The following is a 115016-nucleotide window of genomic DNA, read 5'->3' as shown; positions in this document are numbered from 1 at the left end:
GACGACGAGCGCCGTCAGCATGAGTGCAATACCGCTTAGTCGAGGCGTTGCCATTGTCCATTCACCTGCTGGAGCGTGGCGGGTAACGGTCCCGGGGCACCCAGGCTGAACCAGCGACCGCGATCATGGTTCAGCGTGATCTGCCGACGTTGAACCTTGGTCGGATCAATGCCTGCGTGCCGGGCCCAGCGACGGACGTGTTCATCCTCGCCTTGGCTGCCCACCAGGTAGATATCAAACGCCGCATCACTGTTTTGCAGACGCTGCGCTTCGGCGGTGCACGCTGGGCAATGGTCCTCGACAAACAGCGCTTGGCGCGGCTCTACCGATGAGCTGGTAGAGGGAGGGGATGCCATGCCCTGGATTGGAAGCAGTCCAGGAAACAGCTTGGCCCAGGCCGCGGTGTAAACGTTTTGGTAGGCCAACTCGCGCTCGGCGCGTTTGGCTTCCAGCGCTACCTGCAATTCGGCATAGCGCTGGCGCTCTTGGTCGGTCTCTGCCTCGACGCCGAGCGCAGTCAGCGGATCGAGGTTCGGACTCCAGAAACCGCGCGGGCCGGCTTGGATCTGTTCGAAGCGAGTCCACTCCTGCTCCGTCAGACCCCAGCTTGTAGCCTGTTCAGAGTGAGAGCGCTCCAGCGGAGCGGACTGCGTGCCTTGGATCTGCGACTGTGTAGGTATGGGGTTGCCCATCGCAACACCTGTGGTCAGTAGCGAAACCAGGCAGACGACGGGGGACAGTAGCGTTCGGTTCATGATCGCGTCTCAAGGGAGGTACACGGTCTGGTCTGGTTGAGCGGTCACGGCGAAGATGGCCGCGTTCGGCTCCAGCCCTTTCAGCCGCCATGTGCCGAGCCGCTCGCCGTTGTGCAGCAACCGGATATCCTTGAGCGAGCGACTATTAGGAGAAGCGACCGCCAGAAAGCGCTCGCCACCGCGAGATTCGACACCTAACACTGAGAATGGCGGCGAGAGTGGGGCAGGCTTGGGAGGAACGGTCTTTTTCGGTTTGGTCGCGGCAGGCGTCGGGGGTGGGAGTGGTGGCTGGGTCTTGAGATCCAGGAACTCCTGCTCGACATGTTGAAGGCGTGCACGCAGCGCTGTCAGGTCTGCCACGGTGGCACGGTCTGCCAGACCATCGCGAAGTTCCTGTATCTCTTGTGCCCACTGATCCAACATCGGATCAAGGGTATTGGCCTGTTGCTCACCTGTATCGACCATCTGTCTCAGGTCTTTCAGTGCGTACTGCAGCTTTTCCTGCGCATCCTTGAGTGCGTTTGAATCACGTTGCAGGGTATCCAGGTGCTGTAGGCGTTGGGCGCTCGCATTTTCCAGCTCGGTCACGCGTTGATACTGGTTATACAAACCCCCACTCAGCCCGGAAACCGCCAGGCAAAGTGAGCCGACGATGAGGGTTTGAAACGTCGAGGCTTTCATGGGCGTGCCTCCGACTGATCGGACGAGCTGGCTGTGACTCGCAAGGTATCAGCAACATTTTTCTGCCGTTCGAAGCAGACCGAACGACTGAACTCATCGGCCGTGAGCTGCCAGGCGGGGCCAGCCAGCACTTGGATCGCGCTGCGCAAAGAGATCGGGCCGAGCCGGTAATGGGCGGCCGGCAGGGGGCGGGTGAAAAGCACACTCACTGAGGCGGTAACGGGGCAGAGCGAATAGCCCGAGCGCTGAAGCACGTAGTGCATCGCGTCCTGTACCGTAGGGCTCAGGCTGGACGGGATGCTCACGTCAATGATTTGAGCAATAAGATCACGTTGTTCCGTGGTGGGCTCGGTGCTGACCAGCGTATAGCGGCCATAGCGAAGTTCTGGCGGGCGACTTTCTTCGGCTGCAGCCCTCGGGAACTTTGCCAGATTGGAACCGCTATCCATCTCTGGATGGGGCGGCAATGGATTGGGGATCTGCGTGGTGCAGGCGCTCAATAAACTCAGCAGGCAGACAGGCGTGAAAAAACGCTCCATGGAAGAAACCTCATGTCAGATTCAGTGCAGAACCTGACATGAGGTGAAGGAGAGATTCAGTTAGTAAGTTGATTCAAGACGGGTCGTGTTTAAGTTGAAAGCGTTGCTATTCGTCATAAATGGTGAGCCCATCCAAAACGGTAGCGTCGGGGTCAAAGATAAACAATCGCACATCCGCCAATACAGCCAGATAAAGCACGTCGACCAAGGCTTCCGGTGCGCCAGCGTCGAGCCGCTCCTGCCTCAGCGATGCGTAAGGACGGCCCTCGACCTTCATCAGATTTTCGTCGGTCCAAGGCGTGCCGATCAGCTTACACCCGAGGCCATTGCAGTCTCTCAGGGCGAAGGGTTCAAGCAGCAGTTCGGTTGGTCCAGTGTTGAAACTTCCAGCCCGGTGTTCCAAGTAGCGCGATACATCTTCAGTGAGGTGTGCGGTACTGATTTCCCACGCTCGACTACACGAAAGTGCCATCGTCGAGGAAGGGGTGGTGCTGAAAGGTGCGATTATCATCGGCGAAGGCTCATTTGTGGCGGCGGGAGCTTACCTGCGTGGAGGCGTATACCTCGGCAGCAACTGCATCGTTGGCCCAAGCTGTGAGGTGAAAAGCAGCTTCATGCTTTGTGGACGCAAGCTGGCACATTTCAACTTTGTCGGCGACTCGGTGATCGGCGAGGGCGTCAATATTGAAGCAGGCGCAATCATTGCCAATTACCGCAACGAACTGGATGGTGCGAATATCAAAATCCGTCACGATGACCAAGTGATTTTGACTGGAGTGAGCAAGTTCGGCGCCCTAATGGGCGACGGCTGCAAAATTGGGGCAAATGCAGTCATCGCGCCCGGCGCAATACTAAGCCCAAATACCCACGTTCCACGCCTGGGACTGATTGACCAGTTCGCCTACGATTAATCAGCGTAGAGACGCTGCCAGTGTCCGGAGGGCTGAAGGTTGAAGATCGCCCGCATCTAAATGAGCGTCAGTACCGACGCCTAGGATCTGGAGCGCCAGAAGAACCTTGTCGCGGCCGCGCGTGATGCCGGTTACTACGTCGCCGGCGTCTACCGTGGGAAAGCATCAGGCACGCGAGCTGAGCCGCCGGAGCTGCTACGCATGATCGCAGAAGCGTCCTGGAGACGGCCAAGTTGGCCGGATGCAGTCAAAACAAGGTGAAACGGGTATGGGCGCTCCACAACCATGGGCAGACCGAGGCGTGACATACTCGGCCGCTACAAGCTCCCGCTAGCATTCCATGATCGCCGCCCGCTCCAGCGGTCAAACTTTGCGAGCTTCGCTTGCCAGCGAGCTTTCTTCCGCTTGAAGCGTTCGCGCTCGCGGAAATTGCAGCCCCTGGTGTCGCCCTATGCAACCCAGTGAGATCAAATCTCCCGAGCACATAAGGACTAGTCAATAGGCCGAGCGCCTTGCTTACCTAAAGGGCTACTTGCGATGTTCTTTTACGCGAGCAACGAGTCCAGCGTGCTGTTGAGTATTGCAAGTGGAATTCCAGTCCCAGGAAGCTGGTGGACACGAGTGTCATCAACATACAGCAGCGTAGGGTAAGAATTCACCTCCAGTTTTCGAGCCAAATCGAAGTCAGCTTCTGCCTGCGACGCCGCAGTGCCATCAGCGAGAGCCCGGAGCACTTTGAGCTCGTCCAAGCCGTTTCTTAAAGCGATGGCAGCGACGGTGCTCGGTTCCGAAAGACTCAGGCCATGTTGATAGAACGCCTCCTGCAGTTGGTGGGCCCAATTGACGGCGCGGTCAGGAGCTTGAAGCTTCAGGGCCGCCATCGCAGCTCCGGCATGGCTTGAGTTCATTTCAAAGGAGCCTTCTTCAAGATGCTTCTTGAACTCTTCGCCGAATTCAGCGCCAGTAAGCCGCGTGATCCTCGCGTTGGCCTCGGGGACGTGGGTCAAAAAGGAAATGGGGTCGACCCGTTTTCCCGTGAAAAGGCCACCCGACACAGCCATGAAAGATACGCGGTCACGGTTCGCCGCTTCAAACTCATTTACGCGATTGGAAAACCCCCAGCACCAGCCGCAGTAAGCATCGAACACGTACACAACAGTCGGCTTGTTCAAGTTGAATGAATTCATCTCAAAAGCTCCTTAAACGATTCTGTTCATCAATCCCTGTCCTTAGACATCCGCGTAGCGATGCTCGAACAACGTGCGAGGATAAGTAGCGGACGTCAAGGCAACACTAGGATTTCAGATTTGTGTGTCTGCCGCGGGGACCTCGGTCGCAGCAAGTTCGGCAAGCCAGACTGGCATCGTGCGGGGTGCCAAGCCAAGAAGCTGCTGCGCAGAGGTCGCGGTAGCGATGATGTTTGAAGAAACACCCTGCAAGGCTAGGTAAAGTCCCGTCACTCCAGACGCTGCAGCTTCGCCGAGCATCGGAACTAGGAGTGCTTGGAACGCAAGCGGAGCGACCTTCTCGAACCGCACAGGCCGCCCAAGATGCTGTGCAAATCCGGCGGCTAGCTCCTCACCTACTAGCCCAGGTAGGTGCCCCACCCCCACCACGCCGGTGACTGAAGAGTCGATCAGCAGGCGCTCGGCGACTTCGGCTACGTCCATGTGAGAACTCCAGGAAACCGCCAGATCATCACGCACGGGGTAACGCAAGACGCCCTCCGAGACGACGTTGTCGTGCACCATCGGCAACAGCATGTTCTCCAAATACAGGCGAGGTGCGACGACCGCCATCGATACGCCGGTCTTGCCGATTTCCTCGATGAGGATGGCAATAGCCGATTCTGGCGCGGCCTGTAGCGGCGACTTCGGATCGTCCACGATGGCGCCGCTAGTGGATATCACCACCCGCTTGGGACGGGCCACGGCAATGGCCTGCGCAATCTTGCGGGCGTAGTTCACACGCGCAGCCTCAGCGGCTATAGGCAGGTGAACGAACACGCCGTCGGCGTCGCGATAGGCTGCGATCAAAGAGTCCACGGATTCGTTGTCGATGGAAACCGTCTCGATTCCCGGGACAGTCATGTTGCGATGTACGGCGGCAATGGCCCGTTTGCCCGATTTCGTCAGACGACGCAGCAGGGGGGCGCCTTGTGCGCCCGTGGCGCCATGGATGATGTAGCTCATAGGTTATTCCTTAGGTTGGATCTACACTGCGGTACCACTATGGTGCATTTTGTGCACTAGTTACTTCAACTGCACTAATGGAGCAAAAGATGGAACGAGAGCAAAAAAAACCTGAAAAGCTCCCCGACTGCGGTGTCGGGCGCTTTCTGATCCTGCTGGACGGCCCTTGGGCCACGCTCATCGTGCGTGAGTTGATGCGTGGGCCACTTCGCTTCACCCAGCTACGCCAACTTCTCCCCAACATCAGTGCTCATACGCTCACACATCGTTTGCGGCGATTCGAGCGTCACGCGTTGGTGAAGCGCACCGCATACGCTGAAATCCCGCCCAGAGTGGTCTATGAGCTGACTCCGCTGGGTTACTCGCTCCGCGATGTACTTGATTCGATGCAGCGATTCGGGGACTCGATACCTGATGCACTGTTGGCAGAGGTCGACTAGTTAGACGGAGGGCGGTAGATCCGAAGCGACGCGCCCAGGTGATCGCATTGCGTTGCTCCGGCCCACAGCATCAACAAGACCGCAGAGCTGGCCGGGTGTAGCCCGGCACAGGGGAAAGGATTTGGGCCGAGGTCAGCCAAGCCCAGGCCGCGAAACACGATGCGTTCGTTGAGCACGCCATTAAGGAAGCCGACGTATTGGTCGCCGACCAATATGAACGCCGGGAGGAAAGAGCGTGACGAAGCCGCACAAGGACGCCGAGCCGTTTTTCATTACCGAGGAGGTCGCGGCCGAAATGGCCGCCGGCGGTTACGAGTTCGAGCCGCCGCCCATCCCCTGCGCCATCCGCCTACGCGACCTGCTGGAGCGCATGACCGATGCCGAGCTAGCATTGCAGTCGGGTGAGATCGCCGACCAAGAGCGTGAATGCCGACGGTACAAGCGTGTTCGACCTCACGATCTACTCATGACATTTTGCATGGTGCTTGCTCCTCCTGAATTTTTAAGCTGTTGTATATAAAGGGTTTTATGTGCTTGTTTATAATCGAGTGGGCTTCTTCAAGGGAGTACAAGTCGCCGACGTGATGTCGCTCGCTGAGCATCTCGCCAGTCACGGAATAAACCACTTGGCGCACCAGCCCGGTGGGTTGTGAACAAAAATGGCGGCTGCTGCGTTATGCGCCAGGGAGCGCTTGACGACTTGGCGGGGGTAAACGCTGGCGCCATCGATGCTCCCGTGAAAGAGGATCTTGAATGCCAGAACACGATGGCGGGCATCGAGAAAAATCACACCGAAAACCTCATGCTCTTGGGGTGCAATATGCAATTTTAGATACGAGGCCACGGCGTCAGGTGACGTCAGGTTGGGGCCGCGGGTGAACAGCCGACGATCTAAAATGTGCAGCGCTTCGTCGATCAGCTGGTTCTCCAGGGCGATAGGATCAGCCTCGACATCCGAGGTTTCAATCAGGGTGAGTTGGGTGCTCATGGGGTACCTCCGAAGGGAACAATCCGGGGGTACACACCCGAGGGGAGTGGTGTCCCCGAGGTGGATATAGAGTCACGGGCATTGCCCGATGACGCGCTGTTTACAGCCGAGTGAATCGGTGCCGTTGTCCGTGCAGGTGTGAATCACAACCGTCGCAGGGCAATGGGGAGAAGGTTCTTATTCCATGGCCAGTTTCGGGATCGAAGTCGGCACTGATGGGCATTAGCCGAACCAGCCCAAGATGGAGGCCGGCGATGCGTTTCTCGATCTCTTCCGTCGTGTAGTAGAGCGATAACGTGCTGTAGTCCTCATAAGCCGCAGCGAACAGGCAGTCGTCGCAAAGCCAGAAGGATTCCATGTTGGTTCTCCGGTGCTGATTGGAGAAAAGGCGCTCGATTAAGCGCCTTGATGTAAACATCGTGAATTGTTCAGGCGGACTGAACAGTATGTGTGGCGACACGGCGAGCCGTGCGGGGAGTGGGTGGAGATTCAGGTTCAATCCTGGACTCCGTGGGGTTGTCGGTATCCTCAGCATCGGCATCGGCATCAGCTGACGTTGGGGATGATTCACTGTTTGGCGCTGGCTCAGCAGGTGCTGTTGCCTCCTGCCTGGCAGGCGCTTTGTATTCGTACGTGCCGTTGACCTTGATCCAGTCGATGTACAGCAGACGACCTTTCAGGCTGGCATCTGGCTGGCCTTGTTTATCGCCTTTCTCATAGAGAAAGGGGTCAATCCACAGGTCGCCGATACGGAACGACAGCAAGACCTTCTTCTCGGCTTTGACGGCGTCCATATAGCGACGAATCAAGCGTTCAGCTTCGCCCCCAGCGACTTTGCAATCGAAGCGGGTGTACTCGACTGCATCAGTGGCACCATGTAGGGCTGCGATATCGCAGGCCATGAATGGCTGGCCGCGGCGGACTTGTACTTCACGAACACGGTTGAGGTAGCCGATACCGACGGTGTGTAGGTTGAAGTAAGAGGTCGCTTCTTGGGATTGGTTGGCGTAGGCCATTGCGGTTCTCCTGTTTCAAGGGAAAACGGCGACGCACAATCCCTGACGGGGAAGTGAGCCCCCGTCAGGGTGGGTAAGGTGAAGGTGAGCGATGAACGACTTGTCGCCGGCAGCCGGTGACGAGCAGAACGATGCGTCCTGGGGAATAGCGGTGCAGCAGAAGAGAATCCGCAGCAGTGATTTGCGGACCTAGGATAGTGGGCATTCATCACCGCTGAAGCGGTAATCGTGCGAGCCTCCGAATGCTGATCGCACTTGGGTAAACCACCACGAGCGTGGCGTAGCCTTGAAGGTTCAAGCTACCTGGGCTGGGCTGTCAACGACAGCGAACCACGCCCTTTGTATAAGCCTGTCACAGGGGAGCGTCAAGACGCCGTAAGCCCATTTTTTTTGGCCGGAATTCAGTGACAGTCACTGGACGGAAGAAAGTGAAGAGTGGGCCTGGCGAGGTGCCAGGCGAGGAAGAGAAAAACCACCTTTAGCGAACTTACGCAGTCGACAAGCTCCTCGCAAAACTTGTTTTAACTACGCCGTGATTCGCCAACCGACCCTTATCGTGGCTTGGGTCGGAACATGCTGGCACGCATCCGCGCACAAAGGGTGCCCAGGGTTTCCCCGGCGGGCTCCGGGACTGAATGCGATCGCCGTAGCGGATGACCGCTGATGCCTGGCAGAGACAACAGTGGTCATCCGCCACCACGATCAGGTCGAGCACAAAACGGGAACGGAATTCCGCAGAAGAGAAGGCTCCGAACTCAAGGAGTCCGACCGAGCTACCCGGAGCGAATCGGTCTTGGGTCGCCGTAAGCGATGATCCTGATGTACTACAGCAGAGGGGGTGGGACGACGTCAAGCCAGCGGGCAAAGAGGTTATTTGCTACTGAGATGAGCGGCCAGCTGTTCGACGGTCGTCAGAATAAAGGCACGGTCGCTTTCTTGAAGGCCGCTCAGCAGGCCCGCGATCATCTGACCCTGGTCGTTGGGGCGATTGCTCGACTCCGTCAGCAGCTCATCCATCCGGCAGTCGAAGATGTCCGCCAGTTGCATCAGCTTGACCACGGAAAGCTCCACCACCCCCCGCTCAAGGCGCGAAATGGCTTCGCTGCCGATCCCCAGGCGTTCAGCTACCTCTTCCTGGGTCAGATTACGCTGAGTGCGGTGCTTCGCGATCATGCGCCCGATTTGGGCTTGGGTTGGATGTTTATGTGCCAAGTGATGAGTTCTCCAATTCAACCCGAATGGTTGAGCAAAGACCCATTGACATGAACATCCTTAACGGTTGAGTATCGACTTAAAGAGTTGTTATATTGACTGAAATAGCTGTTTGTCGCGACGTGATGTCTATTCCTCCAGGAATCAGAGACCGAAGTGACCAGCGAGACTGAGTGGTCTGATAGGGCCAAAGGGAGGAAAGGTTGAGCATGGATGAGCAGCGCGAGAACGCCATGGACCTGATCTGGGATCGAACATTGGAACTGTTCATCAAGATCCATGACTGCCCTGATAACCCCGAACACCGCGACAGCCTTGTTCATTGGCTTAACGAAGATCCTGCTCACCTGAAAGCGTTCAACGAACTGGGGCAGATATGGATAGCGACAGGCATCGCTTTGGCCCGTGAAATCGGACGACCGCTAAGCGACTTGGAGACGGATCAGCCGCCATTGATGATGCACTGACTCGTACATTAATCCCAATAATCATGTGAGCATCCATGGCGCCTCATGGGCGTCGCGTTTCTTTACTGATCGGCAAAGTGCCTTTGCAGTCCGGGTAGTGGGAGCATGACCAGAACGGCCCTGATTTTCCCTTTCTCCTGAGCATTGAGGCATTGCAAATGGGGCAGGTCGGCCCGGCTTCGACCGGTACCGACAAGGTGAGCGCTCCGTAGTTTGCGATCAACTGCGTAATCCAATGCGCCTGCTTGGCAACGAATGCATCCAAGGTCAGACGTCCTGCTTCGATTTCATCCAGAGCTTGCTCCCAGATTGCTGTCATACCCGGATCGGCGACTGCAGCGGGGACCGCCTCGATCAGCGTATGGGCCGCTGCGGAGGCCGCTAAGGCACGTTTTTTCTTCAGCAAGTAACCGCGATCAATCAAGCCCTTGATGATGCCGGCCCGTGTGGCTTCGGTACCGATTCCAGTGGTGTCCCGAAGTTTCTGTTTAAGGCGCGGGTCGTTGACCAGCTTGGCGACGTTTTTCATCGCCTTGATCAGATCACCCTCGGTGAGCGGTTTGGGCGCAGCGGTGCGCATGGACTTGAGTTCAACGTCGTCCATTGCGCACTGCGCGCCCTGTTGTAAGGCAGGCAACACCTGGGACTTTTGTCTGGGCTCATCGTCTTCGGGGTTGTCGGAGAGTAAGCCTTTCCAGCCTTGGACGAGGATCTGTTTGCCAACAGCAGTCAAACGTTCGGCGCCGCACTCCAGTTCGACCTCGGTTCGATCAAACTCGTGATGCGGCAGAAATTGCGCGAGGTAGTGGCTACGAATCAGTTCGTAGACTTGGCGCTCTTGTTCAGACATCTGTCCAAGGTTCGCCGGCTCGGTGGTGGGGATGATGGCGTGGTGCGCGGTGATTTTGGCATCGTTCCATGCTCGTGAACGCAATGATCGATCGACGCTTCCGAGCGCTGGGCGTAACACGGGATCCATTCTGAGCAGGGCATCGAATACCGCGGCTACCTCATTGAACATACTCTCTGGCAAATAACGGCAATCGCTGCGCGGATAGCTGGTGGCTTTGTGGGTTTCATACAAGGCTTGGGCGATGTTCAGGGTTTCCTGGGCGCCGAGTCCCAGCTTGCGTGAACAGACTTCTTGCAGTGTGCTCAGGTCGAAGGGCAGGGGCGGCGATTCGCGGAAATGCTCAGTCTGCAGCGAAACTACTGTGGCGGTCTCACTGCCAGAGATCGCTTCGACAGCCTGACTGGCAAGCGCCTGCTGTAGGCAACGACCGGCCTCATCTTGCCCTGTGCTGGACGGTAACCACGACGCAATGAATGGTTGCCCCATTGAGGACAGATGCACATCTACCACCCAGTACGGAACCGAGACGAAGCTGGCAATCGCGCGATCTCGATCAACCACCAAGCGCAAAGTGGGCGTTTGGACGCGTCCAACCGACAGTACGCCGTCATAGCCCGCCCGCCGCCCTAGGAGGGTAAACAAACGACTGAGGTTCATACCAATCAGCCAATCGGCGCGGCTGCGGGCGAGGGCTGAGTGATAGAGCGGGAAGGTCTCCTGACTAGACTTCAGCGAGGACAGTGCTTTGCGAATCGACGCCTCGTTGAGTGCGGATAACCAGAGGCGCTCAACAGAGCCACGATAGTTGCAGAGCTCCAGTAACTCGCGGGCAATCATTTCACCTTCGCGATCGGCGTCGGTCGCGATGACGACGGTGGAGGCTTCACTGAGCAACTGCTTAATGACTTTGAACTGAGTTGCAGTCTTGGGTTTGACTTCAACCCTCCACTGCGTAGGAAGGATCGGTAGATGATCCAGTGACCAGCTTTTGAATTGCTTGCCATAGGTTTCAGGCGGTGCTGCCTCCACCAAATGCCCGATACACCAGGTGACGGTTGTCTCGGTGCCGATCAGGCAGCCATCGCCACGCCGTGTGGCCCCGAGGACCTTGGCAATGTCACGACCCTGGGAGGGTTTCTCGCAGAGAAAGAGACGCATAGAACTGCTCCTGGTTGAGTTCGGAGCAGCGTTGTTGGAAACAGCAGTGGCGAGATATGAGAAACCTGAATGCAAGGTTCCTCATATTTGTCGGTGAGGGCAGTCTTGAATGGGGCGAGGCTGCTGCTTCCTTATCGCGTGGACGACAGTGCTTCACGAGCGGCGAGTAGTGGCAGACCAGAAACTTCGCGCAAAGGCGCAATTTTTACGCCCCAAGTCAGTCATGCCGATGGTGGCTGCCCTCGGCGCTTTTTGGACTTCGACGCAGGCGAGCTGGCCTGGTCTGTAGCCTGCCCGACGGGAGCCCCAGACGAGGCTGATTCATTTGAGCGCTCCCGCATGACCACGCTGTGCACGCGATGAGGCAGGATGCCGACACGACGCGCCTCGATCTTGAAGGTGACCCGCGCATTGTCTTCGCTGTCCTCCCACTCATCGCGCACGGTGCGGCCCTCTACCAACACGCGCATGCCTTTCTGGTACAGCGTGCTCCAGTGTTCAGCCTCGCGGTGCCAGAGCTCGACCGGCGCCCAATAGCCGCCTCGATCCTCGTAGCTGCCATCGCGTGGCACGGGGTTGTCGAAGTACACATTCAGGCGCAGCAAGCGCCGTGCCTCGTCATTGCCTGATGGAAACTCTTGAAACTCTGGCGCACTGCCTATATTGCCTTCGCCGACGAAAAAGGTACTCATCGTGATATCTCCGCTGCTGGTGTGAACTGGCGCAGCAGCCGTTCGGCGCTGGCCATTTTGATTGCGCAGGTTGAAGCCTGACGATAGAGCGAATGCACCACGCTCATCTGCAAGTTCAGTGCAATGCGCTCGCATTCGAAACGATGCAATCCCTCGCGTACGGCTTGCGGCAAAGCCTTGTTGGAGACCTGGCGTTCCCAGACCGCAACGCCCATACGGGCAAAGTCGCGGGTGCGCCATCGCAAAAAGGTGCTGCCCGCACTGGTGTTCTGCAGCACCAATCGAATATCCAGCAACGAGTAAGCAGCTTGTCCGGCCTGCAGCGCCACCGCCTCCATCAGGCGACATAACTGCGCCTCGGTTTCCCTCGCCACCTGCGCCAGGTAGTCCAGTTCCCCCTTACCCTTAAAAGGTTTTAAAAGGCCTTTTAGGAAGGCAGCATGTTCGAGCTGTCGATAGGCATCCGGTGTTAGTGTTCCGAGGGGCATTGGTTGAGTCGGGATCAGGGGCTTCATACTTCGTCCTCCGGCTCATCCACTGTCGCAGATGGCTCTACTGCTTCCTCTGCCAACGCGTCAGCGCCATCCACTGCCACAGCACCACGACGAATAATCGGTGGCGCGAACTGGGAGCGTCGGTGCCCCTCAAGGATGTCCATAGGGGGCAAACCCATTTTCTCTATGGCCGCCAGCGCACGGGCGTTGTTCGCCGCCATGTCATCGCGTGTGACGCCGGCATACCGATAGCGCTGGGCCTGGCCGAACAGGCTGCGCAGCAGATGGGCACCGTCGTCGATCCAGGCTTCCATGTCTCGACGACCGATCAAGGCGGTGTGATGGGCCAACAGGGTATGGCGCACCAGGGTGTCGTAGTCGGTCAGCAGGTAGACGGCGAGAAACCCCAGTTGGCTGCCGATGTACAACGGTAAGGTGACGGGGTGGATATTGAGGTTATCGCTCATGTCGATCTGCGTCGGCAGGTCCTGTCTGATTCGGTCCAACTGCTGGGTCAGTTCCAGCATCCCAGCCTTGGCCTGCATCAATTTTTCTTCGAGTTGTACAATGGCCCAATCGGCATAGGGGTCGTCCTGGGCCGCAGTTTGTTTGATCAGGTTGGTGACACTGATGTAGCCCGCCATACCCATGATCGAATGCACGCCTTCACGTGCGGCCCGGCCCTGCCAGATTCGGGCTGCGTGGTGGGTGTGCAGGGTCAGGGTGATGCTGCTGCGCAATGAGCCCAGGTTGAGCTGATAGTGATCGGCCACGGTGTTTCCTCGCATAGGCTTGGACGGGGACGTTGCGACAGATGAGGGTCAAGGACAGCCGAAAAGCTGAACGCGGACTGTTCGGTTTGGTTCGAGACGGTTGATTTTCGAGACGCTCGACAATGATGCCAGTGGCATCAAATCTACTGACGTCCAGGGCGTTTGCTACGCAACTGGCGCAACTCATTCATGCACGCCTGGGCGAGAGCTGAGACGGGTTCGCCCTGTTTTCTAGGTGGACGTAGAGGTTCGGCTAACGCTTCTGCAATGGGTAGCGATTCAGCCTGACCTGCCCAAGGGTGGAAATCGCCTTTCAGCGCCCGCTGGATTAGGCCCATCAGATACGCCGCCGGTTTGCGAACGCTGCCTGCCGCGCATCGCGCCCCCGCTTCGTTGAGCACCGCCTGCCGATCTGCTGGTTTAAGCTTGTTCAGCGTCACGGTGACGGCCTGCCGCTCGCTCGGACTCAGGTGCAGCGGATCGGGCCAGTGCAGGTTATCCACCGCCGGCGTCGCGCGCGGTACCGTACAAATACTTTCTTTTATTACAGTACAGGCGGCGTTCGGATTCCGAACGGTGCCGGAAACATTGGCGTTCAGACCCGGTTCGGAATCCGAACGAGGTTCCGCACGATTCCGAACGGGGTGATCGCCACCCAGTTCGGAATCTTGTAGCGCGTCATCGAGCGCCTGATCCAATCCTTGATGTGTCCAATGTTCGTTCCAACTGTCGAGCCGGGAGGGGAGTCGACCTAGATTGATATCTGTGTCTTGGCGAATTTCTTCCAAAACATGCTGAGCAACAATTCGCACTGCCTTGGTCGCATGAGAGAGGGCATGTCCGACCAGCTCCAGATAATCCTGATCCAGCTCCATGGCTTCGGCGGGGGTTAGCGGCTCATCGTGCAGGACGTACAGAGAACCTTGTAGGCGCCCGCTGAGCCGATCGCGGCCACGACTCACCAAACTGAGCCAGCGAGTCAGCCTGAGCATCGTCAAGACGCGAGCAATGGTCTCGCGGGAGGCTGATGCCCCATAGGGCACGCTCGACAGGTAAGGTTGCAGATCTTCATAGCGCGGTGTGACCACGCCCTGGCCTTGCAACATGAGTCGAAACACCTGCCAGGCATTGCGTTCCAACGGCGTCAGCCGACAATCCAGCAGCAGGCGACGCGGCACGACTTCGTGTGATTGGCCACTGAACAGAAAGCCAGCCTGTAGAGCCTGGTTGGAGGGTTGTTCAGTGGTGGGGCATGCGGGCCAGCGCTCACTCAGCTGTTGTGTACATTGCTGCAGGACGCGCTGCCAACGACCGAAAGAGGCAGTGTTCATGTTCCGTTGCTGTACTGATCGATCTGTTGCCAAACAATGGTCAAGCTGATCTGTTGCTCCTCCGCCAACATCATCATGGCGTCAAGCTGATCCTCAGCACCGTCCTGAGCGCGTAGTTGGCACCAACGCTGCCAGAGCGCATGTTCCTGCGCTTCGCTCAAGTTTTGGGGGCGCCCCTTACGGGTTTCTATCTTGAGCAGACGTCGGCGCAGGGCGGTTTCCGAATGCGCCAAGCCGAAGCACTGATACATGATGGTACTGCTGGCACCAAGCTTGAGCGCTCGGTTGATCGAGCGCTCGTTCTGTTCGTCGCGTTCGGCCTGGTCGATCAACCGATGCAGCACTGGCGAATCAATCTTGACCTCAACCCAGGGGACGGTGGCATGGGCCAGGCGTGACAGTGTGGTGGGCGGTAGGGATTGCAGCAGGTAGATGTCCTCTTCACCCAATCCGAGTGCTTTGCAGCGTTGCAGATTACCCAGGCGTAACTCGTGAAGGACCTGGGTCAGCATGGCCTGGTTGAGCACATTGAAGGACAGGTTCATGACAGCTCCCTTGGTTAGTCGTCTTCAGGGGTAAGCGTTAAGTCGATCAGGCGCCGGGCTAAGCGGATGAGGCGATATAGTTTGATCAGTACACCGTCGGGTAATCGCTCCAGTCCTACGTCCACGGCGGGACGATTTGTCAGCGGGAGTTGATAGACCCCCAATAGCAGTTGCCCGAACAGGGCTGAGGGCAGTTGCTTTCGATCTTCCCAGTTCACTTCGTCTTGAGCGCGCAGTAGGGCCAGGAGCATCAGGTGAACGCCGGTTGCACGAGGTGCTGAAAGATCCAGTTGCTCGATGCTGAGGGCGAAGCCCAAACCATACTTCTGATCGACGATGCTCTCGGGATGTCCGGCGTAGACCATCATTTCCCGGGCCAATCCGGCAATGGCGAATCGCAGCTGCTCAGCGCTATCCAGCGTTGGGGCGATGAACCAGATATCGTCGATCGTGCAGGTTTCGACGGTTGGTGCTGGTTCGGGGACGGTGTTGCGATCAACCTGTTCGCGAATCCGTTGGACGCGTGACGAGGGGTTGATTGCTGATGCGGTATGCGTTTCAGGCAGCTTGAGCAGCTCCTCTTGCGCTCTTCCCATCTGGGTTCTGGTCCCAGTTGATTTGGAACGAGACTCGGAGGAGGAAGGTCCTGCTTCGTCTTCATCAGCGCTCGACAGATGGGTGTTCTCTGAGGGCGTGACGACAACGCCAGGCGTGCGGATGATGCGTTGTGTATCGCTCAGCTCCAGGGCCAACATGCGGTAGGACTGTCCGAATAAGCGGCTCATGCGTGCGAGCAATTCATCCTGGACTTGCTCAAGATCGAGGGAGTCGGGGGCAGCATCAAATTGGCCCAAGGTGTCGAGCCAAAACTCGGGGAATGCAATGGCGTCGCTTTGATAGCGATTCCAGGTTCGTTCAGCTTGGCTACGCAGACCGATCAGACGTTCAATTTTGGGCTTACCCAATCCGGCATACAGGGTTTGTGGGATGGCGGGCAGCAGGTATTCGAGGGTGTCGAGCATCCGGCTGATGTGCGACTGTGAAATAGGGTAGCCCCCAGCGGTAAAACGTCGTGCCAGCTCGCGTTGCGAGAGTGTTACTCCATCTGGTTCGAGCATGGTCTTGAGTTTGGCGACCGCCAGAGCACGTTCGATGAAGCTGAGTTGGCCGTGCAAATCGCTTTCGGCCAGATGGCCGAGTAGGGCGGTTATTTCATTGGTCCAAGGTCGGAACAGGCAATGAATGCGAAAGAAGCGCTCGTCGCGGGTCTCCTGCCACAGTTCACCGAGAATCGCCAATCGCGTATTACCGCCGTTGCGGATGACGAAATAGGTTTCTCCCGGGCGGCGGGTAATTGGCGGCGGTTGGTCCAACCCGCGTTCACGGATCGAGGCCTTAATATCGTCGTAAAGCGGATTACGGATGAAGCGTGGGTTGTGTTCGTAGGGCCGCATCTGCTCCAGGGTGACCAGCATAGGTGTATCAGTGAGTGGGTCGGACAGCCGCTCCAGTTCTGGACCCCGAGGGAAGTGATCCTGGTGGAGCTTGTCGGTGATCTCCTCCTGACTGAGCTTCTTCATTAGAACAACCTCAGTTAACGTCGATTACGCAAGTGATCACCGACCTCGAACTTGACGATCTCTGCAGTCCCCCAGACTTCGAAATGTTGGGAGAGTTCTGCGAGGAGCCACCCCATGGCCGAGCGCCCATCCTGCAGGCGAAAGACCACGGTGCAGTGCTCCTCGCAAGGTGGGTGGTGTGGGCGAATGGATGGTTGAACGATGAGGGAAAGTTGATCCAACATCAAAGAACTCCTTGCCAAACGCAGTTGGCGTCAAGGTCGATAAAAAATGACTTGGTGAGAAATACCCGCTTGGTGATTTGTCTCATTGAACCTCCGAACATTTACCCACCATAGAGATCGCTTCGCGCCATTCCGGAAACAACTCGATGGCCAGCGCTTGCATGGTTTCCAGCGCTGATGGCGAGCGTCGTTCACGTGACCGGCGCGTCTCGATTCGGTGGACCGGCAGACCGAGGGAGGCGGCATTGAGATGCGCCACTCGGTCTGGAACGACGGTTTCTAGGACCGAGATGTTGGTAGCCCCAGCGAAGGTCTCGCGCAGGCTAAGGATGATCATCCGGGTGTCCACCCGAATGGCGTTCACCTGGCTCAGTAGCAATCGCAAGGGTGGCGGTGTAATGCCCAAGTGGCGGAACGGTTCGAGCTCACTGAACAGCTTCAAGGTGCCGCGGCGCAGTTCGCGGGCGGCGAGCATTTCCGGCGTGATGGGAGATAGAGCGAGATCTGAGGCTAGTAGCGCCATCTCCAGCAGTACGCTGCGCGCACCTTGGGTGTCGATCAAAAGCAGGTCGTAACTGGGGCGGAAGGCATCCATCAGATTGCGCAGACGCAGTCGCCCATCAGGGGCATGCAGTAACAAGGTGCTGAGTCGGGCTTGATCGTCGTTGGATAGGATCAGGTCGAGACCAACAACCGTGGTTGTGGAAATTATCTGCGCAGTATCTGTCAGGTTGAGCGCAATGCACTCGTACGCACCAGCGATGGCCTCGTGGCTCAATGCGTAATAGCTGGAAAGAGTGGGCTGGCTATCCAGGTCCAGCAGCAGCACACGCAGGCCAGCGTCAGACAGAAGACCGCCGAGATTGGCGGCCACCGTGGTTTTGCCCACGCCACCCTTGGTGGAAACCACCGATACTACTCGCATGGCATCAGGCCTGCTGGCCCAGGCGTTCAACGATCCACCGCTCAATTTCCAGCGAGTCCCAACCCACCGCGCGCAGCCCAATACGTTTAGCTTGAGGAAATTTACCTTCCTTCATCAAGTTGTAGATGTGCGCACGCTTGAAACCGGTTTTTCGCTCTACCTCCTCACGTCGCATGATGTGACGTTCAAGCGGTGGCTGGAGTAGGTCTGCAGTAGGTAAGGGCTGGTTGGACATGGTGGTCACTCCTGGCGTCGATTGGCGCGTGATGGGACGTGACCTGAATTGAATAGCAGAAATGGAAGAGAGTCATTGCACTGCAATTGGGGCGAGTGCAGTGCAATGTGCCTCATTGCTTTGTCAGGCTGCGTTTGCCGGCTGCAAACTTTTCGTCCAAGGTACGCTTGGTTATGCCAGATACGTTTTTATGGTGAGCGGTTAGCGCGTCAACAATGGCTGCTTGGGATCGGAAAACCGACAACGGTTTTCCGGATGGAGACTCGTCGAGGAATAGATTGACCATCGCTCCAATTATGTGCAGGTAGACGGATTCGCTACGCTCGCTGACTTTGCTGTTGGTATTGAGCAGGTGATGAATGTTCTTCCTCTCCAGCCCGATGGCGTCAAGGTCATCAAGTAGTTGTTGATATGCTGCTTCGAGACTCTTTATCCGTACTTGCATTGCATCCCGGTCACCTTGCAATGCTAAATACGTTCCAATGCTGATAGCTTCCTGCTGATGGAGTGATCCGTCAAAAAGAAACGCTGGTCGCTGGTCAGGATAGTATCGCGACATCCAAAATCTAAGATCAGTGTGGCGGACGGTTAACTGGCTGCAATCAACGGGAGTACCGAAGGCGACTGGTACGCCGAAGCAGCCGTAGACGAGTTCGCCGTGTTGAATCGCGTCAAAAATTTTTTCGGTATTTGCATGCAAGCATGGCCACTGCGGAAAGGTAGTCTTAAGCATGGTTGGGCAACGCTGCGTCGCCTCGAGGATTTCCCTTTCGAAGGCCATTAAATTGCACCAGCGCAAGGCCGCATCGATGGGCCGATAGAAAGTTTTTGCGTAGGGATTGCAACTTTGAGTTGCGTACATGCGAAGTCCCTCCCTTAAATGCTCCTCAAAATTTTTTTCTGCGAGAATAATTATTTTGTGTTTTTACGATCGATTTTAGAGTGATGCGTTTGTCGGGTTTATTGGTATGGTTCTACAGCAATTCAGTGTTCAATTTAGTGATTCGAGTTTAGTTGTGGTGGTAAAAAATATAATCCTAATGCAAGGTGTAGATGTTTCGCAGCTGTGGATTGTAATGCGTGGCGGTACAGCTTCACGCGGCAGTCGTCGATACCAATTCAAAGTAATGTCGAGATCATCTTGTAACCAAGGATTTAAGAAGGGCTTGCAGCGAATCAGATGAAAAATGATTGTGCATCGCACTGCGTCAAGCCAAACGAGTTTTAGGATACAGTCGTTGAGATTTATTTTTTAAGTGAGTTACTCCATGTTGTGACTCAGTGCTGATCTTAATTTTCTGACGCCTGTAAAGTATCTCTGAAGGACTGAATGGAGCAATTTCGAGGTTGTGGAGTAACGTATAGAAATCTTGCAGCGAAAAAGCGACAAATTATTGATCATTTCCGCCAAATTTCCGCAGGTTCCGGATCATAGGAATCAAATCCCTTAAGCTTTGGTCATCGACAGCCGATAGTCGATTTTGCTTATTTTGGAAAGATTAATATTTTCCATATTGTAATTGTGATAGCTGCTTCGCTACCATTTTAAGTGCTGAGGATATTACTGTGTTGATTTGAAGCGGGCGCGATGCTCTTTGGGTGTGATACCAAAGTTTTTTACAAATCTTCGGATAAGGGTCGATTGATTACCCAGTCCGCAGTGTCGGGCTATTGCCTTAATCGGGCTATTTGAATATGTAAGCAAATGGCGGGCCGCTTCTAATCTGAGTAACTCTACCATCTTGCTTGGCGTCTTTCCTATGTGTTCTGAATATTTACGAGTAAATGTTCTTTCGCTCATGTTCATAAAATTTGCAAGCACCGGTACTGATAAGTTAGTGCTTAGGTTTTCGTTAATCCATGCGTGCAAATCTGAGAACTGGCTGCTCTTCGATTGAAGGGCTAGGCAGGAGCTGAATTGATTTTGATCTCCAGGCCGTTTCAGAAATATCAACAGGTGACGAGCAACTTCCAGCGCAGTTGTGTGTCCCAGATCTTCCTCGACAATTGATAGTGCGAGGTCAATTCCTGACGTGACACCTGCCGATGTCCATACGTTGTCATCATTAATAAATATGGGGCCGCGTTCAACTATTATTGACGGAAACTTCATCTCTAATTCGTCGTAGGCGGACCAATGAGTAGTTACTTTTCGGCCGTCCAATTTGCCAGCGGAGGCTAGCGCAAATATGCCAGTGCAAGCAGAAATCAAACGCTCGGCTTTGTTTGCATGGTTTACAAAGTGTGAAAAAAATTTTGGATCTTTACAAAAGTTCTGTATGCCCGGGCCGCCGGGTATAATTAACGTGTGTGCCGGAGATGTTTCGGCTTCTAAAATCTCAGTGTTTATTGAAAAATTTGAGAAGATTTCGGTTGTGCGGTTTAACGCTAAAATCGAAATGGTATAGGGCTGGTGAGTGTGTCGCGCGAAATAGTTTGCTGCTATGAACACATCGAGAGGGCCAGCTAAGTCAAGCAAACTTACTTTTGGGTATGTAACAAACTGTATGGACTTAGGTTGCATAAACAGCTACTCCATGGGGGCACTCAATGTAGGCAAGCCAAACCCGCGAATCGTCACGGGTCAATATTGATTACTCTACCAGCCTCTCGCAAGAGGCATCCTTGCGTCTTTTCGAGTATTATCGTGGTTTTCTGATAACCGGCCATTACGTCACCTATAACGCTTTAGGCATGCAGGCTGTTGTTTAGTGTTTAGGCTGATGCGCCCTGCACGACGCGAATTTTGTCTAAGCGTAAAAACCGCAGTCCAAGGGCTAAACCGTGTGTGCGATTCGGCTGACTCGTTTCAGTGCCCCCTCAAAGGCACGACAGCAAGCTCAGCTTTAGAGTTAGTCAGACGGCTAAAGCCAGCGGTTGATAGCGACAGGGCGAAGTACCAATAGTCCTGCATTTGCATAAAGCAAGACGGGCACTGATGTCGTTCATCCAGTGCTTTCTTTGCCGCTAGGGCTACATAAAAAAACTCCACAGCTAAGACGACTACCTGTCGAATAGCTGTGGAGCAAAAAACCGCCTAAACACCGTAATTGACGTACAAGCTTACAACCCAATGCAGCTCACCCGCACAGAGGATAGATCTAACCAGTTACATACTGGGCAACAAATTAGCCAATAACAATTCATTCAGGCAGCGAGACGCCAGCAGCTCGCTTGCAGCATTGATATCCGGCGCGAAGAAGCGATCTTTCTCGTAGTAGGCCACTTTGCTACGCAGGTTGTTTCGAGCAAGTTCCAGTTTGGTTGAGGTCTTCAAGCCCTCACGCAAGTCCAGGCCTTGGCAGGCAGCGAGCCACTCCACGGCCAGAATTCCACGAGTGTTTTCGGCCATCTCCCACAACCGTTTGCCAGCCGCAGGTGCCATCGACACGTGGTCTTCCTGGTTTGCGGAAGTTGGCAGGCTGTCCACCGAGTGAGGATGAGCGAGCGCCTTGTTTTCGCTGGCCAGGGCTGCTGCTGTGACTTGAGAAATCATGAAGCCGGAGTTTACGCCGCCATTGGCCACCAGGAACGGCGGCAGTTGCGACATGTGCTTGTCCATCATCAGCGAAATGCGACGCTCGCTCAGAGAGCCGATTTCAGCAATGGCCAAAGCCATATTGTCAGCGGCCATGGCCACTGGCTCGGCGTGGAAGTTACCGCCGGAGATCACATCACCTTCGGCAGCGAAGACCAGCGGGTTGTCGGAGACGGCGTTAGCTTCGACGACCAACACTTCGGCGGCCTGACGGAACTGGGTCAGACATGCGCCCATGACTTGTGGCTGGCAACGCAGTGAGTAAGGGTCCTGAACCTTGCCGCAGTTCTGGTGCGAGTCGGAGACTTCACTGCGCTCGCCGAGCAATTCACGGTAAGCGTTAGCGGTGTCGATCTGGCCTTTCTGTCCACGAGCGGCGTGAATTCGGGCGTCGAAGGGTGAGCGCGACCCCAAGACAGCCTCAACAGTCAGACCACCAATGGCCAGTGCCCCAGCAAACAGATCTTCGCCCTCGAACAAACCACGCAATGCGTATGCGGTAGACACCTGCGTGCCGTTGAGCAGCGCAAGGCCTTCTTTGGCAGCCAGGGTCAGCGGAGCCAGGCCGGCAACTTTCAGCGCTTCGGTGGCTTCCATCCACTCACCTTTGTAGCGCGCTTTGCCTTCACCCAGCAGCACCAACGACATGTGAGCTAGAGGTGCCAAATCACCGGATGCACCGACCGAACCTTTCAATGGAATGTGCGGGTAGACCTCGGCGTTAATCAGCGAGATCAGCGCGTCGATGACCACGCGCCGAGTACCCGAGAACCCACGGCTCAGGCTGTTGACCTTGAGCACCATAACCAATCGCACCAACGCGTCGCTGATTGGCTCGCCCACACCGGCGGCGTGGGACAAAACGAGGGAGCGCTGCAGGTTTTCCAGATCTTCACTGGCGATGCGAGTCGAAGCCAGCAGGCCGAAGCCGGTATTGATGCCGTAAGCGGTGCGGTTCTCGGCGAGGATCTGCTCCACGCAGGCAACACTGGCCTCAATTTGAGAAGAAGCACTGTTGTCCAGTGTGATTTTGACCGGATGCTGGTAGACATCACGAAGTTGGGCGAGGCTCAGTTGGCCTGGGATAATGTTGAGTGTGTTCATGCTTTGGCTCCTTTAACAGGGGTGATCATTGGCAGGTTCAAGCCTTGCTCTTTGGCGCAATCGATTGCGATCTGGTAACCCGCATCGGCGTGACGCATGACACCGGTGGCCGGATCGTTGTGCAGTACGCGAGCGATACGCTCGGCCGCTTCGTCAGTACCGTCGCAGACAATCACCATGCCCGAGTGCTGCGAGAAGCCCATGCCGACGCCGCCGCCGTGGTGCAGAGAAACCCAGGTCGCGCCGCTCGCGGTGTTGAGCAGAGCGTTGAGCAGTGGCCAGTCGGAGACAGCGTCGGAACCGTCCTGCATGGATTCGGTTTCGCGGTTCGGGCTGGCCACCGAACCGGAGTCCAGGTGGTCGCGACCGATCACGATTGGCGCGGACAATTCACCGCTGCGCACCATTTCGTTGAACGCCAGGCCGAGCTTGGCGCGCAGACCCAGGCCAACCCAGCAGATACGTGCCGGCAGACCCTGGAAGCTGATGCGCTCGCGCGCCATGTCCAGCCAGTTGTGCAGGTGCGCATCGTCCGGGATCAGTTCTTTGACCTTGGCGTCGGTTTTGTAGATGTCTTGCGGATCGCCCGACAGTGCAGCCCAACGGAATGGACCAATGCCGCGGCAGAACAGCGGACGGATGTAAGCGGGTACGAAGCCTGGGAAGTCGAATGCGTTCTCGACGCCTTCTTCCTGGGCCATCTGACGGATGTTGTTGCCGTAGTCGAAGGTCGGAATGCCCATCTTCTGGAATTCGAGCATCGCTTTAACGTGCACAGCCATCGATTGCTTGGCGGCTTTGACGACAGCGGCGGGCTCGGTCTTGGCGCGAGCGCGGTATTCGTCCCAGGTCCAGCCGGCTGGCAGGTAACCGTTGAGCGGGTCGTGGGCGCTGGTCTGGTCGGTGACCATGTCCGGGCGCACGCCGCGCTTGACCAGTTCCGGCAGGATTTCAGCCGCGTTGCCGAGCAGGGCGATGGAAATCGCTTTGCCTTCCTTGGTGTATTTGGCGATACGTGCCAGAGCATCGTCGAGGTCGGTGGCTTGCTCATCGACATAACGGCTGTTCAAACGGAAGTCGATACTGACTTGTTGGCATTCGATGTTCAGCGAGCAAGCACCGGCCAGGGTCGCGGCCAGAGGTTGAGCGCCGCCCATGCCGCCGAGGCCTGCGGTCAGGACCCAACGACCTTTCAGGTCATCGTTATAGTGCTGGCGACCGGCTTCGACGAAGGTTTCGTAGGTGCCCTGAACGATGCCCTGGCTACCAATGTAGATCCAACTGCCGGCGGTCATCTGGCCGTACATGGCCAGGCCTTTGGCGTCGAGTTCGTTGAAGTGTTCCCAGCTCGCCCAGTGCGGCACCAGGTTGGAGTTGGCGATCAGTACGCGCGGGGCGTTGCTGTGGGTCTTGAACACGCCGACCGGCTTGCCGGATTGCACCAGCAGGGTCTCGTCGTCGTTCAGGTTGGTCAGGCTTTCAACGATCTTGTCGTAGCATTCCCAGTTACGCGCCGCACGACCGATACCACCGTAAACCACCAGCTCTTTTGGGTTCTCGGCCACTTCCGGGTCGAGGTTGTTCATCAACATGCGCAGCGGCGCTTCAGTCAGCCAGCTCTTGGCGGTCAGCGTGTTACCACGCGCGGCGCGGATTTCGACATTACGGAAATGGGATGGCTTGCTCACCGGTAATCCTCTCGAAATGACTTTCTCAGACTATTTATTAGTTTTGTCGCTACAGGTCGCACATAAATATAATCATGTATATACAACCATAATCAAGCAAAAATTTTATGCGCTCGTACTTTGTCTGCTGCTATTCATTCATGCGCCGTTGTTGCGCCTTATGCAGCTGACGAACAAGGCGATCTAAGGAGGTGGTCAAGACAGCGAAGTGATGCGATTCAGCAATCCGACAGTCTTGTGTTGTCGCAAGTTTTGCCAAGTTACCGAGGAGCACGGACCCATAAGCATTCAACAGGCGCAGGCCTGAGTCATGAGCCGAATCGCCCCTCCAGCCGGTGCCGCGAGCCCGGTAGAATCAGGCGCGCAGACGTGACGGACTGATGGCCCGACCAAGTCCGCCGACGGATCAACAAACAAGCCTCATCACGCTTGATCTGCAACAGCCTGCAATCTTCCTCCTCAGCCAGAATCGCTTCGACCACATGCTCACCTTCAGTCAGAGGAGCGACCCTGGACAGATAGGCATAGGGCGTCTGCATCACGAAATCCTGCCGCAGATAATCCGGAGCCACTGCGGCGTTCACGTAGCGATCCTCTAATTGCACTGCCATATCATTCTCGTAGTGCACGATCAGAGAATGAAACACCCGCTGCCCTTCGCGCATGTTCAGCGCAAGGACCTGGTCCGCGCCAGCCCACTCCTCGCACAGCAGAATCACCTTGCAGTGATGGCGATGGTCACGCTCGCTGATCTCGTCGGCAATGTTGTTGACGGCAAATAAAGCCGATTGACCTTTGCGCTCCGCTACGAATGTCCCCACCCCTTGCGTGCGCACTAACACACCATCGGCGGTGAGCTCACTAAGGGCGCGATTGATGGTCAAGCGACTCAACCCCAGCTCTTGAGCCAGGTCACTTTCCGACGGTATCCGTTCGTGAGCCGACCAGGTGCCACTCATGATCAGCTGGGTGATCATCTGTTTGACTTGTGCATAGCGTGGCGCGGGGAGCTCACTGAGCTGATCGACCCGCGAAGGAAAATTCCGCATTTGCTTCGGCACGTGGCTCTCCTCGTCAAGCTGGACAGCGGCCAAATTCCGCCGCTAACGCACGACCGCATGAGCAGTGCAAGTGCGCGGAGCAGTTGAGCGACCGAACAGTCGCTCAAAAGCATTCTCGTTACTTCAGGTTGCCACTGAGGAACTGCTGAAGACGCTCGCTTTTGGGATTGCCCAGGACATCTTCAGGCAAACCCTGCTCTTCCACGCGCCCTTGATGGAGGAACAACACCTGGTTCGACACCTTGCGAGCGAAGCTCATCTCATGGGTAACCATGATCATGGTTCGGCCTTCTTCGGCCAGCCCCTGAATCACCTTAAGCACTTCGCCCACCAACTCCGGGTCCAGCGCCGAGGTCGGTTCATCGAACAGCATGATTTCCGGCTCCATGGCCAGTGCCCGGGCAATCGCCACCCGCTGTTGTTGCCCGCCGGAAAGAAATGCCGGGTATTGATCGGCAACCCGCGACGGCAACCCGACCTTGTCCAGGTAACGCCGAGCCCGCTCCTCTGCATCCTTCTTGCTGACACCCAGCACCCGGCGCGGAGCCATGGTGATGTTGTCGAGCACGGTCATGTGGCTCCATAGATTGAAATGCTGAAACACCATCGCCAGGCGCGTGCGCAGGCGTTGCAGTTCATCGGCGTCGGCCACATGCATGCCATGGCGATCATGGACCATGCGAATCGGCTGGTTGTCCAGGCCCATGGCGCCGTCGTTGGGTGTTTCCAGAAAGTTGATGCAACGCAGAAAGGTGCTCTTGCCCGAGCCACTGGCGCCGATCAGGCTGATCACATCGCCGGTCTTGGCGTTCAGCGAAACTCCCTTGAGCACTTCGTGATTGCCATAGCTTTTGTGCAGGTTTTCAACGGTCAGTTTGTACATGTTCAAACATCCTGAATTAATGAGCCGGGCCAAGGAAAGACAGCCAACGGCGTTCAGCCAGACGGAACAGGCCGACCAGAGAGAAAGTGACTGCGAGGTAAATCACTGCGGCGATACCGAATGACTGGAAGGTCAGGAACGTGGCCGAGTTGGCGTCCCTTGCGACCTTGAGGATGTCCGGCACAGTGGCGGTGAACGCTACGGTGGTCGAGTGCAGCATCAGTATCACTTCGTTGCTGTAGTTGGGCAGCGAGCGGCGCAGTGCAGACGGCATGATGATGTAGGCATATAGCTTCCAGCCGCGTAGTCCAAAGGCCTTAGCTGCTTCGACTTCACCGTGGTTCATGTTGCGGATCGCCCCGGCGAAGATCTCCGTGGTGTAGGCGCAAGTGTTCAGGGCGAAGGCCAGAATGGTGCAGTTCAATGCATCGCGGAAGAAGGCGTCGAGCATAGGCTGGGAGCGCACCGCTGCGATGCTATAGATGCCGGTGTAGCAAATCAGCAGCTGTATATACAGAGGTGTACCGCGAAACAGATAGGTATAGAACTGCACGGGCCAACGCACCCATACGTTGGTCGAAACCCTGGCAATCGACAGTGGGACCGACATCAAGAAGCCGAAAAACAGCGAGGCACTGAGCAGCCACAGTGTCATCGCCAATCCGGTGATGTGATAGCCGTCGTTATAGAGGAAGGGTTTCCAGTATTCCTGCAGTAGATCGATCATCGCACGGCCTCCCGAGTGCCTGCGGCGTAGACGATTTCCAGCCGGCGCAAGACGTAGTTCGATGCGGTGGTGATGACCAGATAGATCAAGGCAGCCAGCACCAGGAAAAAGAACAGTTGATAGGAGCTCTTACCGGCGTCCTGAGCTACTTTCACCAAGTCGGCCAGTCCGATAATCGAGACCAGCGCGGTGGCCTTGAGAATCACCATCCAGTTATTGCCGATACCGGGTAAAGCAAAACGCATCATCTGCGGGAACAGCACGAAGCGGAAACGCCGGGCACGAGTCAGGCCGTAAGCAGTGGCCGCTTCCATCTGGCCTCGTGGTACGGCGAGGATCGCGCCACGGAAGGTCTCGGTGAAATACGCCCCGTAGATGAAGCCTAACGTGATAACCGCGGCGCTGAACGGATTGATCTCGATGTATTCCCAGCCCATGACCTCGGTCAGGCTGGTTAGCCAGGTTTGCAGGCTATAGAAGATCAGCAGCATCAACACCAGGTCCGGCACCCCACGAATCAGCGTGGTGTAGGCCTGCGCCGGGACGCGCAGCAGTGCCGATTTCGAAAGCTTGGCACTGGCGCCAACCAAGCCCAGGACCACGCTCAACAGCAAGCACAGGAAGGATAATTTGACAGTCATCCAGGAGCCTTGCAGCAAAAGCGGGCCGAAGCCCTTGAGGCTGAAGCCTGACAGCCCCAGCATCTGCAATAGGTTTTCTAACATTGGACAGCCCTTCGTCGATCAAGAAAACGCCCATCCGAAAATGGGCGCAGCGTCGTTATTTGCCGCTGTAGATATTCTGATCACCGAAGTGCTTTTTCTGGAGGGTGGCGTAAGTGCCATCGTCGTGCAGCGCCTTGATGCCTTTGTCCACCAAGGCTTTGAGCTCGGTGTTGCCTTTGAGGAGACCCATAGCTGTTTTAGCGGGCAGCAACTCGTGATCAACAGGCTTGCTGACTTCAAAGTCGGCGCCTTGTGGGGATTTCAGGAAACCCATTTCGGCTTGCAGCATGTTCTGGATTGAGGCGTCGAGGCGGCCAGTGACTAAGTCAGCATAAACCTGATCCTGGTTGGCATAGGCCTGGGTTTTCACCCCGGCCTTGCTCAGCACTGCTTTGGCGTAGGCTTCCTCGGTAGTGCCTTGCTCATAGCCAACCGTTTTTCCGGCTAGCGTCTTGAGGTCTTCGCTCAGGCCGGAACCTTTCTTAAAGACGTAGGAAGTGGGAACCGAAAATAGTTCATTGGAGAAATCGATGACTTTTTCCCGCGACGAGGTCACGGTCATGGCAGAAATCACGCCGTCGAACTTGTTGGCTTTGAGGCCGGGGATCATGCCGTCGAAATCGCTTTCAACCCATTTGCACTTGACCTTCAATTCAGCGCAAATCGCGTTGCCCAGGTCGATATCAAAGCCCACGAGGCTGCCGTCGGCGGCCTTGGATTCGAAAGGTGCATAAGAGGGGTCCACACCAAAGCGCAACTCCTTGTACTCCTTGGCGAGGGCAGAGCCAGCCGCCACACATAAAGCCAATACTGAGAGGGTCAAAATAGATTTTTTCATTGTTTTTATTCCTAAGGACCAACAGGAGCGCTTGTGGCGCACGAGTACAGTTATGAAGTTCATGTGTCGCTATGGGAGCAAGCGCACAGAACACAATTCGCGGATAAACGTGTCGAGACGCACGGTCGACTTTAGCGCGCAAATACATACTTGTACAGACAGGCATAGGCAATCAGTCAGCCATCTATCTGGTCGACTGTTTTAGGAGGTTTTAAAAGCGCGGAGGAGCGCCGGGAGTAAGGCTGATTAGAGCTTCTGCCACAAGAGGGTTACCGGACAGTCAACTGTCCCTGTGCGCCCCATTCACCGGCAAGCGACTGCCCAGTCGATAGCGTGATGAGGGATGGACCAGCCGCACATACGTGACGATTTTGCTCTGGCTCCACGTCCGGCGTATCAGCACCAGACAGGGTTCATTGGCATCAATTTGCATGTGTTTGCTTTCATCGTTGCTGGGATGACAGGCTTCGACGATATGTTCCATTTCATCAGGTTTGACGACCTGCAACAGGTATCTGGCCGGCTGCAGGTGCTCGCCAAATTCTTGCTTCAAAAACTCCGGCACTAGCTCGGGATTGACGTAACGATCCTCGAGCTGCACTGGCACGCCTTCTTCGCTGTGCACACAGACCAAGTGAAAAACCGAAGAACCGGTGGTCAGCCCCAGGGCGGAAGCCACCGGCATCGAGGCCGACTCGCGCCCCAGGTGCAGGACGCGACAGGTGTAACTGTGGCCCCGGGCGAGGATTTCGTCCGCTATGTTGGTGATGCGCAGCAGATTCGATTGCGGCTTGCTTTCAGCCACGAACGTGCCTACGCCTGAAATCCGCACCAAATGACCTTCTTCGGTCAGCTCGCGCAAGGCCCGGTTGACGGTCATGCGCGAGATGCCCAGTTCTTGCACCAATTGGTTCTCTGAGGAAATCAGGTCGCCAGGTTTCCAAACGCCCGCGCGAAGTTGGTCTTGCACAAAATCCTTCGCGCGGCGGTAGAGCGCTTGTGGTGCATTTTTGATCATTAGTCGGTCCGTGTCTCTTGTGCGGCAAGGACGCTTGCCAGGGCTTGGAGGAAAAGGTCGTTATCGTCACAGCTTCCGATAGATACCCGCAAGTACTGAGTGTATCCGACTTCGCGCCACGGCTTGATAATCACCCCCTCACGCAGCAATGCCTGGTTGATAACTTCGGCAGGATAAGGGGTGCTGAAGAACAGAAAGTTGGCCATGGACGGGGCGGTGGTGATGCCTTGTTCCTGCAACGCCACTTCCAGCCGCCGGCGTTCGCTGGCGACATGGGACAGGCAGGCATCCAGATGGTCATCGTCGGCCAGCGCCGCTATTGCCGCAGCTTGAGCCACGCGGTTGACGTTGAAAGGCGTGCGCAGACGGTTGATCAGATCGGCCAGCAGCGGATCGCTGACGATCCCGTAGCCGATACGCAAACCCGCCAGGGAATAAGCCTTGGAGAAGGTCCGCAGGAGGATAAACGGTTTGCCGCTGGCTTGAATCAAACCGAGGCAATCCGGATACTCGGCCTCCCATTGCGCGTATTCGTAATAGGCTTCATCAAACACCACTAAGCACTTCGGGGGCAATGCATCGAGCAGCTGCTGCAACTCGTCGGCGCTCAAGGTGCAGCCGACCGGATTGGACGGGCAGGAAAACATCAGTACATGCGTGTGGGGCGTGAGTGCGGCGACCATTGCCGCAACGTCGAAGGTGCCTTTGTCGGTCATGGGAACACCGACTACCCGGGCACCGGCGGCCATTGGGTAGATAAAGTGCAAACCGAAGGACGGCACCACGGTAACGACTTCGTCGTCGTGGTCCAAAAACACTCGGCTGATGACGCTCAGCAAATCTTCCGAGCCATTGCCGAACACCAGTTGATCTTCCGGTACGTCGAGTTTTTCCGACAGTGCGGTGCGTAATGCCTGGCAACCGGCATCGGGATACAGCGCAATTTCGCTGCAGGCTTGGGCCGTTGCGGCGCTAACGGCGGGTGCCGTTCCCATCGGGTTTTCGTTGCTGCCCAGTTTGGCTACGCGGGTCAGGCCGAAGCGCTTGCGCACCGCGTCCGAAGCGAGGCCTGCGTTGTAACTGGTCAGTTCACGCACTTCGGCGCGGGCGAGCAGGTTCAGGTCGTTGGCATTCATACAGGGCTAACCTCTTTGGTGTCTTGCCAGAAGGCATTGCGATCCAGATAGTTCTGCAGGAATTGCTGCAGACGCGGCTGTTCGGCGTTGTGAAAGATTTCGTGCGGGCTGCCATGGGCAACCACCTGGCCTTGATCGAGGAACACCACCGAGTCGGCGACCTGGGCGGCGAAGCCCATTTCGTGGGTCACCACGACCATAGTCATGCCTTCTTTGGCAAGGGTCTTCATGACCTGCAGGACCTCGCCGACCAGTTCCGGATCGAGGGCCGAAGTGGGTTCATCGAACAGCATGATGTGCGGCTCCATGGCCAGCGCCCGGGCAATCGCCACGCGCTGCTGTTGGCCACCGGACAGCTGTGCCGGATAGGCCGAGGCTTTATGGGCCAACCCAACTTTATCCAGCATCGATAAGGCTCGCTGGCGGGCGTCATCGGCAGACAGCTTGCGCACGCGCAGCAACGCTTCACTGACATTGCCCAAGGCAGTCATGTGCGGCCACAAGTTGAACTGCTGAAAAACCATGCCGACATTACGCCGTACCAGATTGATCTGCGACTGCGCCGCACGTTTGCGGCCCTTGCCGTTATCCGGCGCCCAACCAAGCAATTGGCCTTCGACGTAAATCTCGCCCTCGTCGTATTCCTCAAGAAACGCCATGCTGCGCAGCAGGGTGCTTTTACCTGAGCCGGAGGGGCCGATCAGGCAGACCACTTCAGAATGACGGACCTGCAAGTCGATACCCTTGAGCACGCGCAGGGTGCCGAAGCTTTTGCCGACGTTGCGCAGTTTCAGCATTGGCTCGCTATTGCCGGAGAGTGATTTGGACGTCTTCATCGCTTCACCTGGTTTTTTCAATTCGGATGCATGGGGTGGGGCTGTTGTTGTCGACGGCGCGGATTTCCCGCATCGTTCCACGGAGGTAGATTGGGAAGGGCTCATCGCGGCTGCTTCTGCATGAATCGGCCGACACGCGCTTCCAGCAACATGCCCAGCCGTGAACAGGCTTCCACCAGCAACAGGTAGCCGATGCACAGCACCAATAGGGTTTCGACGAACGTGAAGGTCTGCGAACCGATGCCGGTCAGGACCATGGTCATTTCGGGGATGGTGATGATCGACAGTGCGGCCGTTTCCTTGCACATGATCGTGACCATGTTGACCAGCGCCGGCAGGATGATCACCAGCATTTGCGGGACCTGAATGCGCATGATGCAGTGCACGCGGCTGATGCCCAGGCAGTCGGCGGCTTCGAGTTGCCCGCGGGCAACGGATTCAAAACCGGTGCGGAAAATCTCCGCGAAATACACGCTGCCATAGATGCCCAGGCCAAGAATGCCGGCCGGGATCGGGTCCAGATTCAGCCCGAAAGACGGGCCGCCGTAGTACACCAGGAACAACTGGACCAGAAACGGTGTGCTTCGAATGATCTCGATGAATGCGCGTAACGGTGCGCGCACCAGATTGTTGCCGAACAGTTGGGCGACGGCGATCAACAGGCCCAATGCCAGGCCAAGCGCAACGCCCGCGGACCATGTGCCGAGCGTGACCATGAAGCCTTGTCCGATGTCGCCGAGGTGGTCGGTAATGATCGAAGGATCAAAAATCATGCGCTGCGCTCCTTCAAATGACGTTCCAGCACGCCGCCGAAGTACGCCAATGGGATGTTGATCAGGCAGTAGAAGCCGGCCAGCATCAGGTAGTCCTGAACGAACATGTAGTCACTGGCCGCGATGTTCTGCGCCGTGCGAGTCAGGTCGGCCAGGCCCACCACCGACACCAGCGACGACGCCTTGATCAGCAGGATCATTTCGTTGACCAGTGCCGGCAGGGTCAGGCGCACGGCTTGCGGGACACGAATGCGCACAAGCATTTGCCCGGAGCTCATCCCCAGCAAACCGGCGGCTTCCAGTTGACCGCCAGGAATGGCGAGAAAGCCGCCGCGCAGGATTTCGGCGATGTAGGCGCCGGCCGCGAGAGACAGGCCGATGACCGCCGCCACTATGGGGGTAACGTTGGGCAAGCCGATACGCGGCAGGAAGTAATAAATGAACAGCAATTGCACCAGCAGCGGAATGCCGCGGAACACAAATATGTAGGCGCCCCCCAGGCGTCTGAATATCGGTATGGGCGACAGGCGCAGGCTCCCGATGACAACGCCGATGACAAAGCCAAAGGCCAGTCCTGCGGTGGAAATCTCGAGGGTCACCAGCAAGCCGTCCAGTAGCAATGGAAGGTTTTGCAGCAGTAAAGGCCAATCAAACATCGTCGTGCCTCCTGATGGATAAATCGCCGGCTCGGCTGAGCCGGCATCCCGTTCAACCAAGTCGCAAACCCGGTTTACCAGGCAGGGGTGAAATCAGCTTTGGGGATGTCCATCTCGGAGCCCAGCCATTTCTTTTGCAGCGCGGAGAGACGGCCGTCTTCGTGCATTTTCAGGAGAGCAGCATCGAGGGCGGCGATCAGGCTGCTGGCGTCATCACTCTTGCGTCCCAAGTAGGCGAAGTAGGCTTTGTTGCCAAATGGAGGCAGCACCACTTTGTATTTGTCCGGGTGCTGCGCAGCGACGTAGGCGATGTTCGGCAGGGAGTTGGCGACCGCAACGATGCGTTTGGTGCCCAGCTCGGCATAGGCCTGGTTGTTGTCGACGTACTCACGAACTTCAACTTTTTTCGGCAGGGTGACGGCAAAGTTTTTCAGCTCTTCGAGTTGCGCCGAGCCCTTGCCGGCGCCCACGACTTTGCCCGCGATGTCTTCAGGCCTGGTGATCGGGCTGTCCTTGGCGCTGACCAGCAAGGCGACGGTTGCCTCGGCGATCGGTAGCGTGAAGTGGTAACGGTCCTTGCGTGCTTTGGTGACGATGATCGGTCCGGCGACGATGTCGAATTTTTTGGCTTCAAGCCCCGGCAAGACGCTGGGCCATGGCAGGTCCATGAATTTGATCTTGACACCCAACTCTTTGCCCAGTTGCTCGAACAGCTCGGCGTTCAGGCCTTTCTGTTTGCCGTTTTCAGTAAAGTCGAACGGTGCGAATTGCAGCTCGGTGCCCACGATCAGCTCTCCGGATTTTTTTACGTCGGCGAGTTGATCGGCCTGGACCGTCATACAGGTCCCCGTCATCGCCAGGGCGATACACAGGGCGTTGAGTTTTTTACTGAAAAAAGAACCGGATTTCATGGTGTAACTCCTTCATCAGGTGCAGCGAGGTTGTGGTGTGTGGTGGCTCTGGCGTTGCGGTACTTACAGCTTGAATGTGAGCTCAACCGAGGATCTTTCCGGGGTTGAGGATGCCCTTGGGGTCGAAGCAGTCCTTGAGTTGTTGCATCGTCTGGCGAGCCTCGAAGCTGACCGATTGATGGAGGAAGTCGCGCTTGAGCAGACCGATGCCGTGTTCTGCGGAGATCGAGCCGCCCAGTTCGCCGACTGCGCCATAGACGAGTTCCTCGACTTCAAGAATGGGCGCGGGGGTGGGCAAGGACGCACAGTCGACGGTCAGGTGCAGGTTGCTGTCGCCGATGTGGCCGAAGTACACGCTGTGGTTGCCGGGCCAGCGTTGCTCCAGTCGCTCGCGACAGCGTTCGGCGAAGTCGCCGATCAGGCCGATGGGCAGGCTGACGTCGAAGTTCAACGGGGTCATGCGCAGGGGAAATTCGCCGGTCGCTTCACGGATCTTCCACAGTGTCCGGGCTTGGGTCTGCGAGCTGGCCATCACGGCATCGACCACTTCACCTGCGGCGAACGCCTCTTCCAGGGTCTGCTCGAGCAGCTCCCGAGGGCTGGCGCATTCGAGCAGGACGTACAGCGGATAAGTCAGTGGCAGCGGGGCCGTTGGGTTTTCGAGCCAGGACACGCCCAGCTTGAAGAAGTCTTGCCACATCAGCTCATAGGCCTGCGGCGCGCCGACGCCGCGCTGTACTCGGCGCAGCAGGCTGACCGCGCTGGCGTAATCGGGCAGGGCGCAGAGCAGGGTGGTGGTTTCGCCGGGCCGGGGGGCCAGTTTCAGGACGGCGCGGGTAATGATTCCAAGGGTGCCTTCGCTGCCGATGAAGCATTGTTTCAGGTCATAGCCGCAGTTGTTCTTGATCATCTTGTTAAGCAGGTTGAGTACCCGGCCATCGGCCAGGACCACCTCCAGTCCGAGGACCAGATCACGGGTCATGCCGTAGCGAACCACGGCGTTGCCGCCGGCATTGGTGGCGATGTTGCCGCCGATCTGGCAAGAGCCACGGGCACCAAGATCCAGCGGGAACACGAAGCCGGCCTCGAGCGCCGCGCGCTGAATCTCCTCCAGCGTGGTGCCGGCCCACACGGTGATGGTCGCCGCCGCCGGATCGATTTCTTCGATGCCGCGCAGGCGCTCAAGGGACAGGGCAATGTCCGTCTCGCCCGGCACTCCGCCCCCCGCCAGTCCTGTCATTCCGCCCTGGGGCACCACCGATTGCCCGGCGTCATTGCAGATGCGCAAGACGCTCGCCACCTGCTCCGTCGTGCGCGGCAGCAACAGCGCGGCAGGGCACGCCGGTGCGTGGCCGGTCCAGTCGCTGTAATGGCGTTGACTGATATCGGCACCGGTCACCACCGCGATTTCACCCAGCGCGTGGCGCAGCTGTTCGAGGGTCTGTTGCAGATCGTTCATAGGTTTAACTCACGGTGAAGGAAGTGGAGGGCGACGCGCACAGTGGGCTTCGGTCGAGCTGGTTCAGGTCCGGCGTGCCGAGCAGTGACAGGGCCAGACGCAGTTCTTGCGCGAGCAGATCGAGGGCATGACGCGCACCTGCTTTTCCGCCGACGGCCACTCCGTACAACGTCGCGCGCCCGAGCAAAACGGCATCCGCACCGAGGGCGCAGGCTTTGAGAATGTCGGTGCCTCGGCGCACGCCGCTGTCCAGCAGCAAGGTCAGCTTGCCTTTGGCAGCCGCGGCAATCGCCGGCAGGCAATCGATGCTGGCGGGAACGCCGTCGAGTTGCCGGCCGCCATGGTTGCTCACCACCAAACCATCAAGGCCCAGGGCGATAGCTGTTTCGGCATCGGCCGGGTGCAACACGCCTTTGAGCACCAGCCGTTGTGGCCAGCGGTCACGCAGTCGGGCGAGGGCGTCCCAGTCGAACCCTGTGTCCATCTGACTGCCGATGAAATGGGCGGCACCTTCGAGGTTGCGTTGCTCGCGGGGGAGGTAACGTTCGAGGTTGCCCAGGTTCGGCAGGCCTTGGGGCCACAGCGTCTGAGCCATCCAGCGTGGGTGAGCCAGCACGTCAAACTTGTTGCGCAGGCTCAGTTGTCGGGGGCGGACAAAGTTGCGTTTATCCCACTCCCGATTGCCGAGCAGCACGGCATCGCAGGTCAACAACAGCGTGGTACAGCCCACGGCGCTGGCGCGTTGCAACAGGTCTTGCCGAACCTTGGGGGCGCGCAGGCAATACAGCTGGAACCAGAGATTCACCTCCGGCACCGCCTCGACTATTTGCTCCATTGAGTGGGTGGAAACAGTACTCAGGGTGAAAGGCAGGCCGAGCTCGGTCGCTGCCCGGGCCAGATGAATATCGGCATCGCGATAGAGCATGGCGTTGTAACCAGTGGGACCGATGGCGATGGGCAGCGGCAAGGTTCGGCCAAACAGCGAGCGCTGGGTATGCGTCACGGAACACGGCACCAGCGTCCTTGGCAGCAGGGCAATGTCAGCGAATCCTTGCCGGTTCCGACCCAAGGTCAGCTCGTCCTCGGCACCGCCCTCCAGGTATTCCCAGGCAAAGTGCGGCAAGCGTCGACGGGCCATCACTGCCAACTCGGCAATGCTCCGTGCTCGACGATAATCCGGGCCTGAATAATAGCGGCGCATGACATTTCCCATCGGCCTGGAAAGAGTGGGGGCTCGCCGCAATGGCGTTTCGGCAAACTCGTCCGGTTGTGGTTTGCAGCCTCGGGGTACGCCGATCAGTCATGGGCAAAATCCTGAGGCTGTCAGGCTGTATGAGCCTGACTATACAAGCAAGGCAAAATGCAGGCCAGAATTCCTCCGTGGCTCGTCATCCCCCCCCCCCCAGAGCGTGTTTGTTCGATAAAGGACTCCGTAAAAATGTTCCGTTGTGAGATGCCCTGTCACCGTTCGTTGCACCATGATCGCTCCCGCCGCACCCCGATGGGGCGAAACGAAACCAATGGGTAACAGTTTTGTTCGAATGATTTTTTCCCCCGACGGAAGTGAAACCCCTTTGGTTCGGGGCCTGCCGGGCAGCGCTTGAATGGGCGGCACGGTAAATGCTTTAACCTGTATATACATGATGATTGTTTCTAGGCGAAACTGTCATCCCGCCCTGGTAGCCCTGCGCGTACAAGGAGTGAACATGACCTCAAGCAACCGTCTTCCTCTGATCGATATGTCCGGCGTCCGCGAGGGTGACCCGGCCAGCATTCGTCGCGCCGGGGATGCCATTCGCAAAGCCTGCAGCGAAACCGGCTTCTTCTACATCATCAATCACGGCGTCCCCCAAACAGTCATCGACACCGCCATGAACGCGGCCGGGCAGCTTTTTGCCTATCCGGCAGAGGTCAAACGCCAGGTGGCTGTGAACAACCGGCACCGGGGTTGGCATGCGCTGGGCGGGGTGACGATGTATGACGCGACCAAACCTGATCACAAGGAGTTTTTCAGCATCGGTCTGGAGCTGGGCGAGGATGATCCCTGCGTGCTCGCCGGCGAGGCGCTGCGTGGGCCGAATCAGTGGCCAGCCTTCATGCCGCAGTTGCGCGATGCGCTGAGTGACTACTATTCGGAGATCGCCAAAGCCGGAGCGGATCTGTTGAAGGCCGTCGCTGTCGGGTTGGGAATCGAAGAAGACTTTTTCACCGACAAGTACACCAAGCCCCTGCAGCGCACGCAGATGGTTTACTACCCGCCGCAACCGGCACACGCCGAGGCGGATCAGTTTGGGGTAGCGCCGCATACCGATTACGGCTGCATAACGTTGCTTTATCAGGACAACAGCGGTGGTCTGCAAGTGCGCGAGTTGGGCACCGATCGCTGGATCGATGCCACGCCAATCCCGGGCAGCCTGGTGGTGAATGTCGGCGACCTGTTGGCGCATTGGTCCAACAATCGTTTCCGGTCGACCCTGCACCGGGTGATCAACGCTTCGGGCCATGAGCGCTATTCCATCGCAACGTTCTACGACCCGACTTACAGCGCCAGCGTTGATCCCTGCGATCTGGGCATCGACCGGGCGCAGAGCCTGTATGAGCCAGTGGCGGCAGGCGACTACATCCTCAAACGCATCGATGACTCAATGGCCTACCGTAAAAAACACTAGTGCCGAGTCGATGATTCACCACCGGCGCTCGTTGATGGGCGTCTTTATGAAATATCCAAGAAGAGAACTGCCATGACCGTTAGCAATCTGCCCTTTTCCAAAGTCCGCCACAGCCAAGGCCTGGTTTTTTTGTCCGGCGAGTTGCCGTTTGCCGAGGACGGTAGCTTTCCTGAAGGTATTGAAGCGCAAACGCGTTTGACCTTGACCCGAATTGCCCAGACGCTGGAAGTCGAATCGCTATCGCTGGACGATGTTGTCAGCGTTACCGTGTACTTGACCGAGCGGAGTAACTTCGCCGAATTCAATCGGGCTTACGCATCGTTCTTCACGACCAACCTGCCCGTGCGCGCGACGGTCTGCGCCGGGCTGGTAGTCGATGCGTTGGTCGAGATCAGCGTCATCGCGCAACAGCGTGCTTGATTCGGAGGCAGCGTGAACGAAAAACAAGTGGTGGTACTGGGGGCCGGCATTGTCGGCGTATGCACGGCGTTGCATTTGCAACGCCGTGGCTGCGCGGTGACGCTGGTGGACAAAGGTTTGCCGGGGCGTGAAACGTCGTTCGGCAACGCTGGCATCATTCAGCGTGAGGCTATTGAGCCTTATGCGTTCCCGAGGGATCTTGCCAGCCTGATAAACGTGGCAACCAAGCGCGACATCGGCGTCAATTACCATCTGCGCGCGATGCCTGAATACGTGCCTGCCCTGGTCAGGTATTGGGCCAATTCAGCGCCCAGGCATTACCAGGCGATTGCCGATGCGTTCCGCACGCTGATCGAGCATTCGATCAGCGAGCACTCGGAGTTGATCGAGCAAAGCGGTTCGCAAAACCTGATTGTGCGCAAAGGCTGGATTCAGGCTTTTCGTAGCCCGCTGCAATTCGATGAGGCGGTGGAACGTGCGGTACGCGTGAGCGCACACGGCGTGTTGTCCGAGCCTCTGGACGGTGCCGCGCTCCGACTGGCGGAACCAGCGCTGAGCGATGCATTGGTGGGGGGAATTCATTGGCTGCAACCCTGGACGTGCACTGAGCCGGGCGAGCTGGTGCAGCGTTATGCCGAGCTGTTCGTGCGTGAAGGGGGAGAGAGTTTACGCGGCGATGCGCGATCGTTGCGTCAGTCGGGAGCCGGCTGGAGCGTCGACACCGATTCCGGACCGGTCGGCGCGGCGCAGGTGGTCGTGGCGCTGGGGCCTTGGGCTCACGAGCTGCTTGGCGAGCTGGGCTACCGCCTTCCGTTGTTCGTCAAGCGCGGTTACCACGCTCACTTTGCCGATGGCGCGACATTGAACCGCCCGGTTCTGGATACCGAGCAGGGCTACATGTTGGCGCCGATGAAGCGCGGTGTCCGCCTGTCGACGGGGGCGGAATTCGCCAGCCTGAGCGCGCCGCCAACACCGGTGCAGTTGGGCAAGGCCGAACGGGCTGCACGGCAGGTATTGGCGTTAGGCCCCCAGGTCGAGCGCACACCCTGGAGCGGCGCCCGACCGTGCACGGTAGACATGAAGCCGGTGATCGGCGCGGCGCCCTTGCATAAAGGCCTCTGGTTCAATTTCGGCCATGCCCATCAAGGATTTACGCTAGGCCCGGTCAGCGGTCGACTACTCGCAGAATTGATGATGGGCGAGACGCCTGTGGTCGATCCGGCACCCTTTGCTCCAGGGCGTTTCTGAGCTGATTGGTCGTGCATGAACCTTCTCGCCCATCTCCGTCGGAGTCACGGGCGAGAACCTGCCGGTCAGGAAAATAAAACCGATTTTTTATCTACGGACGCTGCCCCGGCAGATTTCGTGGCCGTCGTCGTGGGCGCTGTTCTGATTTCAGTCGGTGTATCCATTCCATCGGCTCGCCCTAAATAAATATAAATACGCGCTGGAGAGGTGATGAACATCAAACAGAAGCTGACGTGGGTATTTGCCGCCATTGCCTGCCTTCCGGTGATTCTGGTCGCGGTGCTCGTCGTATTGAACTTGCGCAGCGCAGCACAAGCCAATTTCCTGGATAGCAGCGGGCGTGAAATTCGCCAGATCGATAACGGTATGAAGCAGTTCTTCGACAGCATCCGCCAAAACGTCGAATATCTTGCCAGGGATCCTCGGATCGCGACCGTCAAGGGGTTGAAAAACTATACCGCTGCCAATGCTGAGCAAACACCTGTGACAGAAGCCGATCAGCGGCTCCAGGCTATTTTCGATCGGTTTGCCGAGACCCATCCGACCACCGCATCCATTTCCCTGGGGCTCAACGACGGCGGCTTTGCCGGTTGGCCCGACGACCAGAAAATGGCCAGCTACGACCCCCGAGTGCGTCCCTGGTACAAGACCGCCATGGCGGCCACGCCTGACACAACCGCGCGCACGGGCGCGTACTACTGGGCACCTGATGACATGGTGCTGGTCAGCACGGTTCGCGCTTTCGCCGACGCCAACGGCAACCCGGTGGGTGTTGTCGGCGTGGACGTCTCGCTCAAGCAACTGACTGAACTGGTTAAAACCATCAAGCTGGGCGACAGCGGGTACCTGATGATGGTCGAAGCCAACGGCAACGTTCTGGTCGATCCCGCCAATGCCAAAAACAGTTTCAAGCCTCTGGCCGATCTGGGCCCCGGCTATACCGAGCTGGCAAAGAGTGGTGATGGCGTGACTCAGATCGAGATCGATGGCGTGCCGTACATGGTCAATGTGGTCAGTTCCGAAAGCCTGGGCTGGCGCTTTATCGGGCTCATCAAACGCGACGAAGTCATGGCTCAGGCCACCAGTCTCACAGGGTTGATCGCACTGATTGCCGCCGTGTTGGCCGTCATCTTCGCCATTGTCGGCGCGAGCTTCGCGGGCGTGATCGTTAGACCGATTCGCGGCGTTGCCGATGGCTTGCAGGAAATCGCCGAGGGGGAGGGCGACCTAACCCGTGAACTGGAAGTGCGGGGCAAGGACGAAACGGCGACGTTGGCGGGTTGGTTCAACCAGTTCCTCGGCATGATTGCGCAACTGATGCGGCGCATCGGCAGCGCTTGTTCGGATCTGCAACAGGTCGCTGCGGACACCAGCCAAGTGGCCAGCAGCATGAACAACGCCGCCGTGCGCCAGCGCGAAGCGGTTGAGTTGGTGAGCACTGCGTTCAACGAGATGGTCGCGACCTCCAACGAAGTGGCGCGCTCTTGCAGTCAAGCGGCTTCCAGCGCGGACGTCGGTTATCGCGAGGTGCACGACGGGCAACAGCACATCGGCGAAGCCACGGGCAGCGTCCTCAAATTGAGCGATGACCTGCAGCAGTCGGCGCGAACCATGCAGATGCTCGAGCAGGACAGCAAGAACATCAACACCATTCTCGATACCATTCGCTCGATCGCGGAACAGACCAACCTGTTGGCCCTCAATGCTGCGATTGAAGCGGCGCGCGCCGGCGATCAGGGCCGCGGATTTGCGGTAGTGGCCGACGAAGTACGGGCTCTGGCACGACGCACTGCCGACTCAACCGGCGAGATCGACAGCTTGCTCGGCAACCTGGCGCGACGAACGCAGGAAGTGACTCAGCAGATGCAGAAGAGTCTCCAGGTGTCCCAAACCAGTGTTGAATGTATCCAGCAGGCTCGCGTCAGTTTCGACAAAATTCGTAGCTCGGTGGACTCGATCCGCGACCAGAATACTCAGATCGCCACGGCAGCAGAAGAACAGCATCAGGTAGCCGAAGACATCAATCGGCATATCGCGCAGATTCATGCCGATGCTCAGTTGGTTGAAGAGTTTGCGCGCTCGGCGCATACCGGCTCGAATCGTCTGACGGACATTTCTGGGCAACTGAAGGGGCTACTGGGGTGGTTCAAGTTCTAGCCTGTATTACATGCCCGTCGAGCGCGACTTGCCCGAGTTTTTCAGCAACAAGACGGGGCCCAGAGGGCCCCACAAACTAAATCGTCCTGCGTTAACGCCAAGAGGTACTGATCCACAGATTTAACGGTACCATACCCAAACTCGAACGCTGTCATTATCGCCGCATGTGCATGTGCATGTGCATGTGCATGTGCATGTGCATGTGCGGCAGGCACGTTCATGCCGAGCAGGACTGATCTGATCGGCTCGATCTGCTGGAGCAGGGCGAGGTAAAAGCTGCGAGAGCGCATTTGACTATTCGCATCGACGGCATTCCGATGCTGGAGGACCGTCATCTGCCGAGGTAAGCGCCTCCAGTTGCTTCGCTGTCAGTTTTGCCACGTCCTACCCCTTGCCTAATTCAGACGTCTGAGAATTTTGCCCCACTTTTGCCCCACCGAGGTTCAACCAGGCCTAGAAGGACTGCTCAGGTTAATCGAACAAGGACCCGAAGAAAGGAATAGCCCGCCGTACCTGGAGCCTCTGCCCACGACCATATGCGTCGGCTCAAACCGTGCATGGCTGTGGTCCCCTCGCGTAACAACAGGGCATGGTTGAGCCGGGCTTTTCGCTTCGCGGTCACCGAAAGGCTGATCGATGCGAATCGATCTGTGGGCTCGAGGTCGTTGCCGAAGTGTTTCCGCCCAGACAGCAGGACTGCGGAAAGCGTGCAGCGGCGATTATGAGCCTGATCCAATTGACGCGGCATAACGGCCATGACCCGTATGCCTATCCAGGGGGACCTACTCACGCGCCTGCCGAGGCTGCGGGCGAGCGAGGGTGCGGAATTGCAGCCGCATAAGTGGGCGTCCGTCTAACCATGCAAGCTGAGTTGGTCGGACGCTTACGAGTGGTCAGTGGAGCAGCGAATGGAAAGCTGCCGTCGCGAAAATCAAGCCGCTTGGGCAGCTTTCAGGTGCTTTGGGCTCGTACCTTCCGCATCAGAGTCGAATGGCATTAGATGTCAAAGACTCTGTCATGCGCAGGCAAGCCACCTTCTTCCACACTGATTATATTGCTTGTCAAGCTAGCCTAATGTATGGCGGTAAGTTCAACTAGGCGTTTCGTTGGCAGGTCAAGGAAACCTATTCGGACAGGATTGAGATGAAGGGGGCAGGTTGATGCTTATATACGTGCACCGTTGTTATGGGCGAGGGAGTGCATGGATGTAGTTATCCTGAACATGCGAATCTGTCACTCGCCCTCACAGCAGGGTGCGGGTGTAGTTGGAGTGAACCAGGGCACAAATAATTCAAATGGCAACGGCTCCCGATCCACTAAAATAAGCACGACAGTTACGTTTTAAATTGCTGGATGATGGCCATTTTACCCCAAGGCATTTTGCGTCAAGAAATAGAAACGTCATGGCGTCGTTGTGTGAGTTATGGGTTAAATTGTCTAGAAAGCGCGATTGTTGGTTCACATCAGAATCTCGATTTTCAACAGTTGATGGAAAATAATAACTTGTTGATCGAGGCCGTTGCCCCCGAGCTGAATTATTTGATCCATCAGCAGGGGAGGGGAGGCTTAATAATTCTCGCTGATGCCGAAGCCAACATTCTGGCTATCGAAGGTCAGACCGAACTTTTTATAAAACAAGGTTTTTGTGATTTAAAACCCGGCTGCAGATGGAGCGAGTCGCTATGCGGCACTAATGGCGTCGGCACGGCGGTAATAGAAAGGCGTGCGGTTATAATCAATCGAGGTGAACACTACCTTGATTGCGTCAGCCAATTTTCCTGCGTTTCGGTACCAATCAAAGGCCCGCAGAGTCAAGTGATGGGTGTGCTTAATGTGACTCGGGATAGCAGCCAATGAATCCGCCTGTGCTCTCCTGAATATGACGCCTCAAACTCTGGTTGGTTCGGCACGATGCGCCTTGCGGGCAGGTTTCGATGTGCGGGAGCTGCACTACGCGCATGGCTTCCTGCTCAACGCTTTCTTGTCACCGCTGACCAACGACCGGCAGGACAAGCCGTTGTTTGTCCGCTTGTCGGCAGTCGATGGTAGCAGCAGCGGTTGGACGATCGACGGCAGTGTCGCTTTCGCCGCAGCTTTGAAGGCGGTCGGCGTCGACGTCGTCGATTGCTCGTCCGGTGGCTTCGGCGTCTACGAATACCCCAGCGGCTATGGCTTCCAGGTGCCGTTCGCTGCGCAGATTCGTCGCGAGGCAAAAATCGGCACCATGGCCGCGGGACTAATCATCGATCCGTGGCAAGCCGAAGCTGTAATCGCCTCTGGCCAGGCCAACTTGGTAGCGCTTGGCCATGTAGCTCTGCGCGATCCACACTTTCCGTTGCATGCACAACAGAAGTTGGGGATTGCTAGCCCCAATGCAGCGTATGCCGACTGGAATATTCAAGCCGGCTGGTGGCTCGACAATCGCGAAACCAAACTTCACCAGTTGGGGCCTTGGGCCCCAACAGTGGATGCCGCTGCGGATAATCGCAGGGGTTGCTCTCTATGCCAGCTAAGAGTGGCCGGCTTTTTTACAACGACTCGAATTAACAATCAGGAGTACAAACATGAACAAACCTACTTACGTGCCGGAATATCAAGCTATCACCGAGGTGCTGAACAAGTACATTGAGGGCTGCAACCAGGCCAAAAGCAGCATCATGAAGCCAGCTTTCAGCGAGCAAGCGACCATGTTCGGCGTCGATGCCGAGGGCAAGCTGGCTGGCGGTCCGATCCATGGGCTGTTTTACGCCATTGACAACCCGCCATTTCACCCATCACCCGAAGCTCAGAGTGTGATCGTCAACATCGACATCGTGGGCACCGTCGCTAGTGCGCGAATCGACACTAACGACATCTCGGGCTTCTCCTTCACCGACTTCCACAACCTGCTGAAGGTCGAGGGCAAGTGGACCGTGGTCAGCAAGATCTACCACACCCACGTCGCGCCCTGATCTCGACACTGAAGCCGCTGCGTAATCGGGGACAGACCACGATTAATTTCGTTTCTGCTTGATAAATCAGGCCAAACCGTGGTCTGTCCCATATTCCCTTCCGCCAGGGAAGGTCGAGCCGCCAAGAACGCCCCGCTGAGGACCGACAGATCATCCGGCCGGTCAGACAGCGCCCGGTAGGGTTAGCGCCGCCATATTCTGCTTTTTTGGTTTCTTGAAGACGGCGCGAATGCCGCTGAGCGGATTGGCAAAGATCACCCGGCATTGACGCCGTAGGCCATGATCTCGTTCAGCCGTTGGGTCGCTCGCTTGACGGTCTCCGGGCTGCCTTTGGTCACAATGGGGCGCAGGATCTTGATGATCATTGGGGCGCTGATCTGCGAGAGCGGCAGGGTCCCCAGGCTGGGAAATACATGCAGGGTGAGCGAGCGCCAGATGTCTTCGGCATAGGTGGGCGTGACTGAATCCTTCTTTAGCTCGAACCAACTGGCGGCCACGTTCTCGAGGGTATGTTCGGTCTCGGTTCGTTTGGCTTGCTTCACCGCCTGGCGGTGTTCCTTGGGGTCGATGCCCTGGGCCAGCAGTTCTCGGGCTTCAACTGATTTGTTCCTGGCCTGCGCCAGCGGCAGCTCGGGGTAGGTGCCGAGTGCCATGTTGATGCGGTTCCTGGTGACTGGATGCCGGTAGTTGAAATTCCACTGCATCGAGCGATTGACCCTGACGCGCAACTGAAGCCCGTTACCATCGATGAGGACGTAGTCCTTGTCTTTGGGTTTGACAGTCTTGAGCTGACGATCCGTCAGCCGAGCGCTTCCAGTGCTCATGGGGCGGCCTCCCTGGCGCGAAATGGTGGATGCCGGGGTCGCTGGACAGCGGAAAACGTGCAGCGGCGATTATGAGCCTGATCCAATTGACGCGGCATAACGGCCATGACCCGTATGCCTATCCAGGGGATCTACTCACGCGCCTGCCGAGGCTGCGGGCGAGCGAGGGTGCGGAATTGCAGCCGCATAAGTGGGCGTCCGTCTAACCATGCAAGCTGAGTTGGTCGGACGCTTACGAGTGGTCAGTGGAACAGCGAATGGAAAGCTGCCGTCGCGAAAATCAAGCCGCTTGGGCAGCTTTCAGGTGCTTTGGGCTCGTACCTTCCGCATCAGAGTCGAATGGCATTAGATGTCAAAAACTCTGTCATGCGCAGGCAAGCCACCCTCTTCCACACTGATTATATTGCTTGTCAAACCGGCCTAATGTGTGCCTGTAAGTTCAACTAGGTGTTCGTTTGCAGGTCAAGGAAACCTATTCGGACACGATTGAGATGAAGGGGGCAGGTTGATGCTTATATAGCATGCAGCGTTGTTATGGACGAGGGAGCGCATGGACGTAGTTATCCTGAACATGCGAATCTGTCACTCGCCCTCACAGCGGGGTGCGGGTGTAGTTGGAGTGGACCATGGCACAAATAATTCAAATGGCAACGGCTCCCGATCCACTAAAAGAAGCACGACAGTTACGTTTTAAGTTGCTGGATGATGGCCATTTACCCCAAGGCATTTTGCGTCAAGAAATAGAAACGTCATGGCGTCGTTGTGTGAGTTATGGGTTAAATTGTCTAGAAAATGCGATTGTTGATTCACATCAGAATCTCGATTTTCAACAGTTGATGGAAAATAATAACTTGTTGATCGAGGCCGTTGCCCCCGAGCTGAATTATTTAATCCATCAGCAGGGGAAGGGAAGCTTAATAATTCTCGCTGATGCCGAAGCCAACATTCTGGCTATCGAAGGTCAGACCGAACTTTTTATAAAACAAGGTTTTTGTGATTTAAAACCCGGCTGCAGTTGGAGCGAGTCGCTATGCGGCACTAATGGCGTCGGCACGGCGGTAATAGAAAGGCGTGCGATTATAATCAATCGAGGCGAACACTACCTTGATTGCCTCAGCCAATTTTCCTGCGTTTCGGTACCAATCAAAGGCCCGCAGAGTCAAGTGATGGGTGTGCTTAATGTGACTCGGGATAGCATCATGGCTGATCCCCAAGACATAATGTCAACGTTGATGCTGGCCGTTAGCAATATTGAGAGCCGGATATTCGCTATGCACTATCCTTCGCATCTCTTATTGGCGTTCCACAACCAAGCGCAATACCTCAGTTCGGGGTGGCATGGTTTATTGGTGCTGAGCCTGGAAGGCAAGCTGCTGGCAGCCAATGAATCGGCCTGTGCTCTCCTGAATATGACGCCTCAAACTCTGGTTGGTCTCCATAATAGTGATCTGTTTGTGGGGGGGCGCTCTTCTGAATTGATTGCGCGATTGTTAAGGGGCGAAGTTAGCAGGGCTCAGACAGCCGAAGGAGATTTTTTTTTCAAGGCCCTTCAATTTCCACATCGCACCAGTTTCGCCGTTTCTATGCCAAACCCCAGTTCGCCAGTCATTAAGCCTCATTTAATAGAGGAACTGGCAGCGAACAACCGCCGTTTATCCCGCGCACTTCGCATGGCACATCAAGGTATGGCCGGAGGTTTACCGGTGCTTCTGCAGGGCGAGACCGGCACTGGTAAGGAGTTTATAGCGCAAGCGCTACACCGAGCTAGCACTCGCGCAGAAAAGCCCTTCGTGGCAGTCAACTGCGCGGCCATACCCGAAGGGCTAATCGAGTCCGAGTTGTTCGGTTATCGGGACGGCGCCTTCACGGGCTCGCGGCGCGGCGGCATGATCGGACGGCTGCAGCAGGCACATGGAGGCACGTTATTTCTCGACGAGATCGGCGATATGCCTCTGGCGTTGCAAGCGCGGTTGTTGCGGGTGCTGCAGGATCGCAAGGTGGCGCCCCTGGGGGCTGGCGAGGAGTTGGATATTAACATCGCACTGATCTGCGCTACTCACCGCGACCTCAAACGCTTGGTTGAGGAAAAACTGTTTCGCGAGGATCTATTTTATCGAGTGCACGGTATCAGTGTGATACTACCGGCCTTGCGCGAACGAGAAGACTTCGACATTTTGATCGAGCGTCTTCTAGCTAAGCTTGGAGCCTCCAGCGTTACTCTGACGAACAATCTCGCCAGCCTGCTGAAAGCCTACAACTGGCCGGGTAATATTCGGCAGTTAGAGATGGTTTTACGTACCGCGTTGGCCATACGCGAACCTGACGAGTGGCAACTGTCTGTGGATCACCTTCCCGACAGCCTGCTTGACGAACTAAGCGCCGTCGAGCGACCGGTTTCCGGCAGCCTTCGGGGTAATGAACTTGTAATAATACGCCAGTCTTTGGAGGCGCATCAGGGTAATGTATCGGCCGCGGCTGATTCGTTGGGCATCAGCCGGACGACCTTGTATCGCAAGCTAAGACAGTTGCCCGATTGAAGCGCCGCTTATGCCCAGTTGAAGCGCTCGCACGCCCATTAATAGCACTTGGTAGTTCGCTAACCGCTCCGGGTGATTAAGCACCAGTTCGGTTATGTGAAGACGCGCTTCCGTGGTCTGGCGAAGAACACGGCGCAGTTGGTGACCCTGTTCGCCCTGTCGAACCTATGGATGGCACGCCGACATTTACTGACGGCTGCAGGAGAGGTGTGCCTGTCATGAGGGAAAGGGCTGCCACGAGGTACTCGCGGCGGCTAAAAACACAGCAATGAGCGGGTGATGTGATCGTTTTTGATCGATTCGCCATTTTCAAAATCGGCGGAGGCTGAAGTCAGCCAGAAATACATGACTACTTTAGACCATCCTTAATCGGGTAGCCGTTTCATTCAAGACACTTTGAGAGGGCGACGACTAAGGTGCGTATTCACATGAGAGGACGCCCCATGCCATTAATTCGTTCAAAGAAAATTGGTGCTATAGCGGCACTTTTTGCGTTGTTTCTGTTGTCTTGTACCATTGCTGTACTGGCGGGATACGGTTATGTGTTCACAGCCGTCCACGATACCTACATGAACGGTAGTCTCACGCCGCCGATCACTGAAACTGGCAGCACTCTCACCAAAAATGTGAGCGAAATTACGGCAGGAAAACCACAGCCGTGGTCATTGGCTGCGGACTACAACCGCTCAGCATTGCCAAAAGATATTCAGGCGAAAATGAGTGCCCTCAATACGGCTGCATTTTTGGTGATTCATAACGGTGCCATCAAGCAGGAGGTTTATTGGCCAGGTTTTGACGCCCATTCACGGACCAACTCTAACTCGGTAGCGAAGTCATTTGTGGGAACTCTAATTGGCATTGCACTGGCCGAGGGTAAGCTCCGCAGTTTAGATCAGCCGGTAAGTGACTTTGTACCAGAGTTCGCTAAGGGCGAACGAGCTCAACTTACCATTCGGCATTTGCTGACTATGAGCGCTGCGACCGATTTCAGTGAAAGTTACCTCAACATGTTGGCCTTCCCCGCCCGTGCGCATTTCGGAGATGATATCACCAATCTACTACTCACCGATTTTCACATCATCGCTGAGTCTGGCAAGACACACAAATACGACAGTAGCAACACCGCGTTGTTAGGTTTGGTGCTCACCAATGCTACCGGTATGTCGCTCAGTGACTATGCGGCGGAGAAGCTATGGCAACCCTTAGGCGCCGAGCAGTCGGCGCTATGGAGTCTAGATCATGCTAGTGGCATTGAAAAAGCCTATTGCTGCATCTACGCCACCGCAAGGGACTTTGCGCGCCTAGGTCAACTTTACCTCAACGGTGGCGTGTGGAATGGACAGCAACTAGTTCCTGCGCGGTATGTAGCCGAGGCTATCAGTGCGGCACCGTTAAAGGATGCCACAGGTCTTAAAACCGAGCGCTACGGCTATCAATGGTGGCGCATGCAGCATCGTGGGCACACCGTCTACTATGGCTGGGGCTATCAGGGCCAATACGTCGCAGTAATTCCAGATAAGAAACTTGTGATGGTGCGACTGGGTGATGGCGGCGGTTTAACGCAGGATCATTACAAACTTGATTTACCGCTGTATCTGGATGCGGCCTTAGACACTCTCTGAACGCGACTGTAGGAGCGCGAACATGGAAGGCATACATGACATGGGCGGTAAAAAGGGCTACGGCGCGGTGGTAATGAAACTTAACGAGCCAGTGTTTCATCAATCTTGGGAGGCTCTCGGTTACGGGTTGGGTGCGATTGGTATTGACCTACTGCAAGTCTTCAACTGGGACGAAGTGCGCCACGCTATTGAACGCATTGAGTCGAAGCACTATCTGACCGCCTCATACTATGAGCGTGTCCTCATCGGCGTAGCAAGTTTGTTTGTAGAAAAGGGTGTAGTAACTCAGGCGGAACTTGAGCAGCGCTCAGGCGGGCGTTTTCTGCTATCGAATCCGGTGGCGGTAAACGCAGTAGAAAAAGTGCCTGTGCCGCGGTCAGAGTGCTTCAAGGTCGGCGATTATGTGGCCGTTCGTGATATTCATTCATCAGGTCACATCCGCATGCCGGCTTATGTGCGTGGAAAGAGGGGGGTAGTAGTACATATAGCACCGTCGGTTTCATTTCCTGATGCATCCGCCCACAGTCTGCCACGACGCCTTGAACCCACTTATCACGTTCGCTTCGAAGTTCAGGAACTCTGGGCTGATGCAGATGAGAATACGGCTATCATCGTTGACCTTTGGCAAAGCTATCTGGAGCAAGCATGAACAAGTTTGACGGCTTAACAATGCTGCTTCGATTCGTAAGGAGCACTAGTGCACCTTTCAGATCCGTCAAAAATCGTCTGTGCAAACATAGTCAAACATTTATGAATACGCTGCCGCTGTCAGCAGAACACCCCATCGCCCCTATTGATATTCGTGCTTATGCGCTGAACGCCGCGCTCGCGGCACAGGAGCCGCTGGTCAAACGCTTTATTGCTTTCTTCACTAAAACTGCCGAGCAGGAATGGAGTCCAGAGAATGGCGCAAAAGTAGTAGCGCGTGCTTGGGTAGATCCCATCTATAGGGCGTCGCTGTTGAAAGACGGCACGGCTGCATGTGCTAAGCTTGGCTATGCGGGGCCGCAGGGTGAGTACATTGTGGTGTTGGAGAACACACTCTCCACCCACAACGTGATCGTCTGTACGCTGTGCTCATGTACTGCCTGGCCGGTGTTAGGTCTGCCGCCTGACTGGTACAAGAGTTTTGAGTATCGTGCCCGCGTCGTTCGTGAGTCCCGCACAGTGTTGCGTGAGATGGGCTTCGAACCGCCTAGCGAGGTCGAGATTCGAGTGTGGGACACTACCGCCGAAACTCGCTACATAGTTCTGCCGTTGCAACCCATAGAAACATACGGCTGGAGCGAGAAGGAACTGGCCACTATAGTTTCCCGAGAGGCGATGATTGGTGTAGCGCCAATCGTAATAAAGTAAATATATCTACCTCCTAGAGTATTCGGAAAGCATAAGATGAATGCAGTACAACTTGCACTTTTGGGTAGTGGGCTTTTCTTTATAATTGGTATGTTGACCGGTTTGTGGAAACATTGTTGCATGATTAGCAGTCCTGACACGCAAGTGCCCGTATATGTCTATATCTGCCATCGCACCGCGCTGATGTACTCCTTAGCGTGTTTAATTCTATTTGAGTTTGCACAGCGCAGTGTTTGGTCAGAAGTGGCTAACCAGATGGCAGTCATAGTTTCGATTTTTTTCTTTGCTGCAGCAGTAGCTAGCTATGCAATTCATGGATGGCTGCGCGATACTGACAATCAGCTTCGTCGGCCGCATGTGTTGGGTGTCAAACATGTTTATAGTAGGGTTGTCAGCTTATTTGTATTGTTGCTGGTCGTGGGAGAGTTAGGTGGCTTTCTTATCTTATTTGCTGGGTGGTTGCGCAGTTTTTGGGTGATTTAGCCCGATTAGAAATGGCTGGATAGGTAAAGTTATTCTAGGGGGGGGAGTGGGGGGTATTCGTTGGCTCTGGGGGCTGCACACCTATACATCAGCATCTGGCTTTCAAGATCGTAATTGGTTTGGATCGCCCGATAAAAATCCTGGGTGCTGATGGAGGAGTTCGTGAGGGAAGGGTATTGTCGGTGCTCGCAGGCGAGAAACATAAGGTCATTGCCGAAGGTGCTCGCGTAGGGTTGTGCTACTTTGACTCGGGGGTATTTCACAGTTCGTTGTTACCTTCCGCTGCTGAATTGCGAGCACTGGTTTCCCTTTGTAGAAGCATTGGCCGTGGCGATAAGGAGGCGATACGGGATTTAAATGTTGAGTTAAAATTGGTTGGCTCCAAGGTTCTGGAGTCGTGCGTGATTCAGGCCGTCGATTTGTTGCGCCAACGAGAAACGGTAAAGCTCGGTGTGATTGCATCACGGATAGGTTTGTCCAGCAGCAGGCTCAGGCATCTGTTTACCTCTCAGGTAGGAGGAGCTCCGGTTAGTTACAGAAAGTGGCGACGACTGTGGATTGCTGCGGAGCTGTTAGGGCGTGGCGAGAAAATTGTTGACGCTGCCCTTGAATCGGGATTCAGTGATTCATCACACCTGACTCGAACTTTTGTCGAAATGCTGAGCATTACCCCGCGGGTGTTTCAGGAGAGTGAGATAATTATTCTTGCGGCGGTCTCCGCACCCCTACGGTTAGATAATTGATTTGTGTGAAATAGCGTGGAAAACTTTCCCGATTCCCTGGATAAACAGCATCAAATAGTTTCCACCCCGGTGTGTGCAACCATCCGGTCTTTTGGCCGGAAAATCTGGAGTGTTATCGATGGACATTTATGCTTTGAAACTGCGATAAGTGCATCGTAGTCCTTTGGGGTCATTTGCCCCAGGACAAACGCGTTAACTGGGGTGGTTCGTCGATGGAGATCGTAGTGTCATGCGCTGGTGTGGGCGCATTTGTATTAATGACAGTATCTGTGTAAGTGGTCTGGTTCCGAGTCTGGTCTAGGGGTTGATTGGAAGACGTACATGCTGCGAGTATCGAGGTGAGTGTCAGCGACGTTAGCCAGTGCGTCTTGATTTTTGTCCGCATTACCGGTATCTCCTCTCTTTATGTCATTAACCACATTTTTAGGCATAGGCTCGGGTTGGTCTTTCCAGAAGTCGAGAGCTGAGAGCGATCTTTTGCAGCCTAACTATAAGTAGCCACCAGACGGTGCGTTAAAACGTACCGTCTGGTGGATAAGATCGATTGTAGACGCCCGCTGGATGGCCTTGGATTGAAGCGTGTGCGGAAAGTTGGCGTGCTGTTATACACCATATCTGCTGCTCCTTTGGCTCATGGTGTTCTGACTTGGTTGAGGCTAGCGCCAGTGAAGTCCGATATCAATTTCCGGCACCATGCCCTACACCCTCCGACCGCTTCTGGCCGACGCTGTTGAAAAAGTGCCTTCAACCCGTTTTCGAGAGCCTCGCTAGTAAGGCACTGTTTTTAGGCGGCTTTCTGACGGCCGATTTTCTCATCTCAATCTGCTCAAGAGAGAAAGTCGAGTTTTTCAACAGAATCGGCCAAAAGCGGACGGTCTACCCTATAAATAAATACCTCCCCTTTTCGCACTTTCAAAATCGGCGGGGCTGAAATCAGCCAAAAATACATGGCTACTTCAGACCTACCCCAAGAAACTCTGAAGAAGACTTCCTGAATTTGGCAAAATAGCCTGACGCCACCCGCCGTGTTTTCCGATGAAGCAGATGATCTTCGCCGACGCCGAGTACGCCGGTAAGCGAAAGCAGACCCGCAAAGAGCTGTTCCTGATCGAGGTGGATCAGGTGGTACCGTGGAAGGGCTTGATTGCCCTGGCCGAGCCGTATTACCCAAAGAGCGAAGGGGGCCGTCCGGCGTATCCGTTGATGGCGATGCTGCGGGTGCGTCTGATGCAGAGCTGGTTCGGGGAAAAGGCACTGTGCGAGCCTACCCTCCTGCGCCAGTTTGCGGGGCTTAGCCAGGAGCGCACTCCTGACGAAACGACCACTCTCAACTTTCGTCGCCAGCTGGAGAAACACGAGCTGGCCGCCGGAATCCTGCCCGTGATCAATGGCTATCTGGGCGACCGAGGGCTATCGCTGCGTCAAGGTACCATTGTCGATGCCACGCTGATCAATGCGTCCAGCTCGACCAAGAACAAAGATGGCAAATGCGACCCGGAGATGCACCGGACCAAGAAGGGCAACCAGTATTACTTCGGCATGAAGGCCCATATCGGCGTGGATCGAGTCGGGTTTGGTGCACCACGTGGTAGGCTCGGCGGCCAACGTGGCGGACGCCACCCGGGTCGACAAGTTGCTGCACGGCGCTGAAAACATGGTCGGTGCCGACGCCGGATACACCGGCATCGAGAAGCGTCCCGAGCATGAAGGCCGGGAGGTCATCTGGCAGATCGAGGTCCGCCGCAGTACGTACAAGAAGCTGGGTAAGCGCAGTGCTTTGTACAAAGCCAAGCGTAGGATCGAGAAGGCCAAGGCCCAAATACGCGCCAAGGTCGAGCATCCGCTCCGGGTGATTAAGCACCAGTTCGGTTATGTTAAGACGCGCTTCCGTGGTCTGGCGAAGAACACGGCGCAGTTGGTGACCCTGTTCGCCCTGTCGAACCTATGGATGGTGCGCCGACATTTACTGACGACTGCAGGCGAGGTGCGCCTGTCATGAGGGAAAGGGCTGTCGCGAAGTGCTCGCGGCGGCTAAAAACGCAGCAATGAGCGGGTGAACTGATCGTTGTTGACCGATTTGCTGCTTTCAAAATCGGCGGGGGCTGAAGCCAGCCCAAAATACATGGCTACTTCAGACCATCCCTAAGGGGCTATCCTAAGCGCGACCTTGAGGAGATCTTTGCGCCTTATCCGACCAGCCCAAAAAAGCCCCGAACTAGTCGGGGCGTAATTGCGAGGATGCGGCTTCGGGAACAGGATTTATCGGATACCTTCCTGGCGGAGTGAAGACGGCGTGAATTCGGCCGTGGTGGCGGTGAAGCCGTAGTCGTAGGCCTGCTTCTCTTCGTTCTTCATACCCATTGCCACGTACCGACCGGATTGCAGGTCATAGAGGGTTTCTAGGGCATACCACGGTACTTGTTTGTCGTAAAAATACTCAGCATGAGACTCGGCTACGCGCCATAGTTGGCCACGCCCGTCATAATGGTCGATCACTGCGGCTTGCCAAGTGTCTTCATCGATGTAGAAATCACGCTTGGCATAGATGTGTCGCTGACCTTCCTTGAGGGTTGCGGTTACATGCCAGACACGGCGCAGTTCGTAGCGTGTAAGATCTTGATTGATGTGGCCTGCTTTGATGATGTCGTCGTACTTGAGTTGCGGCGAATCGATCTTATAGCTGTTAGCAGCGATGTACATCTCTTTCTTACCCTCCAGCTTCCAGTCATAACGGTCCGGCGAGCCGTTATACATGTCAAAGTTGTCGGATGTGCGCAAGCCATCTGCAGCGGTACCAGGGCCGTCATAGGATACTTGCGGAGCACGACGCACGCGTCGCTGGCCGGCGTTGTAGACCCATGCCAAGCGCGGTTCTTTTACTTGGTCGAGGGTCTCATGTACTAGGAATACGTCGCCGGCCAGGCGAGCAGGCGCAGTTACTTTCTGCTTATAGTAGAAAAGAATATTGCCAGCGTTAGCCGGATCGTAATCCTTCATTTTGTCGCGGAAAACGATCTGTTCCTCAAAGTGAACCAGGTTGTATGCACCGTTGGGCTGTGGTGTCGCCTGGGTGACCAGACGACGCAAGCTGCCACCGCGGTAGCGGGTAATATGGTTCCAGATCACCTCCACTCCGCTTTGGGGAATTGGGAACGGTACGGCCGATATGTAGTTTTCCAGACCATTACCGTCAGAAATCAACTTGGCGTTGACCGCATTTTTCTTAGTGGCGGCAAATACCTCGTCTGGAACCGTGATGCCACGATGAGAAGGGTATACCGGCATCTTGTAGGTTTCCGGGTAGCGCTTGAACATCGCATATTGGCCCGGTGCGAGTTTATCTTTGTACTGGTCAACGTTCTGCGCGGTAATGGTGAAGAGCGGTTTTTCGCTGGCGAACGGGTCGGAAAGGAATCCTTTGCTATCCACTGTGCCGGCATTTTTAGGCATGGGCTTCCACGCCGGAATCGAACCGTCGGCATTGCCGGCCATTTCGGCGCCCAGCGGCGTCAGGCTTTTACCAAGCTTGTCGGCTTCGGCGGCCGACACCGCCGCCATGACGCTGACGGCCGGAAGGGAAAGTCCCAGAGCACCGGCCAGGAACAGAGTTTTTGTTATTTTCATAATGTGCCATCCTGAACGCTGTGTTTAGAAGTTCACGCCGACGCTGAGCGCCATGAAGTCTCGATCTTGAGAGGTGTTGTAGTCACCACCAAAGAAGTTGGTGTAGGCCAGGCTCGCGTTGTACCTATTCTGGTATTCGGCATCCACTCCGAGGCTGACGGCTTTAGCACCTTCGTTGAACAGCCCATTGGGACCATAACCGCTAACGTCATGTGACCAGGCGACGTTAGGCTTGAAGTTGATACCGCCGATTACATTGGAATAGTCGAGAATCGCCCGGGCGCGATAGCCCCATGAGATCGAGGTGACGAAACCATCGGTGTCACCGCGAAACCCATGCTGGCCATAGACCGGGTCGCGGCCGTAGCGCAGGGTGTCCTTTGATTCCAGCCCGCCCACGTGTGCCACTGCCGCCTCGCCTACTACGATTAGGCGGTCGGCACCCAGCACTTGGTCGAAGAAGTGCGTCATGGTGCTCTGGACTTGGGTAATCTCCTTGCGCCGGTAGCCGGTGTTATCCGCTCCTGGGCTGGTCGCGATGGGTGAAGCCGCGCCACCGGCAATTGGGTTGACCAAGGCCAGGGTTAGGTCGTTTGTGTTGAGCTGCACCGGTGCATTGGGGCGGTAGCTAATCTCCCCGGTCCACGCAGTGCCGGAAGGCAGAGTGGTGGAGAAGCTCGCGCCGTATAAACGTATATCCTCGGGGTATTCGAGGTAGTATTGACCGCGTCCTAGCATTACGCTTTGTGCCAGTCCACTACCACTGCCGGGGGCCAGACCATCGGCAATAGCGACCATGCCCGGCAGCGCCGCAATCGTAGTTAGCCCTGCGGTGGTAGTACTTACAGTGGGCGTGCGGCTGTGATAATTCATGAAGTACAAACCGTACTCGGTGTCATCCTGTTGCCAACGCAACGCCGTCCCCCACTGACCGGAATCTCGAGCGTCACGGTCGCCACCGCGAGGGACGATCACCCCTTCGCTGGATACCTCAATGCCCTGGCCAAACGCTTCGGTCAGCTGCTGGAAGGGCATAATCGCCGGACTGCCCACGGTGTACCCGCTGGTGCAGCCATCGGCCACCACGTCGTAGCTGAAAAAAGTCCCGCAGTTATCGACGACAGTTTGGTCCCACTCCAGCTGGTAGAAGCCTTCAATGGTGAGCTTGTCCGTTAGGCTTTGTGAGGCGAACAGCATGTTCACCGGGATCAGGCCCTCCTTGATTTCGGCACCCGGGCGGCGGAATGCGGATACATCCACAGGGTTGATGCTGTTGATGGAGTTACCGATGAAAGTACTTTCCCCCCAGCTGACCACCTGCTTGCCGACGCGCACGGTGCCAGGCCGATCAGCGATGGAGTAGTTGTGATAAACGAAGGCGTCGAGAATTTGCGCACCCGATGATTTGGAACCTTCCTTGCGGTTGCTATCGCTGATGTCTTTAAACTCGCGATCTTCATCCTTGAGCTCGAAGTCATACCAGTACTTGCCGCGCACGAACACACCGGTATCGCCGTACTTGAGCTCGAGGTCGTGCAGGCCCTTGAAGATCTTGGAGAAGGTCTCGCCCTTCTTAAAGTTCAGCCTCCCATCGTCACCCGTGGAAGACTGGCCGGTACCACCGTTGACGGCGCCGACCAACTCTTTGTCAGCGTCACGCATGCCCCAGCTTGCGCCTATGGACAGTGACGAGTCGAACTGGCCTTCGATTTCACCAATATTGAAACTGACGCCGAATGCTGGCCCGGCGAGTGAAGAGGCTAGACTAACCGCCAGAGGCAGTTTTGCTTGGCGCCAAAACGTGTTTGTTGAGGACATCGACGCTACTCCACGTGCTTATGATTGTATATATGCTTAGCTCTATATAAGAGCTTTTAACTGTTTGAACCTAGTGCCTGTTGGGGTTACTGCTTCGAGCGCACAGTTTTATTTTTCATGGTAGAGGTCCTTTATGCTTTGTTGAATGGTGTCTAGCCCTTCTACTGCTTCGCATGAGCTGCAACGAGTTCGGCTGCACCTACTCAAATAAGGCCTGCTAAGCTGTGTTTTGTACGGCTCAAATACGTACCGGCGCAGCTAAGTCGATACTCTATTTTGCGTAAAACACCACTTGCCCTACCTTTTATCGTCAACCGAACATTCGTTGGAGCGATCGAAAAGCCCTACTCCAAGAAATTGCTTCAATACCTGATGTCTGGCTGACATGGTGGACTGGGTAACGTATAGACGGTCAACAGCGGAACAAAACAAACCAGTTCGGTGATCGTCAGGAAATTTTCCAATTGCCGTAAAATCATAGATCCCCCTCGACCAGACGATACCAATACCTGCCAAACAACCTTAGGCGGATTGAGACCATCCCAAACAGATTCTAAATACGGAAAGGGGTACCACCGATAGTTCATCCCTCGTCAACCCTACTTTAATCAATCGTCGAGTGTCCGTTGGCCCTTCACAACCTGCATATTGATACCCGCAGCAATCCGGCCTGAGTGGCCGGATTGCTGACCTGGATCCCCGAATCAGGTGTGCCGGGGAACTCGTTCAACATTGGCCGCCGCCGCATCGATGGCGGCAGATTGATGCGGAAGAAGCTCCTGGCCACCAAGCAGTTTGTGATATTCCAAGTAAGGATCCTCAATCCCTGTCTTTATTTCGGAAAGCTCTTCCATTACGGCAAGACCATAGAACGGTACCGTCCAGCGTGAGTACCCGCCTTCATGTAAAAATACGAGACGGCCGCCGCACAATTCGTCCGCTACGGCCATCAGCTTTCTGGTCAATCGGCGGTAGCCTTCGGAGTGCAGCATCATGCGGCCCATCGGGTCCATGGCACCGGCGTCGAAACCGCTAGGCACGATGATAATTTCTGGACGGAATGCTTTCAGGGCTGGGATTACGACGCGGTCGTACGCCTCGCAGTAAGCTTCAACGCCACTTCCTGCAGGAAGCGGTATGTTGAGATTCGTTCCTACAGCAGCGCCTTCACCAATTTGGTCCACAAATCCATCATCAATCGGCCATAGGCGGTCTTGATGGAGTGAAATTGTTAGCGCACGAGGCTCATCGTACAGCGCAGCTTGTGTGCCGTTTCCGTGATGGACATCCCAGTCGACGTAAGCGATACGCTTCACGCCATGCACTTCGAGCAGATGTCTCCCCGCAATTGCTGCGTTAGATAAAAGGCAGAATCCCATCGAACGATCCGGCCTTGCGTGATGCCCGGCTGGCCTGAGCAGGGCATAGGCATTGTCTAGGTCACCGCGCATAACCGCTTCTACAGCGGCGATAGCTCCGCCTGCCGCTAAGCAAGCTATTTCGAAGGCGCCGTGCGGAACGGGTGCATGATCTCCGGAGTATCCACCAGTCGAAGAGGCCGAAAGCGCTTTGATTTCTTCCAAATGAGCGGTCGTGTGGACTCGCCCTATCTCCAGCTCTGTCGCAGGGCGCGGAGGAAGGTCTATCAATTGTTTAAGGAGTCCGCTGACGTCTATAAGATTTCGAAATCGCCGAACTACTTCAGGGTCATAGACATGTTGGTCTGGCTGGACAGACGTGGCGTCTGCCGGGGCGGCGCCCGCATAATTCCCTAGTTGGAACCAGGCGAATTTTTCACTCCAAACAAATCCGGTGCGTTTCATAGCGGGTTTCTCCTCTTATTGTCTTAATGATAGGGCAACCTGAGCCATCGAGTGCCTTGATTGCATCCTCGAATCCACAAGGCTTGTTCAGGCTTTACCGAAATACCCCATTGCTAATGATTAGCAAAGGGGTATGTAGCAAACGGTGTGCCAGAAGAAAACAAATCAAATAAATCAATGGTTTTCTGAAGGTAAGAATAATTAATACTGTATTGCGGGGGAGCGGGGATGACCAGAATCTGAACGGTTTCTCAGGTAGTGTCCAGAATCTGGACAGTCTAGCTTTCAGGTACGGCATCCGCACCAGAGGGCGGTAAAAGAAGGATTAGGTTTCAGTGCTTGTCACCTATTTGCATGGTACGAGGGGGCTAAACGATCCATCATCTACACATTCAAATTCGCCGCTTAAGTACCGATGCTGGGCTTCCGAATTCGCTCAGGAACCCGCTCTCCTGCTGCGCCCCGACGCTGAAGTCGAAAAATCTATTTTTACCCCAAACCCATGGTATTCCAAAAATCCATCGACGGCCTGACTGTCCTGGTCGAGCTGGTCCTCAAGGTCGCGGTGTACGACCCGGTATTGCTAGTTTTCCGCACGCGCAACCAAGTGAAAGTTCTGTACTGGTATCGCAACGGTTTCTGTCTGTGGCTCAAGCGCCTGGAGGTCGAGGGTTTCAAGTGCAAAGCGGATGCCGCTGACGATGCCATCGAGCTGACGGTGTGAGAGTTGAAATCAGGATTCCCTGGCCGGGCGGATGATAGGGGCCACGGCTCACCAGGCGCCGGCTTCAGGCCGCCAGGTACTCATCGCTTGATAGGAGGGTGGCATAGGCAAACCCAAGGGCTGCCATCATGGTTGCATGCACTAGAGCTGCCGGTACTTTCACGCCGCCAAACTCCAGGTCAAGCGTCGCACAGGCGTCGTGTACCACCGTGACCGAATACCCCAGATCTGCTGCAGCGCGTACGCTGGCATCGACGCACATATGGCTCATTGCGCCAACGACTACCAACTCCTGTACACCTCGCTCGTCAAGAAGGCGCTTGAGTTCCGTTTTCAGGAATGAGTTGGGATGGTTTTTCACGATGATCGGCTCACCGTCCTGCGGCGCGACGGCTGTCTGAATCTCCGCTGCGTCTGACCCCGGAACAAAAATTGGTAGTTCCCCATCGCCCATTTCATGGCGGATATGGATGACCGGAATCGCCGTGGCGCGGGCATCGGCAATCACCTTGGCTGCATTGGCGACCGCCGCTTCAATGCCAGTGAGGGGCAGCTTACCTGTCGGTAGATATTCATTTTGCATGTCGATGACGACCACTGCGCGATTACTCATAAGTGATTCCTCAGAGGGTGTTGCGGAAAGAGACCTGGCTATCTTTGATCATAAACGGCATGCTGAAAAGTGGCGCTATCGACATTTTCTAGGGTGATATCGACACATGCGAGATAAGGACTTGATAGAGGTCGGGATACTGCATTACCCCGGCGTGCAGATGGCGGCGGTGCTAGGCCTAGCCGATCTGTTTACTGTTGCGCAGCGAATCGCGGGGGGGCACGTTACGTCTGGAATGGCAGCGCTGCGCGTTAGCCATTGGCAACAACAAGACTCGGAAAACGACCTCGTGCGCATCGAGGATTCCCATCCCGCAGCAACCACCATGCCGAATGTGTTGATACTGCCGCCCAGCCTGGAAGAGCCCATCTCGCCCGAGGCTGCTGCACCATATAGCGACTGGCTGCGGGCGCAACACAGTTCAGGCACAACTTTGGCTTCCGTGTGCGCTGGCGCCTTCCTTCTCGGCGAAACGGGCCTTTTAGCCGGTCGTACCATCACCACCCACTGGCTTTATGCCGAGCAATTTAAAAGTCGATTTCCGGATGTCCATCTTGATATCGACCAACTCATTATTGATGGCGGTGACACTATTACTGCTGGAGGACTCATGGCATGGACTGACCTCGGTCTACGGCTGGTGGATCGCTATCTGGGTGCCGCGGTCATGATCGATACGGCTCAAACGTTGCTGGTGGATCCGCCGGGCCGCCAACAGTGCTATTACAGTGCTTTCGCGCCACGGCTGGCGCATGGCGACACCGCGGTGCTAGCCGTGCAACTATGGCTTCAGAAAACAGGCGGTAAGGAGATCGCGCTTGCCGATCTGACGCAGCGTGCTGGCATGGAGGAGCGCACTTTTCTGCGGAGATTCCAGAAGGCCACTGGCATGACCACTACCGAGTACTGTCAGCGCTTGCGTGTGGGCCGTGCTCGCGAGATATTACAAAATAGCCGTGTACCCATGGAGCGGGTGGCATGGGATGTCGGTTACGCGGACCCTGGTGCATTTCGTAAGATTTTTACGCGCATCGTAGGGCTTACTCCAAGCGAGTACCGCCGCCGCTTCAGCGTGGGTTGAGCATGCTCAATCTTGCCTGCAGTGCACCACGGAGGATTCCTTAGAGTAGTGAGTTTTTCATAAAAGGAGTGATTTTATTGGCAATTGCCATTCGGGCAGATTCTTACATCATTCGACTGATCTCAGAATAAGGACTGATTGCAGATCATTGCTGAGGAGTCGCGCCATGAGTATCCGAGCTTCTATGGCCGCACCAAGTTGTCACACCATATTCGCCGAGAGTTTCTTCCGCCGAAACGCCGATCTGTTTGCACCTCACCTGGCCGCAGTCGGCTTGGACGAGAAAATTCTCATGTCCCCTGAGTCGGAGATTCCTCTGTCTCAATATGTTGCCTTATGGGAAGTACTGGGGCGTGAGGTTTCCCCTTCCATCGGTCTGCAGGTGGGTATTCGCACCCAAAGCAGCGATCTGGGCACCTATGGCCATGCAGTGCGTTGCGCACCCTCGATGAAACTGGTTCTGCGTTGCTTGAGGCATTTCATCTCGGTGCTGGCGCAAGGGACACGAGTGGGGAACGAGGATGATGGGAAATCGGTTGCGCTGAGCTATCAGATAACCGATCCCGCAATCGTTCAGCGCCGTCAGGATTCCGAGTTTTCAATTGGCATTGCGCTCAATTTGATGCGAGAAATCACTCTGTGCCCGGAGTTGCGCCCGATACGGGTAGAGTTTGAGCACGCTGCGCCGATTGATTTGTCGTTTCACCGTGAGGTTTTCGACTGCCCCATCCACTTCGACCGACCGGATAACCGCGTGTGCTTCTCCCGCGACTTGCTGGACATGCCGGTGCGCACTGCGGATACACGCTTGTATGAGGCGCTTGAGCCGTTTCTCGAGCAGCAGCGCAAGCATCGAGCGACAGCCACCGATCTGCTTAGCCAACTGGGGCTACATATCGCCAGCAGCCTCGGAAGCGGTAGCGTGAGCCTGGAACTAGTGGCCGGCAGCATGAAGATGAGTGTACGCACCCTGCAGCGTCGTTTGACTAAGCACGGATTGGATTTCAGCCAATTGGTGGAAGGCATTAGGCGGTCCCTGGCTGAGGACTATGTGGCGAGATCTGATTTCAGCCTAACCGAGATTGCCCTGTTGCTCGGCTATGCCGAGGCGAGTTCGTTCAGCCGCGCGTTCCGTCGATGGACCCACTCCACCCCCAAGCATTTCCGCGAGAGCCATAGTGGTCAACTATTTTCGGACACTGCGATAGGGGGATGAGCGTGTTTGCGCTCGTGGGCGATGGGCGGCTGATAACCCAGCGCGGAATGCAGCCGCACGCAGTTGTAAAAGCCCACGATGTAGTCGGCAATGTCGGTCATCGCCACGGCATGATTGGCGTAGTCGCGCTGCCAGACCCGCTCTCTCTCTTCTCAGGTTCAGAAAGAGGGGCTCCATCACCGCGTTATCCCAGCCGTGCCCTTACGACTTATGCGCATAGGTCATGCCGCTCAAGCACGGCCCGATGGGGCTGCGCTGGCGTACTGGCTGCCCTGATCCTAATGCACCACCGAGCCCGTAGCGGGTTGGCGGTTCGCAATGGCCATCTGTAGCGCCGAGCAGACCAGCTTGGCGGCATCGCCCAGCCGACTATCTTGCGCGCATACAAGTCAATGACCGCGGCCAGGTACAACCAGCCGCTGTGAGTGCGGATGACGCGCAGTACCAGAGTCTGATGTATGTGCTGCAGGAGGAGTGTGTCGACGGGGACAGCAACTTCGAGCAGGTCGACAGTTTCACCGTGCTCAATCTGCAGGTCGGCCATGCCATGCTGCAGTTGGGTGAGGTCGGCGAGGTGTTCCTTACGTGGAGAACCTGTTCGACCGCGATTGCGCCTACCGCACCAGCTACCCCATGCGGCGCACTTCCGCCCAATTGGGCGTGAATATGGGCTTCTGACCCGAGCGGTGCAGCCGGTGGGGCCGGCTGCCCTTCACCTTGTCAGGGAGACACCGCGATGAAGTGGATGACACCTTAGGCACTGCTCTGTAGCACTGCATGGCGGCGGAGGGCGACTTCCGCCAGGCCATCGAACACCTGGTGACGCACACCTGGAAGCGCCCGGATGTGGCACTGGACGTCGGCCCGGTGACTTGTCGAGGCTGAGCATGCCGTTGCCGGCTGGACATAAGGCGAGTGGGGTGGTCGGGTCTTGCTACGTCGCGATGGCGCGATGTGGAAGGTGGTGCTGTGCGCCGGAGACGGCCTGCGAGACTTGCAGCTTGAAGCTGGCGTCGAATGCTCTGTGTTTACGGCCCATACGTGGCTCCTCTGTCGATGGATATTCCACCTATCGAGGTGTCCAGCAAAATTAGAGCATTCCCAAGCGGCAAGACCTGATCAATTCCGCACGACAGTCGATTGGCACCAGATGTCAACGACTCTGTCATGAGCCGGCAAGCCGTTGCCTTAGAAATTGAATACTTTAGTTTGGCATGGCTTGGTATTTGCGGCTTGTCTTTTTAAACGGCCGCCTTTTTCCACCTAAGCAAAGTTCGCCGGCTTGAACAAGCATGATAGTAAGAGGGACTGGCTAGGTGACGGTGACCATGGCTTACGCTTTTTCCTCACCTGGAGGCCACAACATTTAGCTCCCATTCCCCGAGCTTGAGTCTTTAGTTGAGCTGTTGCGTATCCCGTTGCAGGCCATGCTCGTGACAAGTCACAAGCAGATAATTCTGGAGAGCATCATGTACCCTCCCGCTTACGTTGCTGGGCTCGCGTTGCTCAGTGCCACCGGTTATGAGCCTCATCTGCAGGCGTCTTGAGAAAGTATAGCGATGTGCACGGCAATGAATAAAGAATCGGAGGCACTACATGAAGGTTGAACGCTACGCCCATTGCAGTCATTGGGGCGCCTACTCAATTCTTGTAAAAGACAATGAAATTGTTGGTATAGAGCCATTCGAGCATGATCCAGCACCATCGCCAATAATCGACTCGGTTCGCGAGTGGGCGCGTTCAGATAGGCGCATTATGCAGCCAATGGTCCGCTCAGGTTGGCTTGAGAATCGGGACAAAAGTGATCGATCGAGGCGTGGTGAAGATAAGTTTATACCCGTGAGTTGGGAGGAGGTCACGAGCTTAGTTGCTGATGAAATTAAGCGGGTGTCGTCGACCTATGGTAATGAGGCGATTTTCGCCGGCTCCTATGGATGGACAAGCTGTGGTCGACTTCACCATGCACCCTCCCTGCTGAAACGTATGCTGAATTTAGTTGGAGGGTACACAGGTCATGTAGATACCTACTCAATCGCCGCCGGCCCCACAATACTTCGGCATGTTCTGGGCGATGACAGTGCATGTTGGGGAGAATCCAGTACTTTTGATACTATCGTTGACCACACTGAAACACTATTGGTCTTTGGTGGTTTACCTCCCAGAACCGCTCAGAACGAATCGGGAAGCATCGCGAAGCATTCGTTGGAAGGTAACCTAAAAAAAATTGCCGACAGTAATATCAAGGTTATTCTGATTTCCCCTCTAAAAGATGACTTGCCTGAGTGGGTTGGGGCAGAGTGGTGGCCAATTCGCCCAAATACAGATACAGCACTCATGCTTGGTCTGGCGGGCGAAATATTGAAGGCGGATCTTCACGATAAGCAATTCCTTGCGCGCTGTACGAGTGGAGCCGATGAGTTTATCCACTATCTGGCGGGGGGCGCGGATGGTCAGTATAAAGATGCGGCTTGGGCCGCTTCTATTACGGGTATTGAAAAGCAAAAAATTCTTGAGCTGGCTAAATTACTTGTAAACACGCGTTCAATGCTGACACTTAGCTGGAGCTTGCAGCGTGCCCACCATGGCGAGCAGCCTTATTGGGCCGCATTGGCACTTGCGGCGATGATTGGACAGATAGGCTTGCCTGGCGGGGGGGTCGGCTTCGGCTACGCATCTCTTGGTGGGGTTGGGGCTCCGATAAGTCTTGGTAAATCGCCTTCCATCTCTCAATTTAAAAAAGCGATATCTAGCTTCATTCCTGTGGCAAGAATCAGTGATATGTTGCTGAATCCAGGAGCGGATTTTACCTATGATGGGGAACAGCACACCTACCCTGACGTCCGACTTGTTTACTGGGCGGGCGGTAACCCCTTTCATCATCATCAGGATTTAAATCGTCTGGACTCTGCATGGAGGAAGCCGGAAACAATTATTGTACAAGATCCAATGTTAACAGCCACTGCGTTACGCGCTGACATCTTGCTTCCAGCCAATACCTCCATCGAGCGTAATGATATTGCAGCCAACAAACGATCTGATTTTTTGCTGGCAATGCATCGTGCAATTAATACCGTTGGTGACTCCAAGTCGGACTTTGATATTTTTGACGCAATTGCAAAGAAGCTAGGAGTGGCTGACGCGTTTAATGAAGGGCGTAATGAGGTTGAATGGTTAGAATATATGTATAACCAAACAAAAGCCGATACGTTGAGTCGGCTTGGTTATGAGATGCCTGATTTTAAAGACTTCTGGGCGCAGGGTTATGCGGAATGCCCCATGCGAAGTAATCATACTTATCTGCGCGAGTTTCGTGAGCAACCGGATACGCATCGACTAAACACTGAAAGCGGTAAGATTGTGCTTAACAGCGCTGCATTGGCAAAGTTGCAATATGATGATTGCTTGTCGCATCCCGCATGGCTGGAACCTGCAGAATGGCTAGGCAACGCCGATGATTCGGAGTTGCATTTGATCTCGAATCAACCTGCTGGGCGTCTGCATAGTCAACTGGAAACAGGTCGTGCAAGTCTTCAGTTGAAGCGCAATGGTAGGGAACAGGCAAAAATCAATGCAGAAGATGCACGGCGCTTCGATATCAGTGACGGTAATACAGTAAAAATCTGGAATTCGCGCGGTGCCTGTTTGGCGACGGCTACTATCAGCGACACAGTAAGTCCTGGAGTCATTGTTCTCCCGACCGGTGCTTGGTTAACTACTTCCATTGATCGTAGTTTAGATATTTCAGGGAATCCAAATATTCTAACTTTGGACATAGGTTCGTCGAAATTTAGTCAGGGCTGCTCAGCGCACACATGCTTAGTCCGTATTTCAAATTACGATGGTGTTGCACCGGGAGCGATAGAATATTTTCAAGAGTTGCTTGATAACGCTATATCCAGCTAGTGGAGTGAGATTTGCTAGTCACCTAGCTGGTATTGTATCTATTAATTGGTGTGGAGTGATCAATGTCTGAACATTATGCTGATATCAAGTGGGAAAAATCGCCACACGCTGATGACGCCTCAACCTACTCGAGGAATCATGTGGCTCGGTTTGATGGGCGGCAGCTATTGAATGTATCTGCAGCAATCGAATACAAAGGCGATGCTTTTTGTGCGGATCCTGAACAATTATTGGTTACTGCTGTCGCCAGCTGTCATATGTTATTTTTCCTTGCAATCGCTGAGCATCAGGGCTTTCTGCCAGAGTCATATGTTGACACGCCGGTCGGGTATCTTGGGAAAAATGACAGCGGTGTTTTGGAAATTACCCATATCGAACTCTACCCGGAAATTACATTTTCTGATGATGGGAAGCCAGACGAGGCCACAATTGCTCGCATGCATGCAGGCGCGCACAGCAGATGCTTTATCGGTAACTCGATTAAAGCCAAGGTCACGATAGGCATGGACTCTTGAGCACACCTGGCATGCCGAATACAACTAAATCACGGGGCAGCGAGGAGCGGGCATATGTCGAATCTTAATGATATGGTATTGCGCGAGCGCCGAGACAATGTGGTGACCTTATGGTTGAATAGGCCAACTCAATACAATGCATTGTCCGAAGAAATGCTTGGTTCATTGAGAGACGAACTGAATGCGATCTCTTCTGATTCTACCATTCGGTGTGTAGTTTTAGCCGCTAAAGGAACAGCTTTTTGCGCAGGCCACGATTTGCGTGAAATGAATGACCGGCGGGGACTGCCCTTTTATCAAGAGCTATTTAGCCTATGCACTGAAGTAATGACAAAAATCCAAGCGTTACCAGTTCCGGTAATTGCCCGTGTGCAAGGTGTTGCAACTGCCGCAGGTTGTCAGCTTGTTGCAAGCTGTGATCTATCTATTGCAACATATGATGCTCGTTTTGGTGTGTCGGGAATCAATCTGGGGCTTTTTTGTTCCACGCCGGCTGTCGCTCTTACTCGAAACATCGCCTTGAAACATGCATTCGAAATGTTATTTACTGGTAAGTTTATTGATGCAAATACAGCAGTGGACTGGGGGCTGGTAAATCGGGCGGTGGAGAACGACGGTCTTGATAGCGTTATTGAGGAACTTACCTCTGCAATAGCGTCTAAAAGTCCACAGGCGGTTAGATATGGAAAGTCAATGATTTATCGTCAAAAGGCAATGAGTATTGAGGACGCTTATGCGTACGCAGCTAATGTGATGGCCTGTAATGCCATGGAAAGCGACGCCATTGAAGGTATCGGTGAATTTTTAGAAAAGCGTCCTAAATAATACAGCACCCTATAGATAGTAGAGGGCGACCCAAGCCTAACTCGTCTGCGATACCGGCTTGCATGACGAGTACTGTCCAACTCGGAGTTTAAAGCCGAATCCCAGTTTGCAAGAGTGCCCAGACGGCATCAGGTGATGGTGGCAGAATAGTCGTTCTGCGAGGCACTTTACTCTAGCGCTAAGAGGATAAATGTGATGCGGACTATGCCGTTGCGCGATTGCTACTGAGCGGATAATTCGGCAGCTGGAGATGATTCTGCGCAGCGCCCTGCCAATTCGCGAGACAGGTGAGACTGGCCCCTAGCTGGATAACCTATCCGACCATACCCCGCACCAACTAGACATAGGTGAGTGTCCGTAGAAGGGCTGCAACCTAGAGAATAAACAGAGGAAGATCCGCCATGTGTGGGCGGTGCATCAGGCAACCGTTCGGCTGTTGCCTACGCGCTAGGCATCCGCCACGAGGCGTGTATGCAGTGCGCGCTCATGCGCGAAGTGCGTGACGATCCTCTGCCCATCGTTGCCGAGCCCTACCGGTGATGAAATCCGGCCAGCAACTCACCCATCTCCTGCCCAGGCTTATGCATATTGAGCCAGGCAGTTGGTGGAATTATGAGGTTGCGTATAGGCAGCAAACCTGGAGCTTGCAGCAAAGTGATTCCCATCAGCAGATGAGTATTAGTCTAGCCCTGCATGGGTCGTACTTTACGAAGCAGGCTACCGAAATTATCAAATGGCCAAATCAGGCTTTGTGGCAGTGAAAGGCTATGTAAAGTCTTGATATCTTGTGCATGTGGCTTACTGCGAGCGCAGACGTTCTCGGTTAATGTTGAGAGCGGTATTGGATCACCATTGATTTAACCTGATAAAAGTGGAGGTGCTTATGAGTGATGGCGAGTTGGTCGATCCGTTTGGTCGTAGAATAGATTATTTGAGGTTGTCGGTAACAGATCGATGTGACTTTCGTTGCGTATATTGTATGCCTGAAAATATGCGCTTTAATGCTCGCGATGAGTTGCTAAGCATTGATGAACTATATCAAATCGCCAATACGTTTATTGGGCTTGGTGTGCGGCGGATTCGAATCACTGGCGGCGAACCGCTAGTCAGAAAAGATTTACTCACGTTACTGTACAAATTAGGCGAGCGCAGCGAATTAGATGATCTGTCAATTACTACCAATGGCTCGCAGTTGGTAGGGCGCGCTGAAGAACTGCGCCGTTCGGGAGTTCGAAGATTAAATGTAAGTCTTGATTCACTGCATCGAGAGCGTTTCGCCTTGCTGGCCCGAAGAGATAGCTTAATTAAAGTACTTGAGGGAATAGAGAAAGCCAGGTCAGTCGGGTTTGAGCGAATAAAAATCAACAGTGTGATCCAAAAAGGCATAAATAATGATGAAGTTTACGAATTGGCTATATACGCACTTGAACGGGGCTTGGACATTAGCTTTATAGAGGAAATGCCGTTGGGGGCAGTGGGGAGCCATGATAGAGCTAAGACTTTATGCACCAGCCATGAGGTGTTGGAGCGTTTAAGCGATAAGCTGGAATTATCGCCAGTCACTGAACGAACTGGTGGGCCTTCAAAATATTACCAAGTGAAAGGTTTTGAAAGTCGTATCGGATTTATTTCTCCTCATAGTCGTAATTTTTGCAATGAGTGCAATCGTGTGCGTGTAACTGCGGATGGGAAGCTGGTTCTGTGCCTGGGGGAGGATAATGCTATTGATCTTAAAGGTGTTTTGCGGGGTGCTAGGTATAGTGAAGACGCGATGAGGTCAAAAATCATAGAGGCAATGAAGTTAAAGCCGGCCAAACATGGCTTTGAAAGCTCTCAGCATGTACAAGTTATTAGGTTTATGAACGTTACTGGTGGTTAAATGTGCCGAATAATATTCGGCACTAGAGCGGTTTGTGATTGCGCTCGTGAGTGAATCATTTATCAAGCGATATGTCCAAGGCTTGGCGTCGGACTCCTCTGGGATTGGTGATTGTCTCTACGTGGCTTTTGATGAAAATTTGAATGGCAGCGCAAGGAGCGCTACGTCAATAAGCTGCAAGCTGGTAATAAGCTTGCACTCGGATTTTTACAATCGTAGGCACGATTATTCCAGCCAGGAGAAGGATCGCTCCACCAGCCAGCGCCGGAAACATCGCAAAGGCTTTCCTTTCGTTGAACTTAGCGAGCTGCGCCTTTAGCACATGCTAGGCCGTCAACTAACTGAGCTAACGGCTTGCCTGCGGCTGAGCTTTGAATCAGTTACTTTGATGGGGCGCAATGTATTTGAGTTCTTTTATGCGTCGAGTATTTTATACGCGACGAGCAAATTGTGCCGGCTGATCAGGGGCTGTGATATGGGTGCTTGGTGATTTAGCCTTTTGCTGAGGAAATAATGTTGTCTACTATTTGACGTATCAGTACGTGCACGAGTGCTGAATGAGTCTGAAACCATGTCGCTCCGTAGGAGCCCAAGCTGCCTTTGTAATGATCAATTCTACTCGCAATGTATTGCGAGTCCAATGCGGTTGGGCTGTTCGTAGGCTCTCCATCATTAAATGAAAACTGGAATTCCTGAGTGAACACAAGGACGATATCATAAACGCTGATGAGCGGGAGCTCGTTAATTAGATTGATGCCTTCGATTATTAGGGTGAGCAAAAGGCGCTCTCGAATTTCCTGCACAGTTATGTTGTTGCGGTATGGCACCTCTATTTCGTGAGCGAGCATGGCCGCAATATGTGGAACCTCAGGGTCTTCGTGTTTGGTGCTCTCATAACGATAGAATCCCCTTCCAGTTTTTTTGCCGTAGCGACCCAGTTTAAATAATTCATCACTTAGCACGAAATAGCTTAAATCGTTTTTCAGGTGCATACGCTTTTTACTGCGACTCCAGAAAAGTAGATCAATGCCGAAGTGGTCGTTCGACTCTAAAATCCCCATATTTGATTTTGATAACGTCAATACGGCATCTACTTCGGTTGGTGTGCTACCTTCAAGCACTAAACGATGGGCTTCTCGATTTAAGGACTCAAAAAAACTTTGAGCTAAGTAGGCGCGGCGAAAATCGAGTGATTTTGTAGGATGACCGACGGTCCAAGGCGGGGTAAGTAACACAGTATTTCTGTTTGCTGTAAATGGTGATTTTGTCAGCTGGGCGGTATCGGTAAGCTCGAATATTGAAGGCATGGTTACTTCCGTTGAAGGTTCCGGTATGGAGGATCTTGACTTGATTGTTTGTTGGCTTGGGTTTTCTAAAGGTTCTGATGCGGATGTTAAGCGGATTTTATGGCCTTGGCCACAGCCTGAGCCTCAACTTGGCGGTTTCGGCATAACAGCTGACTTTTTATGCATATATGTGCTTTTTTTTTACTTTAAGGTTTTTTAAGAATAATGCTCATGCTGTGCGGATTTGAAGGTCATAATAATATTAATGAATAGTTGAAGTGGGGCAAGTATGACTTTACATAGTAGCCATACCATCTACGCCGAAAGTTTTTTTGCGCGAAACGCTACGCTGTTTTCTCCTTATCTGGCTGCGGCGGGGCTGAATCAAGAGGTTTTGCACACGCCAGGTTTAGAGATACCTCTGTCGCAGTATGTTGAATTATGGGAAATTTTAGGAAGGGAGGTTTCCCCAAGTATTGGCCTTCAGGTCGGTCTGCGCACTAAGTGTCATGAGCTCGGTGTTTGGGGATATGCGGTGCGCTGCGCACCAACAATGCAACTTGCGCTGCATTGCATGAGTCATTTTATTGAAGTGCTAACACAGGGATGCCGCATTCAGGTGGAAATGGCTGGCAGGTCGGTAGGGATTGTTTATCAGATTACCGATCCACTCATAATTCAGTGTCGGCAGGATGCCGAATTTTCTGTCGCCTGCGGGCTCAGCATTATTCGAGAAATTACCGAGTGTGCCAATTTGTCTCCGGTGCGTGTGGAGTTCGAGCATGGCGCTCCAGCGGATCTGTCTATTTATAACGAACTGTTCGAGTGCCCAGTACTCTTCAATCAAGCCGACAATCGCCTGTACTTCAATGAAGATTTTCTTGATATGCCGGTTCGCACTTCCGAGCATCGTCTTTTTCAGGCGCTCGAGGCTTTTCTTGAGCAGCAGCGGATAAAGCGGGCAGGATCTAGTGATTTGCTTCATGGGCTGTTGCGGCACATCGCTGACAGCTTAAGTCGCGGTTCCCCAAGCATCGAACAGGTGGCCGTTACCATGAATATGGGGGTGCGAACCCTACAACGGCGCTTGGCTGACCATGCTTTAGATTTCAGCCAGTTGGTGGAGGTCGTGCGCCGTTCGTTGGCGGAAAACTATGTTTCTCGTACTGACTACAGCTTGACCGATATCGCCCTTTTGCTGGGTTATACGGAGGCTAGCTCCTTCAGTCGTGCGTTTCGGCGCTGGATGCAGATTACACCTCAACAGTACCGCCAGCAGGCGCGGATTGAGGCGTTGTCAGTTGGCGCCTAATGTCAATGTTCTAGTCGCGAGCTGACAAGCTTTCGTGGGTGGCGTTAGGTAGGGTTGGCTTACTGCCCAATTTCGGAGAGTGTCGATGCACTTGCAAATTGAAAATCTTCAAAAATTCTTCATTAACGGCACTTGGCGCTCGCCGCAGGGTGAGTCCATATTGCATGATATTATTAATCCGGCAAATGGTCAGGTATCCGGTTCAGTTGCCTTTGCAACGGATGCTGATGTAGAGATAGCGATAAACGCGGCGTTTAATGCTTTTCCTGAATACTCAATAAGCACAATTGAGTTTAGGATTTCACTGTTGGAGCGGATCTGCGCAGTATACGAAAGCCGCTTACAAGACTTGGCCGAAGCAATTACGCTTGAGATGGGTGCCCCTTTGCACCACCTCTCGCGTCCACTCCAATCGTCTATTGGGCTTTGGCATTTTCAGGCGGCCTTGGAGACGCTCAAGAAATATAGCTTTCAAATCAAGCGCGGGACAACGCTTGTCACAAAAGAACCCATAGGTGTTTGCTCTTTGATCACACCGTGGAACTGGCCGATGAATCAGATTGCATGCAAAGTGGCTCCTGCTTTAGCAGTTGGTTGCACCATGGTGCTCAAACCAAGTCAGAATGCCCCATACTCGGCCGTAATCCTTGCGGAAATTCTGGAGGCCGCGCAAGTCCCCCCGGGCGTGTTTAACATGCTGAATGGGGAAGGGCGCAAACTTGGGCAGTTGTTGGCATCTCATCCGATGATTGACATGGTGTCATTGACAGGCTCTACCCAAGCCGGCGCGAGTCTAACTCAGGCTGGGGCTGATACCGTTAAGAGGATGTCTCTGGAGTTAGGCGGTAAGTCAGCAAACATAATTTTGCCAGATGCGGACTTTCAGCAAGCGATTCGACATGGTGTTTTACATATGATGTCTAATTCCGGGCAGTCCTGTACTGCACCATCAAGAATGCTTGTCCCCAGTGCTCGTCTGGCCGAGGTTGAACGACTCATCATTGAAGTGTGCTCCGAAATTAAAGTGGGTGATCCCCTGGATTCGGATACAACAATGGGGCCAATTGCAAACGAGCGCCAATATAATCAGGTGCGCAAGCTGATTAAAATAGGAATTGATGAAGGCGCAAAACTGCTTGTGGGCGGCAGCGACGAAATAGCAAATCTCACTGAGGGGTTTTATATTTCACCGACTGTGTTTACGGATGTGAAGAACGAAATGCGAATTGCTCAAGAGGAAATTTTCGGGCCAGTTCTTGTGGTGATTGCGTATGAGAATGAAGAGGAAGCCATTAATCTCGCTAATGACTCGATCTACGGACTTTCTGGGTATGTTCACTCATCCAATCCATTGCATGCACAAGCGGTTGCAAAGCGCATGCGGACTGGGATGGTTCATATTTGCGGTGCCCCAACGGATATTCATGCGCCGTTTGGAGGATATAAGCAGTCTGGGAATGGTCGAGAATGGGGCGCTTCTGGGTTTGATGAGTTCGTCGAAACAAAATCGATAATGGGGGCGCTGTAGAAGACGCTTCTGGGTGGTTCTCCGTTAGCGGCCTGAAGAACCAATGGCTAGGCGCTGACTGCTTTTCGGGCAATGGCGAGCTCTGTGTGGCGAGCTTCCTCACCCGCATCAGCGACGGCCCAGATCAGTATGGCGCGATAGATCGACACACAGTATCCCCGGCGCTTCGGAGCCCGTACTGATCATGGCGAGACCGCAAGAATTCAACACCGCCGAAGCCTTGTACCAGGCCATGGTCGTGTTCTGGCACAAGGGCTATGAGGCGACCTCGATGATCGATTTGCTCAAAGCCACAGGGCTGAGCAAGAGCAGCCTGTATGGCACATTTGGTGGGAAGCGTGAGTTGTTCATTAGCGCGTTCGACACCTATCGGAATGATAGGGGAAAGGACATGCGCCGAGTCCTGGGGCGTGGGCATGCTCGTCAGGCCATTGAGGAGTTCTTCCGTATGCTTTTTGCCAACCTTGGGACGCTCGAATCGGCACGTGGTTGCATGAGCATCAATCAAGGCGTTGAGATGGCTCCACATGATCCAGAGATCCGGGCGCGAGTCATGGAGGACTTCCGCCATATTGAAGATGCGCTGACCAGTGTGATCGAGCGAGGGCAGAGGGACGGCTCACTGACGAGTAGCAGAAATGGTCGAGAGTTAGCCCGTCTTTTGGTTCTTGCCTTCCCCGGTCTCCAAGTAATGGCGCGCACCGGGTATGGGCAAGCCGAGCTCGATGGTGCGTTGGATCTGCTGCTTTCCCATCTTGACTGATAACTGCTGAATAGCATTTTTTTACCCAATATGGACCGAAAGGTCCCTAATGAAAAAATAACCAGAAACGAGAAGATCTCAATGAAGATTCAGCAGATTCGCAACGCCACTCTGATCATCGAGTATGCGCAAACGAAGTTTCTGATCGATCCGCTGCTCGCGAGGCGGGGAGCCTATCCTGGGTTCGAGGGAACGCCGAACAACCACCTGTTCAATCCGACAGTCGATCTGCCTGTACCAATGGACGAGATTCTCAATGTGGATGCGGTCATCGTTACCCACACCCATCCCGATCATTGGGACGAGGCTGCTAAGACCCTGCTGCCGAAACATCTGCCACTCTTTACCCAGCACGAGCAGGATCGCGAGCTGATCAAGTCTCAGGGCTTCACTGACGTTCGTCTATTGCAAGGTGCCAACTTCAATGGCATCTCATTGGTTCAGACCTTAGGGCAGCATGGTTCGGATGCTGCAATCGAGGCAATAGGGACTGTACTGGGTGAGGTTTGTGGTGTCGTGTTCAAGCACCCCAAGGAAAAGACCCTCTATATCGCCGGCGACACTGTTTGGAACCAGTATGTCCATGCCAGCTTAAAAGAGCATGACCCCGATGTCGCGATTCTCAATGCGGGCGACGCCCAGGTCACGGGCCTCGGTCCGATCATCATGGGCAAGCAGGATGTTTACGAGGTCTACCAGGCCGCGCCCAAGGCGACGCTCATTGCGACCCATATGGAGTCGGTGAATCACGCAGTCCTTACCCGTGAAGAGCTTCACGAATTCTCCGCTGAAAAAGGCATGACCGACCGCCTGCTGATACCTGAGGACGGAGAAGTCTACAGCCTCTAAGTCGAATTTCCCTATCCATCCACACCCACTCAAAGAGAGAGAAAACATGTCAGTCGAAGCAAACAAGGCAATCGTCCGTCAATTCTATGCTGCCATTCAGCGCGAGGACTTCGAAGTCGTGGCCAGCCTATGCCATAAGGACTTCAAGTTCTACCTGCAGGTGGACACCCCTATTTTCGGATCAGAAGGCTTCATCCAGTCGGAAAAGAAAAATTTTGCTGCCTTCGAAGGATTTATCTTCAAAATTGAAACCCTACTGGCTGAGGGCGACCAGGTAGCGGCCTACATGACATTTGAGGGGCGGCAGAGCGGGGTATTGGAAGGCTATGAGACGAAGAGGGGGGGCGCGCACTTCTCGCTCATGATGCTGTTGACCATCGCCGACGGGAAAATCATCGAAAAGCGTGCTCACTTCGATCGCATGGACATTCTCGAGCAGCTCAATACTGCAGCTTGATCTTGGGACCGCGGATCGATTCTGGGCGTTGACGGCTGGTGTCTTTACGGATTCGTCGAGGCGTGCATTGGATAAAGTTACAGAGCCCGGCTAGGCGCCCCGCCGAAAGGGAGGCGCCAGGCAGCCCAGAATTTTTTTCGTGGGCTGGTGAGAGCACCGCTCAGCGGGTGACGCTATCTGCACCTTGAGCCTGTGGATGGCGCGTCCACAGTTACTGAGGGAAACAAGAGGTGCGCTTGGAATCTGGGCAGCTGCAAGGGTTCCATGGCGGCTAAACACCCAGCAATGAGCGAATGATCTGATTCATTTTGGTGGAGCCGCCCCGCAATAAACAGTAGCGGCGCAGTCAGCCAGAAAAGCATGACTACCCCAGGCCATTCGTAAATCTCCTACAGTAACTTTGATACTGTAGGAGATTTTAAAAGTTTCGGTTCCTGTACGCCCCAGGACTTACTTGCATCCAGCTTCGAAACGCACGGCAAAATGCGGCTGTATTTTCAAAGCCCACAAGCGCTGCGACGCCGTCCACTGAAATACGGGATTGTGTTAATAATTGAACGGCTAAGTCACGCCGTAGATCATCACGAATGATTCTGAAACTGGTGCCCTCGGCTTTGAGCTTGCGAGTGAGTGAGCGAATAGAAAGCCCTAAAATAGAAGAGATCTCGTCGATATCAGCTGATGGTATTTCCGATGCCGCAAGGTGCTGCCTAACTCTAGTGCTGAGTAAGCCGATATTCACTGTTGTGAATGCCCAATCTTCTGGGGCGCGCCGTAAGAAGGTCCAGAGTTCTACGCGGGTGCGGCGGAAGCTCGCAAGCCCGTAACTTGAATCAATCCAGATTGCGCTACATTCCGCGTTAAAGCTCACAGGGCCAGGGTACAGAAAAGCATAGTCGGTCCAGTGCGTTGGTCTCGGGAATGCAAACTCAACACCGTGTAACTCAATTTCCGTATTAAGCAACCAGCTAACAATGCCATGCACAAGTTTTAGTATGAGTTCGTGGCCTAGAATGTTGACCTCTCCACCCTTCGTTCGGGGCTGGAGAACGATACCCATTCTGCCCTGCTCGCGGATCAGAGACAGTTTATAATCGTCTAGAATTAAATTCCAGAAACGCGCGAATCGATTAAGAACAATCGCCACGTTTGCACCATCTAACAAGCTTAGCATCATGTATTTTAACGTCCCTCCGCGAATCGGTCGAGACCAAAGCCCATGCATTTCGTCGTCCAATTCAGCTACATTGGCTTTGTAAGCAGCAACAAATTGAACACGGCTGATTCGTAGGTCAGGCTGGCGGAGAAATGCATCAGGAATATTAGAACTGCGTAGAATATTTGCTACCGCAGCGTCACCACGAACAGTTCGAATTTTTCTCAGCATGCCCTCTAAAAAATGTCCAGAAATCGTTAATGGCGTCTGGGATGTTGAGGACCGGTTTGTGGACTTTACCTGCATAGCAAATATTCCTTTCTAGACGATCAACGACGCCCCCATAAAGAGGGGCTGAAAAGCCCTCGTTCGAAATATTGCCCAATAGCCATGGGGCCTACCGACCTGCCACTTTGAACAAGGCGGGCTTTCAGAATTTCGTTAAGGAATCCTCAACTCTTGGCGTATTCTGCACAATTTATGGCCCGCAGAGCAAAATATTTCAATCTCACTCCTCTAGATTAGGCATCAGGAAAGCGACTCAAAGCAGCGTTTGGAAGTCAACGACGCCGGGTCGTATAGTAGGGCGCTCGCTACTGGCCCGCTGTGAGGGCGGAGCGCGAACGGTTATGCCGTATCTGCCTTGTGAGGTGGGCGGTAGAGAACTGTTTTCCAGCGTCGCCTGGAGCCAAAAAAATGCTTCGGCGCTCCGAGCATATGCGCGGCTGCGTTTCTATTGACAGTATAAATCATTCATAGGTCTTTTCGAGTGCCTATCCCTGCGTGTCCGCGGGCCAACTAGACGGCCATTAATTGTCAAAAGCACAGGGATCTGCATGGGTGTTTTCGGATGGGGTTCGGGTTTTATCATCGTTAAGTCTGAGCCTGATCCTGGCGCGAAGAATTAAGCGCGATCGGTTCGAGGAGTATGAAATGTCTTCCGATACTGAGTCACCAATCATGAACTTCAAAAAAGTCTCGATTTTCCAGCTTTTGAAGCGCTTACTCGGGAAAGATACTTCTGCTTATACAAAGCAAGAGCCTCTGCAGATAAATGACTGGGACGCACTCGAGCTCTTGTTGCGCGAAATGGCATCAGAGAAAGGGGGGGAAGCAAGATCCCGCGAAAGAGCAGCGCGTGCATTGGAGTTTTATCTCAGAACTGAAGGAGATGATCGCAAGCGATTTCTGTCAATATTGAATGATTCATTTGAGGTGGATGAACAAAATGTTCGTCGATCGATAGATACTTATTTAAATGCTGCAGACAGCCGGTTGAAGTCACGCGCCGCTGGCTTGCTATTGAATAATCTTGAAAGTCCACGTGCTCGAATTCTTCGCCAATTTAATCTGCTTCCAAATGGGGTGCATGAGTTGGTCAGTATTCGATCCGAACTGCTTCGTTTGGGGCGGGATGGAGAATTTATTGGACTCAATCAAGATCTGCTGCGTCTATTTACAAGTTGGTTCGACATCGGTTTTTTGGAGTTAAAGAGGATTGGTTGGAGTTCTCCGGCGTCCTTGCTTGAAAAATTAATAAGATATGAAGCCGTGCATGAGATTAAATCGTGGGGCGACTTGCGCAATCGCGTCGATTCGGATCGGCGATGTTATGCTTTCTTTCATGGGCGGATGCCCGAGGAACCGCTCATATTCGTTGAGGTAGCCTTGGTTCAGGGTATCGCTACCAGTGTTCAGGCATTACTTGATGAAAATTACCCGACCTTGGATCCCGAAACTGCTGACACCGCGATCTTCTATTCGATCTCGAACGCACAGGTTGGACTACGTGGCGTTAGTATGGGCGAGTTTCTCATAAAGCGGGTAGTCGAGCAGTTGCTGTATGAATTTCCTAAGTTGCAAAATTTCGCAACTTTGTCGCCTGTTCCCGGATTTGCCCGCTGGTTGGATAAACGGCTGGAATGTTCAGGTGCGCTTCCTGCTGAGTTGGCAAATAAGCTGTTGGGCGACGGTGAGACAAGTTCAGAGGCGATTCGCCGTCATTTGAACGCGGAGTTTGAGAGTGATCGACCCGTACAACTTCAGTTGAAAGAATGGTTGCTAAGTGAGTGCGCTTATTACCTTGCGCAGGAAAATAAGAAGGGAATTCCTGTCGACCCTGTGGCGCGGTTTCACTTTTCCAACGGAGCTAGTTTAGGGCGGATAAATTGGTTGGCTGATAGTTCTAAAGCAGGCCTTCGGCAATCATATGGTCTCATGGTTAATTATATGTATAAGTTGCGTGAAATTGACTCCAATCACTTGGCGTACGCGGAAAGTGGTGCGCTATCTGTGGCGGATGAAATTCAGAAGCTAGTGGTGGCAGCGCAGTTGCGGCGTCGTAACGAGGTTGGATCAAAATTGAAAGGGAAACATAGCGTTGAAAATTGATAGAGCTAAAGCTGCTTTGCTGGTAATTGATATGCAGCCCAAGGTGTTGCAGTTGATCTCCGCTCACGAAGAAACCTTACAGCGTTGTAAGTGGTTGGTTGATTTGTTTGAGGATCTCAAGGTCCCTGTGCAGTTCTCTGCTCACTATCCCAAAGGGTTGGGGCCGGTGAGCCAAGAGTTACTTGATTGCGCTGGCACGCCAAATGTCATTTCTAAGAGCTACTTTTCTTGTGTTGAGGATGAGGGTGTATTCACGGAAAAGTATGGCTCGCACGAACAGTGGGTTATATGTGGTATCGAAACCCATGCATGCGTAATGCTGACGGCTCTGGATCTTGTCGCAGCGGGTAAGCAAGTCTTCTTAGTTGTTGATGCCGTTGAGTCTAGATCTGAGACCGATAAGATTGTGGCGCTGCAGCGCATGGAATCGGCCGGTGTGCATATGATTACTCGCGAAATGGCTCTATTTGAGCTGTTGCGATGTGCGGGGACCGAAGAATTTAAAATGTGCAGCAAAAAATATTTGATGTAGAGCGCCTTGAAGGCATTTGATTATTATCGTAAGGAATCAGTATGAAAAAGCAGAAAATTGGGGTGCTTGGAGCGGGTACCATGGGGAATGGTATCAGTCAGGTTTTTGCAGTCAATGGATTTGATGTCATCATGATTGACATCTCGCCTGCTGCGTTAGAGCGAGCAGTTAATACTGTTAGTAAGAGCCTGGGGCGGTTGGTCAGTAAGGAGAAAATTACTGAGCAGCAAAAAGAGCAGGCTCTTTCGAGAATTCAAACAGGTGTAGACCTGAGCACCCTGGCTGAGTGCGACGTTGTCATTGAAGCGGCAACCGAAAATCTTGAATTGAAACTGGACCTGCTCGCTAAACTGGATGCTATCGTCCGCCCTGATGCAATCTTGGCATCTAACACTTCATCGATCTCAATTACTCATTTGGCCTCGGTCACTTCGCGGCCGGAACGAGTCGTAGGGCTTCATTTTTTCAATCCGGTTCCAGTTATGGCGCTCGTTGAAGTTATTTGCGGGCTTCAAACCAGCGACGCAACCTTTGCCTCGATGGAAGCTTTGGCTAAAGAGGTGGGCAAGACGCCGGTTAAAGTACGAAATAGTCCAGGTTTTGTTGTGAATCGCTTGCTTTGTCCAATGATTAACGAGGCCGTGTTTGCATTAAGCGAGAATCTTGCGTCGGCTGAGCAAATTGATGAGGCAATGAAGCTGGGTGCCAATCACCCGATTGGTCCGTTAGCACTGTGCGATATGATCGGGCTTGATGTTGAATTGGCGGTGATGCAGGTTCTATTTGAATCTTTCAAAGATCCCAAGTACCGCCCCGCGCCACTTCTTGTAGAGATGGTTGAAGCGGGTTATCTCGGGCGCAAAACAGGCCGTGGCTTTTACGTGTACTAATTTTCACGTTTTTCGGTTGATTAATTTCAGGTGGGCCATTATTGGTCTTCCTGGAAGCATTATGTGCTTGTCAAGATTTATCGATTTCGCTCATAAGGTTTCGGGTAGTCATTGGGTATTTTAGTTCGTTTATCTAAGTCTGATTAATGTTATGGGGAATGGCATGCTGGATCAAAAGTCAGTTGTTACTGAGGTTTTTGGACGTGTGGGGTTGATTAGAATTAATCGGCCTGATGTCCTTAATGCGTTGAATGATGAAGTGATTAATGGGATCTCTGCTGCTGTCGATGTTTTTGAAGCTGATGAGGATATAGGTTGTATTGTTCTGACGGGCAGTGATAAAGCATTTGCTGCCGGTGCTGATGTCGATTTTATGAAGTCATTTGATTATATGTATGCCTATAAAAGTGATTTTGTGACCACCAACTGGGAGAGAATTAAAAGGTCTCGTAAGCCAGTTATTGCCGCGGTCGCAGGGTTCGCATTGGGCGGTGGTTGTGAGCTTGCAATGATGTGCGACATGATTTTTGCTGCAGAGAACGCCAAGTTCGGGCAGCCCGAGGTCAGACTTGGTGTGCTCCCCGGGGCAGGCGGTACTCAACGGCTACCTCGTGCACTGGGTAAGGCTAAAGCTATGGACTTGTGTCTAACGGCTCGGACCATGGACGCATTTGAAGCGGAAAGATCAGGGCTTGTCGCACGCGTTGTGCCTGTCGAACGTCTGCTTGATGAGGCATTAACCGCAGCCCAGGCAATTGCCAGTTTCTCGCTGCCTATCACAATGATGATTAAGGAGTCCGTGAATCGCGCATTCGAGTCCAGCCTTACAGAGGGTTTGTTATTCGAGCGGCGTGTGTTCCACTCTTCATTTGCCTTGGAGGACCAGAAAGAGGGCATGGCTGCGTTTCTTGCTAAGAGGAAGCCTGTTTTCAAACATTGCTAATTTAATAGAATATAGCGATGCTCATGCTGTGGTAGGCGTTGGATATTCTAATGGGTGATGGTTATGCAGGGGGAGTGATGATGAGGTTAATCGTTCTATCCCGGTCAATCGCTTATGAGTCAGATTTTTACGTATTTCTCGTGTTATAGCCTTTTAGAATGATCAGGCTTTAGCGTCCTCCGTTTTTTTGATTCGACACGGTTGTTTCGGTCATTTGAGTGGACGGACTTCGGGCCCCGAGGATGTTGCTGAACTGTAAGTTTCTGCGACCGATAACGATAGAATGGTTAGCCTGCTCGATGGCTGGTTGTAGGTGCGTAAATGCGTTGCCGGACCCTACCGCATCCACAAGTCCTTCCGTAGCCAATAGCAGTGCTTTGGCCACGGCAATCTCTCCGCTGCTCTGATGTCATCAAAGCTGCCCATACAACCTGCCTCTAAGCTTTGGATGCAGGGTCATTTCAGCGACTCCACCTTGTTGGGTTTATGGTCGGAATCACGTTGGACGCGCAGCCAGTTTTTGTTCGCGTTAGTTTTCGATCTGCCATCTCAGGTCTCGGAAAATTTCAGTGCCGATGACTAATTCTGAAAATACTTACTAAAGGATAATTTGTGAAACCAATTCCCCGGGTCCTGCTGCTGGTGGCCTTGGTGCTGGCGGCGATCAATCTGCGGCCCGGTATTACCTCCCTTGCCCCCCTGATTGAGCGGATCGCCACCGAACTGTCGTTGAGTCGCAGCTTCATAAGCCTGGCCACCGCGCTGCCGGTGTTGTGCATGGGCCTGCTCGCTCCGCTGGCACCGCGGCTGGCGTTGCGCTGGGGCTTGGAGCGCGCCATAGCGCTATGTTTGGGGCTGGTCGCCCTGGCCCTGCTGACGCGTCTGGGCGCGCAGCAGAGTGCGGTGCTGATGGGCAGCGCGATCGCCCTCGGTACTGCCATCGCCGTGGCCGGCCCGTTGCTGTCGGGGTTTATCAAACGTTATTTCGCTGCCCAGATGGACCAGGTGGTGGGCTGGTATTCCCTCGGCATGGCTATCGGTGGTGCCGGCGGTGCGGTACTTACCGCGCCGGCCACTGCGCTGTTCGGCGATGCCTGGAATCTTGGCCTGGCGGTCTGGGCCGTGCCGGCGGTGTTCGGTGTGTTGCTCTGGCTTTGCCTACCCAACCGGCTCGGTGCCGACGAGATGCAGGAGCAGAGTGCAGGCCTGCCCTGGCGGCAACCGCGCGCTTGGCTGATCAGCCTTTTCTTCGCTCTGCAGGCAGGGTTGTTTTACGCCCTGGCCACTTGGGGAGTGGCGCGCTACCACGAAGCCGGGCTGAGTCTGTTGCGCAGCAACCTGCTGATGAGTATCTCGATGCTAATGGGCCTGCCCAGTTCCTTCGTGCTGCCCTGGCTGGCGCAGCGTTTCGGTGCCCGCTATTCGTTGCTGCTGGCCTGCGGTGCGCTGACCAGCCTGTGCCTGGCAATGATCAGCTTTGCTCCAACCGTCGCGCCCCAACTGTGGGCGCTGCTGATCGGCTTCGGCCTCGGCGGATCCTTCGCCCTGTCGCTGGTGCTACCGCTTTACGAAGCCGGTTCGCCGCTGGCGGTCAGTCGCTGGACCGCGATGATGCTGTGCACCGGTTACGGCTTGGCGTGTCTGACCCCGATTCTTACCGGACTGGTGCGCGATTTGTCCGGTAGCTATCGCCTGCCGTTCGCCGCGCTGACCGCCTTGGCCCTGCTGATGACGCTGATCGCCTGGCTGCTGGGGCGCAATAACCACCGTCAAGGCTGAAGCCGTTGTGTTGCCGTAGTCGATTTACAGCCACTTGCGCACGGTCATTAATACGAACAGCACAATGTTGAACAGGTGACCTCGATTTCAAACTCAATTAGGACGGCCTTGCCGTGAATTGATGGTCGGGAGTCAATGGGCTTTGGGGCGAGGCTATTTCGCCAGTGCGTCCGCCTATTCAATTTTGCATCATTGTTGATTGACGTCAGATGTCAACGACTCTGTCATGCGCAGTCAAGCCACCACCTCTTACATTGAATACTTTATCGGCCAGGCGCGTTTGAAACATCTGGCTAAATTTTTTGACCAGCCATCTTCCACGCGGAGTTCAAGACGCCGACTCAAATAAGAAGAATATGAGAGGTGTCAGTGTTGTTGATCGCGAACCTGGTTTTACCGCACCGCCGCCGGGGACGCCACGGCGTCCCGTTCCCATGTCTCACATACCGCTCGCAGGTTGATCAGTTGCACACCGATCGCAAGACGTGCTTTGGGCACACTATAAGAAAAACTTAGGAGAGCTCCATGAAAACCTTCCCTCTTTCTTTGTTGGGCGCCGCACTGTGCGCGCTGTTCGGGGCTGGCAGCTTGCAGGCCGCCTCAGCAGTTAATGTGGACAAGCTTGGAAGCGAGCTTACCCCTGTCGGTGCCGAGAGGGCCGGAAACGCGGATGGCAGCATTCCGGCATGGGACGGCGGTCTGACCCAGGTTCCGGCTGGATGGTCGCCAGGGCATGGCGATCCTTTTGCTGCTGACAAGCCGCTGTACTCAATCGATGCGGGGAACCTGGCCCAGCATCAAGCGCAACTGCCGGCCGGTCAGGTTGAGCTGATCAAGAATTATCCAGGCTACCGACTGGATGTCTACCCTAGCCGCCGCAGCTGTGCCATTCCCGCCGAAGTCGCCCAGCGTACCAAGGAGTTCGCCGGGCAGAGCAAGATAGGGAGCGACGGCTGGCGTCTTGAGCAGGCGGTTGGTGCGGCGGTGCCGTTCCCGTTGCCGCAGAGTGGCATCGAGGTGATGTGGAATAACAAACTGCGTTATATGGCAATGGGGCGTCGCGCCCAGTATTCGTATTTGATGCGTGAAAAGGACGGCGCTCTCTACGAGGGTAAGCAATGGGCGAGCGAGTATTACCCCTACAACGATCCTGCCGTGAAAACGCCGCTTGACGCGGGGGGTGTCGAGGCGAAGCTGCTTTACGACGTACTGACTCCATCCTCTCGTGCGGGGGAGTTGTATCTTGTTCACGCCCAGCTGGATAAGCCTCAGGACGCGTGGATTTATTTCCCCGGCCAGCGTCGTGTGCGTCGGGCGCCATCCTTCGCCTATGACAATCCGATTGCCGCCACCGACAGCCTGTACTTCGTCGACCAGATCAACATGTTCACCGGAGCCCTGGACCGTTACGACTTCAAGCTGGTGGGCAAGAAAGAGATGGTGGTGCCGTACAACTCCTACAAGTTGATCGACAAGTCCAACAAGTACCAGGATCTGATCGGTCAGGATTACCTGAATCGCGACGTACAGCGATACGAGCGGCATCGTGTCTGGGTGGTGGAGGCGACCGTTAAGACGGACAAGCGTCACTCCTTTGCCAAGCGTGTGTTCTTCATCGACGAAGACAGTTGGGTCGTCCTGCACGTCGACATGTATGACGCCAAGGGCAATCTCTGGCGTGTGCAGGAAGGCAGTCTCTGGGCTGACCCGGAAATCCAAGCCTGCACCAGCTTTGAATACGTCAGTTACGACTTGATCGCCCGGCGCTACTTCGCAGACGCCTTCACCCAAGAAGGTGAAGTGCTGGACATGACTGCGGGCCTCGAAGGGCGCGTAGTCGACAAGATGTTCAATTCCAACGAACTGCGCCGTCGCGGTGAACGCTGATCCTCTCGGAGTACACCCAGATGAATGATAATAAGAAAAGTCGCGCCGCGGCGCCGGATGGGCTCCTGAGTGCTCGCAACCTGTTGGGACTCGCGGTGATGGCGGCCTCGGGCCTGCTGTGGATGCAGCCGAGCCACGCCTTCATGTTTGGCTCCGAGGAGGGCCTATCAGGCAGTTTCGATTCCACCTTGGGCTACGGCTTAGCCACACGCCTGGAGTCGCCGAACTGCCATCTGGTCGGTGGCGATAGTGGCGGCTGCAACGATGGCACCAATACCGGGCTCGGTCAGTACTACAACCTGGCCAAGGGAAACGGCTACGCCAACGCTGATATCAACTATTCCAACGGCGATGACGGCAACCTCAACTACCACAAACATGACGTGTTCTCCGAGGTGCTCAAGGGTACTCATGAGCTGAGCCTGAAGTTCGGCGACGGCTGGAGCGCCTTGGGGCGAGTCGCCTGGGCCAAAGACTTCAAGATGGACAACACCCGCCGCACCGAGCTGGACGATCAGGCCGACCGCGACGCGACCGAGCGCCTCGACTTACTCGATTTGTGGGTGGCCAAGAGCTTCGACCTTGGTGAGATGCCGGGCAAGGTCAAGGTTGGCAATCAGGTCATCAGTTGGGGCGAGGAAATCTTCATCATCGGCGGCATCAATCAGATCAATGCCCTCAGCCTGCCCAAGTACCACACCCCGGGTACCCAGTTGAAGGAGGTGTTCATCCCCGCCCCGATGGCTTCATTCAACCTGGGGCTGACCGAGACCTTGAGTCTGGAGGCTTACTACCAGTTCAAGTGGAATGCCTATGGACTCGATCCGGTGGGCACCTATTACTCGAACATGGATGTGGTTGGCGAGGGTCGCCGGCCGATCTACTATTCCAGCAATTACGTCGACGGCTTCCTGGGGGCTGGCACCTGCGCTGCAAGCACGCCCACCGGTCATTGCGGCGAGCCGCTGCTAAGTGGGCTGGACGACGACACCCTGGTAGCCAACGGCTTGGCAGTTCCTTACGGCGGCGAGCGCGAGGCAGATGACGACGGCCAGTACGGCGTGGCTCTGCGCTGGACCGCGGAAGAAATAGGCGCCGAGATCGGTGTCTTCTACCAGCGCTACCACGACAAGCTGCCCTTCGTCGGTTACACCGCCGTAACCGATCCGGATGCTTTGCGGACGGACAACTATTTCATCAATTATGGCGAAGACAAAGACTTGTTTGGCCTGTCGATGAACACCATGGTCGGCCCAGTGGCTGTGGCTGGTGAGCTGTCCTACCGGCCCAACGACAGCGTCGGCATCGACCCGACCGTGCCATTTGGTCGGGCCTTCACGGGTTCCTTCAACAAGCACAGCGTATTCGACACCGGTGTGCACAACGGCTACGTCGAGGAGAAGAAGTGGCAGGTGGACGTCAATGCCATCTACACCTTCTCCGCCAACGATACCCTGGGCTTCATTCCCTCCAGCCTGGGCGCTTCCGACGGCTTCATCCTGGCCGAAGCGGCGGTAGCCCACTACCCGGGCCTAGACACCTCTGGCGAGACCCCGTACTTCCTGTCGGACTATTCGCTGCCTGACAAGACTTCCTGGGGCTACGTGGCCGAGATCGGCATCAACTACCCGAACCTGTTCGGCAGCGGCATCACAGTTACCCCGCAGCTGGACTTCAGCCATGACGTCAATGGCACCACACCGAACGCACTGCCTTTCATCGAGGGGCGCAAGTCGCTGACCAGCTCGCTGCTGTTCAATTATCGCGAGCGCTGGAAGGGAGGCCTGCAGTGGGTGCAGTACTGGGGCGGCGGCGACAATAACTTGCTGGCTGATCGCGACTTCCTCAGCGGCAACATCTCCTACTCGTTCTAATCCAGCCCTAGTTCGTTGACGGAGGGTCGGTTGCGCATGCTCGCGCGCGGCCCGCCGTTGGCGACACTCGTGATATTGAGGCATTCCATGTTGGCTTCACTCGTATCGGTGCTTGAGCGCCTTTTCTTCCGCCATCGTCTGGCGACTCTTGGCCTGCTGGCCGTTATCACTCTGGTCATGGGCATTTACGCTTCGCGCCTGGAAATGTCGGCGGGCTTCGATAAGCAGTTGCCGCAGCAGCATGCCTTTATCAAGACGTTCAATCAGTATCGCGATGTGCTGTTCGGGGCAAACCGGATCATCGTGGTATTGCATGCAAAGCAGGGCGACATTTGGAACAAGCAGGCGCTGACGCGTCTGTACGATATCACCCAGACGCTGTTCTTCATGCCAGGGATCGACCGGCGCAGTGTGACCTCCTTGTGGACGCCGAACACCCGTGCCGTACAGATCACCGAGGAGGGCATGAAGGCCGAGGACGTGGTCGGCGGTGACGTCACGGTCGGGACTCTGGATGGCCGTGCCATCGTCGGTATTCGTGAACGCACCATCATCGGCGGTTTCGTCGGCAGCTTAGTGGCGAACGATCATAGCGGTGCCATGGTGGTGGCCGAGCTGGCAGACCCGGACCCGCGGACAGGCAAGCGCTTGAACTATCTGGAGTTCAGCCAGCAACTCGAGGACGAGCTGCGTGCCAAGTACGCTGATGCCGACTATGAGGTGCAGATCATCGGCTTCGCCAAGCAAATGGGCGATATCGGGGCAGGTGCCAAAAGTGTCGTGGGTTTCTTCGCGCTGGCGTTCGTTCTCACGGCACTGGCCGTGTATTGGTACACCCGCTCGTGGGTACTGACCTTCCTGCCGCTTTTCTGTTCGTTGGTTTCGGTGGTCTGGCAGTTCGGCACCATTACCCTGCTGGGTTTCGGCCTTGATCCGCTTGCGATCCTGGTTCCGTTCCTGGTGTTCGCCATCGGCGTGTCCCATGGTGTGCAGCAGGTCAACTTCATATCCAGGGAGGTTTGTGCCGGTGCTGACGGCATGACCGCCGCTCGCCGCAGTTTCGGCGGCCTGCTGATTCCTGGCACCCTGGCGTTGATCACCGCCTTCGTCGGTTTTGCCACCTTGGTGCTGGTGCCCATCCCGATGATCCGCGAGCTGGCTATCACCGCCTCGGTGGGCGTGGCGTACAAGATCATTACCAACCTGATTATGCTGCCGGTACTGGCCAGCTACTTCCGCTTCGATGCCGCCTATGTGGCCCGCGTTGAGCGCCTGCGCCACTGGCGCGATAACGCAATGATCAGTCTGGGGCGAATCGCCGAGCCACGTAATGCCGCCATCGGCGGCCTGCTATGCCTGGCGCTGATGGTGCTGGCCGTGTGGCAAAGCCAGGGGCGCCATGTCGGTCACGTGCTGCCGGGTGCACCGGAGCTCCACGCGGATTCCCGCTACAACCAGGACGTGGAAAGCGTGGTCAGCCACTTCGCCTTGGGGTTGGACCTGTTCACCGTGGCCGTGGAAACCCCCAAGGGCGGCTGCTACCGACATGACGTCATGAGTTATGTGGACCGATTGACCTGGTACCTGGGTAACGTGCCGGGTGTACTCTCGGCCCAGTCCTTGCCAGCACTGACCAAGTTATCGGCCTCAGGGGTCAACGAAGGCAATCCGAAGTGGGCGGCTCTGCCGATGGACGAGCTGTCTCTAGGTGAGGCGGTGCGCCAGGTGCCTGAGGTCCTGCGCCTGTACAACGCAGACTGCACGTTGCTGCCGGTCAATCTCTACCTTGCCGATCACAAGGCCAGCACCTTGAAGCGGGTGGTGCAGGCTGTCGAGCACTACCGTCTCGAGCATGCGCTGGAGGGGGTGACCGTGCGTCTGGCCAGCGGCAACGCCGGCGTGCAGGCAGCCACCAACGAGGTGGTGGAGGTCTCCGAACTACCGATGATGCTCTACGTCTACCTGACCATTTTGCTGCTGGTGTTCCTGGTCTACCGCGATTGGCGGGCTATGATTGCCTGTTGTGTGCCGCTGACGCTGGCAACCTTTCTCGGCTACTGGTTCATGAAGGAGTTGGACATCGGTCTGACTGTCGCAACCTTGCCGGTGATGGTACTGGCAGTGGGTATCGGCGTGGATTACGCGTTCTACATCTACAACCGCCTGCAGATGCATCTCGCCGAGGGGCAGGACATTGTCAACGCCTTCAAGCTGGCCCTGCGTGAAGTGGGCGTGGCTACGGTGTTCACTGCGCTCACGTTGTCGGTGGGCGTCGCCACCTGGTCCTTCTCCGCGCTGAAGTTCCAGGCCGATATGGGCCTGCTTCTCACGTTCATGTTCATGATCAACATGATCATGGCCATCACCTTGCTGCCGGCTATCGCCGTAATGCTGGACACCCTGATTCCCCGACGCGGGCGGGTTCGCGCGCCCCTGATCGCACATTAATAGGAGGGCACCCAATGTCCGTTATTTGTTCCCTGCGCCCACTGTTGCTGGCGCTGGTCATGCTAGGAGCTGCCGTCGAAGGGGCTGCTCCGGCCATGCCGCTAACCCAGGCGCAGCATGCGCCGCTGCTGGCGGTAACCCAGGCTGGCCAGCGCCTGATTGCCCTTGGCGACCATGGTGTGGTGGTGTTGTCCGATGATGGCCTGACCTGGCGCCAGGCCAGGGGCGTGCCGGTGGATGGTTTGCTCACCGCGCTGAGTTTCGTTGATGCCAAGCAGGGCTGGGCGGTTGGCCACGGCGGCGTTCTGCTACGCACCGCGGATGGTGGTGAGACCTGGGCTCTCCAGCAGCGTCTGGAAGGCCATCCGGTGCTGCTCTCTGTATGGTTCGAGAACGCCCGTCATGGCATCGTTGTCGGGTCGTACGGTTATGCCGCCGAGACCTGGGATGGCGGCCGGAACTGGAAGCATCTGCAGGTTGGCGCAGAGGGGGACGAGTATCACCTCAATCACATCTTCCCTGGCCCGGGAGGCAGTCTGTTTATCGCAGCCGAGATGGGCAATGCGTACCGCTCCCTGAATCGAGGTGGTACCTGGCAGACGCTCGATACCGGTGTCAGCGGCTCGCTGTGGAGCGGGCTTGGCATGCGTGATGGCAGATTATTGCTAGTCGGCATGAGTGGCCGGGTGTTGCTCAGCGAAAACCTGGGTGACCGATGGCGCGAAGTGGACAGTGGTAGTCAGGAAGCGATCACGGCCATTACTCAGTTGGCCGATGGCCGTGTCGTACTGGCAGGTAATGGCGGCCTGGTTGCTATCGCGGACGTGGGGCTGGAGCGTTTCACCGCCTCGGTTCGGGATGATCGCCTGAACCTGGCTGCACTGGCACCGTTGACCGATGGCCGTGTGTTGCTGTTCGGCCCAACAGGTGTGGTGCCGCAGTAAGGCTTGCAAGGCGCAGCTTCGTTTGTTGGGCGTTCGCTGCGTCTAGCGTTGCGACGAATGCTCTCGCCCCTGTTCCATCAATGGCCCCTCCGCTGATCCGCATCATCCCAACTTCGTGCACGATCGCCGCTGCATGACATGGATAGCGAGATGCGGAGGCTCCTGGTGCAGTGCATCACGGCTTCATCACAAGAAGTGCAAGCATGCGCAACTGGTTCGCTGGGCGTCGTTACGACTCAAGCTGGTGTTATTCAATGCTCTGTTGCTGGCTCTGATCACCAGTGCGCTCGTGTCTATCGGGGGGGGGGGGCTCGGCCCGTCGGGGGCTGGAGGAGGTGACCCAGCGCATCGAGCCTTTGTGCTGGGCGCGGTAAGGCCGTATGAGCCAGGCGCTGGCTGGCGAGATGTCGCTCATCAGTAGCGCCTTCCAGGTGAATAGTCATATTGAGCTCGCTCATAAGGAAGGTCTGTTTGCCGAGGAACGCGTGGCTTTGGACCGTGACGTGCAGACAGCTCTGCCAGCCAGCCGTGATAGCTATGCGACTTATGTGGTGCTCGAGCCCAATGTTTTCGATGGTTTCGACAGCGCATTCGCCGGACGTGCCGAGGTGGGTGCCAACGAACGCGGCCGCGTGGCGACCCTCTGGTCGCGCAATGTCCGTGGCGATTTGAGTCGCGAGGTTATCAGCGAGGCGCTACTCGCTGACGAGCAGGCCAGTCGAGGTTGGAGCACTGGCGGTCAGCGCCAACTGCTTCATGGCGGGCCTACGTGATCTGCTGCTGGAGGTGCGCCATTCTCAGGAGTAGGTGAGGGCGCACCCGGGCCAGCTTCGAGCTTGGGCTATTGAACGGCAGCACAGCGAGATCGATCAGGTGGTGACTACCATCAAACAGATGGCCTGCTCGGTGAAGCAGATCACGCGCAACGCTACGACCACCGCGGTTGCGGCTCAGTGCTCCCATGGCGCAGCGCAGGAGAGCGAAGTGGTCACGGCAGGGCGCCTGCGAGGTGCGACGGTGTTGGTTGAGGAAATCGGGAGGGCAAGCCATCGCCAGCGAACTGAATGAGGATTCGGTGCGCATCGCCCAAATCATGCAGCTTATCCGCGGAGTTGCCGAGCAGACCAATCTGCTGGCGCTGAACGCGGCCATTGAGGCGTCGCGTGCCGGGGAGCATGGGCGAGGTTTTGCTGTGGTGGCCGACGAAGTGCGGGCATCGGCGGCGCGTACTCAGAAATCGAGCGGTGAGATCGAAGCCATTGTCCACGGCATCCAGCAGGGTTCCCAGTGCGCCGTAGCGGCCATCGAGCGTAGCTTGCTGCATCTGCATGACAGTGTCGCGCATGCCGACGCGGCGGAGCAGACACTGCAACGTATCATCGGCGCAGCGGGAGAGATTTCCGATCTGGCCTCGCAGATTGCCATTGCGGTGGAGCAGCAGAGCGCCGTCACCGATGAGCTGAGTTGCAAAATTGTCTCCGTTGGTCAGATGGCCGAGAAGATCAACCACCTGGCGCTTCCGGCCGAACAGGAACAGGCCCAAGTGGCCGAGTTGATGCAGGAGCTTGGGCTGCATATTGGTCGTTTTCGGCTCTGATAGCGCGGCTGGGGTGACACTTGCTGTCAAGCGTTTTGTCATGTCGGGTCAAGCCAGCCAGCCCTCTCGAGCTTAAGCTGAAACTTCACTGAACCTTTACCTGACGTCACTGGATAACACCCTATGTTGAAGCGTTCACTCAGATACTTGTTGTGCGGTCTGTCATTGGCAGTCACGGCGTTGCCTGCTGTGGCGAAGTTCGAGCCGGAAGAGGCCCCGACTGAAGTCCTGGGCGATCACCGGGGGCAGAATTGGTTCTGGGTCTGGGGCAGCAACTCCCCCAGTATGGGCAGCGGCCGTGCCTTACTGTTTGATGGCAGCGGGCGCAACCTCGGTATGCTGAGTACGGGTGTGTGGTTCAACAGCCTGCTCGCTTCGCGCAAGCGCGACGAACTGTACGCCGTCGATACCTATTTCAGCCGGGGCGTGCGCGGTGAGCGCACGGATGTGATTAGCGTCTATGACGCCAGAACCCTGAGCGTCAAGCGCGAGATCGCGATTCCGCCCAAGCGCGTGTCTGCCCTGATTTCCACTGGGCTGAGCGTGCTGTCGGACGATGACCGTTTCCTCTTGGTGCTCAACTTCACCCCTGCTCAATCGATCAGCATCGTCGATTTGGAAAACAATCGATTCGTCACAGAAGTTCCCACGCCTGGCTGTGCCTCCATCTATGCAGCGGGGCCGCGCGACTTCTACTCCATTTGCGGCAATGGCGGCTTCTTGCATCTCGGCCTCGACGATCAAGGTCAGGTTCGTATGCAGGAGCGCAGCGTGCCGGTCTTCGATCCGTTGCAGGACCTGCTGCTGACTACCGGTTCGCGCATGGGAGATACCTGGTATTTCGTGTCTCAGCATAACAATGCCTATGGCCTGCAGATGAGCGCCGATGGCATTAAACCATCCCACCGTTGGTCGCTGGTCAGCGACCAGGAGCGTGCCGACGGTTGGGGGGTGGCCGGCAACCACGGAACTGCGTTGCATAAACAGAGTGGCCGGCTGTTTGTGCTGATGCATCAGGACAAGCCGGAGAACTACCAGAAGCCCGGCACCGAGGTGTGGGTATACGACACCAAGACTCAGCTGCGGGTGGCGCGCATCAAGCTGAATGAGCTAAGCACCGCCATTGGCGTCAGCCAGGGTGAGCAGCCGCGTCTCTACAGTTTGGACTGGAGGGTGCCCCTATCGAGCGAGTTCATAGCCTCAATCTACAAGGCCGAGGGCGAGGCGGGTCTTGCACCGCTCTGGCGTCAGGGCATCAATCTGTATGACGCCGAAAGCGGCAAGCACCTGCGCAGCATTGGCGACCTGCCTTCGGGCGCTATGAATGCGGTGATGCCGTGGTGATCGCGACCTATTTGCACGACCCGGTCGTCCACCTGTCCAGTGCTTTAGGCCTCACGCTGCTGCTGGGCGCTGCGGCTCTGCACAAGTTGCACGACAGGCAGGGATTCGCTCGTGTGCTGGACAACTACGGTGTGGCCTTAGGGGGGATGTTGCCCCATGGGTTGCGCTTGGTGCTGGCGCGCCTTTTGCCATGGCTGGAGATGATTGCCGCCGTTGGGCTCGTGCTGAGTTTCTGGATGCCTTGGACCGCATTGCTTGCAGGGCTACTGCTCGCGCTGTATGCCCTTGTGCTGGTGGCAAGCGTAGCGCGTGGAGCGGTCATTGAGGACTGTGGCTGTCACTTTGGCGGAAAGCCCCAGGCACCAAGCATGGCGCTGGTATGGCGCAACGTGTTGCTGCTTCTGCCAATGGTGAACCTGATGGGGCCGATGCAGGGTCGACCGTTGGTGTGGTTCGACGCCGTCACGTTGGGCTTCCTGCTGTGCAGCGTTGCGGTGTTTTACCTACTGGCGAATCTACTGATATCCAACCGTATTTCCCTGCGAGCGCTTTGAAAATCATGACATATGCACTGATGATCTCCAGTATTTTCTCCTGGCTGACAACCTTGGGTCTGATCTTGGCCGTATGGGCTCTGGCCCGTCAGGTCGGCTTGCTTCACGAGCGAATCAAACCCGTTGGGGCGCTGTCGCTAGGCAAGTCCATCAAGGCCGGTGAAATCGCGCCAAGCTTCACGCTGCCAAGTCTGAACGGGGGCTCGGTCAGTCTTGGGGGCGGCAACGCTCAGAGCCAGTCGACCCTGCTGTTCTTCCTCTCCGAAACCTGTCCGGTCTGCAAGACCTTGCTGCCTGTGCTCCAGTCGATTCGCGAGCAGGAGCGCGCGCGACTTCGAGTGGTGCTGGCAAGCGATGGCGATGCAGCCTCGCATCAGGCGTTTATTGAGGCGCATCGCCTGCAGGATTTCCCCTACCTGTTGTCGCAGGAGGTGGGTATGGCCTACCAGATCAGCAAGTTGCCCTACGGCGTACTGATCGATGCGGCGGGTACTGTGGTCACTCACGGGTTGATCAATACCCGTGAGCATTTGGAAAGCCTCTTCGAGGCCCAGGCGCTGGGCTATGCATCGATTCAGGCGTTCAAGGCCGCTGAGGAACATACACTTTACAAGCAGGTGCATTAAGTATGGCGATCAAATGGTTTGACGAAGCCGCCGAGATGTTTGCCCGCAAAACTGCTCGAGATACCTCGCGGCGTGGCTTCCTTGGCGGATTGGGCACGCTGCTGATCGGTGCCAGTGCGGCGACGCTCCTGCCGGTTTACCGTAGCAGCGCCTTCGCTAAGTCGAGTTCCGGCCTAGTGGAAGAGGGCGACCCGAACAGTTGCGACTACTGGCGCTACTGTGCAATTGACGGATTCCTCTGCGGTTGTTGTGGCGGCTCGGCGAATAGTTGCCCGCCAGGCACCGTGCGTTCGGATATCACCTGGATCGGCACGTGCCGCAACCCGGCCGACGGTAAGAGCTATGTGATCTCCTATAACGACTGCTGTGGCAAAGATAACTGCGGCCGTTGTGTCTGCCAACGCGACCAGGGTGATACGCCTATTTATCGTCCGCAGAGTTCCAATGACCTCAACTGGTGCGCCGGAAGCCACGCCGATATGCCCTATCACTGCTCGCTGTCGGTGGTCATCGGGGTGAAAGAGTAAGCCTATGTCGGTCCGATTTCTCTCCGTCGCCGCGCTCGTCGGGCTGATGTTAGCCGGGTCCCCCTCGCTATGGGCCACTGAACAGCGCCAGTTCGATTACATGCTCAATTGCCAGGGCTGTCACCTGCCGGACGGTAGCGGTAACCCGCAGCGGCAGGTTCCGGCTTTTCCTGGGCAACTGGGTAAATTCCTCAGCGTGCCGGGCGGTCGAGCCTATCTGGTCCAGGTGCCTGGTTCTGCACTCTCGGGGCTTTCCGATGATGCATTGGCAGGTGTCCTCAACTGGATGCTAGTAACGTTCAGCGCTGCCGAACTGCCTGCCGATTTCAAACCCTACACCGGGGCTGAATTGCACGCATGGCGCCAGACCTCCCCGGTCGACATCGAGCGGGTTCGCCGCGAGCTGCTTGAGCGTATTGCCCACCAAGAACAACAACAGCGCAAAGGAACCTGAATCTATGAAGGTAAGCATCAGTGTCGGCCTGCTCCTGCTCGTCGCAACGGTAAAGGTTTGGGCCGCCGAAACGCCCTCAACCGCAATGCTCGCGACGTGCGCCGGCTGTCACGGCGACCAAGGGCAGGGTAATGCCGCACTTGGCGCGCCGTCGCTGGCTGGTCAGCACGCCGAATACCTGGCCCTTCAGCTGCGTAATTTCAAGGCGGGGCGGCGTGGCTATGACGCCAAGGACACCCATGGCGCGCAGATGCGCGCCATGGTGGCCCAATTGGACGAGGCCGATTTCGAGCGTTTGGCTCGCCATTATGCCCGTCTGGAGTCGCCGCAGCCCCAAGTCGAGGTCGGCGAACAGGCTGCCCAAGGCAAGGCGTTCTATCAGGGTACTTGCGCCAGCTGCCACGGCCCTGAAGGCGAGGGATTTGCCCTGCTGAAAACACCCAATCTGCGCATTCTCGATGCCCCCTACCTCGATCGTCAGCTCAAACACTACGTACTGGGCGTGCGCGGCAGCGAAGCGCATTCCGACCAGTTGGGGCTCTGGATGCGCGGCATCTCCCTCCAGATCGGCGGGGATGTCGAGCGTAAGGCGCTCATCGACTACATCGGCAGTTTGTCGGCTGCAGCGTCCTCCGGCGATAAGCACTGAACGACTGACAAATCAGACGCCGTAGAATCTGTTTGCCCGCTGCATGTGCGGTGGATTGACGGCTCAGTGGGTATACAAGCGAATCCTTCGACTGATTCGACTCCGCTTCGTGCTTTGAGAGTGGCTCTGGACAAATGCTACTGACCGTACTCCCCCGATTATGAATCGGATGGCTTTGTGGCAACTGCCGAAAATCAAAAAAAGTACAGGGCTTGGCGGTTTCGCCTGAGGGAGGTTCATCGTCTCCAGAAACCACCCCGATAGCCTGGGAAGTTCACTACTCGCCCGGAGCAATCAAGTTCGAGCAACAAGCATTCAAGAACTGAGTTTCAACGGAATAGGCCAGCGAGGCGTCATTTTCAAGCTGGCCGCAGCCTATGCGCAGCAACTAGATACCAATCTCAAAGGAGTTCCCATGTATAAACCCGAAGTGTTTATCGTCAGCGCCACACGAACTGCAATCGGCTCCTTCGGTGGCACGCTCAAGGACACCCCGCTGTCGCAACTGGCCACGACGGCCGTGCAGGCGACCCTGCAGCGCAGCGGCTGTGCACCAGACCGTGTGGGGCATGTGGTGCTGGGCACTGTGATCCCGACCGATACGCGTGACGCCTACCTCTCGCGGGTCGCCGCGATTGAAGCCGGGATCCCCAAGGAAACTCCAGCTTTCAACGTCAACCGCCTGTGCGGTTCCGGCCTGCAGGCGATAATCTCGGCGGCGCAGAGCCTGCTGCTGGGGGAAACCGAAGTCGCGATTGCCGGCGGCGCCGAGTGCATGAGCCGCGGCCCTTACCTGATTCCCGGCGCACGTTGGGGTGGTCGCCTCGGCGATATGCAGGCCCTGGACTACATGCTGGGTATTTTGCATGACCCCTTTCACCGCATTCACATGGGCATTACCGCCGAGAACATCGCCGAGCGTTATGGTGTCAGCCGCGCCGATCAGGATGCGCTCGCGCTGGAAAGCCAGAAACGTGCGGCTCGCGCCATCTCTGAGGGTCGCTTTGTCGGGCAGATCGTACCGGTTGAAGTGAAAACGCGTAAAGGCATGCAACTGTTCGAGATCGATGAGCACGTGCGCGGTGATGTCACGCTGGAACAGTTGGCAGCTATGAAAGCGGCGTTCAAACCGGACGGGACAGTTACCGCCGGCAACGCTTCGGGCTTGAACGACGGCGCCGCAGCGCTGCTGTTGGCGACTGATGCGGCGGTCAAGAGCGATAACTTGCGCCCTCTGGCGCGTCTGGTCAGCTACGCGTGTTCCGGCGTTGAGCCGGAGCTGATGGGGTTGGGGCCGATTCCTGCTACTCGTCTTGCTCTAAAACGCGCCGGCTTGACGGTCGCAGACCTTGACGTGATCGAGTCCAACGAAGCCTTCGCTTCCCAGGCCTTTGTTGTGGCTCGCGAGCTTGAGTTTGATCCTGCCAGAGTCAACCCGAACGGTTCGGGTATTTCTATCGGTCATCCAGTGGGTGCTACGGGAGCGATGATTGTGACCAAAGCTGTCCACGAACTGCATCGCATCCAGGGACGCTATGCATTGGCGACCATGTGTATCGGTGGTGGTCAGGGCATCGCAGCGATCTTTGAGCGCGTCTAGAGGTACGTCGGTGAATGAATCAGATTGGTGATAAGTGCGCTGAGGAGTCTATCCCTTCGCGATTGGAACCGCTGCGAAAAACCGCCTTGCAGCTTTTCGCCCGGCGAGGTTTTGCTCGGGTTGGCGTACGCGAACTGGCGCAGCAACTGGGGATGGGCCCCGGTTCTTTTTACTGCCATTTTGAGAGCAAAGAACAGCTGTTGTTCGATTTGATCGAGGAGCTCTTCACCGACTTACTCGCCTTGGCGCGGTGCCGCGATAAGGATTGTTCTCTTGCGTGCCTGAAGGCGTTCGTGCATGCGCATATTGGCTTGCACGAGCGACGCGCCATGCATTTTCTCATCGCTGAGCGTGAGTTCCACTGCCTTTCGGTGGACCACCAGCAACACATTTGCAAGATGCGACAAGAGTATGAACATCGTTTTTTGGTCCTGTTGCGCGAGGCTGGGGCGAGCGCACCCTCGCCGGTGCTTGCGGCGACCGTGCACGCGGTAATGGCCTGGTTGAACAACCTGCCAAGCTGGCTGGAACAGTCAGAACTGACAGCGTCGCAGAGGCCCGCAGTATTGACTGCAATTGTGCTTGGATCGCTTTCCAGCGTTCTGCCGTTGTCGGTGCACACCGTACTTTGGAATGTTCCCGTGACCCAGAAGCGTATTGCTCGCAGGTGAAGCTGGCTCTACATCAACCACTGCATACCCATGCAAACAATATTAAGAGACTCTGTTATGGCTGATTACAAAGCTCCGTTGCGCGATATGCGCTTTGTCCTCAATGAAGTGTTCGAGGTTTCCAGGTTGTGGGCTCAACTGCCTGCCTTGGCCGAGGTGGCAGATGAAGAGACTGCTATGGCCATCCTGGAGGAGGCCGGAAAAGTTACTGGTGAAGTGATCGGTCCGCTCAATCGAAGCGGCGACGAAGAGGGATGCTCATGGCGTGACGGCGCGGTGAAGACTCCTGCAGGTTTTCCCCAGGCCTACCGAACCTATGCAGAAGGTGGCTGGGTGGGAGTCGGCGGTGCGCCGGAATTTGGCGGGATGGGCATGCCTAAGTTGATCGGTGCCCAGGTCGAAGAAATGGTCAACTCGGCAAATATGTCGTTTGCCCTGTACCCGATGTTGACTGCCGGGGCCTGCCTGTCGATTCTGAACCACGCCAGTGAAGAGCTGAAGACCAAGTACCTGCCCAACATGTACGAGGGCCGGTGGACTGGATCAATGTGCCTGACTGAACCGCATGCGGGCACCGATCTTGGGATTATCCGTACCAAGGCCGAACCTCAGGCCGATGGCAGCTACACGGTCACCGGTACCAAAATATTCATCACTGGTGGTGAGCAGGACCTGACCGAGAACATCATCCACCTGGTACTCGCCAAGCTTCCTGACGCCCCTGCGGGCCCTAAGGGTATCTCGCTTTTTATAGTGCCGAAGTTCATGGTCAACGCCGATGGCTCATTGGGTGAACGCAATGCAGTCCATTGCGGCTCGATCGAACACAAGATGGGCATCAAGGGTGCTGCCACCTGTGTGATGAACTTCGATGGCGCCATCGGCTGGATCGTCGATGCGCCAAACAAGGGACTGGCGGCGATGTTTACAATGATGAACTACGAGCGCCTGGGCGTTGGTATCCAAGGTCTGGCGTTGGGCGAGCGGTCTTACCAGAACGCTGTCGAATACGCCCGGGACCGTCTCCAGAGTCGCGCACCGACTGGAGCCCAAGCCAAAGACAAAGTTGCGGATCCGATCATCGTGCACCCGGACGTTCGCCGTATGTTGCTGACGATGAAAGCTCTGAACGAGGGGGGGCGTGCCTTCTACAGCTACGTGGCGATGCAACTGGACACTGCCAAGTACAGCGAAGATGCCACTACGCGAGAGCGTGCCGAAGAAATGGTTGCCTTGTTGACCCCTGTGGCAAAAGCGTTCCTCACTGATATGGGTTTAGAGACCACGGTGCATGGCCAACAGGTCTTTGGTGGTCATGGTTTCATTCGCGAGTGGGGCCAGGAGCAGTTGATCCGGGACTGCCGCATCACCCAGATCTACGAAGGTACAAATGGCATCCAGGCGCTCGACTTGATGGGGCGCAAGGTGGTCGGCTGCGGTGGGAGTTTTTACAAGCATTTCAGTAACGAAGTGAAGGATTTCATCAGCGCTGCCGATGAGGGGTTGAGCGAGTTCGCCGTACCGTTGCAAGCAGCCATCGACACCCTTGATGCGTTGACCGCTTGGGTCATCGTGCAGGCCAGGGCTAATCCTAATGAGGTCGGCGCCGCCTCGGTGGAGTACCTCCAGGTATTCGGTTATACCGCGTACGCCTACATGTGGGCGCTGATGGCGCGTGCTGCCTTGGACAAGCAAGAGCAAGAAGACTTTTATGTCAGCAAGCTCGGGACTGCGCGTTTCTACTTCGCTCGTCTGTTACCACGTATCCATTCATTGAGCGCGGCAGTAAAGGCCGGCAGTGAGTCGCTTTACGCGCTCGACGCCGCGCAGTTCTGACCCCTTGGGGCGCTGGTCGACATCAATTAAACCGATGGTGTCAGCGCCAACAAAACCTTAGTGAAATTCAATGAAATCCCTCTGGGAGATGTCCTCATGGTTAAAACAAAAATAATTCTCCCTTCGCCAGGCGCGTACGAGTACCCACTGCTGATCAAGAGTCTGCTGCTTTCAGGGCAGCGCTATGAAACAGAACAGGAGATTGTCTACGCTGACAAGCTGCGTTACAGCTACCGCACGCTCAATGAGCGTATTAGGCAAATGGCCAACGTGTTGACAGCAGCAGGCGTCAAGGCTGGGGACACGGTGGCGATGCTGGATTGGGACAGTCATCGTTACCTGGAGTGTTTTTTCGCTGTACCAATGATCGGCGCCGTACTGCATACGGTAAATGTTCGCCTGTCTGCGGAGCAGGTGCTTTATACGATGAACCATGCGGAGGATGATTTAGTCCTTGCCCATGATGATTTTCTGCCGCTGCTGGAGCAAATCCATGGCGGACTGACGACTGTCAAAGGCTACATCCAGCTGAGCGACGAGACGGCCAAAGCAACGACGTTGCCCGTAGTGGGCGAGTACGAGCAGTTGCTGTCCCAATCCCCTCCGACTTATGACTTCCCCGATTTTGACGAGAACTCGGTCGCCACCGTGTTCTACACAACAGGCACGACCGGTAACCCGAAGGGGGTGTACTTCAGCCATCGTCAGTTGGTGCTGCATACTCTGGCCACGGTGGGCACTTTGGGGGCTTATCAAGGGTTACCGCTGCTTCGCTCTGACGATGTCTATATGCCAATCACCCCAATGTTCCACGTACACGCCTGGGGAGTGCCCTATGTGGCGACGTTGATGGGGGTGAAACAGGTTTATCCGGGACGTTATGAACCCAATACCCTGGTTCGCCTCTACCGGCAAGAGAAGGTCACGTTCAGCCACTGCGTGCCAACCATTCTGCAGATGATTCTGGCTTGCCCCGAGGCAGCCGGGACGGACTTCAGTCGCTGGAAGATGCTCTTGGGCGGAAGTGCCCTGGCACTTGGCACCGCAAGTCAGGCTGCAGCAACTGGCATGCAGATCTATAGCGGTTACGGTATGTCCGAAACCTGCCCGAATTTATGTGCAACTTATCTACGGGCTTCAGAGCTTGAGCAGTCAATGGAGGAGCAGCTACCACTCAGGATCAAAACCGGAGTTCCAGTTGCAATGGTCGACCTGAAGATCGTCGACGCCTGCGGCAAGGACGTGTTGCACGACGGAGAGTCTATGGGGGAGGTGGTGGTACGTGCGCCTTGGTTGACTCTGGGCTACCTGCATGACCAGGAAAAAGGCGCCGAACTCTGGGAGGGGGGCTGGCTCCACACCGGCGATATCGGTTCTATCAATGCGCGCGGCGTGTTGGAAATCAAGGACCGTATCAAAGATGTAATCAAGACTGGGGGCGAGTGGATCAGCTCTTTGGAATTGGAGAGTTTGATCAGTAAGCATCCCGCCGTAATCTCCGTTGCGGTGGTTGGTATTCCGGATCTTCAGTGGGGCGAACGGCCAATGGCGATGGTTGTATGCATACCATCATTCCAGATCAATCAGGCGAATCTGGAGGACCACCTGATGCAGTTCGTTGACAGCGGCAGCATTAATAAATGGGCAATCCCTAAAAAATTCCTGTTCGTCGATGATATTCCCAAGACAAGCGTTGGCAAAGTTAACAAAAAATTAATACGAGAGACCGAGCTCGCGGAGCGAGGATGATTATTTTGCTTTCATGAGTTTTGAGATCGTTGCTGATCGATCATCCAGCGTTCATTTGGTCTGGAGCCGCTTACACGAGCGTTCGAGGTGTCCGAAAACTGTAGTCATCAAGACCAAGCAGGCAAGGAAACTCTGCCTTGCGGTTTGTCAGCTAATGTTTTCCAAGGAAGTTGCCATGCCCGATAATAATATCTATCCCTCCAAAGCCCGTGCCTGGGGTACGGTCACTGTATTGATGATGGCTTACGTGTTGTCATTTATTGACCGGCAAATCCTCAATCTGCTGGTGGGACCAATACGCCGCGACCTGATGATCAGCGACACCCAGATGAGTCTGTTGATGGGAATGTCCTTTGCGCTTTTCTACACCGTATGCGGCATTCCCCTCGGGCGCTTGGCCGATACCAGAAGCAGGCGCGGCTTGATCGCTTTCGGCATATTGTTCTGGAGCGCGGCCACGGCAGCCTGTGGTTTGGCCAGGCTGTACTGGCAATTCCTTATCTGCCGGATCGGCGTTGGCGTCGGCGAGGCAACCTTGTCACCTGCGGCCTATTCACTGATAGCGGACAGCTTTCCCGCCGAGCGCCGTGCTACGGCAATCAGTGTCTATTCGATGGGGGTATACCTGGGATCGGGTTTCGCGTTTCTGTTTGGTGGTTTGGTCATCAAGCTGGCCTCTGCCCAGGGTGACGTACTCCTGCCTGTGCTGGGTGAAGTGCGTCCGTGGCAGCTGATTTTTCTCGCACTTGGCGCCGCAGGGGTACTGTTTAGCCTGCTTCTGTCAGCGATAAGGGAGCCTGCCAGACACGGCGTCGGCGCTGGTATCGCGGTGCCTTTATCGGAGGTCGGCCGGTATCTGCGCGCTAACAAACGGACCGTGCTTTTCCATAATTTCGGCTTTGCCGGCTTGGCGTTCGCCGGTTACGGCAGTGCAGCCTGGATTCCGACATTCTTCATTCGCACCTATGGCTGGGACTCCGGTCAGGTCGGGATCGTATACGGCGGCATAATGGCAGTGTTTGGTTGCCTGGGAATCGTGTTCGGCGGAAGGTTGGCCGACTGGATGGCGAGGCGCGGCAGCAGCGACGCCAATATGCGTGTCGGTCTATATGCTGCCCTTGGCGCTATACCTTTCGTGCTGGCCTTCCCCTTGATGGAAAGCGCGCAATGGGCAGCGGTTCTGGTTGCGCCAACCGTGTTCTTTCTGAGCATGCCGTTTGGTGTGGCGCCGGCGGCGATTCAGGAGATTATGCCCAACTCGATGCGCGGCCAAGCATCGGCTATTTACCTGTTTGTGATAACGCTGATCGGTTTGGGGATCGGTCCAACGGCGGTGGCGGTAGTGACTGACTATGTCTTTGGCGATGATATGGCGGTTCGCTACTCACTGATGATTGTCACCAGCATCGCGGTGTTTTCCTCGGTTCTATTGCTGAGCATGAGTCTAAAACCCTACCGCGATAGTTTGGTGCTGCTCAATCAGTGGGCGACCAGAGCGACCTGAGCGTTGACTCACGCGGCACCGATGCAGAACAGCGCACCCCAGTGGCGCAGGCTAGTACGGGTCGGCAGTATTTCGATACGGTGTAACCTTCGAGCACATGTTTCATTCCTCATCATGGATCCTGGTGTATTGAGTCAATGCATGGTGTAGAAATTGCTTTCTTCGGTAGACATCGCGAACCGGAAATAGCTCGGACTTGCTGTTTCCGCCTTGTGGGTTTGGGAATTTGGCAAGTTCGCTACCCATATTGCCGGTGTCGAAATCCGCTCGAGAGGCACTCATGCACTATTCACGACCAGCACATGCTTCCTCAGTCGCATGCTTCAAGGGCAATGGTGTCACTGCTCAACATGCATTAATCGATCAAGCGAACGAAACGCGCCTGTTTCTCCGATCCGTACATCCCGGCCAGATACCCGCAACGGCTCACGGCATAGCGTTGGTCGTAGATTTCGCACGGCAGCGTGGCCTCAGCGTTGATGCCGTCCTGCGCGACTGCAATCTCCAGCTGGAGTGCCTGCATTCGCCTTCGACCAGCCTGACCCGAGAGCAAGAGCTGAAAGTGTTCGAGAATCTCCTGGAGCTCAGCGGCGATGCGACGGTAGGGCTCGAGATTGGGAGACGGCTGCACGTTTCCTGCTTCGGCGTGCCGGGCTACACGATGTTGGTCAGCGCAACGGTCAAGGATGCCATCCACTGCTTGAGCACCTTCCCGTTGTTAATGGGTCTGTATTTTAACGTCACCATGCGAGAGGAGGGTGACCGGACGGCGATCGTCGTTGATGATTATTACTACTCAAAGCAGCTCGAACCCATGTTCACGGACATGATGCTCGCCGCGATTTTGGCGATTATCGCCGATCTTGCCGGGTGCCCGATACATCCGCTCGGCGTTACCCTTCGACACACCCGGCCGTCACATTACGACTCCTGCGCTGAGCTATTTGGTTGCGATGTCCATTACGGGGCGCCGGAGAACGTCATCTATTTCCCCACCGTTCTGTTACATCAGCCTGCAGCGCTGGCCAATGCCGTAAGTGGCGAGGCGCTATACCTGCAATGCCTCGGCATGGAGCGCGATGGAGCAGCCAAGGTGACCAGTGACCTCATCTCGCAGATTCGGGATTTGCTCAATCGAGACATGATTGAGTTCAGCACTTTGGGGCGCGTGGCTCAGCATTTTTTCCTAACGGAGCGGACGCTGCGTCGTCGTCTGAAGTCGATCGACATTTCCTTTCAGCAATTACTCGACGAGGCGCGCCAAAAGCGGGCTGAGGACTTGCTGCTTGAGGGAGTGAAAATTTCCGCAGTAGCGGAATTCCTCGGCTATAGCGATATCGCCAGCTTTCGACATGCTTTTCGTCGATGGACCGGTTTTTCCCCCAGCGAGTATCGACATCAGGCAGTTGGCTGATCACCTTCGCGCCAACATCACCCTCTCGACGTCATTACGTACAGATCGATTACCGACTACGAAATGAGCCCTGTTGCGCGTCCGGAGTTCGTCTTGTCGTAGCGTTCTTGAGCAATCAGAGCGCTGGCCGACGCACTCCGGAAGTCATGTCTTTTGTCCGAATTTATCCCCTGTTTTGTCCTTTTTGACTCTGACCTCGTGAGTCCGCTCGCACAGAGAATGAGGGTGCAAGTGGCGATCCTAGAAGCCGCCCGTTCGTTGGACTTCAACCACGTACAGGAACAAAAAACGCATGAACCAGATAGTTGCAGAGGGCGCCGCGCTCGACGATTCCTCCCGTGCGCTCGGCTCGCTCAAATCCAGCTCCAATACATTCCCAGCCAAACGCATGGCCCGCGTCCTCGGCTTACCTTCACTGGTTCTGTTTGGCCTGGCTTATATGGTGCCGCTGACGGTTTTCACAACGTATGGCCTGGTTACCCAGACAACGGCTGGGCATCTTCCCACCGCTTACGTCATTACCCTGATCGTCATGTTGTTCACCGCTTTCAGTTATGGACAGATGGCCGCTTCCTTGCCTTATGCCGGCTCGGCCTACGCCTATGCCAGTGCAGCATTCGGGGGGAAAATTGGCTTCATGGTCGGTTGGGCATTGTTGCTCGATTACCTTTTTGTTCCGATGATTTGCTACTTGGTCATCGGTATTTACATGGGCCAATACTTCCCGGACGTACCGATGTCGGTGTGGATCTGTGGCAGCATTCTCTTCGCATTGGTGCTGAACGTTCTGGGTATAAAAGTGTTGGCCAAGGTCAACTTCGCTCTGATCGGTGCCCAATTCCTGTTCATCGCCGTGTTCATTGCAGTCTCGATCGTCTCTCTTTCCAATTCCCCAGCGGTCTCTTTCTCTGCGCCTTTTTACAGTGCTGATATGAACTATCAAGGACTCCTGAGCGGTGCCGCCACGCTGTGCCTGTCTTTTCTGGGATTCGACGCGGTTTCGACGCTGTCCGAAGAAACCCGAAATCCAGCGCGCAACCTCCCCCGTGCCATCATGTTGTGTACTTTGTTCAGTGGCAGTCTGTTCATATTGATCGCCTATATCGGCCACCTGGTGTTTCCGGACTGGCAGACATTCGAAAAAGTAGACTCGGCGAGTTTTCAAGTGATCCAGCACGTAGGCGGTCAACTGCTCACCGCGTTTTTCACCGCTATTTATGTCGCTGGAAGTTTCGCCTGTGCGATCACCGCGCAAGCCAGTGTCGCGCGCATCCTCTTCGCCATGGGCCGTAATGGCGTGCTGCCCAAGCGCATCTTCGGCCTGACCAGCAAGCGTTTTGGCACCCCTGTTTCAACCACCGTGCTGGTGAGCCTGTTGTCGCTGATTGCACTGGTGATCAGTCTCGATCTCGCGTCGACCATGATCAGCTTTGGCGCATTGACTGCCTTTTCTTTCGTCAATCTTGCCGTTACCAAGCACTTCCTCTGGGACAAAGGGCTTCGCGGGCGCAAGGCCTTGCTGCGTTATGGCGTGGTTCCTTTGGTCGGCCTGGTCCTGACGCTGTGGCTCTGGGCCAACCTTTCGCATGCCACTTTCGAGGTGGGCCTGGTCTGGCTTGGAGGAGGGCTGTTTTACCTGTTCTGTTTGACCAAAGGCTTTCGTAAGCCGACACCGCAATTGCATCAGCACGATGATGAAAACACCATCAATGACGACACCCATGCCCGGGCGGTTTATTAATCTGCGTAGAGATTTTTACCATGACTATCCTTGAAAACTTGACTACTCCATCCACCAAAAGTGAGGAACTTCAGGCCCTGGCGAAGAAGCATTTGCTTATGCACTTCACCCACGCCGCCTACTACGACAGCGCCCCACTTACGATCATGAGCTGTGGCGAAGGGTGCTGGGTATGGGATGAGTCCGGCAATCGCTATCTCGACGGCCTAGCCGGCCTGTACTGCGTGAATATTGGCTACAGCCATGGTGTAGAAATTGGCGAAGCGGTAAAGCGTCAGATGAGCCAACTGCCGTACTTCACCAACTGGGGTTTTGCCCACGAGCCGTCCATTCGCCTGGCGGCAAAAATAGCCTCACTGGCACCGCCGCAGATGAACCGAGTCTTTTTTACTTCAAGCGGCTCGGAGTCCAATGAGTCTGCTATGAAATTGATCCGGCAGTATCATCTGGCGAGGGGCGACCATGCCAAAACCAAGTTTATCGCTCGACGAGTCTCCTATCACGGAACCAGTTATGGCGCACTTTCACTTAACGGCATGACCAACATCCGAAACATCTTCGAGCCCTTGATGCCCGGTGTGCGACATGTATCCAACACCAAGCGCTACAAGCGTCCGGAAGGGGAAAGCGAAGCTCAATTTACCGCGTTTCTGCTCGACGAAATCGAATCCCTGATCATTCAAGAAGGCCCGGACACCGTTGCAGGGATTTTCATTGAGCCCATGCAAAATGCTGGCGGTAGCCTGACACCGCCCGCCGGTTATGCCGAAGGTCTACGTGCCTTGTGCGATAAGTACGCCGTGCTTATGGTCGCCGACGAAGTGATCTGCGGCTTTGGTCGCCTTGGTGAATGGTTCGGTTCGACACGCTACGGCATGAAGCCAGACATCATCACGTTCGCCAAAGGTATCGCCTCAGGCTATTTTCCCCTGGGCGGCATGATCACCAGCGATGCCGTGATGGAGCCCATCCTCAATGGCCCGCACCAGATGTTCCTGCATGGCCTGACCTATGGCGGCCACCCTGCCGCCTGCGCCGCAGCACTGGCCAATATCGAGATCATGGAGCGCGAGGACGTACTCGGTAACGTGCGGCGCAATCAGGACTACTTCCGTGGGAAGCTCGAGGCGCTCAAGGCACATCCTATTGTCGGAGACGTACGCGGCGATGGTTATCACTACTCCCTCGAGCTGGTCACCGACAAGGCCAGCCGCAGCTGGACTTGCGCTGTGCCTTCCCAGGATTTCGTCAACACTCGCCTCGCGCCGGCGTTGTTCAAGTCCGGACTACTGTGTCGCGCCGCTGTCGACCATGAGGGCACTCCGCTTATCCAGGTGTCTCCACCTTTAATCCTCTCGCGCGAAGAAATCGACTGGCTGGTTGCGCGACTGGATGCCGTGCTCAGCCAACAGATCGCCATCGGGTTCGACTGACACCCTTGGTCGTGCAGAGTCTGTCCTGATTGGGCTATGGCCACCGTCAGTTTTTAATCTCCATGATCCGGTTTACCAGCCACGCCAACGCTGGGTCGTGTTGGCGATGGCTCAGATAAACGAGTTCGAGCTCGAACGGCTTCAGCGCAAAAGGCAGCTCATGTAGATCCAGTGGTAACAGATTGGCGAACTGCTGCGCCAGGCGCGTCGGCAACACCACACAGAGATCCGTTGCTGACACAAGGTGAGCGGCTTGCAGGTAGTTAGGGGTGGTGTAGATGATCTGACGCGCCAGATTTTGCTCGGCCAGCCATTGGTCGACCATGCCGCGAGTCTGACCGCCATGCACCCACAGGTGACGCAATTTCAGGAAGGTATTCAGATCCAGTCCGTTGCTGAGGTGCGGATGGCCCTGACGCGTCGCTACTCGCAACGTCTCGCTGCGCCAGAGGAGACGGGTGAAGCGTGCCGGAATGTCGTCAAAGCGTCCCAGCACCAGGTCCAATTGGCCACGATCCAACGCATCGGCTGGCAGGTTTGGTGACAGGTGTTCGACATCAATGCGCAGGTGTGGCGCGTGAGTCTGGAGATATGAAAGCAAAGGTGGCATGCACAGTTGTTCGACGAAATCGGTGAGAGCGAACCGCAATTGGCGTTGGCTTCGCAGTGGCTCAAAGGGATCCCCTGTGGCCAGGCTTTGCGCGATTTGTTGTAACGCTGCCCGGATCGGCCCTTCAAGTGCCAGGGCTCGGGGGGTCGGGCGCATCCGTCGTCCAACGCGCACCAACAGTGGATCGTCCAACTGGTCGCGCAAGCGCGCCAGGGCGTTGCTTACTGTGGGTTGAGTCAGTGTCAGGCGCTCGGCCGCACGCGAGACATTTTGCTCACGCATCAGCATGTCGAAGACACGCAACAGGTTCAGATCAAAGCTCGAAATATTCATGCGGTAAATATATGGCATATGAAATCGTAATTTCAAAAATACTTTCAGCGTGCTTAAGGTTAAGGCTGTTTGTTTTCCACAAGTGCAGGAGCGCCGCATTGTGAATACCCATTTCAATATCCAGCAGATCGCCGTCATCGGTGCAGGCACCATGGGCCGCGGCATTGTCATAAGCCTCGCCAGTGCCGGGTTGCCGGTGCTGTGGCTGGATAGCAATACCGCGACGCTCGACGCGGGACTGACCATGATCGAACAAACGTGGTTGCAGCTAGTCGGCAAAGAGCGCATCACTCAGGTCGAGGCGGACGACAACCTGCGGCGGGTACGGGCGGTAAAAGATTACGCTGCACTAGCCGAAGCCGATCTGGTGATTGAAGCGGTGTACGAAAGTCTTGAGCTCAAACAGGAGATCTTCCGCGCGCTGGATGTCCACCTCAAGCCAGGGGCAATCCTGGCCAGCAACACGTCCGCCCTGGATATCGACGCTATCGCCGCTGTCACAACCCGTCCACAGCACGTGCTGGGACTGCATTTTTTCAGTCCGGCGAACATCATGAAGCTGTTGGAGATCGTTCGTGGCGAGCACACGCATAGCACGGTGCTGCAGGCAGCGTGCGCACTGAGTCAACGTATCGGCAAGGTAGCGGTGGTGGCGGGCAACTGCCCTGGCTTTATTGGCAACCGCATGTTGCGCAGATATATCGCCGAGGCGCGCAAATTACTGCTCGAAGGTGCGTTGCCGCAGCAGGTGGACGAGGTGTTGCAGCAATTCGGCTTCGCCATGGGCCCGTTCCGCATGTTCGATGTGGTCGGCATCGATCTGGAGTGGCGCGCTCGCCAACTTTCCGGACAAGGTATGGAAGACCCACTGGTGCAGGTCGACAGTGCCTTGTGTGAACTCGGTCGCCTGGGCCAGAAGAGCGGCCAGGGTTACTACCGTTATGCCCCGGGTAGCCGCCGGGCTGAGCACGATCCGCTGGTCGACTCGCTAGTGCTCAAGGTTTCCCTGGGCTTGGGTTATCGCCGCCGCGCTATTACCGCCGAGGAGATACTTGAGCGTTGTCTTCTGGCGCTGGTCAACGAAGGGGCGAAGATTCTCGAAGAACGTATTGCTGCCAGCAGCCATGATATCGATCAGGTCTGGCTGAATGGCTATGGTTTTCCGGAAGAAACGGGCGGGCCAATGCATTGGGCGGATGAGCAGGGTTTACCACGGATTCTTGCTCGGCTGGAGCGCTTGCACGAGTTGTTCGGTGAGCACTGGCGATCCGCTGCCCTCATCCGCCAATTGATGGCCAGCAAAAAGCGCTTTGCCGAAGTCCAGGAGGGCGGGCATGACCTGTCAGGCTCCCCTGAGCGACAGGCGCTTTATATTGCATGAACGGTTTGATGTCAGCCATTGGCCGGGACTGAAAGTCCGGCCTATTGCCAGCCGTACTACTGAGTCATGCAAGGTGTAGATCGAGGAGACTAGATGAATAACAAGACAAGTCAGGTAGTGGTCGGATGCTTCGAACTCGATCAGCAACAGATCAAGCGCTATGGTGTGAATGGTGCCTGGCGATCTGCTATCCAGCGCGACTGTGACTGGCGCTGTATTGACGCCTTTGGCCATGTCAACAACGTGATCTACCTGGACTGGTGCCAGGAGGCACGTAGTCGTCATTTCGCACAGGTGGCCGGCCATTTCCCAGGGCAGGGCGGGATTGGACTGGTGGTGCGCTCGGTCGAGTTCACCTATCACAAACCGATGTTATTGGGTGAACAGGCCCTGATAACCACTCGTCTCAAGCGCATGGGGAGTACCAGCTTCGTGCAAGAGTACGCCGTGTGGAACGGCGAGCTGTGTGGTGAAGGGGTCGCTACCTGTGTGTTTTACGATGTTAAGGCCGGCATCAAGGCGGTCCCGAGTCAGGCACTACGGGATGCAATGATGGTGCGTGAGCCGCTGTTCTGAAACTTCTCCTACCCTCCAGATTATCGAGCTTCCTCGAACCTCTCGCAATCAAAGACATTAAAAAAAGCGGCCCTTTGGCACCTATAACATCGTTTCTCGCCGGCGCTGCTTTTCACTATATTGGCCACCAGATCCGGTAAGTGACTCAACATTTGCCGCCCTCAGTGCGAGTAGTCGGCGCAATGAAGTCTTCGCTCCGGTGGTAGTACTGCAATGCTTCGAGCATTTCGATGAAGCCATCGCGCTGGCCAATGAACCCGAATACAGCCTGCATGCGGGGATCTTCACCAGTGATTTGGCAACCGCGATGAGCGCCGCACGAAGGATCGAAACCGGGGGAGTGATGATCAATGACTCTTCCGACTACCGCTTCGATGCGATGCCGTTTGGCGGTTCCAAATACGGCAGCCTGGGCCGGGAGGGCGTGCGTTTTGCCTATGAGGAAATGACTCAACCCAAGGTGGTGTGTTTGAACGTCGCTCAAGACAAGTGATGGTACTCATCACTTTGCCATTTCGGGCGACTGTTTCCAGCGCGACGTTATTGCATGTCAACGCTGGGTAATAGTCGTCCGAACGCAGGGCGTAGCCACCCTCCCGAAACGCGTGCAGCTTATGCGACTTTGCTCGCAAGGCTGCTCAACGCGCGACGTGCTCTCCAAGCGAGGGAACAGTTCAGATTCGGTAGCTGGCCGCTGGGTGTGGATGTTGTAACAAACGGTTTTGGTTGAAGAGTTTTTCCCTCAACGTTCCGGGTGTGTATTCAGTCTTGTAGATTCCACGCTCTTGAAGAACGGGAACAAGCAGCTCGACGATATCCTTGATAGTGTCCGGTGCTACTGCATACGCCAGGTTGAAACCATCAATATCGGTTTCCTCCATCCACTGTTGCAGTTCATCCGCGACCCGTTGAGCAGAGCCGACGATCAAGGGACCAGAACCGCCTACGGCGATGTGCTCGGCAACTTCTCCTACCGTCCACACCCTGGTCGGATCGGAAATAGTGAAGCGATCAATCGCGGTATGCATGCTGTCGTTGCGGATATGCTTGACTGCATCGCCTGGATCACACGCGGAGAAGTCAATGCCTGTCCAGCCTGACATCAACGTCAATGCGCCTTCATAACTGGCGTAGCGCTTGTATTCGGCGAGTTTTTCCTCTGCTTCCGCATCGGTCCTGCCGACAATCAAGGTCATCATTCCGAACACCGCAACACTGTCGCGAGGCCGTCCTTCAGCGACAGTGGCAGCCCTGAGTTTTTTGACAGTCGCCGCAAGCACGGTTTTCGTTGGGCTGCTGGCGAATACACACTCCGCATGGCGACCTGCAAATGCTTGCCCCTTGGGCGACGCGCCGGCTTGATAGAGAACGGGCGTGCGTTGCAGGGAGGGCTCGCTGAGATGGATACCTTTGAGTTGGAAGTATTGACCATCGTGATCGACAGGGTGAACTTTAGCGGGATTAATATAAACTCCCGTTTCGACGTTCCGTTCTACAGCATCTTCTTCCCAGCAGCCTTCCCAAAGCTTGTACATGAGTTCCATGTATTCTTCAGCAATTTCATAACGAGTGTCGTGACCAGTTTGGGCCTTCGCGCCGCTGGCTTTCGCTGCACTATTCAGATAACCAGTTACGATATTCCAGCCGATTCGCCCGTTGGTAAGATGGTCCAATGTGCTCATTTTCCGAGCGAAAGTGTACGGCGGTTCATAAGTCAACGAACCTGTAACGCCAAAGCCGAGGTGCTGGGTGACTGCCGCCATTGCTGGAACAATCACGAACGGATCGTGGCTCGGTATTTGAACGGCATTGCGCAGCGCAGCGTCGGAGTTGCCGCCGTACACGTCATAGACTCCGGTCACGTCAGCCAGGAAAAGCCCGTCAAAACATCCGTTTTCCAGCGTCTTCGCCAGATCCTGCCAGTAAGCGATCGTTTTGTACTCGGACGAACGATCACTTGGGTGACGCCACAATCCCTGGGACTGGTGCACAGGGGTGTTCATATCAAATGCATTGAATAGAATTTTTTTAGACATTATGTATATTCCAAAGGTCGAGCTAAGGGCTGAAAACTACTGATGCTCGAGAGTTGCATACTTTCCGCTATGGTAGACAAGCGGTTCACCACCATTGATCGCCGTATTGATCACTCGGCCAATTATGATCGTGTGATCACCACCGATGTAAGATTCGTGAACCTCGCATTCACCGTGCGCCAAAGCGCCTTCAAGGCATGGGCTGCCGGTGATGCCTTTATAGAAACTTACATTATCGAACTTGTCATCGGATTTTGATGAAAATAGTTGTGAAACAGTGCTCTGATCTTTGCTAAGAAAGTTGATGCAAAAATGGCCGTTATCCAGGATCGCAGTCAAGGTTTTTGAGTTGTTATCAAGGCTCACCAAAAACAGCGGCGGTGTCAGGGAGAGTGACATGACAGCGGTCATTGTAATGCCCGCACACAGACCCTCATCGTCGGCGGTTGAGATGACGGATACGCCCGCCGCAAACTGGCCAGCGAATTTGCGCAGATCTACTTCCGGTGTTTTTTTATTATCAAGTTGCATGAGATTTCTCCTGTTTGCCTGTATAGATAGTGCTTAGCGCCTCTCATCAATTCAAACGAATAATTCTGCAGGTTTGACTTCGATTTTTTCGATGCGAAAGGCTTTGCTGATTTTTTTTGCACTGCTTCGCAACGCTGGATCGATGCTCGCGATCTTGGTTGACCTATTTCAGAAAGCCGAGATCCAGAGGGTATTCAAGGATGATTCGGGTCTGGTCGAGGTCATTGGCAATGGCGCCGTAATCACCACCTGTTCGCATTGAGGCGAGCATCAAGCGCAACGATAGATTCTTGGCGGGGCCCGCCTGCACGACGTACTTGACCCACAGATCACGCTCCCATTGCGAGCCATTGCGCACGGCCTGATAGCGGGAGTACGCGCCGCACGCATCCCTGCCGTCGATATCGGTGCCGCGA

The 115016-nt window shown here is 55.4% G+C and carries 101 protein-coding genes and 17 pseudogenes (2 of these 118 running past the window's edge); 65 read left to right on the top strand and 53 right to left on the bottom strand.

The features are described 5' to 3' along the window. From JUI81_RS02740 to JUI81_RS02720, 5 genes and pseudogenes are all read right to left on the bottom strand, one after another. Nucleotides 1-54 carry the 5' end (the start) of a lytic transglycosylase gene (locus JUI81_RS02740; RefSeq protein WP_204123665.1) on the bottom strand. Its footprint begins 495 nt before the window's first position, so only the first 54 of its 549 coding nucleotides appear in the window; it begins with the start codon at nucleotides 52-54; its stop codon lies beyond the left edge, outside the window. Further along, the gene (locus tag JUI81_RS02735; RefSeq protein WP_204123664.1) at nucleotides 36-755 is read right to left on the bottom strand and encodes a TIGR03759 family integrating conjugative element protein; all 720 of its coding nucleotides are present in this window, start codon (nucleotides 753-755) and stop codon (nucleotides 36-38) included. Before JUI81_RS02735 ends, JUI81_RS02740 begins: the two co-directional genes overlap by 19 nt. A 9-nt stretch (nucleotides 756-764) precedes the next feature. Next, the gene (locus JUI81_RS02730; protein WP_204123663.1) at nucleotides 765-1436 is read right to left on the bottom strand and encodes a chemotaxis protein; all 672 of its coding nucleotides are present in this window, start codon (nucleotides 1434-1436) and stop codon (nucleotides 765-767) included. Continuing rightward, entirely contained in the window at nucleotides 1433-1975 is a 543-nt protein-coding gene (locus JUI81_RS02725; protein WP_204123662.1) for a PilL N-terminal domain-containing protein, read from the bottom strand. The genes JUI81_RS02730 and JUI81_RS02725 overlap by 4 nt, the downstream gene beginning before the upstream one ends. Before the next feature lie 106 nt (nucleotides 1976-2081). Beyond that, nucleotides 2082-2432: pseudogene (locus JUI81_RS02720) on the bottom strand (ABC transporter substrate-binding protein); the annotation flags it as partial. Between JUI81_RS02720 and JUI81_RS02715 the strand changes: the two are divergent. After that, a pseudogene (locus JUI81_RS02715) lies at nucleotides 2431-2886 on the top strand (DapH/DapD/GlmU-related protein); the annotation flags it as partial. The pseudogenes JUI81_RS02720 and JUI81_RS02715 overlap by 2 nt on opposite strands. A gap of 87 nt (nucleotides 2887-2973) precedes the next feature. Beyond that, nucleotides 2974-3099: pseudogene (locus JUI81_RS32035) on the top strand (resolvase); the annotation flags it as partial. A gap of 332 nt (nucleotides 3100-3431) precedes the next feature. Here JUI81_RS32035 and JUI81_RS02710 read toward each other — a convergent pair. Both JUI81_RS02710 and JUI81_RS02705 read right to left on the bottom strand, forming a co-directional pair. After that, on the bottom strand, nucleotides 3432-4073 hold the full coding sequence (locus JUI81_RS02710; RefSeq protein WP_204123660.1) for a DsbA family protein: 642 nt from the start codon (nucleotides 4071-4073) through the stop codon (nucleotides 3432-3434). Nucleotides 4074-4187: 114 nt separating this feature from the next. Then, nucleotides 4188-5078 (bottom strand): NmrA family NAD(P)-binding protein, encoded by an 891-nt coding sequence (locus tag JUI81_RS02705; protein ID WP_204123659.1) that lies wholly within the window; start codon nucleotides 5076-5078, stop codon nucleotides 4188-4190. 77 nt (nucleotides 5079-5155) lie between these two features. Between JUI81_RS02705 and JUI81_RS02700 the strand changes: the two genes are divergently transcribed. The 3 genes and pseudogenes from JUI81_RS02700 to JUI81_RS02695 all read left to right on the top strand — a co-directional run bounded on the left by JUI81_RS02700 (nucleotide 5156) and on the right by JUI81_RS02695 (nucleotide 6016). Next, on the top strand, nucleotides 5156-5518 hold the full coding sequence (locus JUI81_RS02700) for a winged helix-turn-helix transcriptional regulator (RefSeq protein ID WP_374707253.1): 363 nt from the start codon (nucleotides 5156-5158) through the stop codon (nucleotides 5516-5518). After that, nucleotides 5509-5757 (top strand): annotated as a pseudogene (locus JUI81_RS31750) (helix-turn-helix domain-containing protein); the annotation flags it as partial. The gene JUI81_RS02700 and the pseudogene JUI81_RS31750, both read left to right, overlap by 10 nt. Then, nucleotides 5754-6016, top strand: a pseudogene (locus tag JUI81_RS02695) (hypothetical protein). The pseudogenes JUI81_RS31750 and JUI81_RS02695, both read left to right, overlap by 4 nt. Before the next feature lie 35 nt (nucleotides 6017-6051). On the opposite strand, the pseudogene JUI81_RS31745 reads toward JUI81_RS02695, so the two are convergent. The 5 genes and pseudogenes from JUI81_RS31745 to JUI81_RS02675 form a co-directional block, all read right to left on the bottom strand. After that, nucleotides 6052-6168, bottom strand: a pseudogene (locus JUI81_RS31745) (ABC transporter substrate-binding protein); the annotation flags it as partial. Continuing rightward, nucleotides 6144-6506: pseudogene (locus JUI81_RS02690) on the bottom strand (JAB domain-containing protein); the annotation flags it as partial. The pseudogenes JUI81_RS02690 and JUI81_RS31745, both read right to left, overlap by 25 nt. Before the next feature lie 100 nt (nucleotides 6507-6606). Continuing rightward, nucleotides 6607-6864 carry a hypothetical protein gene (locus tag JUI81_RS02685; RefSeq protein WP_204123657.1) on the bottom strand — a complete coding sequence of 86 codons (258 nt, stop codon included), beginning with the start codon at nucleotides 6862-6864 and terminating at the stop codon, nucleotides 6607-6609. Nucleotides 6865-6934: 70 nt separating this feature from the next. Further along, nucleotides 6935-7522, bottom strand: coding sequence for an STY4534 family ICE replication protein (locus tag JUI81_RS02680; protein WP_204123656.1), 588 nt, complete (start codon nucleotides 7520-7522; stop codon nucleotides 6935-6937). 870 nt (nucleotides 7523-8392) lie between these two features. Beyond that, the gene (locus tag JUI81_RS02675) at nucleotides 8393-8734 is read right to left on the bottom strand and encodes a helix-turn-helix domain-containing protein (RefSeq protein ID WP_041021227.1); all 342 of its coding nucleotides are present in this window, start codon (nucleotides 8732-8734) and stop codon (nucleotides 8393-8395) included. A gap of 209 nt (nucleotides 8735-8943) precedes the next feature. Here JUI81_RS02675 and JUI81_RS02670 point away from each other — a divergent pair, with 209 nt between their 5' ends. Next, entirely contained in the window at nucleotides 8944-9201 is a 258-nt protein-coding gene (locus tag JUI81_RS02670) for a hypothetical protein (protein WP_204123655.1), read from the top strand. A 43-nt stretch (nucleotides 9202-9244) separates the two neighbouring features. Here JUI81_RS02670 and JUI81_RS02665 read toward each other — a convergent pair whose 3' ends face one another. The 27 genes from JUI81_RS02665 to JUI81_RS02535 form a co-directional block, all read right to left on the bottom strand. Beyond that, a complete protein-coding gene (locus JUI81_RS02665; protein ID WP_204123654.1) occupies nucleotides 9245-11212 on the bottom strand; it encodes a DNA topoisomerase III in 1968 nt (655 codons plus the stop codon). A 221-nt stretch (nucleotides 11213-11433) separates the two neighbouring features. Further along, nucleotides 11434-11904 (bottom strand): single-stranded DNA-binding protein, encoded by a 471-nt coding sequence (locus JUI81_RS02660; protein ID WP_204123653.1) that lies wholly within the window; start codon nucleotides 11902-11904, stop codon nucleotides 11434-11436. Continuing rightward, the gene (locus JUI81_RS02655) at nucleotides 11901-12419 is read right to left on the bottom strand and encodes a DUF3158 family protein (RefSeq protein ID WP_204123652.1); all 519 of its coding nucleotides are present in this window, start codon (nucleotides 12417-12419) and stop codon (nucleotides 11901-11903) included. The genes JUI81_RS02660 and JUI81_RS02655 overlap by 4 nt, the downstream gene beginning before the upstream one ends. Beyond that, nucleotides 12416-13171, bottom strand: a complete 756-nt coding sequence (locus JUI81_RS02650; RefSeq protein WP_204123651.1) for a PFL_4669 family integrating conjugative element protein — start codon at nucleotides 13169-13171, stop codon at nucleotides 12416-12418. Before JUI81_RS02650 ends, JUI81_RS02655 begins: the two co-directional genes overlap by 4 nt. Nucleotides 13172-13314: 143 nt before the next feature. Beyond that, the gene (locus tag JUI81_RS02645) at nucleotides 13315-14502 is read right to left on the bottom strand and encodes an STY4528 family pathogenicity island replication protein (RefSeq protein ID WP_204123650.1); all 1188 of its coding nucleotides are present in this window, start codon (nucleotides 14500-14502) and stop codon (nucleotides 13315-13317) included. Beyond that, the gene (locus tag JUI81_RS02640) at nucleotides 14499-15047 is read right to left on the bottom strand and encodes a DUF2857 domain-containing protein (protein WP_204123649.1); all 549 of its coding nucleotides are present in this window, start codon (nucleotides 15045-15047) and stop codon (nucleotides 14499-14501) included. The genes JUI81_RS02645 and JUI81_RS02640 overlap by 4 nt, the downstream gene beginning before the upstream one ends. Nucleotides 15048-15061: 14 nt before the next feature. Beyond that, on the bottom strand, nucleotides 15062-16627 hold the full coding sequence (locus JUI81_RS02635) for a ParB family protein (protein ID WP_204123648.1): 1566 nt from the start codon (nucleotides 16625-16627) through the stop codon (nucleotides 15062-15064). A gap of 14 nt (nucleotides 16628-16641) precedes the next feature. After that, nucleotides 16642-16851: a hypothetical protein gene (locus JUI81_RS02630; RefSeq protein ID WP_204123647.1), complete on the bottom strand. Its 210-nt coding sequence runs from the start codon at nucleotides 16849-16851 to the stop codon at nucleotides 16642-16644. Nucleotides 16852-16933: 82 nt separating this feature from the next. Further along, nucleotides 16934-17776 (bottom strand): ParA family protein, encoded by an 843-nt coding sequence (locus JUI81_RS02625; protein ID WP_204123853.1) that lies wholly within the window; start codon nucleotides 17774-17776, stop codon nucleotides 16934-16936. Nucleotides 17777-17780: 4 nt separating this feature from the next. Beyond that, the gene (locus JUI81_RS02620; RefSeq protein WP_204123646.1) at nucleotides 17781-18011 is read right to left on the bottom strand and encodes an AlpA family transcriptional regulator; all 231 of its coding nucleotides are present in this window, start codon (nucleotides 18009-18011) and stop codon (nucleotides 17781-17783) included. Between the two features lie 112 nt (nucleotides 18012-18123). Continuing rightward, complete coding sequence (locus JUI81_RS02615) at nucleotides 18124-18873, bottom strand: hypothetical protein (protein ID WP_204123645.1); 750 nt, start codon at nucleotides 18871-18873, stop codon at nucleotides 18124-18126. Nucleotides 18874-19572: 699 nt separating this feature from the next. Beyond that, nucleotides 19573-20535: a GlxA family transcriptional regulator gene (locus JUI81_RS02610; RefSeq protein ID WP_204123644.1), complete on the bottom strand. Its 963-nt coding sequence runs from the start codon at nucleotides 20533-20535 to the stop codon at nucleotides 19573-19575. Nucleotides 20536-21120: 585 nt separating this feature from the next. Continuing rightward, the gene (gene hutH / locus JUI81_RS02605) at nucleotides 21121-22653 is read right to left on the bottom strand and encodes a histidine ammonia-lyase (protein ID WP_204123643.1); all 1533 of its coding nucleotides are present in this window, start codon (nucleotides 22651-22653) and stop codon (nucleotides 21121-21123) included. Next, nucleotides 22650-24341, bottom strand: coding sequence for a urocanate hydratase (gene hutU, locus JUI81_RS02600; protein WP_204123642.1), 1692 nt, complete (start codon nucleotides 24339-24341; stop codon nucleotides 22650-22652). The genes hutH and hutU overlap by 4 nt, the downstream gene beginning before the upstream one ends. 308 nt (nucleotides 24342-24649) lie before the next feature. Further along, nucleotides 24650-25390, bottom strand: coding sequence for a histidine utilization repressor (hutC, locus tag JUI81_RS02595; RefSeq protein ID WP_204123852.1), 741 nt, complete (start codon nucleotides 25388-25390; stop codon nucleotides 24650-24652). Nucleotides 25391-25520: 130 nt separating this feature from the next. Beyond that, the gene (locus JUI81_RS02590; protein WP_204123641.1) at nucleotides 25521-26285 is read right to left on the bottom strand and encodes an ABC transporter ATP-binding protein; all 765 of its coding nucleotides are present in this window, start codon (nucleotides 26283-26285) and stop codon (nucleotides 25521-25523) included. 16 nt (nucleotides 26286-26301) lie between these two features. Then, on the bottom strand, nucleotides 26302-27012 hold the full coding sequence (locus JUI81_RS02585) for an ABC transporter permease (protein WP_204123640.1): 711 nt from the start codon (nucleotides 27010-27012) through the stop codon (nucleotides 26302-26304). Then, nucleotides 27009-27737: an ABC transporter permease gene (locus JUI81_RS02580; protein WP_204123639.1), complete on the bottom strand. Its 729-nt coding sequence runs from the start codon at nucleotides 27735-27737 to the stop codon at nucleotides 27009-27011. The genes JUI81_RS02585 and JUI81_RS02580 overlap by 4 nt, the downstream gene beginning before the upstream one ends. Nucleotides 27738-27792: 55 nt before the next feature. Next, nucleotides 27793-28575 carry a transporter substrate-binding domain-containing protein gene (locus JUI81_RS02575; RefSeq protein ID WP_204123851.1) on the bottom strand — a complete coding sequence of 261 codons (783 nt, stop codon included), beginning with the start codon at nucleotides 28573-28575 and terminating at the stop codon, nucleotides 27793-27795. A gap of 280 nt (nucleotides 28576-28855) precedes the next feature. Beyond that, nucleotides 28856-29593 (bottom strand): histidine utilization repressor, encoded by a 738-nt coding sequence (hutC, locus tag JUI81_RS02570; RefSeq protein WP_204123638.1) that lies wholly within the window; start codon nucleotides 29591-29593, stop codon nucleotides 28856-28858. Continuing rightward, a complete protein-coding gene (hisC, locus tag JUI81_RS02565) occupies nucleotides 29593-30729 on the bottom strand; it encodes a histidinol-phosphate transaminase (protein ID WP_204123637.1) in 1137 nt (378 codons plus the stop codon). Before hisC ends, hutC (JUI81_RS02570) begins: the two co-directional genes overlap by 1 nt. Continuing rightward, on the bottom strand, nucleotides 30726-31565 hold the full coding sequence (locus JUI81_RS02560) for an amino acid ABC transporter ATP-binding protein (RefSeq protein WP_275406295.1): 840 nt from the start codon (nucleotides 31563-31565) through the stop codon (nucleotides 30726-30728). Before JUI81_RS02560 ends, hisC begins: the two co-directional genes overlap by 4 nt. 101 nt (nucleotides 31566-31666) lie before the next feature. Next, a complete protein-coding gene (locus tag JUI81_RS02555) occupies nucleotides 31667-32338 on the bottom strand; it encodes an amino acid ABC transporter permease (RefSeq protein ID WP_204123636.1) in 672 nt (223 codons plus the stop codon). Then, entirely contained in the window at nucleotides 32335-32994 is a 660-nt protein-coding gene (locus JUI81_RS02550; RefSeq protein ID WP_204123635.1) for an amino acid ABC transporter permease, read from the bottom strand. Before JUI81_RS02550 ends, JUI81_RS02555 begins: the two co-directional genes overlap by 4 nt. Nucleotides 32995-33068: 74 nt before the next feature. After that, entirely contained in the window at nucleotides 33069-33905 is an 837-nt protein-coding gene (locus JUI81_RS02545) for a transporter substrate-binding domain-containing protein (protein WP_204123634.1), read from the bottom strand. A gap of 82 nt (nucleotides 33906-33987) precedes the next feature. Continuing rightward, on the bottom strand, nucleotides 33988-35364 hold the full coding sequence (locus JUI81_RS02540; protein WP_204123633.1) for an FAD-binding oxidoreductase: 1377 nt from the start codon (nucleotides 35362-35364) through the stop codon (nucleotides 33988-33990). A 4-nt stretch (nucleotides 35365-35368) separates the two neighbouring features. Further along, complete coding sequence (locus JUI81_RS02535; protein WP_204123632.1) at nucleotides 35369-36565, bottom strand: alpha-hydroxy acid oxidase; 1197 nt, start codon at nucleotides 36563-36565, stop codon at nucleotides 35369-35371. A gap of 505 nt (nucleotides 36566-37070) precedes the next feature. On the opposite strand from JUI81_RS02535, the gene JUI81_RS02530 reads away from it, so the two are divergent. From JUI81_RS02530 to JUI81_RS32115, 5 genes and pseudogenes are all read left to right on the top strand, one after another. Next, a complete protein-coding gene (locus JUI81_RS02530) occupies nucleotides 37071-38033 on the top strand; it encodes an isopenicillin N synthase family oxygenase (protein WP_204123631.1) in 963 nt (320 codons plus the stop codon). 72 nt (nucleotides 38034-38105) lie between these two features. Then, nucleotides 38106-38453 carry a RidA family protein gene (locus JUI81_RS02525; RefSeq protein ID WP_204123630.1) on the top strand — a complete coding sequence of 116 codons (348 nt, stop codon included), beginning with the start codon at nucleotides 38106-38108 and terminating at the stop codon, nucleotides 38451-38453. Nucleotides 38454-38465: 12 nt separating this feature from the next. Then, nucleotides 38466-39701: an FAD-binding oxidoreductase gene (locus JUI81_RS02520; RefSeq protein WP_204123629.1), complete on the top strand. Its 1236-nt coding sequence runs from the start codon at nucleotides 38466-38468 to the stop codon at nucleotides 39699-39701. A 210-nt stretch (nucleotides 39702-39911) separates the two neighbouring features. Further along, nucleotides 39912-40997 (top strand): annotated as a pseudogene (locus JUI81_RS32120) (cache domain-containing protein); the annotation flags it as partial. A gap of 6 nt (nucleotides 40998-41003) precedes the next feature. Further along, nucleotides 41004-41858 carry a methyl-accepting chemotaxis protein gene (locus JUI81_RS32115; RefSeq protein WP_374707258.1) on the top strand — a complete coding sequence of 285 codons (855 nt, stop codon included), beginning with the start codon at nucleotides 41004-41006 and terminating at the stop codon, nucleotides 41856-41858. A 41-nt stretch (nucleotides 41859-41899) separates the two neighbouring features. Here JUI81_RS32115 and JUI81_RS32110 read toward each other — a convergent pair. Further along, a pseudogene (locus JUI81_RS32110) lies at nucleotides 41900-42082 on the bottom strand (hypothetical protein); the annotation flags it as partial. A gap of 476 nt (nucleotides 42083-42558) precedes the next feature. Here JUI81_RS32110 and JUI81_RS31740 point away from each other — a divergent pair. The 4 genes and pseudogenes from JUI81_RS31740 to JUI81_RS02500 form a co-directional block, all read left to right on the top strand. Beyond that, a pseudogene (locus JUI81_RS31740) lies at nucleotides 42559-42715 on the top strand (transposase domain-containing protein); the annotation flags it as partial. 496 nt (nucleotides 42716-43211) lie between these two features. Next, the gene (locus tag JUI81_RS02510) at nucleotides 43212-43715 is read left to right on the top strand and encodes a GAF domain-containing protein (RefSeq protein ID WP_204123627.1); all 504 of its coding nucleotides are present in this window, start codon (nucleotides 43212-43214) and stop codon (nucleotides 43713-43715) included. Nucleotides 43716-43737: 22 nt separating this feature from the next. Then, nucleotides 43738-44487, top strand: a complete 750-nt coding sequence (locus JUI81_RS02505) for a hypothetical protein (protein ID WP_204123626.1) — start codon at nucleotides 43738-43740, stop codon at nucleotides 44485-44487. After that, a complete protein-coding gene (locus JUI81_RS02500) occupies nucleotides 44423-44809 on the top strand; it encodes a nuclear transport factor 2 family protein (protein ID WP_204123625.1) in 387 nt (128 codons plus the stop codon). The genes JUI81_RS02505 and JUI81_RS02500 overlap by 65 nt, the downstream gene beginning before the upstream one ends. Nucleotides 44810-44992: 183 nt before the next feature. Here the strand turns inward: JUI81_RS02500 and JUI81_RS02495 are convergent. Next, nucleotides 44993-45633, bottom strand: a pseudogene (locus tag JUI81_RS02495) (integrase arm-type DNA-binding domain-containing protein); the annotation flags it as partial. A gap of 29 nt (nucleotides 45634-45662) precedes the next feature. On the opposite strand from JUI81_RS02495, the pseudogene JUI81_RS02490 reads away from it, so the two are divergent. The 9 genes and pseudogenes from JUI81_RS02490 to JUI81_RS02450 all read left to right on the top strand — a co-directional run. Then, a pseudogene (locus tag JUI81_RS02490) lies at nucleotides 45663-45839 on the top strand (transposase domain-containing protein); the annotation flags it as partial. Between the two features lie 420 nt (nucleotides 45840-46259). Further along, nucleotides 46260-48170, top strand: coding sequence for a sigma-54-dependent Fis family transcriptional regulator (locus tag JUI81_RS02485; RefSeq protein ID WP_204123624.1), 1911 nt, complete (start codon nucleotides 46260-46262; stop codon nucleotides 48168-48170). 63 nt (nucleotides 48171-48233) lie between these two features. Continuing rightward, a pseudogene (locus tag JUI81_RS02480) lies at nucleotides 48234-48392 on the top strand (IS5/IS1182 family transposase); the annotation flags it as partial. A 221-nt stretch (nucleotides 48393-48613) separates the two neighbouring features. Then, nucleotides 48614-49792 (top strand): serine hydrolase, encoded by a 1179-nt coding sequence (locus tag JUI81_RS02475; RefSeq protein WP_204123623.1) that lies wholly within the window; start codon nucleotides 48614-48616, stop codon nucleotides 49790-49792. A gap of 22 nt (nucleotides 49793-49814) precedes the next feature. After that, nucleotides 49815-50441: a nitrile hydratase subunit beta gene (gene nthB, locus JUI81_RS02470; RefSeq protein ID WP_204123622.1), complete on the top strand. Its 627-nt coding sequence runs from the start codon at nucleotides 49815-49817 to the stop codon at nucleotides 50439-50441. A gap of 101 nt (nucleotides 50442-50542) precedes the next feature. Further along, on the top strand, nucleotides 50543-51148 hold the full coding sequence (gene nthA, locus JUI81_RS02465; RefSeq protein ID WP_204123849.1) for a nitrile hydratase subunit alpha: 606 nt from the start codon (nucleotides 50543-50545) through the stop codon (nucleotides 51146-51148). A gap of 36 nt (nucleotides 51149-51184) precedes the next feature. Next, nucleotides 51185-51631 (top strand): hypothetical protein, encoded by a 447-nt coding sequence (locus tag JUI81_RS02460; RefSeq protein WP_204123621.1) that lies wholly within the window; start codon nucleotides 51185-51187, stop codon nucleotides 51629-51631. 119 nt (nucleotides 51632-51750) lie between these two features. After that, nucleotides 51751-52374, top strand: coding sequence for an AraC family transcriptional regulator (locus tag JUI81_RS02455; protein ID WP_204123620.1), 624 nt, complete (start codon nucleotides 51751-51753; stop codon nucleotides 52372-52374). A gap of 1035 nt (nucleotides 52375-53409) precedes the next feature. Then, nucleotides 53410-54373, top strand: a pseudogene (locus JUI81_RS02450) (IS5 family transposase). A gap of 260 nt (nucleotides 54374-54633) precedes the next feature. On the opposite strand, the gene JUI81_RS02445 reads toward JUI81_RS02450, so the two are convergent. From JUI81_RS02445 to JUI81_RS02435, 3 genes are all read right to left on the bottom strand, one after another. Next, a complete protein-coding gene (locus JUI81_RS02445) occupies nucleotides 54634-55998 on the bottom strand; it encodes a DUF1329 domain-containing protein (protein ID WP_204123619.1) in 1365 nt (454 codons plus the stop codon). Between the two features lie 24 nt (nucleotides 55999-56022). Next, on the bottom strand, nucleotides 56023-57816 hold the full coding sequence (locus tag JUI81_RS02440) for a DUF1302 domain-containing protein (protein WP_308442594.1): 1794 nt from the start codon (nucleotides 57814-57816) through the stop codon (nucleotides 56023-56025). A 704-nt stretch (nucleotides 57817-58520) separates the two neighbouring features. Beyond that, entirely contained in the window at nucleotides 58521-59639 is a 1119-nt protein-coding gene (locus JUI81_RS02435; RefSeq protein WP_204123618.1) for a class II histone deacetylase, read from the bottom strand. Nucleotides 59640-60141: 502 nt separating this feature from the next. Here JUI81_RS02435 and tnpB point away from each other — a divergent pair. Next, the gene (tnpB, locus tag JUI81_RS02430) at nucleotides 60142-60363 is read left to right on the top strand and encodes an IS66 family insertion sequence element accessory protein TnpB (RefSeq protein ID WP_239077654.1); all 222 of its coding nucleotides are present in this window, start codon (nucleotides 60142-60144) and stop codon (nucleotides 60361-60363) included. 64 nt (nucleotides 60364-60427) lie between these two features. On the opposite strand, the gene JUI81_RS02425 is transcribed toward tnpB, so the two are convergent. Continuing rightward, nucleotides 60428-60976 (bottom strand): cysteine hydrolase family protein, encoded by a 549-nt coding sequence (locus tag JUI81_RS02425; RefSeq protein WP_204123617.1) that lies wholly within the window; start codon nucleotides 60974-60976, stop codon nucleotides 60428-60430. A gap of 106 nt (nucleotides 60977-61082) precedes the next feature. On the opposite strand from JUI81_RS02425, the gene JUI81_RS02420 reads away from it, so the two are divergent. Then, the gene (locus JUI81_RS02420; protein WP_204123616.1) at nucleotides 61083-62057 is read left to right on the top strand and encodes a GlxA family transcriptional regulator; all 975 of its coding nucleotides are present in this window, start codon (nucleotides 61083-61085) and stop codon (nucleotides 62055-62057) included. A 166-nt stretch (nucleotides 62058-62223) separates the two neighbouring features. Further along, entirely contained in the window at nucleotides 62224-63273 is a 1050-nt protein-coding gene (locus JUI81_RS02415; RefSeq protein ID WP_239077653.1) for an AraC family transcriptional regulator, read from the top strand. On the opposite strand, the pseudogene JUI81_RS31735 reads toward JUI81_RS02415, so the two are convergent. Then, nucleotides 63240-63706, bottom strand: a pseudogene (locus JUI81_RS31735) (DDE-type integrase/transposase/recombinase); the annotation flags it as partial. The gene JUI81_RS02415 and the pseudogene JUI81_RS31735 overlap by 34 nt on opposite strands. On the opposite strand from JUI81_RS31735, the gene JUI81_RS02410 reads away from it, so the two are divergent. The 5 genes from JUI81_RS02410 to moaA all read left to right on the top strand — a co-directional run bounded on the left by JUI81_RS02410 (nucleotide 63695) and on the right by moaA (nucleotide 70395). Next, nucleotides 63695-63937 (top strand): hypothetical protein, encoded by a 243-nt coding sequence (locus tag JUI81_RS02410; protein ID WP_204123615.1) that lies wholly within the window; start codon nucleotides 63695-63697, stop codon nucleotides 63935-63937. The pseudogene JUI81_RS31735 and the gene JUI81_RS02410 overlap by 12 nt on opposite strands. A 932-nt stretch (nucleotides 63938-64869) precedes the next feature. After that, nucleotides 64870-67176: a molybdopterin-dependent oxidoreductase gene (locus JUI81_RS02405; protein ID WP_204123614.1), complete on the top strand. Its 2307-nt coding sequence runs from the start codon at nucleotides 64870-64872 to the stop codon at nucleotides 67174-67176. Between the two features lie 62 nt (nucleotides 67177-67238). Then, nucleotides 67239-67691: an OsmC family protein gene (locus JUI81_RS02400; protein WP_204123613.1), complete on the top strand. Its 453-nt coding sequence runs from the start codon at nucleotides 67239-67241 to the stop codon at nucleotides 67689-67691. A 54-nt stretch (nucleotides 67692-67745) separates the two neighbouring features. Then, on the top strand, nucleotides 67746-68516 hold the full coding sequence (locus JUI81_RS02395) for an enoyl-CoA hydratase (protein ID WP_204123612.1): 771 nt from the start codon (nucleotides 67746-67748) through the stop codon (nucleotides 68514-68516). Nucleotides 68517-69399: 883 nt separating this feature from the next. After that, complete coding sequence (gene moaA, locus JUI81_RS02390) at nucleotides 69400-70395, top strand: GTP 3',8-cyclase MoaA (RefSeq protein WP_204123611.1); 996 nt, start codon at nucleotides 69400-69402, stop codon at nucleotides 70393-70395. Between the two features lie 491 nt (nucleotides 70396-70886). Here the strand turns inward: moaA and JUI81_RS02385 are convergent, their stop codons facing one another. Then, nucleotides 70887-71702 carry a 3-hydroxyacyl-CoA dehydrogenase family protein gene (locus JUI81_RS02385; RefSeq protein ID WP_204123610.1) on the bottom strand — a complete coding sequence of 272 codons (816 nt, stop codon included), beginning with the start codon at nucleotides 71700-71702 and terminating at the stop codon, nucleotides 70887-70889. Nucleotides 71703-71970: 268 nt separating this feature from the next. On the opposite strand from JUI81_RS02385, the gene JUI81_RS02380 reads away from it, so the two are divergent. The 5 genes from JUI81_RS02380 to JUI81_RS02360 all read left to right on the top strand — a co-directional run bounded on the left by JUI81_RS02380 (nucleotide 71971) and on the right by JUI81_RS02360 (nucleotide 76590). Beyond that, nucleotides 71971-72993 carry an AraC family transcriptional regulator gene (locus tag JUI81_RS02380; RefSeq protein ID WP_204123609.1) on the top strand — a complete coding sequence of 341 codons (1023 nt, stop codon included), beginning with the start codon at nucleotides 71971-71973 and terminating at the stop codon, nucleotides 72991-72993. A gap of 85 nt (nucleotides 72994-73078) precedes the next feature. Further along, a complete protein-coding gene (locus JUI81_RS02375) occupies nucleotides 73079-74521 on the top strand; it encodes an aldehyde dehydrogenase family protein (protein WP_239077652.1) in 1443 nt (480 codons plus the stop codon). A 184-nt stretch (nucleotides 74522-74705) separates the two neighbouring features. Next, nucleotides 74706-75284, top strand: a complete 579-nt coding sequence (locus JUI81_RS02370; protein WP_204123608.1) for a TetR/AcrR family transcriptional regulator — start codon at nucleotides 74706-74708, stop codon at nucleotides 75282-75284. Between the two features lie 81 nt (nucleotides 75285-75365). Next, on the top strand, nucleotides 75366-76133 hold the full coding sequence (locus JUI81_RS02365) for an MBL fold metallo-hydrolase (protein ID WP_204123607.1): 768 nt from the start codon (nucleotides 75366-75368) through the stop codon (nucleotides 76131-76133). A 46-nt stretch (nucleotides 76134-76179) separates the two neighbouring features. Further along, complete coding sequence (locus JUI81_RS02360; protein WP_204123606.1) at nucleotides 76180-76590, top strand: ester cyclase; 411 nt, start codon at nucleotides 76180-76182, stop codon at nucleotides 76588-76590. Between the two features lie 418 nt (nucleotides 76591-77008). On the opposite strand, the gene JUI81_RS02355 is transcribed toward JUI81_RS02360, so the two are convergent. Beyond that, complete coding sequence (locus JUI81_RS02355; protein ID WP_204123605.1) at nucleotides 77009-78052, bottom strand: AraC family transcriptional regulator; 1044 nt, start codon at nucleotides 78050-78052, stop codon at nucleotides 77009-77011. A 627-nt stretch (nucleotides 78053-78679) separates the two neighbouring features. Between JUI81_RS02355 and JUI81_RS02350 the strand changes: the two genes are divergently transcribed. The 22 genes and pseudogenes from JUI81_RS02350 to JUI81_RS02245 all read left to right on the top strand — a co-directional run bounded on the left by JUI81_RS02350 (nucleotide 78680) and on the right by JUI81_RS02245 (nucleotide 104545). Beyond that, entirely contained in the window at nucleotides 78680-80137 is a 1458-nt protein-coding gene (locus JUI81_RS02350) for a malonyl-CoA decarboxylase domain-containing protein (RefSeq protein WP_204123604.1), read from the top strand. Continuing rightward, the gene (locus tag JUI81_RS02345) at nucleotides 80127-80669 is read left to right on the top strand and encodes an isochorismatase family protein (protein WP_204123603.1); all 543 of its coding nucleotides are present in this window, start codon (nucleotides 80127-80129) and stop codon (nucleotides 80667-80669) included. Before JUI81_RS02350 ends, JUI81_RS02345 begins: the two co-directional genes overlap by 11 nt. A gap of 41 nt (nucleotides 80670-80710) precedes the next feature. Next, the gene (locus JUI81_RS02340; protein ID WP_204123602.1) at nucleotides 80711-81559 is read left to right on the top strand and encodes a 3-hydroxybutyryl-CoA dehydrogenase; all 849 of its coding nucleotides are present in this window, start codon (nucleotides 80711-80713) and stop codon (nucleotides 81557-81559) included. Nucleotides 81560-81722: 163 nt separating this feature from the next. After that, complete coding sequence (locus JUI81_RS02335) at nucleotides 81723-82502, top strand: enoyl-CoA hydratase (protein ID WP_374707252.1); 780 nt, start codon at nucleotides 81723-81725, stop codon at nucleotides 82500-82502. A 612-nt stretch (nucleotides 82503-83114) separates the two neighbouring features. Further along, on the top strand, nucleotides 83115-84281 hold the full coding sequence (locus JUI81_RS02330; protein WP_204123601.1) for a CynX/NimT family MFS transporter: 1167 nt from the start codon (nucleotides 83115-83117) through the stop codon (nucleotides 84279-84281). A 525-nt stretch (nucleotides 84282-84806) separates the two neighbouring features. Then, on the top strand, nucleotides 84807-86168 hold the full coding sequence (locus tag JUI81_RS02325; RefSeq protein ID WP_204123600.1) for a DUF1329 domain-containing protein: 1362 nt from the start codon (nucleotides 84807-84809) through the stop codon (nucleotides 86166-86168). Nucleotides 86169-86188: 20 nt separating this feature from the next. Continuing rightward, complete coding sequence (locus JUI81_RS02320) at nucleotides 86189-88042, top strand: DUF1302 domain-containing protein (RefSeq protein WP_204123599.1); 1854 nt, start codon at nucleotides 86189-86191, stop codon at nucleotides 88040-88042. An 87-nt stretch (nucleotides 88043-88129) separates the two neighbouring features. Next, entirely contained in the window at nucleotides 88130-90490 is a 2361-nt protein-coding gene (locus tag JUI81_RS02315; RefSeq protein WP_204123598.1) for an RND family transporter, read from the top strand. Nucleotides 90491-90504: 14 nt separating this feature from the next. Next, nucleotides 90505-91434: a YCF48-related protein gene (locus JUI81_RS02310; protein ID WP_204123597.1), complete on the top strand. Its 930-nt coding sequence runs from the start codon at nucleotides 90505-90507 to the stop codon at nucleotides 91432-91434. 404 nt (nucleotides 91435-91838) lie between these two features. Then, nucleotides 91839-92207 carry a hypothetical protein gene (locus JUI81_RS02305; protein WP_204123596.1) on the top strand — a complete coding sequence of 123 codons (369 nt, stop codon included), beginning with the start codon at nucleotides 91839-91841 and terminating at the stop codon, nucleotides 92205-92207. 329 nt (nucleotides 92208-92536) lie between these two features. Further along, nucleotides 92537-93031 (top strand): annotated as a pseudogene (locus JUI81_RS02300) (methyl-accepting chemotaxis protein); the annotation flags it as partial. 123 nt (nucleotides 93032-93154) lie between these two features. Further along, nucleotides 93155-94375: an amine dehydrogenase large subunit gene (locus JUI81_RS02295; RefSeq protein WP_204123594.1), complete on the top strand. Its 1221-nt coding sequence runs from the start codon at nucleotides 93155-93157 to the stop codon at nucleotides 94373-94375. Continuing rightward, nucleotides 94369-94929: a MauE/DoxX family redox-associated membrane protein gene (locus tag JUI81_RS02290; RefSeq protein WP_204123593.1), complete on the top strand. Its 561-nt coding sequence runs from the start codon at nucleotides 94369-94371 to the stop codon at nucleotides 94927-94929. Before JUI81_RS02295 ends, JUI81_RS02290 begins: the two co-directional genes overlap by 7 nt. 20 nt (nucleotides 94930-94949) lie before the next feature. Further along, a complete protein-coding gene (gene mauD / locus JUI81_RS02285; RefSeq protein WP_239077650.1) occupies nucleotides 94950-95555 on the top strand; it encodes a methylamine dehydrogenase accessory protein MauD in 606 nt (201 codons plus the stop codon). An 8-nt stretch (nucleotides 95556-95563) separates the two neighbouring features. Then, nucleotides 95564-96082, top strand: a complete 519-nt coding sequence (locus JUI81_RS02280; RefSeq protein WP_374707257.1) for a methylamine dehydrogenase light chain — start codon at nucleotides 95564-95566, stop codon at nucleotides 96080-96082. 4 nt (nucleotides 96083-96086) lie between these two features. Next, entirely contained in the window at nucleotides 96087-96536 is a 450-nt protein-coding gene (locus tag JUI81_RS02275; RefSeq protein WP_204123590.1) for a hypothetical protein, read from the top strand. Nucleotides 96537-96540: 4 nt separating this feature from the next. Continuing rightward, on the top strand, nucleotides 96541-97185 hold the full coding sequence (locus JUI81_RS02270; RefSeq protein ID WP_204123589.1) for a cytochrome c: 645 nt from the start codon (nucleotides 96541-96543) through the stop codon (nucleotides 97183-97185). 415 nt (nucleotides 97186-97600) lie between these two features. After that, a complete protein-coding gene (locus JUI81_RS02265; RefSeq protein ID WP_204123588.1) occupies nucleotides 97601-98785 on the top strand; it encodes an acetyl-CoA C-acyltransferase family protein in 1185 nt (394 codons plus the stop codon). Nucleotides 98786-98799: 14 nt separating this feature from the next. Continuing rightward, nucleotides 98800-99456, top strand: a complete 657-nt coding sequence (locus JUI81_RS02260; protein ID WP_204123587.1) for a TetR/AcrR family transcriptional regulator — start codon at nucleotides 98800-98802, stop codon at nucleotides 99454-99456. 57 nt (nucleotides 99457-99513) lie between these two features. Continuing rightward, nucleotides 99514-101292: an acyl-CoA dehydrogenase C-terminal domain-containing protein gene (locus JUI81_RS02255; RefSeq protein WP_204123586.1), complete on the top strand. Its 1779-nt coding sequence runs from the start codon at nucleotides 99514-99516 to the stop codon at nucleotides 101290-101292. Nucleotides 101293-101388: 96 nt separating this feature from the next. Beyond that, the gene (locus tag JUI81_RS02250; RefSeq protein WP_204123585.1) at nucleotides 101389-103041 is read left to right on the top strand and encodes a fatty acid--CoA ligase; all 1653 of its coding nucleotides are present in this window, start codon (nucleotides 101389-101391) and stop codon (nucleotides 103039-103041) included. Nucleotides 103042-103216: 175 nt separating this feature from the next. Next, the gene (locus JUI81_RS02245) at nucleotides 103217-104545 is read left to right on the top strand and encodes an MFS transporter (protein ID WP_204123584.1); all 1329 of its coding nucleotides are present in this window, start codon (nucleotides 103217-103219) and stop codon (nucleotides 104543-104545) included. Nucleotides 104546-104900: 355 nt separating this feature from the next. Here JUI81_RS02245 and JUI81_RS31730 read toward each other — a convergent pair whose 3' ends face one another. Continuing rightward, a complete protein-coding gene (locus JUI81_RS31730; RefSeq protein ID WP_239077660.1) occupies nucleotides 104901-105068 on the bottom strand; it encodes a hypothetical protein in 168 nt (55 codons plus the stop codon). On the opposite strand from JUI81_RS31730, the gene JUI81_RS02240 reads away from it, so the two are divergent. The 3 genes from JUI81_RS02240 (at nucleotide 105033) to JUI81_RS02230 (ending at nucleotide 109133) form a co-directional block, all read left to right on the top strand. Next, nucleotides 105033-105959 carry an AraC family transcriptional regulator gene (locus tag JUI81_RS02240; RefSeq protein ID WP_239077658.1) on the top strand — a complete coding sequence of 309 codons (927 nt, stop codon included), beginning with the start codon at nucleotides 105033-105035 and terminating at the stop codon, nucleotides 105957-105959. The genes JUI81_RS31730 and JUI81_RS02240 overlap by 36 nt on opposite strands. Before the next feature lie 292 nt (nucleotides 105960-106251). Then, nucleotides 106252-107700, top strand: a complete 1449-nt coding sequence (locus JUI81_RS02235) for an APC family permease (RefSeq protein ID WP_239077649.1) — start codon at nucleotides 106252-106254, stop codon at nucleotides 107698-107700. Between the two features lie 20 nt (nucleotides 107701-107720). Continuing rightward, a complete protein-coding gene (locus JUI81_RS02230; RefSeq protein WP_204123582.1) occupies nucleotides 107721-109133 on the top strand; it encodes an aspartate aminotransferase family protein in 1413 nt (470 codons plus the stop codon). Nucleotides 109134-109179: 46 nt separating this feature from the next. On the opposite strand, the gene JUI81_RS02225 is transcribed toward JUI81_RS02230, so the two are convergent. Continuing rightward, nucleotides 109180-110094 (bottom strand): LysR family transcriptional regulator, encoded by a 915-nt coding sequence (locus JUI81_RS02225; RefSeq protein WP_204123844.1) that lies wholly within the window; start codon nucleotides 110092-110094, stop codon nucleotides 109180-109182. 82 nt (nucleotides 110095-110176) lie between these two features. Here JUI81_RS02225 and JUI81_RS02220 point away from each other — a divergent pair, with 82 nt between their 5' ends. The 3 genes and pseudogenes from JUI81_RS02220 to JUI81_RS02210 all read left to right on the top strand — a co-directional run. Continuing rightward, a complete protein-coding gene (locus tag JUI81_RS02220) occupies nucleotides 110177-111457 on the top strand; it encodes a 3-hydroxyacyl-CoA dehydrogenase (RefSeq protein ID WP_204123581.1) in 1281 nt (426 codons plus the stop codon). A 93-nt stretch (nucleotides 111458-111550) separates the two neighbouring features. After that, the gene (locus JUI81_RS02215) at nucleotides 111551-112033 is read left to right on the top strand and encodes a thioesterase family protein (RefSeq protein ID WP_204123580.1); all 483 of its coding nucleotides are present in this window, start codon (nucleotides 111551-111553) and stop codon (nucleotides 112031-112033) included. Nucleotides 112034-112211: 178 nt separating this feature from the next. After that, nucleotides 112212-112526: pseudogene (locus JUI81_RS02210) on the top strand (aldehyde dehydrogenase family protein); the annotation flags it as partial. Between the two features lie 181 nt (nucleotides 112527-112707). Here JUI81_RS02210 and JUI81_RS02205 read toward each other — a convergent pair. The 3 genes from JUI81_RS02205 to JUI81_RS02195 all read right to left on the bottom strand — a co-directional run. Beyond that, nucleotides 112708-114069, bottom strand: coding sequence for an LLM class flavin-dependent oxidoreductase (locus JUI81_RS02205; RefSeq protein ID WP_204123579.1), 1362 nt, complete (start codon nucleotides 114067-114069; stop codon nucleotides 112708-112710). Nucleotides 114070-114105: 36 nt separating this feature from the next. Continuing rightward, nucleotides 114106-114600, bottom strand: a complete 495-nt coding sequence (locus JUI81_RS02200) for a flavin reductase family protein (RefSeq protein ID WP_204123578.1) — start codon at nucleotides 114598-114600, stop codon at nucleotides 114106-114108. 163 nt (nucleotides 114601-114763) lie between these two features. Next, on the bottom strand, nucleotides 114764-115016 hold the end of the coding sequence (locus tag JUI81_RS02195) for an OprD family porin (protein ID WP_239077648.1). Its footprint extends 1094 nt past the window's final position; 253 of the gene's 1347 nt are visible here — the last part of the coding sequence; its start codon lies beyond the right edge, outside the window; its stop codon occupies nucleotides 114764-114766.

Origin of the sequence: Pseudomonas sp. 008, assembly GCF_016861935.1 — a bacterium.
GTDB lineage: Bacteria > Pseudomonadota > Gammaproteobacteria > Pseudomonadales > Pseudomonadaceae > Aquipseudomonas.
The sequence above is the reverse complement of the archived record's forward strand: the minus strand, read 5'-3'. Positions and strand labels throughout refer to the sequence as shown.

Coding starts and splice junctions, on each gene's coding strand:
- JUI81_RS02590 (WP_204123641.1), bottom strand. CDS start 26,285: ATGTACAAACTGACCGTTGAAAACCTGCACAAAAGCTATGGCAATCAC.
- hutH (WP_204123643.1), bottom strand. CDS start 22,653: ATGAACACACTCAACATTATCCCAGGCCAACTGAGCCTCGCCCAACTT.
- JUI81_RS31730 (WP_239077660.1), bottom strand. CDS start 105,068: ATGCAGGCACTCCAGCTGGAGATTGCAGTCGCGCAGGACGGCATCAAC.
- JUI81_RS02610 (WP_204123644.1), bottom strand. CDS start 20,535: ATGCAACCTAAGTCCATACAGTTTGTTACATACCCAAAAGTAAGTTTG.
- JUI81_RS02265 (WP_204123588.1), top strand. CDS start 97,601: ATGTATAAACCCGAAGTGTTTATCGTCAGCGCCACACGAACTGCAATC.
- JUI81_RS02230 (WP_204123582.1), top strand. CDS start 107,721: ATGACTATCCTTGAAAACTTGACTACTCCATCCACCAAAAGTGAGGAA.
- JUI81_RS02415 (WP_239077653.1), top strand. CDS start 62,224: ATGAGTATCCGAGCTTCTATGGCCGCACCAAGTTGTCACACCATATTC.
- JUI81_RS02340 (WP_204123602.1), top strand. CDS start 80,711: ATGAAAAAGCAGAAAATTGGGGTGCTTGGAGCGGGTACCATGGGGAAT.
- JUI81_RS02550 (WP_204123635.1), bottom strand. CDS start 32,994: ATGTTTGATTGGCCTTTACTGCTGCAAAACCTTCCATTGCTACTGGAC.
- JUI81_RS02420 (WP_204123616.1), top strand. CDS start 61,083: ATGCGAGATAAGGACTTGATAGAGGTCGGGATACTGCATTACCCCGGC.
- JUI81_RS02315 (WP_204123598.1), top strand. CDS start 88,130: ATGTTGGCTTCACTCGTATCGGTGCTTGAGCGCCTTTTCTTCCGCCAT.
- JUI81_RS02370 (WP_204123608.1), top strand. CDS start 74,706: ATGGCGAGACCGCAAGAATTCAACACCGCCGAAGCCTTGTACCAGGCC.
- JUI81_RS02355 (WP_204123605.1), bottom strand. CDS start 78,052: ATGCAGGTAAAGTCCACAAACCGGTCCTCAACATCCCAGACGCCATTA.
- JUI81_RS02655 (WP_204123652.1), bottom strand. CDS start 12,419: ATGAAGCCCCTGATCCCGACTCAACCAATGCCCCTCGGAACACTAACA.
- JUI81_RS02575 (WP_204123851.1), bottom strand. CDS start 28,575: ATGAAAAAATCTATTTTGACCCTCTCAGTATTGGCTTTATGTGTGGCG.
- JUI81_RS02475 (WP_204123623.1), top strand. CDS start 48,614: ATGCCATTAATTCGTTCAAAGAAAATTGGTGCTATAGCGGCACTTTTT.
- JUI81_RS02435 (WP_204123618.1), bottom strand. CDS start 59,639: ATGAAACGCACCGGATTTGTTTGGAGTGAAAAATTCGCCTGGTTCCAA.
- JUI81_RS02235 (WP_239077649.1), top strand. CDS start 106,252: ATGAACCAGATAGTTGCAGAGGGCGCCGCGCTCGACGATTCCTCCCGT.
- hisC (WP_204123637.1), bottom strand. CDS start 30,729: ATGAATGCCAACGACCTGAACCTGCTCGCCCGCGCCGAAGTGCGTGAA.
- JUI81_RS02270 (WP_204123589.1), top strand. CDS start 96,541: ATGAAGGTAAGCATCAGTGTCGGCCTGCTCCTGCTCGTCGCAACGGTA.
- JUI81_RS02325 (WP_204123600.1), top strand. CDS start 84,807: ATGAAAACCTTCCCTCTTTCTTTGTTGGGCGCCGCACTGTGCGCGCTG.
- JUI81_RS02260 (WP_204123587.1), top strand. CDS start 98,800: ATGAATCAGATTGGTGATAAGTGCGCTGAGGAGTCTATCCCTTCGCGA.
- hutC (WP_204123852.1), bottom strand. CDS start 25,390: ATGCGGAATTTTCCTTCGCGGGTCGATCAGCTCAGTGAGCTCCCCGCG.
- tnpB (WP_239077654.1), top strand. CDS start 60,142: ATGGTATTCCAAAAATCCATCGACGGCCTGACTGTCCTGGTCGAGCTG.
- JUI81_RS02215 (WP_204123580.1), top strand. CDS start 111,551: ATGAATAACAAGACAAGTCAGGTAGTGGTCGGATGCTTCGAACTCGAT.
- JUI81_RS02725 (WP_204123662.1), bottom strand. CDS start 1,975: ATGGAGCGTTTTTTCACGCCTGTCTGCCTGCTGAGTTTATTGAGCGCC.
- JUI81_RS02320 (WP_204123599.1), top strand. CDS start 86,189: ATGAATGATAATAAGAAAAGTCGCGCCGCGGCGCCGGATGGGCTCCTG.
- JUI81_RS02645 (WP_204123650.1), bottom strand. CDS start 14,502: ATGAACACTGCCTCTTTCGGTCGTTGGCAGCGCGTCCTGCAGCAATGT.
- JUI81_RS02535 (WP_204123632.1), bottom strand. CDS start 36,565: ATGCGCCGCTATTATTCAGGCCCGGATTATCGTCGAGCACGGAGCATT.
- JUI81_RS02710 (WP_204123660.1), bottom strand. CDS start 4,073: ATGAATTCATTCAACTTGAACAAGCCGACTGTTGTGTACGTGTTCGAT.
- JUI81_RS02350 (WP_204123604.1), top strand. CDS start 78,680: ATGTCTTCCGATACTGAGTCACCAATCATGAACTTCAAAAAAGTCTCG.
- JUI81_RS02585 (WP_204123640.1), bottom strand. CDS start 27,012: ATGATCGATCTACTGCAGGAATACTGGAAACCCTTCCTCTATAACGAC.
- JUI81_RS02660 (WP_204123653.1), bottom strand. CDS start 11,904: ATGAGTACCTTTTTCGTCGGCGAAGGCAATATAGGCAGTGCGCCAGAG.
- JUI81_RS02555 (WP_204123636.1), bottom strand. CDS start 32,338: ATGATTTTTGATCCTTCGATCATTACCGACCACCTCGGCGACATCGGA.
- JUI81_RS02200 (WP_204123578.1), bottom strand. CDS start 114,600: ATGCAACTTGATAATAAAAAAACACCGGAAGTAGATCTGCGCAAATTC.
- JUI81_RS02635 (WP_204123648.1), bottom strand. CDS start 16,627: ATGAAGAAGCTCAGTCAGGAGGAGATCACCGACAAGCTCCACCAGGAT.
- JUI81_RS02295 (WP_204123594.1), top strand. CDS start 93,155: ATGTTGAAGCGTTCACTCAGATACTTGTTGTGCGGTCTGTCATTGGCA.
- JUI81_RS02380 (WP_204123609.1), top strand. CDS start 71,971: ATGACTTTACATAGTAGCCATACCATCTACGCCGAAAGTTTTTTTGCG.
- JUI81_RS02405 (WP_204123614.1), top strand. CDS start 64,870: ATGAAGGTTGAACGCTACGCCCATTGCAGTCATTGGGGCGCCTACTCA.
- JUI81_RS02670 (WP_204123655.1), top strand. CDS start 8,944: ATGGATGAGCAGCGCGAGAACGCCATGGACCTGATCTGGGATCGAACA.
- nthB (WP_204123622.1), top strand. CDS start 49,815: ATGGAAGGCATACATGACATGGGCGGTAAAAAGGGCTACGGCGCGGTG.
- JUI81_RS02700 (WP_374707253.1), top strand. CDS start 5,156: ATGGAGCAAAAGATGGAACGAGAGCAAAAAAAACCTGAAAAGCTCCCC.
- JUI81_RS02255 (WP_204123586.1), top strand. CDS start 99,514: ATGGCTGATTACAAAGCTCCGTTGCGCGATATGCGCTTTGTCCTCAAT.
- JUI81_RS02620 (WP_204123646.1), bottom strand. CDS start 18,011: ATGTCCAACCAGCCCTTACCTACTGCAGACCTACTCCAGCCACCGCTT.
- JUI81_RS02500 (WP_204123625.1), top strand. CDS start 44,423: ATGAACAAACCTACTTACGTGCCGGAATATCAAGCTATCACCGAGGTG.
- JUI81_RS02310 (WP_204123597.1), top strand. CDS start 90,505: ATGTCCGTTATTTGTTCCCTGCGCCCACTGTTGCTGGCGCTGGTCATG.
- JUI81_RS02440 (WP_308442594.1), bottom strand. CDS start 57,816: ATGTCCTCAACAAACACGTTTTGGCGCCAAGCAAAACTGCCTCTGGCG.
- JUI81_RS02395 (WP_204123612.1), top strand. CDS start 67,746: ATGTCGAATCTTAATGATATGGTATTGCGCGAGCGCCGAGACAATGTG.
- moaA (WP_204123611.1), top strand. CDS start 69,400: ATGAGTGATGGCGAGTTGGTCGATCCGTTTGGTCGTAGAATAGATTAT.
- JUI81_RS02425 (WP_204123617.1), bottom strand. CDS start 60,976: ATGAGTAATCGCGCAGTGGTCGTCATCGACATGCAAAATGAATATCTA.
- JUI81_RS02525 (WP_204123630.1), top strand. CDS start 38,106: ATGACCGTTAGCAATCTGCCCTTTTCCAAAGTCCGCCACAGCCAAGGC.
- JUI81_RS02335 (WP_374707252.1), top strand. CDS start 81,723: ATGCTGGATCAAAAGTCAGTTGTTACTGAGGTTTTTGGACGTGTGGGG.
- JUI81_RS02250 (WP_204123585.1), top strand. CDS start 101,389: ATGGTTAAAACAAAAATAATTCTCCCTTCGCCAGGCGCGTACGAGTAC.
- JUI81_RS02680 (WP_204123656.1), bottom strand. CDS start 7,522: ATGGCCTACGCCAACCAATCCCAAGAAGCGACCTCTTACTTCAACCTA.
- JUI81_RS02225 (WP_204123844.1), bottom strand. CDS start 110,094: ATGCCATATATTTACCGCATGAATATTTCGAGCTTTGATCTGAACCTG.
- JUI81_RS02460 (WP_204123621.1), top strand. CDS start 51,185: ATGAATGCAGTACAACTTGCACTTTTGGGTAGTGGGCTTTTCTTTATA.
- nthA (WP_204123849.1), top strand. CDS start 50,543: ATGAATACGCTGCCGCTGTCAGCAGAACACCCCATCGCCCCTATTGAT.
- JUI81_RS02665 (WP_204123654.1), bottom strand. CDS start 11,212: ATGCGTCTCTTTCTCTGCGAGAAACCCTCCCAGGGTCGTGACATTGCC.
- JUI81_RS02505 (WP_204123626.1), top strand. CDS start 43,738: ATGACGCCTCAAACTCTGGTTGGTTCGGCACGATGCGCCTTGCGGGCA.
- JUI81_RS02685 (WP_204123657.1), bottom strand. CDS start 6,864: ATGGAATCCTTCTGGCTTTGCGACGACTGCCTGTTCGCTGCGGCTTAT.
- JUI81_RS02615 (WP_204123645.1), bottom strand. CDS start 18,873: ATGTACGCAACTCAAAGTTGCAATCCCTACGCAAAAACTTTCTATCGG.
- JUI81_RS02360 (WP_204123606.1), top strand. CDS start 76,180: ATGTCAGTCGAAGCAAACAAGGCAATCGTCCGTCAATTCTATGCTGCC.
- JUI81_RS02625 (WP_204123853.1), bottom strand. CDS start 17,776: ATGCGAGTAGTATCGGTGGTTTCCACCAAGGGTGGCGTGGGCAAAACC.
- JUI81_RS02205 (WP_204123579.1), bottom strand. CDS start 114,069: ATGTCTAAAAAAATTCTATTCAATGCATTTGATATGAACACCCCTGTG.
- JUI81_RS02735 (WP_204123664.1), bottom strand. CDS start 755: ATGAACCGAACGCTACTGTCCCCCGTCGTCTGCCTGGTTTCGCTACTG.
- JUI81_RS02730 (WP_204123663.1), bottom strand. CDS start 1,436: ATGAAAGCCTCGACGTTTCAAACCCTCATCGTCGGCTCACTTTGCCTG.
- JUI81_RS02400 (WP_204123613.1), top strand. CDS start 67,239: ATGTCTGAACATTATGCTGATATCAAGTGGGAAAAATCGCCACACGCT.
- hutC (WP_204123638.1), bottom strand. CDS start 29,593: ATGATCAAAAATGCACCACAAGCGCTCTACCGCCGCGCGAAGGATTTT.
- JUI81_RS02365 (WP_204123607.1), top strand. CDS start 75,366: ATGAAGATTCAGCAGATTCGCAACGCCACTCTGATCATCGAGTATGCG.
- JUI81_RS02510 (WP_204123627.1), top strand. CDS start 43,212: ATGATGGCCATTTTACCCCAAGGCATTTTGCGTCAAGAAATAGAAACG.
- mauD (WP_239077650.1), top strand. CDS start 94,950: ATGATCTCCAGTATTTTCTCCTGGCTGACAACCTTGGGTCTGATCTTG.
- JUI81_RS02385 (WP_204123610.1), bottom strand. CDS start 71,702: ATGCCTTCAATATTCGAGCTTACCGATACCGCCCAGCTGACAAAATCA.
- JUI81_RS02560 (WP_275406295.1), bottom strand. CDS start 31,565: ATGAAGACGTCCAAATCACTCTCCGGCAATAGCGAGCCAATGCTGAAA.
- JUI81_RS02540 (WP_204123633.1), bottom strand. CDS start 35,364: ATGAACGATCTGCAACAGACCCTCGAACAGCTGCGCCACGCGCTGGGT.
- JUI81_RS32115 (WP_374707258.1), top strand. CDS start 41,004: ATGATTGCGCAACTGATGCGGCGCATCGGCAGCGCTTGTTCGGATCTG.
- JUI81_RS02275 (WP_204123590.1), top strand. CDS start 96,087: ATGTCGGTCCGATTTCTCTCCGTCGCCGCGCTCGTCGGGCTGATGTTA.
- JUI81_RS02485 (WP_204123624.1), top strand. CDS start 46,260: ATGGCACAAATAATTCAAATGGCAACGGCTCCCGATCCACTAAAAGAA.
- JUI81_RS02640 (WP_204123649.1), bottom strand. CDS start 15,047: ATGAACCTGTCCTTCAATGTGCTCAACCAGGCCATGCTGACCCAGGTC.
- JUI81_RS02545 (WP_204123634.1), bottom strand. CDS start 33,905: ATGAAATCCGGTTCTTTTTTCAGTAAAAAACTCAACGCCCTGTGTATC.
- JUI81_RS02705 (WP_204123659.1), bottom strand. CDS start 5,078: ATGAGCTACATCATCCATGGCGCCACGGGCGCACAAGGCGCCCCCCTG.
- JUI81_RS02445 (WP_204123619.1), bottom strand. CDS start 55,998: ATGAAAATAACAAAAACTCTGTTCCTGGCCGGTGCTCTGGGACTTTCC.
- JUI81_RS02530 (WP_204123631.1), top strand. CDS start 37,071: ATGACCTCAAGCAACCGTCTTCCTCTGATCGATATGTCCGGCGTCCGC.
- JUI81_RS02580 (WP_204123639.1), bottom strand. CDS start 27,737: ATGTTAGAAAACCTATTGCAGATGCTGGGGCTGTCAGGCTTCAGCCTC.
- JUI81_RS02375 (WP_239077652.1), top strand. CDS start 73,079: ATGCACTTGCAAATTGAAAATCTTCAAAAATTCTTCATTAACGGCACT.
- JUI81_RS02245 (WP_204123584.1), top strand. CDS start 103,217: ATGCCCGATAATAATATCTATCCCTCCAAAGCCCGTGCCTGGGGTACG.
- JUI81_RS02305 (WP_204123596.1), top strand. CDS start 91,839: ATGTCGCTCATCAGTAGCGCCTTCCAGGTGAATAGTCATATTGAGCTC.
- JUI81_RS02630 (WP_204123647.1), bottom strand. CDS start 16,851: ATGTTGGATCAACTTTCCCTCATCGTTCAACCATCCATTCGCCCACAC.